Origin of the sequence: Microbacterium sp. TWP3-1-2b2 (assembly GCF_049896145.1) — a bacterium.
In the GTDB taxonomy this organism is placed as follows: Bacteria; Actinomycetota; Actinomycetes; order Actinomycetales; family Microbacteriaceae; genus Microbacterium.
In genome coordinates, this window is the sequence record NZ_JAFCTS010000001.1 from 1619532 (window position 1) to 1733601 (window position 114070).

Annotated in this window: 106 protein-coding genes (2 of these 106 only partly in view); 54 read left to right on the plus strand and 52 right to left on the minus strand. The window is 67.2% G+C overall.

Annotated elements, in window-relative coordinates:
• From ACP7AR_RS08075 to ACP7AR_RS08100, 6 genes are all read left to right on the plus strand, one after another.
• Nucleotides 1–29, plus strand: partial view of a LacI family DNA-binding transcriptional regulator gene (locus ACP7AR_RS08075; protein WP_426184532.1) — the end only. 985 nt of this gene lie to the left of the window's left edge; the window shows 29 of its 1014 coding nt (coding positions 986–1014); the start codon falls outside the window, past its left edge; its stop codon occupies nt 27–29.
• Nucleotides 30–154: 125 nt separating this feature from the next.
• Nucleotides 155–1456 (plus strand): ABC transporter substrate-binding protein, encoded by a 1302-nt coding sequence (locus ACP7AR_RS08080; RefSeq protein WP_426184534.1) that lies wholly within the window; start codon nt 155–157, stop codon nt 1454–1456.
• Nucleotides 1457–1513: 57 nt separating this feature from the next.
• Nucleotides 1514–2476 (plus strand): carbohydrate ABC transporter permease, encoded by a 963-nt coding sequence (locus ACP7AR_RS08085; RefSeq protein ID WP_426184536.1) that lies wholly within the window; start codon nt 1514–1516, stop codon nt 2474–2476.
• Nucleotides 2476–3363, plus strand: a complete 888-nt coding sequence (locus tag ACP7AR_RS08090; protein WP_426184538.1) for a carbohydrate ABC transporter permease — start codon at nt 2476–2478, stop codon at nt 3361–3363. The genes ACP7AR_RS08085 and ACP7AR_RS08090 overlap by 1 nt, the downstream gene beginning before the upstream one ends.
• On the plus strand, nt 3363–5594 hold the full coding sequence (yicI, locus tag ACP7AR_RS08095; protein WP_426184540.1) for an alpha-xylosidase: 2232 nt from the start codon (nt 3363–3365) through the stop codon (nt 5592–5594). The genes ACP7AR_RS08090 and yicI overlap by 1 nt, the downstream gene beginning before the upstream one ends.
• Nucleotides 5591–7027 (plus strand): glycoside hydrolase family 1 protein, encoded by a 1437-nt coding sequence (locus ACP7AR_RS08100; protein WP_426184542.1) that lies wholly within the window; start codon nt 5591–5593, stop codon nt 7025–7027. The genes yicI and ACP7AR_RS08100 overlap by 4 nt, the downstream gene beginning before the upstream one ends.
• Here the strand turns inward: ACP7AR_RS08100 and ACP7AR_RS08105 are convergent.
• The 8 genes from ACP7AR_RS08105 to ACP7AR_RS08140 all read right to left on the minus strand — a co-directional run bounded on the left by ACP7AR_RS08105 (nt 7024) and on the right by ACP7AR_RS08140 (nt 17858).
• Complete coding sequence (locus ACP7AR_RS08105; RefSeq protein WP_426184544.1) at nt 7024–7920, minus strand: hypothetical protein; 897 nt, start codon at nt 7918–7920, stop codon at nt 7024–7026. The genes ACP7AR_RS08100 and ACP7AR_RS08105 overlap by 4 nt on opposite strands.
• Before the next feature lie 122 nt (nt 7921–8042).
• A complete protein-coding gene (locus ACP7AR_RS08110; RefSeq protein WP_426184546.1) occupies nt 8043–9857 on the minus strand; it encodes an ABC transporter ATP-binding protein in 1815 nt (604 codons plus the stop codon).
• A complete protein-coding gene (locus tag ACP7AR_RS08115; protein WP_426184548.1) occupies nt 9854–11752 on the minus strand; it encodes an ABC transporter ATP-binding protein in 1899 nt (632 codons plus the stop codon). The genes ACP7AR_RS08110 and ACP7AR_RS08115 overlap by 4 nt, the downstream gene beginning before the upstream one ends.
• 301 nt (nt 11753–12053) lie before the next feature.
• Complete coding sequence (locus ACP7AR_RS08120) at nt 12054–12548, minus strand: methylated-DNA--[protein]-cysteine S-methyltransferase (protein ID WP_426184550.1); 495 nt, start codon at nt 12546–12548, stop codon at nt 12054–12056.
• Complete coding sequence (locus ACP7AR_RS08125) at nt 12545–14047, minus strand: DNA-3-methyladenine glycosylase 2 family protein (RefSeq protein ID WP_426184552.1); 1503 nt, start codon at nt 14045–14047, stop codon at nt 12545–12547. Before ACP7AR_RS08125 ends, ACP7AR_RS08120 begins: the two co-directional genes overlap by 4 nt.
• Before the next feature lie 175 nt (nt 14048–14222).
• Entirely contained in the window at nt 14223–15830 is a 1608-nt protein-coding gene (purH, locus tag ACP7AR_RS08130) for a bifunctional phosphoribosylaminoimidazolecarboxamide formyltransferase/IMP cyclohydrolase (RefSeq protein ID WP_426184554.1), read from the minus strand.
• Between the two features lie 48 nt (nt 15831–15878).
• A complete protein-coding gene (gene purN, locus ACP7AR_RS08135) occupies nt 15879–16460 on the minus strand; it encodes a phosphoribosylglycinamide formyltransferase (protein WP_426184556.1) in 582 nt (193 codons plus the stop codon).
• Between the two features lie 9 nt (nt 16461–16469).
• Nucleotides 16470–17858 (minus strand): DUF6350 family protein, encoded by a 1389-nt coding sequence (locus ACP7AR_RS08140; protein WP_426184558.1) that lies wholly within the window; start codon nt 17856–17858, stop codon nt 16470–16472.
• Between the two features lie 90 nt (nt 17859–17948).
• On the opposite strand from ACP7AR_RS08140, the gene ACP7AR_RS08145 reads away from it, so the two are divergent.
• Nucleotides 17949–19373 (plus strand): NCS2 family permease, encoded by a 1425-nt coding sequence (locus ACP7AR_RS08145; protein ID WP_426184560.1) that lies wholly within the window; start codon nt 17949–17951, stop codon nt 19371–19373.
• A gap of 42 nt (nt 19374–19415) precedes the next feature.
• Here the strand turns inward: ACP7AR_RS08145 and ACP7AR_RS08150 are convergent, their stop codons facing one another.
• Nucleotides 19416–19784, minus strand: a complete 369-nt coding sequence (locus ACP7AR_RS08150; RefSeq protein ID WP_426184562.1) for a winged helix-turn-helix transcriptional regulator — start codon at nt 19782–19784, stop codon at nt 19416–19418.
• Nucleotides 19785–19858: 74 nt separating this feature from the next.
• Here ACP7AR_RS08150 and ACP7AR_RS08155 point away from each other — a divergent pair, with 74 nt between their 5' ends.
• The gene (locus tag ACP7AR_RS08155) at nt 19859–20269 is read left to right on the plus strand and encodes a RidA family protein (RefSeq protein ID WP_426184564.1); all 411 of its coding nucleotides are present in this window, start codon (nt 19859–19861) and stop codon (nt 20267–20269) included.
• A gap of 38 nt (nt 20270–20307) precedes the next feature.
• Here the strand turns inward: ACP7AR_RS08155 and ACP7AR_RS08160 are convergent, their stop codons facing one another.
• Nucleotides 20308–20883 carry a TetR family transcriptional regulator gene (locus ACP7AR_RS08160; RefSeq protein WP_426184566.1) on the minus strand — a complete coding sequence of 192 codons (576 nt, stop codon included), beginning with the start codon at nt 20881–20883 and terminating at the stop codon, nt 20308–20310.
• Nucleotides 20884–20954: 71 nt separating this feature from the next.
• Between ACP7AR_RS08160 and ACP7AR_RS08165 the strand changes: the two genes are divergently transcribed.
• The gene (locus ACP7AR_RS08165) at nt 20955–21362 is read left to right on the plus strand and encodes a VOC family protein (protein WP_426184568.1); all 408 of its coding nucleotides are present in this window, start codon (nt 20955–20957) and stop codon (nt 21360–21362) included.
• A 67-nt stretch (nt 21363–21429) separates the two neighbouring features.
• On the opposite strand, the gene sucD is transcribed toward ACP7AR_RS08165, so the two are convergent.
• Nucleotides 21430–22332 (minus strand): succinate--CoA ligase subunit alpha, encoded by a 903-nt coding sequence (gene sucD / locus ACP7AR_RS08170; RefSeq protein WP_426184570.1) that lies wholly within the window; start codon nt 22330–22332, stop codon nt 21430–21432.
• A 31-nt stretch (nt 22333–22363) separates the two neighbouring features.
• Nucleotides 22364–23530, minus strand: coding sequence for an ADP-forming succinate--CoA ligase subunit beta (sucC, locus tag ACP7AR_RS08175; RefSeq protein WP_426184572.1), 1167 nt, complete (start codon nt 23528–23530; stop codon nt 22364–22366).
• A 217-nt stretch (nt 23531–23747) separates the two neighbouring features.
• On the opposite strand from sucC, the gene ACP7AR_RS08180 reads away from it, so the two are divergent.
• Nucleotides 23748–25100, plus strand: coding sequence for an HNH endonuclease (locus tag ACP7AR_RS08180; protein ID WP_426184574.1), 1353 nt, complete (start codon nt 23748–23750; stop codon nt 25098–25100).
• 63 nt (nt 25101–25163) lie between these two features.
• Nucleotides 25164–25826, plus strand: coding sequence for a TetR/AcrR family transcriptional regulator (locus tag ACP7AR_RS08185; RefSeq protein ID WP_426184575.1), 663 nt, complete (start codon nt 25164–25166; stop codon nt 25824–25826).
• 54 nt (nt 25827–25880) lie between these two features.
• On the opposite strand, the gene ACP7AR_RS08190 is transcribed toward ACP7AR_RS08185, so the two are convergent.
• A complete protein-coding gene (locus ACP7AR_RS08190) occupies nt 25881–26369 on the minus strand; it encodes a hypothetical protein (RefSeq protein ID WP_426184577.1) in 489 nt (162 codons plus the stop codon).
• Nucleotides 26370–26496: 127 nt separating this feature from the next.
• Here ACP7AR_RS08190 and ACP7AR_RS08195 point away from each other — a divergent pair, with 127 nt between their 5' ends.
• A complete protein-coding gene (locus tag ACP7AR_RS08195) occupies nt 26497–27540 on the plus strand; it encodes an ATP-dependent DNA ligase (protein WP_426184579.1) in 1044 nt (347 codons plus the stop codon).
• 15 nt (nt 27541–27555) lie between these two features.
• Here the strand turns inward: ACP7AR_RS08195 and ligD are convergent, their stop codons facing one another.
• The 3 genes from ligD to ACP7AR_RS08210 all read right to left on the minus strand — a co-directional run bounded on the left by ligD (nt 27556) and on the right by ACP7AR_RS08210 (nt 32350).
• Nucleotides 27556–28626, minus strand: a complete 1071-nt coding sequence (ligD, locus tag ACP7AR_RS08200) for a non-homologous end-joining DNA ligase (protein WP_426184581.1) — start codon at nt 28624–28626, stop codon at nt 27556–27558.
• Nucleotides 28627–28664: 38 nt separating this feature from the next.
• Complete coding sequence (locus ACP7AR_RS08205) at nt 28665–29810, minus strand: SseB family protein (protein WP_426184583.1); 1146 nt, start codon at nt 29808–29810, stop codon at nt 28665–28667.
• A gap of 80 nt (nt 29811–29890) precedes the next feature.
• Nucleotides 29891–32350 carry an ATP-dependent helicase gene (locus tag ACP7AR_RS08210; RefSeq protein ID WP_426184585.1) on the minus strand — a complete coding sequence of 820 codons (2460 nt, stop codon included), beginning with the start codon at nt 32348–32350 and terminating at the stop codon, nt 29891–29893.
• 62 nt (nt 32351–32412) lie between these two features.
• On the opposite strand from ACP7AR_RS08210, the gene ACP7AR_RS08215 reads away from it, so the two are divergent.
• Entirely contained in the window at nt 32413–32805 is a 393-nt protein-coding gene (locus tag ACP7AR_RS08215) for a pyridoxamine 5'-phosphate oxidase family protein (protein WP_426184587.1), read from the plus strand.
• A 15-nt stretch (nt 32806–32820) separates the two neighbouring features.
• Nucleotides 32821–33219: a YccF domain-containing protein gene (locus tag ACP7AR_RS08220; RefSeq protein ID WP_426184589.1), complete on the plus strand. Its 399-nt coding sequence runs from the start codon at nt 32821–32823 to the stop codon at nt 33217–33219.
• 67 nt (nt 33220–33286) lie between these two features.
• Here the strand turns inward: ACP7AR_RS08220 and ACP7AR_RS08225 are convergent, their stop codons facing one another.
• Together ACP7AR_RS08225 and ACP7AR_RS08230 are read right to left on the minus strand one after the other, a co-directional pair.
• Complete coding sequence (locus ACP7AR_RS08225) at nt 33287–36055, minus strand: lamin tail domain-containing protein (protein ID WP_426184591.1); 2769 nt, start codon at nt 36053–36055, stop codon at nt 33287–33289.
• Nucleotides 36056–36235: 180 nt separating this feature from the next.
• Complete coding sequence (locus ACP7AR_RS08230) at nt 36236–37222, minus strand: glycerophosphodiester phosphodiesterase family protein (protein ID WP_426184593.1); 987 nt, start codon at nt 37220–37222, stop codon at nt 36236–36238.
• An 88-nt stretch (nt 37223–37310) separates the two neighbouring features.
• Here ACP7AR_RS08230 and ACP7AR_RS08235 point away from each other — a divergent pair, with 88 nt between their 5' ends.
• Together ACP7AR_RS08235 and ACP7AR_RS08240 are read left to right on the plus strand one after the other, a co-directional pair.
• Nucleotides 37311–38213 (plus strand): Bax inhibitor-1/YccA family protein, encoded by a 903-nt coding sequence (locus ACP7AR_RS08235; protein WP_426184595.1) that lies wholly within the window; start codon nt 37311–37313, stop codon nt 38211–38213.
• Nucleotides 38214–38356: 143 nt separating this feature from the next.
• Nucleotides 38357–38629, plus strand: coding sequence for a GlsB/YeaQ/YmgE family stress response membrane protein (locus tag ACP7AR_RS08240; protein WP_426184597.1), 273 nt, complete (start codon nt 38357–38359; stop codon nt 38627–38629).
• Between the two features lie 6 nt (nt 38630–38635).
• Here ACP7AR_RS08240 and ACP7AR_RS08245 read toward each other — a convergent pair whose 3' ends face one another.
• The 12 genes from ACP7AR_RS08245 to guaB form a co-directional block, all read right to left on the minus strand.
• Entirely contained in the window at nt 38636–39919 is a 1284-nt protein-coding gene (locus ACP7AR_RS08245) for an RNA polymerase sigma factor (RefSeq protein ID WP_426184599.1), read from the minus strand.
• A 17-nt stretch (nt 39920–39936) separates the two neighbouring features.
• Nucleotides 39937–40362: a YciI family protein gene (locus ACP7AR_RS08250; RefSeq protein ID WP_426184601.1), complete on the minus strand. Its 426-nt coding sequence runs from the start codon at nt 40360–40362 to the stop codon at nt 39937–39939.
• Between the two features lie 115 nt (nt 40363–40477).
• Nucleotides 40478–41866, minus strand: coding sequence for a glycosyltransferase (locus ACP7AR_RS08255; protein WP_426184603.1), 1389 nt, complete (start codon nt 41864–41866; stop codon nt 40478–40480).
• A gap of 25 nt (nt 41867–41891) precedes the next feature.
• Nucleotides 41892–43469, minus strand: a complete 1578-nt coding sequence (gene guaA / locus ACP7AR_RS08260) for a glutamine-hydrolyzing GMP synthase (protein ID WP_426184605.1) — start codon at nt 43467–43469, stop codon at nt 41892–41894.
• Nucleotides 43466–43984, minus strand: a complete 519-nt coding sequence (locus tag ACP7AR_RS08265; RefSeq protein ID WP_426184607.1) for a DUF3817 domain-containing protein — start codon at nt 43982–43984, stop codon at nt 43466–43468. Before ACP7AR_RS08265 ends, guaA begins: the two co-directional genes overlap by 4 nt.
• A 302-nt stretch (nt 43985–44286) precedes the next feature.
• The gene (locus ACP7AR_RS08270) at nt 44287–48912 is read right to left on the minus strand and encodes an ExeM/NucH family extracellular endonuclease (RefSeq protein ID WP_426184609.1); all 4626 of its coding nucleotides are present in this window, start codon (nt 48910–48912) and stop codon (nt 44287–44289) included.
• A gap of 161 nt (nt 48913–49073) precedes the next feature.
• Entirely contained in the window at nt 49074–49865 is a 792-nt protein-coding gene (locus tag ACP7AR_RS08275) for an SURF1 family protein (RefSeq protein WP_426184611.1), read from the minus strand.
• 17 nt (nt 49866–49882) lie between these two features.
• Nucleotides 49883–50998: a GuaB3 family IMP dehydrogenase-related protein gene (locus ACP7AR_RS08280; protein WP_426187692.1), complete on the minus strand. Its 1116-nt coding sequence runs from the start codon at nt 50996–50998 to the stop codon at nt 49883–49885.
• A gap of 376 nt (nt 50999–51374) precedes the next feature.
• Nucleotides 51375–53063 (minus strand): ABC-F family ATP-binding cassette domain-containing protein, encoded by a 1689-nt coding sequence (locus ACP7AR_RS08285; RefSeq protein ID WP_426184613.1) that lies wholly within the window; start codon nt 53061–53063, stop codon nt 51375–51377.
• Nucleotides 53064–53128: 65 nt separating this feature from the next.
• Nucleotides 53129–53680: an OsmC family protein gene (locus tag ACP7AR_RS08290; protein WP_426184615.1), complete on the minus strand. Its 552-nt coding sequence runs from the start codon at nt 53678–53680 to the stop codon at nt 53129–53131.
• Between the two features lie 122 nt (nt 53681–53802).
• A complete protein-coding gene (locus tag ACP7AR_RS08295; RefSeq protein ID WP_426184617.1) occupies nt 53803–54117 on the minus strand; it encodes a DUF2277 domain-containing protein in 315 nt (104 codons plus the stop codon).
• Between the two features lie 204 nt (nt 54118–54321).
• A complete protein-coding gene (gene guaB, locus ACP7AR_RS08300) occupies nt 54322–55824 on the minus strand; it encodes an IMP dehydrogenase (protein WP_426184619.1) in 1503 nt (500 codons plus the stop codon).
• A 242-nt stretch (nt 55825–56066) separates the two neighbouring features.
• On the opposite strand from guaB, the gene ACP7AR_RS08305 reads away from it, so the two are divergent.
• The 5 genes from ACP7AR_RS08305 to ACP7AR_RS08325 are packed head-to-tail and all read left to right on the plus strand — an operon-like array spanning nt 56067 to nt 61142.
• Nucleotides 56067–57383 carry an ABC transporter permease subunit gene (locus ACP7AR_RS08305; RefSeq protein WP_426184621.1) on the plus strand — a complete coding sequence of 439 codons (1317 nt, stop codon included), beginning with the start codon at nt 56067–56069 and terminating at the stop codon, nt 57381–57383.
• A gap of 3 nt (nt 57384–57386) precedes the next feature.
• Nucleotides 57387–58364, plus strand: coding sequence for a branched-chain amino acid ABC transporter permease (locus tag ACP7AR_RS08310; RefSeq protein ID WP_426184623.1), 978 nt, complete (start codon nt 57387–57389; stop codon nt 58362–58364).
• Between the two features lie 49 nt (nt 58365–58413).
• Nucleotides 58414–59373 carry an ABC transporter ATP-binding protein gene (locus ACP7AR_RS08315; RefSeq protein WP_426184625.1) on the plus strand — a complete coding sequence of 320 codons (960 nt, stop codon included), beginning with the start codon at nt 58414–58416 and terminating at the stop codon, nt 59371–59373.
• A complete protein-coding gene (locus tag ACP7AR_RS08320; protein ID WP_426184627.1) occupies nt 59370–60119 on the plus strand; it encodes an ABC transporter ATP-binding protein in 750 nt (249 codons plus the stop codon). The genes ACP7AR_RS08315 and ACP7AR_RS08320 overlap by 4 nt, the downstream gene beginning before the upstream one ends.
• 39 nt (nt 60120–60158) lie before the next feature.
• On the plus strand, nt 60159–61142 hold the full coding sequence (locus ACP7AR_RS08325) for an SDR family oxidoreductase (protein ID WP_426184629.1): 984 nt from the start codon (nt 60159–60161) through the stop codon (nt 61140–61142).
• A 554-nt stretch (nt 61143–61696) separates the two neighbouring features.
• On the opposite strand, the gene ACP7AR_RS08330 is transcribed toward ACP7AR_RS08325, so the two are convergent.
• Complete coding sequence (locus ACP7AR_RS08330) at nt 61697–62947, minus strand: ABC transporter substrate-binding protein (protein ID WP_426184631.1); 1251 nt, start codon at nt 62945–62947, stop codon at nt 61697–61699.
• A gap of 131 nt (nt 62948–63078) precedes the next feature.
• Nucleotides 63079–64011 carry an EamA family transporter RarD gene (gene rarD / locus ACP7AR_RS08335; protein ID WP_426184633.1) on the minus strand — a complete coding sequence of 311 codons (933 nt, stop codon included), beginning with the start codon at nt 64009–64011 and terminating at the stop codon, nt 63079–63081.
• A gap of 105 nt (nt 64012–64116) precedes the next feature.
• Here rarD and ACP7AR_RS08340 point away from each other — a divergent pair, with 105 nt between their 5' ends.
• The 3 genes from ACP7AR_RS08340 to ACP7AR_RS08350 all read left to right on the plus strand — a co-directional run bounded on the left by ACP7AR_RS08340 (nt 64117) and on the right by ACP7AR_RS08350 (nt 69273).
• The gene (locus ACP7AR_RS08340) at nt 64117–66015 is read left to right on the plus strand and encodes an Hsp70 family protein (RefSeq protein ID WP_426184635.1); all 1899 of its coding nucleotides are present in this window, start codon (nt 64117–64119) and stop codon (nt 66013–66015) included.
• Between the two features lie 13 nt (nt 66016–66028).
• Entirely contained in the window at nt 66029–68404 is a 2376-nt protein-coding gene (locus ACP7AR_RS08345; RefSeq protein ID WP_426184637.1) for a LuxR C-terminal-related transcriptional regulator, read from the plus strand.
• Between the two features lie 131 nt (nt 68405–68535).
• Nucleotides 68536–69273: an IniB N-terminal domain-containing protein gene (locus tag ACP7AR_RS08350; protein ID WP_426184639.1), complete on the plus strand. Its 738-nt coding sequence runs from the start codon at nt 68536–68538 to the stop codon at nt 69271–69273.
• 421 nt (nt 69274–69694) lie between these two features.
• On the opposite strand, the gene ACP7AR_RS08355 is transcribed toward ACP7AR_RS08350, so the two are convergent.
• The 5 genes from ACP7AR_RS08355 to groES form a co-directional block, all read right to left on the minus strand.
• The gene (locus ACP7AR_RS08355) at nt 69695–71329 is read right to left on the minus strand and encodes a dynamin family protein (protein ID WP_426184641.1); all 1635 of its coding nucleotides are present in this window, start codon (nt 71327–71329) and stop codon (nt 69695–69697) included.
• Entirely contained in the window at nt 71326–73221 is a 1896-nt protein-coding gene (locus tag ACP7AR_RS08360; protein ID WP_426187694.1) for a dynamin family protein, read from the minus strand. The genes ACP7AR_RS08355 and ACP7AR_RS08360 overlap by 4 nt, the downstream gene beginning before the upstream one ends.
• A gap of 78 nt (nt 73222–73299) precedes the next feature.
• On the minus strand, nt 73300–73542 hold the full coding sequence (locus ACP7AR_RS08365; protein WP_426184643.1) for a hypothetical protein: 243 nt from the start codon (nt 73540–73542) through the stop codon (nt 73300–73302).
• 81 nt (nt 73543–73623) lie between these two features.
• On the minus strand, nt 73624–74856 hold the full coding sequence (locus tag ACP7AR_RS08370) for a hypothetical protein (RefSeq protein WP_426184645.1): 1233 nt from the start codon (nt 74854–74856) through the stop codon (nt 73624–73626).
• A 226-nt stretch (nt 74857–75082) separates the two neighbouring features.
• A complete protein-coding gene (gene groES, locus ACP7AR_RS08375; RefSeq protein ID WP_033104978.1) occupies nt 75083–75379 on the minus strand; it encodes a co-chaperone GroES in 297 nt (98 codons plus the stop codon).
• A gap of 137 nt (nt 75380–75516) precedes the next feature.
• On the opposite strand from groES, the gene ACP7AR_RS08380 reads away from it, so the two are divergent.
• Entirely contained in the window at nt 75517–76776 is a 1260-nt protein-coding gene (locus ACP7AR_RS08380; RefSeq protein ID WP_426184647.1) for a class I SAM-dependent methyltransferase, read from the plus strand.
• 3 nt (nt 76777–76779) lie between these two features.
• On the opposite strand, the gene ACP7AR_RS08385 is transcribed toward ACP7AR_RS08380, so the two are convergent.
• The 9 genes from ACP7AR_RS08385 to ACP7AR_RS08425 are packed head-to-tail and all read right to left on the minus strand — an operon-like array spanning nt 76780 to nt 83974.
• Entirely contained in the window at nt 76780–77970 is a 1191-nt protein-coding gene (locus ACP7AR_RS08385; RefSeq protein ID WP_426184649.1) for a hypothetical protein, read from the minus strand.
• A gap of 59 nt (nt 77971–78029) precedes the next feature.
• Nucleotides 78030–78524 (minus strand): hypothetical protein, encoded by a 495-nt coding sequence (locus tag ACP7AR_RS08390; protein WP_426184651.1) that lies wholly within the window; start codon nt 78522–78524, stop codon nt 78030–78032.
• The gene (gene tsaD / locus ACP7AR_RS08395; RefSeq protein WP_426184653.1) at nt 78521–79597 is read right to left on the minus strand and encodes a tRNA (adenosine(37)-N6)-threonylcarbamoyltransferase complex transferase subunit TsaD; all 1077 of its coding nucleotides are present in this window, start codon (nt 79595–79597) and stop codon (nt 78521–78523) included. Before tsaD ends, ACP7AR_RS08390 begins: the two co-directional genes overlap by 4 nt.
• Entirely contained in the window at nt 79594–80094 is a 501-nt protein-coding gene (gene rimI, locus ACP7AR_RS08400; RefSeq protein ID WP_426184655.1) for a ribosomal protein S18-alanine N-acetyltransferase, read from the minus strand. Before rimI ends, tsaD begins: the two co-directional genes overlap by 4 nt.
• Complete coding sequence (tsaB, locus tag ACP7AR_RS08405) at nt 80091–80711, minus strand: tRNA (adenosine(37)-N6)-threonylcarbamoyltransferase complex dimerization subunit type 1 TsaB (RefSeq protein WP_426184657.1); 621 nt, start codon at nt 80709–80711, stop codon at nt 80091–80093. The genes rimI and tsaB overlap by 4 nt, the downstream gene beginning before the upstream one ends.
• A 40-nt stretch (nt 80712–80751) precedes the next feature.
• The gene (locus ACP7AR_RS08410) at nt 80752–81123 is read right to left on the minus strand and encodes a flagellar assembly protein FliW (RefSeq protein WP_426184659.1); all 372 of its coding nucleotides are present in this window, start codon (nt 81121–81123) and stop codon (nt 80752–80754) included.
• Nucleotides 81120–81989, minus strand: a complete 870-nt coding sequence (gene flgL / locus ACP7AR_RS08415) for a flagellar hook-associated protein FlgL (protein ID WP_426184661.1) — start codon at nt 81987–81989, stop codon at nt 81120–81122. Before flgL ends, ACP7AR_RS08410 begins: the two co-directional genes overlap by 4 nt.
• A 25-nt stretch (nt 81990–82014) precedes the next feature.
• Nucleotides 82015–83424, minus strand: coding sequence for a flagellar hook-associated protein FlgK (gene flgK / locus ACP7AR_RS08420; protein WP_426184663.1), 1410 nt, complete (start codon nt 83422–83424; stop codon nt 82015–82017).
• 13 nt (nt 83425–83437) lie between these two features.
• Nucleotides 83438–83974 (minus strand): flagellar protein FlgN, encoded by a 537-nt coding sequence (locus ACP7AR_RS08425; RefSeq protein ID WP_426184665.1) that lies wholly within the window; start codon nt 83972–83974, stop codon nt 83438–83440.
• A gap of 176 nt (nt 83975–84150) precedes the next feature.
• Here ACP7AR_RS08425 and ACP7AR_RS08430 point away from each other — a divergent pair, with 176 nt between their 5' ends.
• The 28 genes from ACP7AR_RS08430 (at nt 84151) to csrA (ending at nt 106522) form a co-directional block, all read left to right on the plus strand.
• Entirely contained in the window at nt 84151–84963 is an 813-nt protein-coding gene (locus tag ACP7AR_RS08430; RefSeq protein WP_426184667.1) for a sigma-70 family RNA polymerase sigma factor, read from the plus strand.
• A gap of 107 nt (nt 84964–85070) precedes the next feature.
• Nucleotides 85071–85916, plus strand: a complete 846-nt coding sequence (locus ACP7AR_RS08435; RefSeq protein WP_426184669.1) for a flagellin — start codon at nt 85071–85073, stop codon at nt 85914–85916.
• Nucleotides 85917–85995: 79 nt separating this feature from the next.
• Nucleotides 85996–87381, plus strand: coding sequence for a flagellar filament capping protein FliD (gene fliD / locus ACP7AR_RS08440; protein WP_426184671.1), 1386 nt, complete (start codon nt 85996–85998; stop codon nt 87379–87381).
• A 1-nt stretch (nt 87382) separates the two neighbouring features.
• A complete protein-coding gene (gene fliS / locus ACP7AR_RS08445) occupies nt 87383–87775 on the plus strand; it encodes a flagellar export chaperone FliS (RefSeq protein ID WP_426184673.1) in 393 nt (130 codons plus the stop codon).
• The gene (locus ACP7AR_RS08450) at nt 87772–88038 is read left to right on the plus strand and encodes a hypothetical protein (RefSeq protein ID WP_426184675.1); all 267 of its coding nucleotides are present in this window, start codon (nt 87772–87774) and stop codon (nt 88036–88038) included. Before fliS ends, ACP7AR_RS08450 begins: the two co-directional genes overlap by 4 nt.
• Nucleotides 88039–88189: 151 nt before the next feature.
• Entirely contained in the window at nt 88190–88531 is a 342-nt protein-coding gene (gene flgB, locus ACP7AR_RS08455) for a flagellar basal body rod protein FlgB (RefSeq protein ID WP_426184677.1), read from the plus strand.
• Nucleotides 88528–88920, plus strand: a complete 393-nt coding sequence (locus tag ACP7AR_RS08460; RefSeq protein WP_426184679.1) for a flagellar basal body rod protein FlgC — start codon at nt 88528–88530, stop codon at nt 88918–88920. Before flgB ends, ACP7AR_RS08460 begins: the two co-directional genes overlap by 4 nt.
• Nucleotides 88920–89225 (plus strand): flagellar hook-basal body complex protein FliE, encoded by a 306-nt coding sequence (gene fliE, locus ACP7AR_RS08465; RefSeq protein ID WP_426184681.1) that lies wholly within the window; start codon nt 88920–88922, stop codon nt 89223–89225. Before ACP7AR_RS08460 ends, fliE begins: the two co-directional genes overlap by 1 nt.
• Nucleotides 89225–90856 carry a flagellar basal-body MS-ring/collar protein FliF gene (gene fliF, locus ACP7AR_RS08470; protein WP_426184683.1) on the plus strand — a complete coding sequence of 544 codons (1632 nt, stop codon included), beginning with the start codon at nt 89225–89227 and terminating at the stop codon, nt 90854–90856. The genes fliE and fliF overlap by 1 nt, the downstream gene beginning before the upstream one ends.
• Nucleotides 90853–91857, plus strand: coding sequence for a flagellar motor switch protein FliG (gene fliG, locus ACP7AR_RS08475; RefSeq protein ID WP_426184685.1), 1005 nt, complete (start codon nt 90853–90855; stop codon nt 91855–91857). Before fliF ends, fliG begins: the two co-directional genes overlap by 4 nt.
• Nucleotides 91847–92452 carry a FliH/SctL family protein gene (locus tag ACP7AR_RS08480; RefSeq protein ID WP_426184687.1) on the plus strand — a complete coding sequence of 202 codons (606 nt, stop codon included), beginning with the start codon at nt 91847–91849 and terminating at the stop codon, nt 92450–92452. The genes fliG and ACP7AR_RS08480 overlap by 11 nt, the downstream gene beginning before the upstream one ends.
• Nucleotides 92449–93744, plus strand: coding sequence for a FliI/YscN family ATPase (locus ACP7AR_RS08485; RefSeq protein WP_426184688.1), 1296 nt, complete (start codon nt 92449–92451; stop codon nt 93742–93744). The genes ACP7AR_RS08480 and ACP7AR_RS08485 overlap by 4 nt, the downstream gene beginning before the upstream one ends.
• A complete protein-coding gene (locus tag ACP7AR_RS08490; protein ID WP_426184690.1) occupies nt 93741–94163 on the plus strand; it encodes a flagellar FliJ family protein in 423 nt (140 codons plus the stop codon). Before ACP7AR_RS08485 ends, ACP7AR_RS08490 begins: the two co-directional genes overlap by 4 nt.
• Complete coding sequence (locus ACP7AR_RS08495) at nt 94160–95548, plus strand: flagellar hook-length control protein FliK (RefSeq protein WP_426184692.1); 1389 nt, start codon at nt 94160–94162, stop codon at nt 95546–95548. Before ACP7AR_RS08490 ends, ACP7AR_RS08495 begins: the two co-directional genes overlap by 4 nt.
• A gap of 14 nt (nt 95549–95562) precedes the next feature.
• On the plus strand, nt 95563–96000 hold the full coding sequence (locus tag ACP7AR_RS08500; protein ID WP_426184694.1) for a flagellar hook assembly protein FlgD: 438 nt from the start codon (nt 95563–95565) through the stop codon (nt 95998–96000).
• Nucleotides 96001–96033: 33 nt separating this feature from the next.
• Complete coding sequence (locus ACP7AR_RS08505) at nt 96034–97194, plus strand: flagellar hook protein FlgE (RefSeq protein WP_426184696.1); 1161 nt, start codon at nt 96034–96036, stop codon at nt 97192–97194.
• A 114-nt stretch (nt 97195–97308) separates the two neighbouring features.
• A complete protein-coding gene (locus ACP7AR_RS08510; RefSeq protein ID WP_426184698.1) occupies nt 97309–97560 on the plus strand; it encodes a flagellar FlbD family protein in 252 nt (83 codons plus the stop codon).
• On the plus strand, nt 97560–98366 hold the full coding sequence (locus tag ACP7AR_RS08515) for a motility protein A (RefSeq protein WP_426184700.1): 807 nt from the start codon (nt 97560–97562) through the stop codon (nt 98364–98366). The genes ACP7AR_RS08510 and ACP7AR_RS08515 overlap by 1 nt, the downstream gene beginning before the upstream one ends.
• Complete coding sequence (locus ACP7AR_RS08520; RefSeq protein WP_426184702.1) at nt 98363–99181, plus strand: OmpA/MotB family protein; 819 nt, start codon at nt 98363–98365, stop codon at nt 99179–99181. The genes ACP7AR_RS08515 and ACP7AR_RS08520 overlap by 4 nt, the downstream gene beginning before the upstream one ends.
• A 47-nt stretch (nt 99182–99228) precedes the next feature.
• Nucleotides 99229–100158 (plus strand): flagellar motor switch protein FliM, encoded by a 930-nt coding sequence (locus ACP7AR_RS08525; RefSeq protein ID WP_426184704.1) that lies wholly within the window; start codon nt 99229–99231, stop codon nt 100156–100158.
• A complete protein-coding gene (gene fliN, locus ACP7AR_RS08530) occupies nt 100155–100814 on the plus strand; it encodes a flagellar motor switch protein FliN (RefSeq protein ID WP_426184705.1) in 660 nt (219 codons plus the stop codon). Before ACP7AR_RS08525 ends, fliN begins: the two co-directional genes overlap by 4 nt.
• Nucleotides 100815–101339, plus strand: coding sequence for a FliO/MopB family protein (locus ACP7AR_RS08535; protein WP_426184707.1), 525 nt, complete (start codon nt 100815–100817; stop codon nt 101337–101339).
• Entirely contained in the window at nt 101336–102019 is a 684-nt protein-coding gene (gene fliP, locus ACP7AR_RS08540; protein WP_426184709.1) for a flagellar type III secretion system pore protein FliP, read from the plus strand. Before ACP7AR_RS08535 ends, fliP begins: the two co-directional genes overlap by 4 nt.
• The gene (gene fliQ, locus ACP7AR_RS08545; RefSeq protein ID WP_426184711.1) at nt 102016–102291 is read left to right on the plus strand and encodes a flagellar biosynthesis protein FliQ; all 276 of its coding nucleotides are present in this window, start codon (nt 102016–102018) and stop codon (nt 102289–102291) included. The genes fliP and fliQ overlap by 4 nt, the downstream gene beginning before the upstream one ends.
• Before the next feature lies 1 nt (nt 102292).
• Nucleotides 102293–103054, plus strand: a complete 762-nt coding sequence (locus ACP7AR_RS08550; RefSeq protein ID WP_426184713.1) for a flagellar biosynthetic protein FliR — start codon at nt 102293–102295, stop codon at nt 103052–103054.
• On the plus strand, nt 103051–104139 hold the full coding sequence (locus ACP7AR_RS08555) for an EscU/YscU/HrcU family type III secretion system export apparatus switch protein (protein ID WP_426184715.1): 1089 nt from the start codon (nt 103051–103053) through the stop codon (nt 104137–104139). Before ACP7AR_RS08550 ends, ACP7AR_RS08555 begins: the two co-directional genes overlap by 4 nt.
• On the plus strand, nt 104136–106205 hold the full coding sequence (locus ACP7AR_RS08560) for a flagellar biosynthesis protein FlhA (RefSeq protein WP_426184716.1): 2070 nt from the start codon (nt 104136–104138) through the stop codon (nt 106203–106205). The genes ACP7AR_RS08555 and ACP7AR_RS08560 overlap by 4 nt, the downstream gene beginning before the upstream one ends.
• Before the next feature lie 65 nt (nt 106206–106270).
• Nucleotides 106271–106522, plus strand: a complete 252-nt coding sequence (gene csrA / locus ACP7AR_RS08565) for a carbon storage regulator CsrA (protein ID WP_426184717.1) — start codon at nt 106271–106273, stop codon at nt 106520–106522.
• Between the two features lie 36 nt (nt 106523–106558).
• Here csrA and tsaE read toward each other — a convergent pair whose 3' ends face one another.
• The 6 genes from tsaE to coaA form a co-directional block, all read right to left on the minus strand.
• Nucleotides 106559–107059, minus strand: a complete 501-nt coding sequence (gene tsaE / locus ACP7AR_RS08570; RefSeq protein WP_426184718.1) for a tRNA (adenosine(37)-N6)-threonylcarbamoyltransferase complex ATPase subunit type 1 TsaE — start codon at nt 107057–107059, stop codon at nt 106559–106561.
• The gene (alr, locus tag ACP7AR_RS08575) at nt 107056–108129 is read right to left on the minus strand and encodes an alanine racemase (RefSeq protein ID WP_426187696.1); all 1074 of its coding nucleotides are present in this window, start codon (nt 108127–108129) and stop codon (nt 107056–107058) included. Before alr ends, tsaE begins: the two co-directional genes overlap by 4 nt.
• Nucleotides 108130–108167: 38 nt before the next feature.
• Complete coding sequence (locus tag ACP7AR_RS08580; protein WP_426184719.1) at nt 108168–108527, minus strand: holo-ACP synthase; 360 nt, start codon at nt 108525–108527, stop codon at nt 108168–108170.
• Nucleotides 108528–108650: 123 nt separating this feature from the next.
• Nucleotides 108651–110492 carry a glutamine--fructose-6-phosphate transaminase (isomerizing) gene (glmS, locus tag ACP7AR_RS08585; RefSeq protein WP_426184721.1) on the minus strand — a complete coding sequence of 614 codons (1842 nt, stop codon included), beginning with the start codon at nt 110490–110492 and terminating at the stop codon, nt 108651–108653.
• A 64-nt stretch (nt 110493–110556) separates the two neighbouring features.
• Nucleotides 110557–111741: an L-2-hydroxyglutarate oxidase gene (gene lhgO / locus ACP7AR_RS08590; protein WP_426184723.1), complete on the minus strand. Its 1185-nt coding sequence runs from the start codon at nt 111739–111741 to the stop codon at nt 110557–110559.
• Nucleotides 111742–111941: 200 nt separating this feature from the next.
• Nucleotides 111942–112886, minus strand: coding sequence for a type I pantothenate kinase (gene coaA, locus ACP7AR_RS08595; RefSeq protein ID WP_426184725.1), 945 nt, complete (start codon nt 112884–112886; stop codon nt 111942–111944).
• Between the two features lie 127 nt (nt 112887–113013).
• Here coaA and ACP7AR_RS08600 point away from each other — a divergent pair, with 127 nt between their 5' ends.
• Nucleotides 113014–114070: the 5' portion of a UDP-glucose dehydrogenase family protein gene (locus ACP7AR_RS08600; protein WP_426184727.1), read on the plus strand. Its footprint extends 254 nt past the window's final position; the window shows 1057 of its 1311 coding nt (coding positions 1–1057); the start codon lies at nt 113014–113016; the stop codon falls past the right edge of the window.

A 114070-nucleotide genomic window follows, 5' to 3' on the forward strand; every position in this document is an offset into this window, starting at 1 on the left:
CCGGCTCCGTCGCTCCCCCTCGCGACTGAGCTCGCCGCCGGCCTCATCCTGTCCGCACGCCCGGCATCGAAACGCTTCGATGCCCTGAATCACAACTGAAGATACGACCCACAGAAGTGTCTGGCCCCTGGCCACCGAGAAAGGAGTGCCGACGATGGCACGCATCAACCGAGGAAAGAAGTCGCTCGCCCTGCTGGCGGCATTGACCGTGACCGGAATCGCCCTGAGCGGCTGCACATCCGGCTCCGCAGGCGAAGACGGCGACACGCTCAAGCTCTGGCATTACGAGGGAGCAGACAGCGCAATGGGAATCGCCTGGGCGCAGGCGATCGAGACCTTCGAGGAGGAGACCGGCGCAACGGTCGAGTTCGAGGAGAAATCGTTCGAGCAGATCCAGAAGACCGCCAGCCAGGTGCTCGACACGGATGCCGCACCGGATCTGATGGAGTTCAACAAGGGCAATGCCACCGCCGGCTTCCTCGCATCGACCGGCCTGATCACCGACATCTCCGACGCCGTTGCCGAGTACGGCTGGGACGAGAAGCTCGCGTCCTCGCTGCAGACGACGGCCAAGTACAGCGAAGACGGCGTGATGGGCGGGGACGCCTGGTACGGCATCCCGAACTACGGCGAGTTCGTCGGCGTGTACTACAACAAGGACGCCTTCGCCGCCGCCGGGCTGGAGATCCCCACCACGTATGAAGAGTTCGTGGACGTGCTGGACGCTTTCGTGGCGAAGGGCATCACTCCGCTCGCCGAAGCCGGTGCAGAGTACCCGTTGGGACAGCTCTGGTACCAGCTCGCCCTCCTCGAGGGTGACCGCGGGTTCGTCGACGACTACCAGCTCTACAAGGACCCGGTCGATTGGGAGGGCCCTGAAGTCACCTCGGCCACCGAGACGCTCAAGGAGTACGTGGACAAGGGATACATCGCCTCTGACGTCTCGTCCGTGAAGGCAGAAGACGCCGGAGTCTCGTTCATCAACGGGTCCGCGCCCATCTTCGTCTCGGGTTCATGGTGGTTCGGTCGCTTCGTGGCCGAGGCCACCGGGTTCGACTGGACCCTCGCCGCGTTCCCCGGCGCAGATCTGTCGCTCGGCTCGTCCGGCAACCTCTGGGTCGTGCCGGAGAATGCTGCGAACAAGGAGCTCGCGTACGAGTTCATCGACATCACGATGCGCCCCGAGATCCAGGCGATCATCGGCAACAACGGGGGTCTCCCCGTCGCCGTCGACTCCGCCGACATCACCGATGCGAAGAGCGCGGAGCTGATCGAGACGTTCAACGGCATCCTCGACGCCGATGGTCTCTCGTTCTACCCGGACTGGCCGGCACCCGGTTTCTACGACGTCCTCGTCCAGGAGATCCAGGGTCTGATCACCGGCGTGCAGGATGCCGAGACGACCAACAAGAACCTCGGCGAGCAGTACGACGAAGGCACTGCAGAATTCCGTTGATCCCCAGCGGGGGCGTCCGTCCGGCGGCCGCCCCCGCACCCCCTTCTGGAGTCGACCATGTCACTTGACACACGACGGGCCCGCACGAAGCTGCCGCCCGAACAGCCATCGATCCCGCAGCGCAGCGGCGGAACCGGTGCGTATTGGATGTACCTGCTTCCCGGCTTCGCGCTGCTGCTCGTCATCGTGATCGTCCCACTCGTCTGGAACGTGTACCTCACGTTCACGAAGTGGAAGGGCGTGCGCGCGCCCGAGTTCATCGGACTCGAGAACTGGCAGAAGATCCTCACCGACGGTGACTTCTGGACCTCCTTCACGAACTCGGTGTGGATGATCCTTGCGATGGTCGTCGTCCCCACGATCGTCGGTCTGATCGTCGCCGCGCTGCTCTTCGACGTCGTCGGGCGGAAGTTCGGCGGCAAGGTCGGCAGCTTCCTGCGCGCCACGTACTATCTGCCGCAGATCCTCCCCATCGCCGTAGCCGGCATCGTGATCGGCTGGATCGTGCGCCCCGGCGATGACGGAGCGCTCAATCAGATTCTCGGGTGGTTCGGCGTTCCCCCCTACGACTGGCTCGGCCAGATGCCTTCCGCACTCATCGTGCTCATGGTCGTGATGGTCTGGGTGCAGCTCGGCTACCCCGTCGTCGTCTTCATGGCCGCACTGCAGCGCGTGGATCCGGAGCTGTACGAGGCGGCGGAACTCGATGGCGCGAACTGGCTGCAGCGCTTCTCTGCGATCACGATGAGCATCATCCGCCCTGAGATCTTCGTCGTCACCCTCACGTGCACGATCGCCGCGCTCAAGGTGTTCGGTCCGGTGTACATCATCACGCGTGGTGGCCCGGCGGGCTCCACCCTGGTACCCGCGTACTACGCGTACCAGGAGTTCTTTACGAAGCGGAACGTCGGCTACGGCGCCACGATCGCCACGGTGCTCACGATCGTCGTGGTCATCGTCTCGATCGTGTTCATCCGAGTCCAGAATTCCCTCGAGCGCAAGGAAAGGGCAGGACTGTGATGCACGCCACCACTGCCATCGTGACCGGAAAGTCACCCAAGACGCGCCCGCGCGGCGGCATGACCAAGAAGCGCCCAGTCGACTGGCTTCTGCTCGCTCTCGTCGTCATCGGCGCGCTTCTGATCATCGCGCCCTTCTACCTGGTGCTCGTGAACTCGTTCAAGTCGCCGGTCGACTACGCGACCTCCGGCCCGCTCGCCCTACCCGAGACGCTGGATCTCGGCGGCATCATCAAGTTCTGGGAGCGCGTGAACTTCCCGGAGAAGGTCTGGAACTCGATCTTCATCGCCGGCGTCGTCGCTGTGCTCGCGGTCGTCATCTCGATGCTGAACGCGTTCGCGATCGGCATCGGGCGCGTGCGCGGTCGCTCCTGGATCGTGCTGCTGTTCCTGCTCGCCAACCTGCTTCCGCAGGAGGCGCTGCTCTACCCGCTCTACTACATGTTCAAATCGGTGGGCCTCTACGACAGCGTCTGGTCCGTGATCATCGTGTTCACGGTCATCCAGGCGGCGTTCGGAACATACCTGCTGTCGTCCGTCTACGGCACCTTCCCCAAGGAGATCCTCGAAGCAGCATCCCTCGACGGCGCCGGACGCTGGCAGATCCTCTGGCGGGTGGTCTTCCCGATCAGTCGCCCGACGCTCTCCGTGCTGCTCATCTTCTTCTTCATCTGGACGTGGAACGAGTTCCTGATTCCGCTGACCTTCCTCGCCTCGAACGCCAATCAGACGGTTCCTGTCGCCATCAGCGTGCTGCAGGGTGACCGGCTGATGGATGTCACGACCACGAGTGCGTCCGCTCTTCTCGGCATCATCCCCACGCTCATCTTCTTCCTCATCTTCCAGCGCACGCTGACACGCGGCATCACGGCAGGAGCAGTCAAGTAATGAAGTTCACCGACGGATTCTGGCAGCTGCGTCCAGGCGTCACGGCGCTCTACGCGCAGGAGGCCTACGACATCGCCACCACCGAGGACACGCCCGATGGCCCCGGTGTCGTCGTGACGGCGCCCACCATGGTCATCACCAAACGCGGCGATGTGCTCAATCGGCCGGTCCTCGCCACCACCCTCTCCTCCCCCGCCGAGGGCGTCATCCGCGTGCGCATCGCGCATCACGAGGGCGGGCGTTGGCACGGAGGGTTCTCCCTGCCAGGAGCGCACGCAGCGGGTGAGGCATCCGTCTCCGCCGACGGCGGCGTGCTCGCCAGCGGCGCGCTCACCGCTCGGGTCACTCCTGGTGCACCGTGGAATCTCGCGTTCGAGGTCGACGGACGTCGGGTGACCGGCAGCGGCAACAAGGCGCAGGGATACGTGCGTCTCGACGCGGACGCGCAGGTCGACCGCGGCATCGTCGGCAACGCCCGCGGCAACGGCGCCGCACCGACTGAGACGGCATTCGTGCACGAGCAGCTCGACCTCGGGGTCGGTGAGCTCATCTACGGCCTCGGCGAGCGCTTCGGTCCGCTGGTCAAGAACGGCCAGACGGTGGAGATCTGGAACGCTGACGGCGGCACCTCCAGTGAACAGGCGTACAAGAGCGTCCCGTTCCATCTTTCGAACCGCGGCTACGGCGTCCTGGTCAACGACCCGGGTCATGTCTCGTACGAAATCGGCTCCGAAGCGGTCGAACGCGTGCAGTTCTCGGTGCCAGGCGAAGTGCTGGAGTACTTCGTCATCGCCGGGCCCACCCCCAAAGACGTGCTCGACAGGTACACCGCCCTCACCGGCCGCGCCCCCGTCGTGCCGGCGTGGTCGTACGGCCTGTGGCTTTCGACGAGCTTCACGACCGACTACGACGAGCAGACCGTGAACTCGTTCATCGACGAGATGTCCGCACGAGAGCTCCCGGTGTCTGTGTTCCACTTCGACTGCTTCTGGATGCGCGAGTTCAACTGGTGCGACTTCGAATGGGACCCTCGTGTCTTCCCTGATCCGACCGGCATGCTCGGGAGACTGCATGAGAAGGAACTGCGCGTCTCCGTCTGGATCAACCCGTACATCGCCCAGCGCTCGCCCCTGTTCCGCGAGGCGGGTGACGCCGGGTATCTCGTCAGGCGTGCGGACGGATCCATATGGCAGTGGGACCTGTGGCAGGCGGGCATGGGATTGGTCGACTTCACCAACCCGGATGCCGTCGCCTGGTACCAGTCGAAGCTGCGCGGCCTGATCGACCAGGGCGTGGACTGCTTCAAGACCGATTTCGGCGAGCGCATCCCGACCGACGTCGTCTGGGCCGACGGCTCGGACCCCGCGCGCATGCACAACCTCTACGCCCAGCTCTACAACCGCGCCGTGCACGATGTGCTCACCGAGGCGCGAGGCGAAGGCGAGGCGGTGCTGTTCGCCCGCTCGGCGACGGCAGGCGGCCAGAGCATGCCGGTGCACTGGGGCGGTGACTCGACATCGACCTTCGCATCGATGGCAGAGACACTGCGCGGTGGCCTGTCACTCGCGCTCAGCGGCTTCGCGTTCTGGAGCCACGACATCGGCGGCTTCGAGGGCATGCCGGATGCCGGGGTCTTCAAGCGCTGGACGGCGTTCGGCCTGCTCGGCTCGCATTCACGATTCCACGGGTCATCGTCCTACCGGGTGCCCTGGGCATTCGACGAGGAGGCGGTCGACGTCACGCGGCTCTTCACCCGCCTCAAGATGCGGCTCATGCCGTACCTGTACCAGGTCGGGCTGGATGCCACGCGCACCGGTGCACCGATCATGCGCCCGATGCAGCTCGAGTTCCCCGATGATCCGGCCGTCGCGCATCTCGACCGTCAGTACATGCTCGGACCGGACCTGCTGGTGGCACCTGTCTTCTCGGAGTCAGGCGAGGTGGAGTTCTACCTGCCGGAGGGCGAGTGGACCTCCCTGCTGACGGGTGGGGTCACCCAGGGCGGGCGCTGGCTGCGTGAGACGCACGACTACATGTCGCTGCCGTTGTACGTTCGCCCCGGCACGGTGCTGCCTTGGGGCGCTCGCGACGATCGCCCGGACTACGACTACCATGACGAATTGACCCTTCGGGTGTTCCGCGGCGGCTCGGGCACGCGCTCGATCACCGTCACCGCGCCCGACGGCGTCAGTCGTGATTACACCGCAGACCTCGAGGAGATCACCGAATGACACCCACGACGGGTTCCGCCGACTACCGCGACTCCGGCCTGATCTTCCCGCCGCCGTTCACGTTCGGTTCCGCGACAGCCTCGTACCAGATCGAGGGCGCCGCAGCGGAGGACGGCCGCACGCCATCGATCTGGGACACGTTCAGCAAGACGCCAGGGATGGTCTGGAACGGAGACACTGGCGACGTCGCATGCGACCATTACCACCGCGTGGACGAAGACCTCGATCTGATGAAGGAGCTGGGGCTCGAGGCGTACCGCTTCTCGATCGCCTGGCCGCGGATCCAGCCGACCGCTGACGGGCAGGTCAATCAGGCGGGCATCGACTTCTACGCTCGCCTGGTCGACGGGCTGCTCGAACGCGACATCCGCCCTGTGGCGACGCTGTACCACTGGGATCTTCCGCAGTACCTGGAGGACGCTGGCGGCTGGACGTCGCGGGCCACCACAGACGCGTTCGAGCGCTACGCCGAGATCATGGGCGCAGCGCTCGGCGACCGCGTGCACACCTGGACGACCCTGAATGAGCCGTGGTGCTCGGCGTATCTCGGATACGGCCAGGGCGGTCACGCACCGGGCCGCACCGAGCCTGCATCGGCGCTGTCGGCCGTGCACCACCTGAACCTCGCGCACGGTCGCGCGGTGCAGGCGCTGCGAGCCGCATCGACCGGAGACCCGGACTACTCCGTCACACTGAACTTTCACGTGCTGCGCGGTCAGGGCGACGGCGCGGCAGAGGCTGTGCGCCGCATCGACGCTCTCGCGAACCGTGCGTTCACGCATCCGATGCTGCGCGGCGAGTACCCCGCAGATCTGCTGGAAGACACCGCCGAGGTGACGGATTGGTCGTTCGTGCAGGACGGCGACCTGGCCACCATCAACCAGCCGATCGACGTGCTCGGCGTGAACTACTACTCGACAGCGACCGTTCGCCTGTGGGACGGCGTGTCAGAGAAGCAGCAGAACGACGGACACAAGGGCACGTCGGCCGGTACCGCGTGGCCGGGCAGTGACCAGGCCGTGGAGTTCGTGCAGCAGCCGGGACCGTACACGGCGATGGGCTGGAACATCGCGCCCGAGGGACTCGAAGAGCTGCTCGTCTCCCTGTCGGAGCAGTTCCCCGAGCAGCCCCTCATGGTCACCGAGAACGGCGCCGCGTTCGAGGACGAGGTCGCAGAGGACGGCTCGGTTCCCGACCCCGAGCGCACCGACTACCTGCGTCGCCACTTCACGGCAGCGCACAGGGCCATCGAGCGCGGAGTAGACCTCCGCGGCTACTTCGTGTGGTCGCTGCTGGACAACTTCGAGTGGGGCTACGGGTACGCCAAGCGGTTCGGTATCGTCCGCGTCGATTTCGATTCGCTGGAGCGCACGGTCAAGGACTCGGGGCACTGGTACCAGGAGTTGGTTCGCACCCGCGCGATCCCGGCCTAGCCGTCCGAATCGCGCCGCGGCACCGGCCAGATCTTCGAAGGCTTGGGTTTCGGCACGCTCGGCTCTGGCGAGTCGGGTTCGGCTGCGGCGCTCGGCCGGTTGCGCGCATTCCAGGCGGCGAAGGCGGATGCCGCGGCGTCAGCGGCCCTGTCGAGCGCGTCGGCCGAGCGGGTGAAGACCTGCTGCGCGGTGTCCTGCCAGACGGGTGAAGCGTTCGGGTCTCTGCCCGCAGCGCGCGCCTTGGCCGCGTGCTCGGCGACGTCGAATGTGCGCTCGAGCTGCGCCACAGCATCCCGATAGGCCGCGAACTCCTCGGTCGTGGTGCGCGCACCGACCGCCGGCCGCAGTTCTTGGGCGTGACGCGACGCCTTGAGGAACGCCGCGGTCGCAGAATCCTTGACATCGCTCATGGTGGGATATGCGATGAGCTTCGCCGGGTCGGTCTCGTAATCCATCCAGCGCGCCGTGATCGCATCGTGTGCACGGTGCAGACGCGCCACCGGGTAGCGATCGCGTTTTGATGCCAGGGGGATCTCGGCCCGCGCCACGTTCAGCTGCACTCGGCGCGCACGCACGTCTGCAGCCGCCGCTCTCGCGTCCTGTTCCGCCTGCTTCAGCACACGTCTGGCACTCGAGACCTCGGCGATCGAAGTGCGCGAGGCGGTGCGTTCCGCGACGAGGCGGGCATGCTCAGCCCGAGCGAGCTTGACCGCTCGTCGGCGCTCCGCGGCTCGGTACTGCGCCTCCTTGAGGTCATCCCTGGCGGCATCGAACGCCAGTCGCCGTCCGCTGGTGCTTCCCTGTCGGCGCACCCCTGCGGCAGTCACGGCACCCGCTCCGACCACTGTCGGCGCGACCCACCACCACTCGGCTGCCAGCATGAGGGGATCCACATGTTCATCGTAGCCACCACGCTCTCCCAGAAGGGCGCCGCGAAGCGCCGAAGGGTGTCGCAGATCGCCGCATCAATTCGCTCGATGAGGCCATGTGCGACACCCTACAGACGCGCGCCGGCCTAGACCAGCGTCTCCTGCCACGCTGCGTGCAGCTGGGCGAACTTTCCCGTGCCGCTGATCAGCGTCTCAGGCGTGTCGTCCTCGATGATCTTCCCGTGCTCCATCACGAGCACCCGGTCGGCGATCGCGACGGTCGACAGGCGGTGCGCGATGATGATCGCCGTGCGGTCGGCCAACAGCGTCTGAAGCGCGTCCTGAATGAGGCGCTCAGAGGGGATGTCGAGCGACGCCGTCGCCTCATCGAGGATCAGCACTGCGGGGTCGGCGAGGAACGCCCTGGCGAACGAGATCAGCTGACGCTGTCCCGCTGACACGCGGCCACCACGCTTGTTCACATCCGAGCTGTATCCGTCTGGCAGGGCCGAGATGAACTCATCGGCGCCGACGGCCTTCGCCGCTGCGCGGATCTCGTCCATCGTGGCATCCGGCTTTCCGAGCGCGATGTTGTCGGCGACGGTTCCGCTGAACAGATAGGCCTCCTGCGTGACCATGACGATCGCGCGACGCAGGTCTTTCGGATGGAGCGAACGCAGATCCACCCCGTCGAGCGTGACGCGTCCGAGCGACGGATCGTAGAAGCGCGAGATGAGCTTCGCGAGCGTCGACTTGCCCGCACCGGTGGTGCCGACGAGAGCGATGGTCTGACCTGCGGGGATGTCGAGCGAGAAGTTCGGAAGGATCGTCTTCTCCCCCGAGTACCCGAACGTGACCTCATCGAAGTTCACGTGACCGCGCGATTCCCAGAGGTCGACCGGCTTTTCGGGGTCCGGAACAGTCGGCACCTCGTCCAGCACGCCTGACACCTTCTCCAGCGCCGCCGTCGCGGACTGGTAGGAGTTCAGGAACATCGCGATCTCCTGCATCGGCGCGAAGAAGTTCCGCACGTACAGAACGGCGGACAGCAGCACACCGACGGTCAGCGCTCCGGTCGAGACGCGGATGCCGCCCCAGAGCACCACGATGCCCAGCGTGAAGGCTGCGACAGTCATGAGCCCGGGCTCGAAGGTGCCGAACAGCAGCATCGAACGACGGTTCACGTCGCGGTAATCGCCTGCGACCTTCTGGAAGGTCACGTCGTTGCGCGGCTCCTTGCGGAACGCCTTGACGGCGCGGATGCCGGTCATGGTCTCCACGAACTGCACGATGACCTTCGCACTGATCACGCGCGACTCGCGGAAGACGACCTGCGAACGCGAGTAGAACCAGCGCATGAGCAGGTAGAGCGGGACGAGTGCGATCAGCAGGATCACACCCGACTGCCAGTCCCACACCACGAGGGCGATGAAGGTGAAGGCACCGAACAGCACGCCCGAGACGAGGTTGTTGAGGCCTCCGTCGAGCAGCTCTCGGATCGAGTCGAGGTCGCTCGTCTGGCGCGAGATGATGCGCCCTGACGTGTACGTCTCATGGAACTCGAGACTCAGCCGCTGCGTGTGCAGGAAGATCCGCTTGCGCAGGTCGATCAGCACCGCTTGCGTGATGCGTGCGGCGATCACGACGTACCACCCGATCAGCGCTGCAGCAGCACCGCCGGCGACCAGGTAGATGATGCCGATGCCGAACGTCGGCATCCAGTCGGCGTTGTCGATCACGGCCGGCAGCGCCCAGTCGAGTCCGATGCCTATGAGGATCGGGCCGGCCACCTGCAGCGCCGTCGAGATCACGAGCACGATCGCCGCGAGGATGATCTGCGCACGCAACGGCGACACGAGTGATCCGAGCAGACGCAGCGAGCGTTGGCGGATCGCCTTGCTCTCTTCGCGAGTGTAGTTCGAGCGGTCCTCGCCCTGGGTTCCGGTCAGTGCCGCGCTCATGCCTGCACCTCCTCTTCCTCGCTGGCGGATGCTTCGTGGGCGGCGCCTGCCGCTTCGAGGTCTTCATCCGTGATGATCGGGATGGCGCCGGTGCGCGCTGCCTCTTCTGCTTCGAGGCTGGAGATCACATGCCGGTAGTGGGGGCTGGACCGGAGCAGCTCGGAGTGTGTTCCGACGGCGGTGATGCGGCCCCGCTCGAGCAGCGCGACCCGATCGGCGAGCGCGACCGTCGAGGGTCGATGCGCGACGATCATCGCCGTGGTGTCTGCGAGCACACGGCGCAGCGCCTCTTCCACGAGGGCTTCGGTGTCGACGTCCAATGCCGAGAGCGGGTCGTCCAGCACCAGCACCCTAGGGTTCGCGGCGACAGCGCGTGCGAGCGCGAGACGCTGCCTCTGCCCGCCGGAGAGGCTGAGCCCCTCCTCGCCGATCACCGTCTCCACGCCGTCAGGCAGCGCGTCGACGAAGTTCGCCTGCGCGACGTCGAGTGCTTCACGCAGCACGCGCTCGCCCTCTTCGCTGTGGATGTCGAGTTCAGCGCGTCCGAGCAGCACGTTCTCGCGGACGGATGCCGAGAAGAGCGTGGCGTCCTCGAAGGCCATCGCGATGTGGCGACGAAGCTCGACGAGCGTCAGGTCGCGCACATCTACGCCGTCGAGCGTGACCCGTCCTCCCGTCACGTCGTACAGACGCGTGGGCAGTGTCGTCAGCGTCGTCTTGCCGCTGCCGGTGAGCCCGACCAGAGCCATGGTCTCGCCTGGACGCAGCACCAGGTCGATGCCGTCCAGCAGATCGCGCTCGGAAGCGCCGGCATCCTGATACCGGAAGTGCGCGTTCTCGAACACGAGCTCGCCGCGCGGCTCTTCGATGTGCACCGGGTGCTCAGGGTCGGTGATGCTGTTCGTCTCGGAGAAGATGTCGAACACGCGGTCAGAGGCGGTTCGCGCGTCGAGCATGAACGAGAACAGGAATCCGATCGACTCGATCGGCCAGCGCAGCACCGTCGCCATCGCGAAGAACGCGAACAGCTCCGGCAGCTCGATCGCGCCCTGCGAGATCAGCCAGATGCCGGACATCAGGCTGAGCCCGAACGCGACCTGCGGCATGAGATCGAGCCAGAACCAGATGGATCCGACGGCGCGCGCCTTGCTGAGCTCTGTCGTGCGCAGCGACTCGGCCTGCGTGCTGAAGCGCGTGAGGGCGTGCTTTCCACGTCCGAACGCCTTCAGCACACGGATGCCGTGCACACTCTCCTCGACGCTGGTGGCGAGGTCGCCGGCCTGATCCTGACTCTGGCGCGCGAGGCGTCCGTAGCGCTTCTCGAAACGGTAGCCCGTGATCCACAGCGGGATCGCTGTGACGATGAAGATGGTTCCCAGCAGCCAGTGCCAGCGGAACAGCAGCACCGCTCCGATGATGATGGTCAGCAGGTTGACGACGAGCAGGATCAACCCGAAGGCAAGCCAACGGCGGATGAGGCCGATGTCCTGCATCATGCGGCTGAGGAGCTGGCCGGACTGCCAACGATCGTGGAAGGCGACCGGCAGGGTCTGCAGTCGCGAATACAGCAGCGTGCGCATGCGGTACTCGACCTCGGTGGACGGCTTCAGGATGAACCAGCGGCGCAGCCACACCATGAGCGCTTCGCCGAACCCCAGCAGGAGCACGACGACGGCGCCGAGGATGATCAGACCGACCGTCCCCGTGCGGATGGGCCCCTGCACGATCTGCTCGAGCACGAGCGGGATCATCAGGGCGATGACTGCTGCGCCGAGCGCACTCGCAGCGCCGCCGACGAAACGCCAGATCACAGGGCGGACGAAGGGCTTGAGGCGCCAGAGGGCGGCGGGCGTGGACAGCGAAGAGGACTGTTTCAGCGATGACGAGGAAGACATGACTCTCAGACGAGTTTCGATGCGGAAGAGGAGTGAGACGGGCTCCGCCGTGCGGCCGGGAGCCTGGAAGCTGTGGTGCGGGTGAAACGCTAGCCGCGGTACACCGGGTTCGAGCCAGGAACGGTGATCTGCGCAACGGCGATCGAAATCATGGTGTCCTCCTCAGGCTCGGCATCGTCGCCCGGTCGGTGCGACAGCCCTCCAGCCTATTGCTGTGAACCAGCTGGGCGCAAGAGTCATTCCCTCGGCCTGACGGAGCAATCGGCTCGATCGCTCCGAGGCCGCCCGCGGGTCGGCCAGATCAGGCCGCGGCCTCCCTGGCGAGCAGCGACTCCTTCACCGGCAGCCCCCAGGCGAAGCCGCCCAGCGAGCCGTCGGAACGCAGCACACGATGGCACGGCACGAAGAGCGCCGGCGCGTTGCGCGCGCAGATGGATGCCGCGGCGCGCACCGCCTGCGGATTGCCGAGCCCCGCGGCGAAGGACGTGTAGGTCAGCGGCTCGCCTGGTGTGATCCGGCGCAGTGCGTCCCATCCGGCCTGCTGCATCTCGGTGCCGAACTGACGCACCGGCACGGCGTCGATGGCGGCGAGATCACCGTCGTAATATGCGTGGACGGCGGCCGCGGCATCCGTCTCGCCTTCTCGGATATCGGCCGGGCGCGTGCGATCGGCCAACCGGGTGATGATGGCGTCGTGGTCGGCGGTCCAACCGGAGGCGAGCACGCGCTGCTCGCTGTCGACGAGGAGGGTGAAGGCGCCGTCTGCGGTCTCGATGGTCTGGATGAGAGCGGTCATGAGAGTTCCTTGGTCGTGGTCTTCGTGGTCTTCGGAGATCTGGGTGGCCGCACGGGAGCGGCGCGCCACAGGTGCGCGCTGAGATAGCTGCGCCAGGGCGCGGTGCGCTCGGCCCAGGCGGTGAGCGGCTTCGGATCGGCGGGGAGGCCGGAAGCCGCTGCCCCGGCGCGCACGGCGACGTCCCCGGGGAGGAAGACGTCGGGGTCGCCGATCACCCGCATCCGCACATAATCGGCAGTCCACGGCCCGATGCCCGGCATGGCGAGCAGATCCGCTCGCTGAGCGATGCGGTCGTCGCCGACCGTGAGCGTCAGCGAGCCGTCGGCGAGGGCGGCAGCGGCACCCGTGATGGCGCGGATGCGGGCGGCAGGACCGCGGAGCACCTCCGCGCCGCGCTCGGCGATCGCTGTCATCGTCGGGAAGAGGTGTCCTCCCTCGACCTTCTCCCCCAGCGCGTCCGCCAGCGCTGTGAGCGCGGTGCGCGCAGCGACGACCGTGATCTGCTGACCGACCATCGCACGGATGAGCATCTCGTGCGGGTCGGCTGCGCCAGGTACGCGGATGCCAGGAACCTGCGCCACGAGCGCAGCAAGCTCCGGATGCGACGACAACGCCGCATCGACGGCCGTGGGGTCGGCGTCCAGATCGAAGATCCGGCGGGCTGTGGCCACGAGAGGGGCGAGGTCGCCGAGGTGTGCGACGCGAGCACGCAGGTGCAGCGTCGAACCGCTGTCCTGGCGCACCTCGAACCAGGCCGGGCCACCCGGCATACGCAGGTGTCTGGAGAAGGAGGTCTCAGTCACGTTCTCCACACCGGGCAGGGCGCGCGCGGCCATCCAGGCGAAGATGCCTGCGGCATCCATCGGCTCGCGGTGCGGCAGGAGCAGATCGATCTCCCCCGGTGTCGCCACCGGGGAGATCCTTCGGCGGGCACGCAGTTCGGTCGGGGTCAGTCCGAAGACCTCTCTGATCGTGTCGTTGCACTGACGGATGCTGGCGAAGCCCGCGGAGAAGGCGATGTCCGAGATCGGCAGATCCGTGCCGACGAGCAGCATCCGCGCGTTGTGCGCGCGGTGCGCGCGAGCGAGCGCGAGCGGGCCGGCACCGAGCTCCGTGGTGAGCAACCGGGTGAGATGGCGAGCCGAGTAGCCGAGCCGTGCCGCGAGCCCCGTGACGCCTTCGCGTTCGACGACACCGTCGGCGATCAGCCGCATGGCACGCGCTGCCGCGTCGCCGCGAAGATCCCATGCGGGAGATCCGGGTGCCGCCTCAGGCAGGCAGCGCTTGCAGGCGCGGAAGCCGGCCTCATGAGCTGCAGCACTGGTCGGATAGAAGCTGACGTTCTCCCGCTTGGGCGTGCGCGCCGGGCACGAGGGACGGCAGTAGATGCCGGTCGAGTGCACCGCAGTGACGAACTGTCCGTCGAAGCGGATGTCGCGCGCGTCGATCGCCCGATATCGCTCGTCGAAGCTCATGGCGCTGAGTGCTGGGAAGGTCATGCCTCCACTCTGACACGTCCGAATGCCGCTGGCTCGCGGAAATCGGACATCGCAGTGGCTACCCTCGCCGAGACCCCTGGATAGCGCCGAGACCCCGTCCTATTCACGTCGATACGACGGGGTTTCGACGGGAAGAGGGGGTCTCGGCGCGCCCGCCTGGCCCGACGGCGCGGGCTCAGTGGAAGAAGTGCCGCTCGCCCGTGAAGAACATCGTCACACCTGCAGCCTCTGCCGCTGCGATGACCTCGTTGTCGCGTACGGATCCGCCAGGCTGGATGATCGTCTTGACGCCCGCGTCGATCAGAACCTGAGGCCCGTCTGCGAACGGGAAGAAGGCATCGGATGCCGCGACCGATCCGGCGACCCGATCCCCCGCGCGCTCGACCGCGAGGCGGCACGAGTCGACGCGGTTGACCTGACCCATGCCGATGCCGACCGTGGCCTTGCCCTGCGCCAGCACGATCGCGTTCGACTTGACGGCGCGGCAGGCCTTCCACGCGAAGATGAGATCCGACATCTCCTCATCGGCGGGGCGCTCTCCGGTGATGAGCTGCCAGTTGTCCGCCACTGCACCGATCTCGTCGGGGAAGCGGTCGGCGTCCTGCAGCAGGAGACCGCCGGAGACAAGGCGAACGTCCATCTGCTCCTGCTGCCAGTCATCCGGCAGCTGCAGCACGCGCATGTTCTTCTTCGCCTTGAACACCGCCAGCGCCTCCGGCTCGAACGAGGGGGCGACGATGACCTCGGTGAAGATGTCCTTGAGGTTCTCCGCCATCTTCAGCGTGACGGTTCCGTTCGTGGCGATGACGCCGCCGTACGCCGACACAGGGTCGCACTCGTGCGCGCGCAGGTGCGCACTGGCGATCGGGTCGAGGGCGTTCGGCGCTGTCGTCGCGATGCCGCACGGGTTCGCGTGCTTCACGATGGCGACCGCCGGCAGCACCATGTCGAAGGCGGCGCGCAGCGCGGCATCCGCATCGACGTAGTTGTTGTACGACATCTCCTTGCCCTGCAGCTGCACGGCCTGCGCGATGCCGTGACCGCCGACCCTGGTGTAGATGGCGCCGCGCTGGTGCGCGTTCTCGCCATAGCGGAGAGTCGACAGGCGTTCGGCCTTGATCGTGAGGTGCTCCGGCAGCTCGCCGCCGTCGTTGAGCGTGCCCTCGGCGAACCAGGCTGCGACGGCGGTGTCGTAGGTGGAGGTGTGAGCGAAGGCACGGGCGGCGAGTTCGCGACGCTGCGACAGCGTCGTGCCTCCTGCTGCGACGGCCTCGATGATCGCGGGGTACGACTCCGGCGACACGACGATCGCGACATTGGCGTGGTTCTTCGCCGCAGCGCGCACCATGGCGGGGCCGCCGATGTCGATCTGCTCGACGGCATCGTCGCCCGTGGCTCCAGAGGTGACAGCTTCCACGAAGGGATACAGGTTCACGACCACGAGCTCGAACGGGTCGATGTCGAGGTCATCGAGCTGCCGAGCGTGATCCTCGAGGCGCAGGTCAGCCAGAAGGCCGCCGTGGATGCGAGGATGCAGAGTCTTCACGCGACCGTCGAGCATCTCGTCGACGCCGGTGACGGCGGCGACGTCTGTCACTTCGTGGCCTGCCTCACGGATGGTCGCGGCGGTCGATCCGGTCGAGACGATCTCGATGCCGGCGTCGGCCAGGGCTGCTGCCAGTACCAGGAGATCGGTCTTGTCGCTCACCGAGACGAGCGCGCGCCTGATCGGCACGGTGTCGCGTTCGCTGTACAGGGAAGAGTCGTGGCGCGGGCCGGCCATGGAGGGCTCCTTCGTGCGAGGTTCGGGGCGGATCAGGATGTCAACAGGTCAATGGGTCAGTGCGAGGTCGCCGGTGGCGATGCGTCGAACGACGTCGATGAGCAGACGACGTTCGACAGGCTTGATGCGCTCGTGCAGCGTGTGCTCTGAGTCGTCAGGGAGTACCGGAATGCGCTCCTGAGCGAGAATGGGGCCGCTGTCGATGCCGTCATCCACGACGATGACGCTCGCGCCGGTCTGCTCCACACCGGCGGCGAGCGCGTCGCGGACGCCGTGTGCACCGGGGAACTCCGGCAGGTACGCCGGGTGAGTGTTGATGATCCTCGGGCTGTGACGCGCGACGAGAGAGGGCGGCAGCAGACGCATCAGGCCGCTGAGCACGATGAGGTCGGGATTCCAGGCGTCGAGCTGACGACCGATCTCATCGCCCCATGCCTCGCGATCGGCGAAGGCCCGGAACGGGACCGTGAAGCTCGGGATGCCGAACTCTGCGGCGTGCGCGAGACCTTCGGCGTCGCGATCGGCGCCGACCACGACTATCCGCGCGGGGAAGTCGGGGTGGCGTGCGGCCTCGAGCAGAGCGCGGAGATTCGAGCCGGTGCCCGAGATGAGAACGGCGACCGTGAGCACCCGGCCAGTCTAGCGGTGCGTGGGAGTGCTGCCGTCCCCGAAGAACCCGTGGTCGTCGAGCGGCGCGGTGTCGTTCGCATCCGGGTCGGCAGTGGCACCCGCCTCGTCCGCGCGCAGATCGCGGAAGGCACCGGCATCCGCAGTCGGCGACGCACCCATCTCTGCGACCCAGCGGTCGGTGCGCTCCTCTGCGAGCTCATCCCGGTGCCGCGGAGCGAGCATCAGGATCGCCGCACCGACCAGCACTTCGACACCGATCGCGAGCGACGTCCATCCGGCATGCGGGCCCGTCTCGGCCAGTCGACCTGGACCGATGGAACCCGATGCCAGCACGGCAGCGACGGCGACGACGGCCGCGCTGCCCAGCGCGATACCGGCGGTGATCGCGACGCGGGGGCCGACCGGGCGGGCCACGTTCTCCCAGACGAGTCGGGAACGGACGATCCACCCCGCGAACGCACCAGCGCCGACCGGCAGCAGTACGACGATGAGCGTCCAGATCGAGCTGTTCTCGGGCAGCAGGCCGAAAATCGGGATGCCGGGCACGACGCCCAGCTGTGTGCCGGCGGGCGATACGGCGGTGCCGGCGCCCACAGCGATTCCTGGACCTGCCAGCCAGGCGACCGCCCACACGAACAGCGTCGGGAGGTAGGCGAGGTGGCCCAGTGTCAGCGTCGCCACGCCCGTCGCGTCGACGCGTGCGGTCTCGAAGAGGGCCACGACCTCGCCGCCCCGAAGCATCACGGCTGCGGCCACGGCGACGCCCGCGATCCCGGTGAGGCTGACGATCACCACGGCAGTGCCGCGAACGATCTTGGCCGGGAGCACGCCCCAGTCGCCCCAGCCGTCCGCGACGTCGTGCAGACGATCGACGAGGCCGCCGTCGCCCTCGCGCCAGGCGTAGTGGACAGCCCCGCACAGGGCGCCGGTGAGATAGACGATGCTCGGCAGCACGATGGCGAGGGCGAACGGGGCCTGAGCGCCGGCGGTGTGCGCGGTCGATGCCACACCGGTCGCGATCAACCCGAAGGTCACGGATCCTGCGATCACACCGAGCATCCATGCTCCCGAGCGCGCGGCCCTCGTACCGGAGCGGGCGGCGAAGAGCAGCGTGAAGATCAGGAACGCCAGCGGCGTGAGCGAGAGGGTGAACTGCGCGGCATCCTGTGAGATGCCGACGGCCATCACGATCTCGTCGGGGATGACGATCTCCAACGGCACTCCGTGGCCGAACTGCCAGAGGGTTCCGGAGACGGGCCAGAGGGCTCCCCAGTCGGCGGTGGCCCCGAACGCGAGCGTCCACAGCAGGGTGAGCGGCGCGAGCAGCACGGCGAGGCCGACGGCGGCCGCGATGGCGGCATCGACCGCGGCGAGGATCGCGACGAGGAGGCGTTGCATGACTCAACGAGACTACGACGAGAACCTGACTGCCTCACGGTGGCGCGCGCGGCGCCGTGGACACGATATCGTCTCCACGGAGGTTCCCCGATGACAACTGCCCCCTCGCCCACCCCAGAGCACACCGCTGAGCCGAAGAACGCGCTCGATCGCTTCTTCGAGATCAGCAGACGCGGCTCGACCATCGGCACCGAGGTGCGCGGCGGCGTCGTGACCTTCGTCACGATGGCCTACATCGTGATCCTCAACCCGATCATCCTCTCGACGCCTGACGTCGACGGTACAGTCCTCGACGGCGGCGCGGTCGCTGCAGCCACGGCGCTGACCGCCGGTGTCATGACACTGCTGTTCGGGATCATCACCCGCCTGCCGTTCGCGTTCGCAGCCGGGTTGGGCATCAACGCATTCCTGGCATTCTCCGTCGTCGGGTCGGTGACGTGGCCCGAGGCGATGGCGCTCGTCATGATCAACGGTGCAGTCATCGTGCTGCTCGCCGCGACCGGCCTTCGCAAGATGATCTTCGATGCCGTTCCCGTGCAGCTCAAGCTCGCGATCACGGTCGGCATCGGCCTCTTCATCGCGTTCATCGGCTTCGTGAACGCAGGATTCGTCACGGCGACAGGTAATGACTCTCCCCCCGTCGATCTGGGAGTCGGAGGGTCTGTGGCGAGTGTGCCGACCCTGCTGTTCGTGATCACCCTTCTGCTCGGTGGCGTCCTGATCGCCGTGCGTCTCAAGGGCGCGATCCTCATCGCCCTCGTCGGCGGCACCGTTCTTGCGGCGATCGTCAACCTGATCTGGCCGTTCGGCCTCGACTTCGGTTTCGCCGGCGGCATCATGAGCCTGCCCGACCTCAGCCTGATCGGCGCAGTCGACTTCGGCTTCGACTTCACCAAGGTCAGTTTCGTCGCGCTGGTCATGTTCGTGTTCACCCTCGTGTTCTCGAACTTCTTCGACGCCATGGGCACCATGACCGGGCTCGCCAAGGAAGCCGATCTGGCGGACGAGAAGGGCGACTTCCCCCGCATCAAGTCGGCGCTGGTGGTCGAGGGCGTGGGCGCGATCGTCGGTGGCGCGACCTCGTCATCGTCGGCGACGGTGTTCGTCGAGTCGGGCTCAGGAATCGGCGAGGGCGCCCGCACGGGCCTTGCGACATCCGTCACCGGCGTGCTGTTCCTGCTCGCGATGTTCTTCACCCCGCTCACGTCGCTCGTGCCCGGCGCCGTCGCCGCCGCCGCCCTTGTACTGGTCGGCGCGATGATGCTGTCTCAGATCAGGCACATCGACTTCGGCGACTTCCGTGTTCTGCTGCCGGTGTTCCTCACGGCGACCGTCATGCCGATGACCTATTCGATCGCGAACGGCATCGGCGCGGGCTTCGTCAGCTGGGTCGTCGTGAACGCGCTCTCAGGCAAGGCGAAGACCATCCACCCGCTGCTGTGGATCGTCGCCTTCGGGTTCGTGCTGTTCTTCGCCCGCGGGCCGATCGAGGCGCTGTTCGGCGTCGGTATCTGACGCGTTGCTGGCTTGAAGGGCGGATGCCGAAGCATCCGCCCTTCAAGCCAGCGCGGTGTCGAAGCGCTCGCGCGCCCGTTCCACCTCCGGTAGGTGTGCTGTGGTCCACAGCAGCAGTGCGTCGATGAGGTCCTGCAATCCCTGACCGACGGGTGCGATGCGGTATTCGACCGCGACCGGCCGATCACTCACGACGACGCGTTCGACCATGCCGTTGCGCTCCAGCCGCCGCAACGTCGCCGTGAGCGACTTCTGCGTGACCGCCGGGATCGCTCGGCGCAGGGCGTTGAAGCGCAGCGCGCCGTGCTCGCACAGCTGATCGAGCACGTGCAGCGACCATTTGTCGAGGAGTTGGTCGAGCAGTTCGCGGTGGGCGCCGGTGATGATGGGACGGTCGTCGGTTACCTGCATGAAACCTAGTCTCGTTGAAGTGGCTCTCGTACACCAGGTAGACATGCGATACCACCTACGAGAGGACACATCGAATGACCGTGCACACCTTCAGCCCTGACGGACTCCTGCAGCCCGTTCCCTACCATCACGTCTCCATCGCGACCGGGACCCGGCACGTCCACGTCGCGGGGCAGATCGCACGCGATGCCACCGGTGGGCACGTGGCCACCGGTGACTTGACCGGTCAGGTCGAGCAGGCGCTGCGCAACACCGCCCGCGCGCTGGCCGGGGCCGGCGCGACGTTCGCCGACGTCGTGCGGCTGCGCTTCTTCGTCACGCGATGGCGCCCCGAGCAGATGGATGCGTTCATGCGAGGAGTCGAGAATGTGGCGACGGAGATCGGCCTTGCGCTTCCTCTGCCGCCCGCCTCCCTCATCGGAGTCGACATCCTCTTCGAGCCTGACGTCCTCGTCGAGGTGGAGGCGTACGCGGTTCTCGACTGAACTGTCGGAGCCCTTCTGACCCGGCGGAGGAGCTCCGCTCAAAGAGGCGCCACGGCGTCGAGCAGCGCGTCGAGCGCTTCGTGAGCCCGCCGTCGACTCGAAGCTTCGGAGGGGCGCTCCGAAATCCACAACGCGAGCTCGTTCATCGCTCCGGACAGCGCCGCCGCGGTCGCTGCGGCAGGCCCGGACGGGAGTCCGATCGCTCTCAGGGCGTCTCGCAGATGCGCAGCAGAGCCCTCGTCATCCATGCGGCGCCATTTCGCCCAGCTCAGTACGGCTGGGGCGTCCACCAGCAGGATCCTCGCCGTGCGAGCCGCGGTGATCGCGTCGAGAAACGCATGGCTTCCAGCCCGCAGCGCCTCGGGGGGATCGGAGTTCGCTGCGGCTGACTCGATCGCATCGGCGACCTGCAGTTGCAGACCGGAGGCGACGGCCTCGAAGAGCCCGGGCTTCGAGGCGTAGTGGTGATAGACCGCCCCACGCGTCACGTCGGCCGCATTCGCGATGTCTTCGATCGAGGTCGAGGCGTAGCCGTGCTCGGCGAAGCGCGCAGTCGCGACGGCGAGGATGATGCGCGCGGTTTCGGCCGCATCGGCAGCGCTTGATCTGGGCATGTGTCCCTTACGTACGGTGTGTATGTATTCTAATGATCACTATACAAACACGCTGTATGCAAAGGGAGAGCATGAATATCACGAGCTTCTATCCGGTCCTGATGGTCGACGACGTCACATCCTCCGTGCGGTTCTACCGCGAAGTGCTCGGTTTCGAGACCTCATTCGAAGCGGACTGGTACGTCAGTCTGCGTTTCGCAGGAGGAGAACTCGCCATCCTCGAGCGCACGCACGACACGATTCCAGACGGATTTCGTGAACCGGTACGCGGCCTTCTGCTCAACGTCGAGGTCTCGGATGCCACGGCTGAACACGTTCGCATGGTCGAAGAACTGAATCTCGTCGAACGCCTGCCGTTGCGCGACGAGCCCTTCGGACAGCGGCACTTCATCGTCGAGGCGCCGGGAGGCGTCCTCATCGACGTGATCGAGCCGATCGAGCCGTCACCGGAGTTTCTCGCGGCGTACGCGGGCGGGTGATGCGTGGCGCACGCCGCAGGGCCCCCAGCCGGAGCCGGGGGCCCTGCGGTCACTCGCGGATCAGCTGTTACAGCGCTTCGACGATCGCGCGCATCAGGTCGGCCGTCTCGCTCGGCGTCTTGCCGACCTTGACTCCGGCGGCCTCGAGGGCCTCCTTCTTGGCCTGGGCGGTGCCCGCAGAGCCCGAGACGATGGCGCCGGCGTGGCCCATGGTCTTGCCCTCCGGCGCGGTGAAGCCCGCGACGTAGCCGACGACCGGCTTGGTGACGTGCGCCTTGATGTAATCGGCAGCGCGCTCTTCAGCGTCGCCACCGATCTCACCGATCATGACGATGGCCTTGGTCTCGGGGTCTGCCTCGAACGCAGCGAGCGCGTCGATGTGCGTGGTACCGATGACCGGGTCGCCGCCGATGCCGATGGCGGTCGAGAAGCCGAGGTCGCGCAGCTCGAACATCATCTGGTACGTCAGGGTGCCCGACTTCGAGACGAGGCCGATCGGGCCCTTGCCGGTGATGTTGGCCGGGGTGATGCCGACGAGCGCCTCACCGGGGGTGATGATGCCGGGGCAGTTCGGGCCGATGATGCGGGTCTTGTTGCCCTTGCTCTGCGCGTACGCCCATGCCTCAGCACTGTCACCGACGGGAACGCCCTCGGTGATCACGACGAGCAGCGGGATCTCGGCGTCGATGGCCTCGATCATGGCGTCCTTCGTGAAGGCGCCGGGGACGAAGGCGATCGACACGTCGGCGCCGGTCTCTTTCATGGCTTCTGCGACAGATGCGAAGACGGGCAGCTCGACAGCGTTGCCGTCCTTGTCCGTGTGCGAGACGGCCGTCCCGGCCTTGCGGGCGTTGACCCCGCCGACGACCTGGGTGCCGGCCTTCAGCATGAGAGCCGTGTGCTTGGTGCCCTCGCCGCCGGTGATGCCCTGGACGATGACCTTGGAATCCTTGTTCAGGAAGATCGACATTTCTCTAATCCTTTTCTGAAGTCTCGGAGCGTCAGGCGTTCGCCAGCTCGGCGGCCTTGTCAGCGCCCTCGTCCATGGTGGCGGCGAGGGTGACGAGCGGGTGGGCGTACTCGGCGAGGATCGCACGACCCTCTTCGACGCGGTTGCCGTCGAGGCGCACGACAAGCGGCTTGGATGCCGTGTCGCCGAGCGTCTCGAGAGCGCCCTTGATGCCGTTCGCGACGGCGTCACACGCGGTGATCCCGCCGAACACGTTGACGAACACGGACTTCACCTGCGGGTCGCCGAGGATGACGTCGAGGCCTGCTGCCATGACCGCTGCGGATGCTCCGCCGCCGATGTCGAGGAAGTTCGCAGGCTTGACGCCATTGTGGTTCTCCCCGGCGTAAGCAACGACGTCGAGAGTCGACATGACGAGTCCTGCGCCGTTGCCGATGATGCCGACCTGGCCGTCGAGCTTCACGTAGTTGAGGCCCGACTCCTTGGCCTTGGCCTCGAGCGGGTCGGCGGCGTCCTTGTCCTCGAGCGCTGCGTGCTCGGGGTGACGGATCTCGGAGGCGTTCTCGTCGAGCGTGACCTTGCCGTCAAGGGCGACGATGTCGCCGTCTTCGGTGCGGACCAGCGGGTTGACCTCGACGAGCGTGGCATCCTCGCCCTTGTAGACCTCGTACAACTTCACGAAGACGTCGGAGACCTTCTCGATGAGGTCTTCGGGGAAGTTCGCGGCGCGCGCGATCTCGACGGCCTTGTCCTTGTCGATGCCGGTCAGCGGGTTGACCTCGATGCGTGCGAGCGCTTCGGGCTTCTCGACCGCGAGCTGCTCGATCTCCATGCCGCCCTCGACGCTGCAGAGCGAGAGGTACGAGCGGTTCGCGCGGTCGAGCAGAACCGAGAAGTAGTACTCCTCGGCGATGCGAGCACCCGCCGCGACCATGACGCGCTTGACGACGTGGCCCTTGATGTCGAGGCCGAGGATCGCCTTCGCGGCTTCATATGCCTCGTCCGGGGTCTTGGCGACCTTCACGCCGCCGGCCTTGCCGCGGCCACCGGTCTTGACCTGTGCCTTGACGACGACCACTCCACCGAGCTTCTCTGCTGCCGCTTTCACCTCCTCGGGGGTGTCCGCGACGATACCGGCGAGGACCGGCACTCCGTACTTCTCGAAAACGTCTCGTGCCTGGTACTCGTACAGATCCACTGTGCTTCCTTCACTGGGTCTCGGTCCGGAAAGTCTCTCGATGTCGAGACATCGACCAGTCCTAAAGCCTACTACCTCCGGCTGAGCGCTCCGAGTCGCGCACTCGCACCCCGTACAGCGCTGCGCCCATCACCCGATCGAACGACCTAGAACATCTCTACGTTTTATCTGTTTCTGTCTATGGTTTTGTTAGAAACTATGAACTACCATGAAGTGCATGGAACCTTGGTTCGACGATGTGGATGACCGACCGCGTGATGCCGCGTTCTTCGTCGAGTCTGCGTTGGATGATCTGCAGTGTGCGGATGTCGATCTGAATCGTCATGAGGCGATGCGGTCTGCTCGGATCGCGGATGCTGTCGCGTTGGCGCGTCGTAATCCTCAGGTGTATGTGCATCACACGACGGACAAGGATGCCGTGGATCAGGCCGAGCGTGCCGCGGTGTTCGACATCGCGTTGAGGCTGAGGTGCTCGGAGGATTACGTCCGGGGTGTGCTGTTCACGGCGGAGGAGGCGATGGCGCATCTGCCGTTGCTGTGGCAGCAGGCCAAGGATGGTTTCGTGTCGATGTATCTCGTCGGCCGCACTGTCGGTGCGTTGGCGCGGGTGCGTGCGGATTTCGGAGCGTCGGATGAAGAGCGCGAGCTTGAACGGGAGGCGATGCGGGTGATCGATGAAGCAGCGTCGGAGTGGGCGCTGTCGTGCCCTCCGGCGGCGTTCCTGCGGCGGCTGCGCACCCTGGTCGACCGGCTTGATCCGGTCGGACCCTCCGAGCGCCACGCCCGTAAGATTCGCGGTCGTCGCGTCGTCGTTCAAGAAGACGAAGACGGCATGAGCTGGTTCATGGCGTACATCCCGACGGTCGAGGCGATCGCCGCCAAGCGCCGGTTGACGTCCGCGGCGAAGCACCTGCAGAAGAGTCCCGACGAGTGCCGCACGCGGGATCAGCTCCGTGCCGATCTGTGCTCCGCGTGGCTGCGCGGTATCGGCACTGACACGGCGGTCAAGACGAAGATCTTCGTCACCATCCCCGTCGAGCTCCTCGCAGCCGAGCGCGGTGCGGCCGCCGCTGCAGCCGAGGCTGCGACGGGCGCCGACGCCAATACCCAACCCGCCCGCCCCGCCCGGGCTCCACGGCGCGAGGCAGAGCTCGTCGGGCATGGTCCGATCGACCCTCTCACCGCGAGGCAGCTGTTCCTCGAAGCGAATGCGTTCCGCCGGGTGGTCTTCGACCCGATCCGCAGCGTCGTCGTCGACATGGACCGCCGCTCCCGCCGCGCTACCCAGGCACAACGTGAATGGCTCATCCTGCAACACGGTACCTGCGCCAGAGACGGCTGCAACCGCCTCGCCCAAGACGCCGACATCGACCACAAGACTCCGTGGGCACAGGGCGGCACGACTGATATCGATGAGCTCAGACCGCTGTGCCCGCGCGACCACACCCACCGACATCTCACCCGCGCGATCTACCGCAGCCGACCAGACAACACCGTCCAAGTCATCACACCCACCGGACACCACACCAACGCACCCCCACGCACCACGTCGTCCGTACCGCCGTTCTGAGCGACAGCCGAATCCACCCGGGTGCGCGCATATCACGCGCGCACCCGTCGTAGGCTTCTCGCTATGCATCAGAACGCAGAACCGCGCACCGGCGTCGTGGCCGCAGCGCTCGACCTGTTCCGTGCCCAGGGCTTCGACCAGACCTCGGTGGAGCAGATCGCCAAAGCGGCAGGTGTCTCACGATCCACCTTCTTCCGACAGTTCGGAGGCAAGGAAGACGTCGTCTTCACCGACCACGAAGTGCTGCTCGAAGAACTGCGGGCTTTTCTCGCGGAAGGACACCGCGACCCGTGGGAAGCGGTCTGCCAGGCATCACAGCACGTCTTCTCCCACTTCGCCCGCGATCCGGAGATCGCCCGGCTGCGCTACCAGGTCGTCCGCGAGGTGCCGGCGCTTCGCGAGCGCGAGATCGTGACAGTGTTCCGCTACGAACGGCTCTTCGACGAGTACCTGCGCAGCGCACTTCCCGGGATCGACCCACTGGACGCGGTCGGCTTCGCCGCCCTCGTCACCGCGGTGCACAACCACGTGCTGCGCCAGTTGCTCCGGGGCACGAAGCGCGTTGCTCCCTCGGTGCTGCAGAGCGCCCTGGATGATGTTCGTCGCAGGTACGGCGTTCTGCCGGATGCCGCAGACGAAGCGCACGACGACATCGTGGTCGCGGTCTTCCCCCGAGCGATGCCGATCGCCGAAGTCACGCGCCGACTGCAGAGCGACCTCAGCTGAGACGCACTGCTCCGGGAGGGATGCCCTGAGCCAGCCTTCCCGCGTGCGGGCCGCTCAGCTGTCGCAGCTGCACCCGCCTGATGCGTTGCGCACCATGAAGCAGACGTCGCACGTGCCGTAGTCACGCTCGTTCGTCTTGGTGGGTCGCGGCGCGCTGACGGAGGACGCGGTCTTTCGCGGTGCACGAGCCGCCGAGGTCTTCTCCGCGATCGGGCGGAACTCGCTGGGATGCGTGACGTAGAAGAACGGCGCGCGGCCTTCGCTCGGTCGCAGGCGCAGCGCTGCGGCACCCACGACGATCTGCTCGTCTTCGGCGAATCCGTTGGTGTACGTCTTGCCGATGTGCAGCGGCGCGTCTCCGTTGAGCCGGATCGCTTCGATGTATCGACCGCGATCGATGAATGCCGAGATGCCGACGGCATCCGTGATCGCGGTGATGAACTCGTGGTTCTGCGTGTCGATGCGATGCGCGCGAAGCGCCTCGGAGAGGTTGCGGTATGGGCGGGAGGTGCCTGCGGGGGTCGGCCCCTGTATTTCATTCATCGTTCTCAGGATCGCACGTCTGGCGGGGCAGAGGTTACCGAATCGATCCGGGCTTCGTCTGCGGCCTCGCGTTCGCGGCGTCGGAGCAGGGGTTTGCACGCGCCTCGTGTCCGAGCAAGATGGACGCATGCGCTATGAGATCCCCGCACCGATGCTCGCGAAGGCCGCTGCATCCGTGCCCGACCCGGAGAAGATTTCCGGTGGACTGCTGTTCGAACCGAAGTGGGACGGCTTCCGCGGTCTGATCGCATGGGACGGCGACACCCTCGAGATCGGCTCCAGGGGGGCCAAGCCCCTCACCCGCTACTTCCCCGAACTCGTCGATGCCCTGCCGAAGATCCTCCCACGCCCGTGTCTGCTTGACGGCGAGATCGTGGTCGCCACCGGTGAGCAGGGCGCACAGCGACTCGACTGGGAAGCACTCAGCCAGCGCATCCACCCCGCGGCCTCACGTGTCACTCGTCTCGCCGCAGAGACCCCGGCGATGTTCATCGCCTTCGATCTGCTCGCTGACGGCGATGACGATCTGCAGCAGACACCGTTCCGCGAACGACGAGCACGCCTTGAGCAGCTGCTTGCTCAGACGCAGCATCCGCTCCAGCTCACCCGCACGACCGAGGACCGCGACACAGCTGTCCGCTGGCTCGAGGAGTTCGAGGGGGCAGGCCTGGATGGCGTCGTCGCCAAACCCCTCGACCACCCGTATGCGCCGGGCAAGCGCACCCTCATCAAGATCAAGCACGCCCGCACAGCGGATGTCGTGGCGCTCGGTTACCGCGTCCATAAATCAGGATCCGGCGTCGGATCGCTGCTTGTCGGACTCCATCACGAAGACGGCGTCCTGCGCCAGGTCGGCGGGGTCGCAGCATGGAGCGACAAGCGCCGCCAGGAACTCGTCGATGAGCTCGCGCCGCTCGTGGAGCGCGACGACGACGGAACCGCGGTGACGGGCGAAGGGGAACGCAGCAGATTCTCCGGCTCGAAGGACGTCTCGTTCGTGCGCCTTCGGCCCGAGCGCGTTCTCGAGGTCCGCTACGACCAGCTGGAGGGTGCGCGGTTCAGACACACCGTGCAGTTCGAACGTTGGCGACCCGACCGCGACGCACGCTCGTGCACCTACGATCAGCTCGACACCGTCGCCGGGTACGACCTCGCCGCCGTTCTGGAGTGAGCCTGCGCGCGGATGTCACCCTTCGACGCGATTGCCCTCGGCATCCCAGTTCTCCGCGACGCGCTTGCTGGGCTGCACGCGCGGCGGCTCGCCGGGCATCTTCGGGAACTCCGGCGGGAACGACAGCTCGCCGAGGCCGTTGTCGACATCGCGTTCCCACCAGCTGAGCAGAGTGTCGATCCGGCCGGGCGACTTCTGCATGTCGGCCCACGGGTCGCCGACGTCCGCCAGCCGGGCAGGGATGCTGCGCACGGTGAACACAGTCGGATCGAGGCCATCCAGCTCGTCCCAGTTCACCGGTGTCGAGACCGTTGCCGCGGGCAGCGCGCGTGGACTGTAGGCACCGGCCATCGTGCGGTCACGGTTGGCCTGGTTGAAGTCGATGAAGATGCGTTCGCCGCGCTCCTCCTTCCACCAGTTCATGGTGACCTGCTTCGGCATCCGCCTTTCCAACTCGCGCCCGGCGGCGATCACAGCGTGGCGTACATCGAGGAACTCGTGGGTCGGCTCGATAGGACAGAACACGTGCAGGCCACGGTTGCCGCTCGTCTTGATGAAAGGCTCCAGCTCTGCCTCTCTCAGCACCTCCCGAAGACCGTGCGCGGCGATCACAGCATCCGCGAAATCCGTTCCTGGTTGCGGATCGAGATCGATGCGCAGTTCGATCGGATTGTCGGTGTCCGCCTGAAGCGATGCCCATGGGTGGAACACGATCGTGTTCATCTGCACCGCCCAGATGATCGCACTGGGCCTGTTGAGGACGATCTGCGGATGCTTGCGCCCGCTGTTGTACGTCACCATCACGGCATCCACGAAGTCGGGCGTGCCCTTGGGCGGGTTCTTCGAGAAGAAGCTCTCTCCTCCGATGCCGGCGCGGAAGCGCTCCAGTGACACCGGCCGGTTGCCGTTGGCATTGAGGAACGGCTCGGCGACGATCTGGAAGTACTCGGCAAGTTCTGCCTTGGTGATTCCGTTGCCTGAGCCCGTCGAAGGGTCGGGCCAGATCACCTTGTTGGGGCTGGAGAGGTCGATCTCCCGCTCCCCCTCGGGATCGGAGATCGTCAACGTCGCACGCTCAGAAGCCATGCTCCGAGACTAGGGCGGGCGATCCGAGCGCGGTAGTGTCAGTCGCCGAGATCCACCGCGAGCACGCTCACCGCTGCCAGCGCGTCGCGCTCCACGATCAGCGAAGGCCCGGCAGAGTCGACCAGCACACCGGCGAGCGTCGTGTGACTCGTGAGCACCTTGGCGAGCTGTTCGGGTGAGAACGGCAGAGGCTTGTCGCCACGACCGAGGGCGACGACCTCGAGCGGATGCGAGAAGACCTGCAGGAAGCGACGCCCGTCGGTCGTCTGCGCCTCGGCGATACCGACCTTGCCGCCACCGGTGCCGTCGTTGACCGCGACCCACACCTTGGTCTTGGCGAGGGCGTCGCCGACCTTCTGCGCCGTATCCTGCTCGCGCGGCGCTGCCAGGAGCGATTTGATCTTCATCTCGGCGTCGGCCTGCTCGAGCGCCTTCTCCAAGATCTCGACCGGGAACACGGCGCGGTGCACACCCGATGCGTTGTCGATGATGAGCCCGCTGAACTTGCCCGAGACGACCTGCTGCAGCACGGCAGTGACCGGCTGAGCCACGGCGGATGTCGCGGTCGGGTCTGTCTCCCGCTGCACGGAATCGCGCACCGCGATCGCGGAGCTGAATGCGAGCATGAACGCGCGCTCACCGTCACGGACGACAGCCACCGACAGCGGTTTGCCCTCGCTGATCTGCGCACGCGCATCGCCGTTCACGCGGAGGTACAGGTGCCCCTGCAGCATCTGCCGCAGCACACCGATCAGCTGGTCGTTGGTCGCGCCCTCCTCGATCTCGGCGAGTGCCGTGCGCAGCAGCACGTTGTCCTTCATGCCGGGGACCGATTCGGTCTGCGCCGGCGGCAGCGCCGGCGCGAGAGGAAGCACACGCTTCTCTGGAGTCGTGGGCGCGGATGCCGTCGGGCGAGGAGCCGCCACGGGCTTTGCGGGCTTCTCATCCGGATCCGGCAGCTTCACCTCGGGACCCGCCGCGGCGCCGACGCCGCGGAACGCCTGAACGGAGATACCGATCTGGGGCACCGACTCGGCGGGGGCCGCAGTGGAGTTCTCGCCAGGCGCGTCTGCCGAGACGTCGCCCGCCCCGGTTTCAGACGCCGAGGTGTCGTCGCCCTCCGTCGTCGTCTGAGCCTCGGAGACGGCGTCGTCGGTCTTCTTGCGGCGTGAGAACAGGGCCATGCCTGTCAGCCTAACCCGGCGCGGAGGGCGCACGAGCAACGTGCCGAGGCAGGCGGCGGGCGACGGTGCCGCCGCCCGGACTACAGCTTCTCGATAGGCGCGATCTTGATGAGGAGCTTCTTCAGGCCGGCCGACTCGAACCGCACGTGCGCGATGCGTTTCGCGCCTTCGCCGGTCACGGCATCCACCCGTCCCTCGCCGAAGTCGGAGTGACGGATGCGGTCGCCCGCCGCGAGTTCGAGGTCGCCGTTGTCGCGCACCTTGCCCGTGACCTTGTTGGGGAACTTGTCCATCGAGGTCGACAACGGCTTGAGGGTGTCGCGAGGAGCCAAGGGCTTCACGCCGAAGCGGTCGTTGCCCGAGCCGAACCCGCTGCCGCCGCTCGATCCGCGACGCGCATTGAGCGCACGCGACTGCATGCCGCCCCGGGAATTCACGTCGCCCGGCGACTGCCGCCAGTCGACCAGATCGCCCGGGATCTCCTGGAGGAACCGGCTCGGCATCGCCACCGTCACCTCGCCGAACTGTGCGCGGGTCATGGCCAAGGACAGGTGCAGACGCTTGCGCGCGCGGGTGATGCCGACGTAGAACAGTCGACGCTCCTCCTGCGGTCCGCCTGGTTCCCCTGCCGAGATGCGGTGCGGGATGAGGTCTTCCTCGACGCCCGTCACGAACACGGCGTCGTACTCCAGCCCCTTGGCCGTGTGCATCGTCATCATCGACACCGAGCCGGACTCGTCGTCCAGGTCGTCGGCGTCGGCGACGAGAGCCACCTCGGTCAGGAAGTCGACGATCGTGCCGTCCGGGTTGTTGCGCGCGAAGTCGCGGGTGACGGCGACCAGTTCGTCGAGGTTCTCGACACGCGCTTCGTCCTGAGGGTCGCGGCTGGCGCGCAGCGCGTCGAGATACCCGCTCTTCGCGAGAAGCAGGGTGAGCCCCTCGGCCACAGAGGTCGACGGAGGCACCTCGCCCGACGACGGCAGAAGGATCTCGGTCGCCTCTTTCAGCACGGCATCCAGCTGGCCGATGCCCGCCTGGATCTTCGGGCCGACGCCGAGCTGGCCGGGTACAGACAGAGCCTCGCGGAACGAGATGCCGTGGTCTTCGGCGAAGCGCGCGATCGCCGTCTCGGTGACGTCACCGATTCCGCGCCGCGGCTTGTTCAGGATGCGCCGCACTGACATCTCGTCTGCCGGGTTCGCCACGGCGATGAGGTAGGCCATGGCGTCTTTGATCTCTGCGCGCTCGTAGAACTTCGTGCCGCCCATGATCTTGTAGGGCACGGCAGAGCGGATGAAGATCTCCTCCAGCGCGCGTGACTGCGAGTTGGTGCGGTAGAACACCGCCATCTCGGAGTACGGCATGCCGGAGCGTCGCAGTGCCTCGACCTCATCTGCGACGAACTGGGCCTCATCGTGCTGCGAATAGCCGGTGAACCCGACGATCTTGTCGCCGGCTCCCCTGTCGCTCCAGAGCTTCTTGTCCTTGCGGTCGAAGTTGTTGCCGATCACCGCGTTCGCCGCCGAGAGGATGTTCTGCGTCGAGCGGTAGTTCTGCTCGAGCAGCACGACGCGCGCTCCGGGGAAGTCTCTCTCGAACTCGCTGATGTTGCGGATGTCCGCCCCGCGGAAGGCATAGATCGACTGGTCGGAGTCGCCGACCACGGTCAGCGATGCCCCTTCGAGCTCGGGTGCCGTCTCCGGCTCGAAGATCATCATGCCGTTGGAGGCATATGGGTCTGGAGCGTCGGCCGACACCGGGCGTGTGAGCTCGTGGATGAGCGCGTACTGGGCGTGGTTGGTGTCCTGATACTCGTCGACGAGGATGTGGCGGAACCGGCGACGGTAGGTGTCTGCCACCTTCGGGAACGCTCGGAACAGGAACACGGTCTGGCCGATGAGGTCGTCGAAGTCGAACGCGTTGGCCTTGCGAAGCTGCCGTTGGTAATCGGAGAAGATCTCGACGAACTTCCGCTCGGCAGGGTCTGACATGTTGGCCTGGCGGGCGAACGACTCAGCGTCGGAGAGCTCGTTCTTGAGCTTCGAGATGCGCGATTGCGTTGACGCCGGGGTGAGGCCGTACGCATCGGCCTCGTGCTCTTTCACCAGCCGCTTGATGAGGGCGCGCGAGTCACCGGAGTCGTAGATCGTGAACGACTTCGTGAAGCCGAACTGGTCGGCCTCACGACGCAGGATGCGCACGCACGCGGAGTGGAACGTCGAGATCCACATGCCGCGCGCGGCGTCACCGACGAGGTCGACGACGCGTTCGCGCATCTCGCCCGCTGCTTTGTTGGTGAACGTGATCGCGAGGATCTGGCTCGGCCACGCCTCCCGCCCACGCAGCAGCGAAGCGATGCGGCGGGTGAGCACGCTGGTCTTGCCCGAGCCTGCACCGGCGACGATCAGCAGGGCAGGGCCGCGGTAGGTCACCGCTTCGAGCTGCTGCGGATTCAGCCCGGCGAGGAGGTCGTCCTGGTCCGGCGCCTCGGGTGAGTGAGGGCCGGCGGTGGACGGGACGATGAGAGGGGCTTCGGTCATGACCTTACGAGTCTAGGCTGGGCCACAGACGCCCGGTAACGATCCGTATCGAGGAGGAAGACATGATCAGCGAACTGCCGGAAAAGCAGTGCCGAGAGCTGCTGACCACGACGACCGTGGGAAGAATCGGCTTCGTCGCCGATGAGCGCGTCCACATCTTTCCGGTCAACTACGCCATGTCAGGCGATGACATCCTCGTGCACACCTCTTCTGACGGCATCCTGCGACGCGTAGGCGATGAGGATTCGCTCGCCGCGTTCGAGATCGACTTTCACGATGATCTCGCGGGCGTGGGGTGGAGCGTGCTGATGCACGGACGGATCTCGACGGTGAGCGGCGAGAACGGTCCAGCGATCACCGGTCACCACCCGTGGGCCGGCGACGAGCGTGTGCTCCCGCTACGGTTCCACATCGAGAGCATCTCCGGTCGGCGCGTACGACGCGACCGGAACTGACAGAAGGGAACGACCATGCGCACGATCCTCAACATCATCTGGGTGATCTTCGCCGGATGGGCGCTCTTTCTCGGGTACGTCCTCGCCGGGATCCTGCTGTGCGTGCTGATCGTCACGATCCCCTGGGGCATCGCGTCGTTCCGCATCGCCGGCTACGCGTTGTGGCCGTTCGGCCGTCAGATCATCGAGAAACCGCGCGGCGGTGTCGGAGCGTTCCTCGGCAACGTGGTGTGGGTCGTCCTCGCCGGGTGGTGGCTCGCGATCGGCCACATCGTCTCGGGCATCGCCCTGTGCATCACGATCATCGGCATCCCGATGGGCATCGCCGATTTCAAGATGGTGCCGATCTCGCTCATGCCGCTCGGCAAGGAGATCGTCTCGACCCGCAGGGGTCCGTTCGACGGCAAGCGCTGAGCAGTCGGGGCAGAGATGCCGAAGGCGCGTGGAGCGATCGGCTCCACGCGCCCTCGGTGTTCTACGGCTAGGCCGTCTGCCGCCGGCGGCGCAGGGTCGCTGCGACTGCACCGGCGATCAGGAGTCCCAACGCGAGTACGAGCGCACCGGCTGGGAGTTCGGAGCCGGTGGCCGCGAGTCCGCCACCACCGGTGACCTGGATGCTCACCCAGCCCAGCAGCTCACCGCTCGCGGAGTACACCGCGAGGCGGTGGGCGCCTGCGGCGGCATCCTCCGGAATCGTGACGGTGATCGCTCCCGCGGCGTTCAGCGTGCCGTCGGCGAGGAACATCGGCTCGGAGTACATCCACACCTCGACGTCGACGCCGGCGTGCTGCGTCCCCAGGGTGATCGTCACCCGATCTCCGGGTGCCACCGATGACTTGTCCACCGTCGCCCCGCCGCGATTGCCTTCGACGATCGCATCGCCGGGAAGCGGGTCGATCGACGGGCCGGGCTGACTTCCACCCTCACCCGGACCCTCGCCGGGGCCCTCACCAGGACCATCGCCACCGCCAACCGGCGCCGGCAGGGTTCCGGTGCGCAGCGCCTCGGAGGCGAAGCCGTCGGCGAACCACCAGACCGGCCGCTGACCGTTCGATGCGAGCGAGGCCGGCGCCGTGGCGAAGCCCTCGTTGTTGATGTCGGGCAGGCCTGCCGCTCGTGCGAAGTGCGCGAGCCCGGGCTCCGCCGTGCCGTTGAGCGTGATCTGCGCCGATGCTCCGTGGCATCCGTCGTCGCACACCGCCCACATCACGCCGAGCACCGAGTCGTAATCCAGCGCCATGACGCCCGCGAGCCCAGGGTCGATCGTCGAGACGAGCTGCGCCGAGCCGTCGGCAGTCAGAGCGAACGCGTACACACCGCCGTTGTCCTCGACGGCCACGAAGAACAGGCCGTCGTTCTTGCCGGCGTACGACGCAGGGTCGTATGCAGCCTGAGCCTCGTCATCGAAGAGCTTCCCTGTGAGCGCAGCATCCGGCACCCACTCGACCGCCTCGATGCCGAGGTTCGCACCGACGGCAGGAAGCAGCGCGGTGAGATCCCATTCGGTCAGCGCGACGAGGTCGGAGCCGGCACCGTTCGGGTCGACCTGCAGGATCTTGTTCTCGTTGACGCCCTTCGCGCTGTTGTCACGCTCGGACGCCACGTAGACGAGGCCGTCGGCGTCGGTGGTGATGCCCTCGGTGTCCGGGCCGGCGGCGCCGGGGTTCGAGGCGTCCTTCTGGAAGCGCACGCGCTTGCCGTCCGCCCAGCCGTCGACCATCGAGACCGAGCCGTCCGCTGCAGCCTTCAGCTTCCAGATGCGGCCCTCACCGTTGTCGACAGCCCAGAGGAAGGCGCCGTCGGCGGTCTCCTGGACGTCGAGTCCTGAACTGTCCTCGAGGAAGGTCGCGGTGGTGTCCAGCACCCGCACGTCTGCGGATCCGGGCCACGTAGCGAGCTCGATGCCCGGGTCGCCGCCGTCGTCGCCGCCACCATCGCAGCTGTTCAGTGCACCCTTGGTCGAGACGGCGAGGTCGACGAACTCATCGCCGCAGCGCGCCCAGACGCCCTTGGCGTGATCGGCGTAGACGTGCTCGGCGACGGTCTTGCCGTTCGCGTCGCGCACCGTGACCGTGTCGCCGCCGCCGAGGCCGAACACGAAGTTCGCCGGCTGATCGAACACGAAGTACGCTCCCGGCTCCAGCAGGGTGCCGGTCGGAAGCGGCGTGGTCTCGGCCGCGTGATCGGCAGGCTTGTCGTCCATGACTGTCCAGCCCGAGATGTCGACGGTGGCAGCGCCGTCGTTGTACACCTCGACCCAGTCGGTGGCATCGCCGTTCGACTCGATCTCGTTTATGACGACATCCGGGCCGACGCACGCGTTCGCCGCGCCGGGCGTCGGCGTCGCGAGCGCGAAGGAGCCCTCGCCGTCGATGCAACGCGCGAACGTCGCAGCGGCGAAGTCGCCGTCGATCGCGGCATGGCCTTCCCACGGCTCGGTGTCGTCCACGAGCGCACCGGATGCGTCGAACAGTCGGATGCGATCGGCGGAGCCGATGCCGATCGGGTCACGGAACGCCGTCTCGACGCCATCGACGACGCCGATCGTGCCCTCCTCGACGACCAGGAACCCGCCTGCCGCGATCGAGGTCCCCTGCGCGAACTGCCAGCGGTGATCATCGGAATTGTCTCGGATCTCATAGCCAGAAACGTCGAACGCCGTGTCGCCGGGGTTGTGGAACTCCACCCAATCGGCAGGCTGCGAGTCGACCTCGTTGATGAAGACCGAACCGGCGACCGGGGTCTCGGGTTCCTCTGGCTCCTCTGGCCCTTCCGGAGCCACCTCGAAAGTGTTCTCCGCACCCTTGGTCGAGGCTGCGGTGATGCTCCAGACCACGTCGCCGTCGACCTCCTGCGCACCCCAACTCGGCACGGCGTGCGTGTCGGCCGGCCACGTCGTCTGCAGCAGCGGCTCGACGCCGTTCGCGTCGCCCGGTGCGAACACGCGCACACTGTCGCCCTTGCCGAGACCGAAGTCGAAGTCGCCTTCACCCGCATCCGACAGCGTGTCGATGACGAGGTATTCACCCTGCGCGACGATCGTGCCCGAGGGGAAGGTGTACGGGTTCTTCTCGCTGTTGTCCTGGACGATGAAACCACTCAGGTCGACATCGCCGTCGGTGTGGTTGTAGAACTCGATCCAATCGTCGGGGCTGCCCCCGTTGGAGACGACTTCGTTGATGCGGACGCCGAGCGGCGCGTCGGCGCCGAAGGCAGAGGTGGGGACAGCGAGCAGCAGAGTGGCGCTCATCGCGCACACTGCTGTCGTCGCGAACCCGCGTTGCAGGCGAGACATGTGACTCCAGGGTCAGAAGGAGGACGGGATGCGTCCAGACCATCGAGTCGCGCTTAAATTTCTGAGTCGGGAACGTGTACGCCGGGTGAACGCGCCATGGCTGACAGCCGCTCGCGCGAGGGCGCACACGCAGGTTCAGCCTCGGAAGAACGCGACCCCGAGGTCGGGATGATCGACGAACACCCCGTCGATGCCGGAGTCCGCCAGGACCGCCCACTCCGATTCGTAGTCGCCGAACGCGGCCTTGCCCCCGTCACCGCGGAACTCGGCAGCCAGGAACGAGTTCTCGGGGCGCGCCGTCCACGTGAACACCTTCAGTCCTCTGGCGTGCGCATCGGCGACGATCGTGCTGCCTTTCGCCAGCAGCATCCGCTTGTTCACGCTGATGCCATCGACCTTGCCGACCAGGTCGTCCAGCCCGTGCGGTGTGACCGTGGCCTTGTACGTCGCGGCGGCTTTGCCGTGCGCGACGAGTTGATCGTACGGGCGGCCGGATGCCTCGATCAGATAGATGTACGAGGCGGGGATGCCCCTGGCGCGCAGCTGTGCGAGCACGGTGGACTCGAAAGCCTCGATGACCAGGGGAAGTTCTCCGTCTGCCCACCCCGTCGCTCTCAGGTCACGGATGATCATGGGCACCAGATCGAGCCCGATGCTCGCGAAGTAGGTGGCGTGTTTGATCTCCAGCACCACGCCGATCTCGCGGCCGTGCTCAGCGGACCCGGCCCGAACGATCTCGAGAAGGTCGGTCAGCCTCAGCACACCCTGACCGCCGTTGAACGTCGCGCTGGCTGAACGCACGTCGGGGATCCGCTCCGTGGTGCGTAGCGTCGCGATCTCTTCCCAGGTGAAGTCCTCGGTGAACCAGCCGGTCAGTGCCTGCCCGTCGACGCGCTTGGTCGTCTTCCGATCGGCGAACTCCGGATGATCTGCCACGTCCGTCGTGCCGGAGATCTCGTTCTCGTGACGCACGACCAGCACGCCATCCTTCGTCGCGACGATGTCGGGCTCCACGGCGTCCACCCCCATCGCGAGGGCGAGCTCGTACGAAGATCGGCTGTGTTCAGGGCGGTAGCCCGGGGCGCCACGATGGCCGATGACGAGTGGAGACCTCCTGGGCATGCTCACAGCGTAGAACACCCCATACATCACAATGCCCGGGTATCGTTGAGGAAAGCGACCTTAAGACCCCCTCGGAGTGAGGCCCACCATGAGCAATTTCGCATTCAACAACCCGGCGTTCCAGAAGCAGGATCCGCGCAACGTCGCGACCTACCCAGGCGCTGCCGGCGCACAGAACGCGCAGACCGCATCGCTCGCTCACGCGGGCATGGATGCCGCCGCCAACGCACAGCTCGAGGGCATGTATGCCGCCCCGCCGGCCGGTGCCATCGAGACCGACCGCATGAGCGTCGAGGACACCGTCTGGAAGACCGCCGGTCTCTTCGCCATCCTCCTCGTCACGGCCGTCGTCGGCTGGGTCTGGACGCTGGGCGGAGTTCGCGTCGACGCCTACGCCGGAGTATCGCTGCTTCCGATGATCATCGGCGCCCTCGGCGGCTTCGTGCTCGCGATGATCATCACCTTCACGTCCCGCAAGAAGGTGCGCCCTGCGCTGATCTTCGCGTACGCGGCGTTCGAGGGTCTGTTCGTCGGTGGCATCTCGGCGTTCTTCGAGCTCCTCTACCCCGGAATCGTCGTCCAGGCGACGCTCGCGACGGTCGCCGTCGTCGGCGTGACCCTGGCGCTCTTCGCAAGCGGCAAGATCCGCGCATCGAAGAAGATGACCAAGGTCTTCATGATCGCCATGGTCGGCTACCTCGTCTTCTCGCTGCTCAACCTCGTCCTGATGTGGACCGGCATCAACCAGAACGCGTTCGGACTGCGCAGCGTGGAGATCATGGGCATCCCGCTCGGCCTGATCATCGGCGTTCTCGTCGTGTTCATGGCCGCGTACTCGCTCGTGCTCGATTTCGACCAGATCCAGCAGGGTGTGCGCAACGGCGCTCCCCGCGTGTACGGCTGGGTCGGCGGCTTCGGCATCATGGTCACGGTCGTCTGGCTCTACATCGAGATCCTCCGCATGATCGCTATCGCGCGCGGCAGCAACTGACGCACTCCGTCAGCCGAAAGGGCTCACTTCTTCGGGAAGTGGGCCCTTTTGCCGTATCTGCGGCGCGCCGTCAAGGGGTTGCCTGAGAATCTCCCGAGAGAGGATGATGTTATTACCGTCCCAACGACGCAAAGGAGCACATCATGAGTTTCCTCGGTTTTCTTCTTCTCGGCCTCATCGCCGGCGCAATCGCGAAGCTGATCCTGCCCGGAAAGCAGGGTGGCGGGTGGTTCATCACACTGCTGCTCGGGGTGGTCGGCGCCATTCTCGGAGGCTGGCTGGGTGGGCTTCTGCTCAACCGCCCGCTCACTGAGTTCTGGGATCTCGGCACATGGGCTCTCGCGATCGGTGGCGCGATCATCGTGCTGCTGATCTATGGTCTGATCGTGGGCCGCGGCAACAAGGTGCGCGACTAGATCTGACTACTCGGAGGCCTTCGCCTCCAGAAGGGCCCGTTCCCTTTCGTTCCCCGCGAGTCTCGCGGCGGTGGCGAACTCGGAACGGGCCTCTTCTCTGCGCTCGAGACGAAGCAGCATCTCGCCCCGCGTCGCGGGCAGCAGGTGGTAGCCCTTCAGCGCGTCAGATGCCGCGAGGCGGTCGATGATGCGCAGAGCGGATGCCGGACCGGTCGCCATGGCGACAGCGGCAGCCCTGTTCAGCTCGATGACAGGCGACGGCGCGATGCGTCCCAGCGCCTCGTAGAGCACGACGATGCGATCCCAATCGGTGTCCTCGACGGATGCCGCTATCGCATGGCATTCCGCGATGGCCGCTTGGAGCCCGTACGCCGTGCGCCCGCCCCCGAGGGCATCGGCTGCGGCAAGGGCTGCGCGGCCGCGAGAGATGCGGCCCCGATCCCACCGCGACCGATCCTGCTCGGCGAGCAGCACCGGCTCTCCCTTCGCGTCCACCCGTGCCGGGAACCGTGCGGCGGTGAGTTCCATCAACGCGAGCAGGCTGTGCGCGTCGCGCTGTTTCGGCACCAGCGCCGTGAGTACTCGCGTGAGGCGGATCGCCTCCTCGCCGAGCTCTGGACGCATCCAGTCCGCGCCGCTGCTCGCGGCGTGGGCTTCGTTGAAGATCAGATACAGCACACCGAAGATCGCGCTCAAGCGGTCCGCGTACTCCTCACGCGGAGGCACCTCGAACGGCACGTTCGCGGCCGACAACGTCTTCTTCGCCCGGACGATCCGCTGTTGAACCGTGGCGACGGGCACAAGGAACGCTCGTGCGATCTGCTCGGTCGAGAGCCCAGCGACCACACGGAGCGTCAGGGCGACGCGAGCCTCCCGCGAGAGCACGGGATGGCACGAGACGAAGACAAGACGCAGCACGTCGTCGTCGATGGCATCCGGATCCCACGGATCAGCATCCGCAGCATCCGCCTGCTCGCGCTCGAGGTCGTGAGCGATCACGGCGATCCTGTCGTCGAGGCGCTCTTGTCGACGCCAGCCGTCGATCGCCTTGCGTTTCGCGACAGCAGTGAGCCAGGCGGCCGGGTTGCGCGGCACTCCCTCGGTCGGCCATTGCTTCAGCGCGTCGATGAGTGCTTCCTGCGCGAGGTCTTCGGCATGGCCGAAATCACCGACCATGCGCGTGAGGGTCGCGACGATCTTCGCCGACTCGATACGCCAGACCGCGGCGACGGAGCGCTCCACACTGCTGGTGGAACGCTCCGCCTGGTCGTGCCGGTCGACGTCGGTCATGTCGCTGCCGTGTCGTCTCACTGCTGAGAGCGCTGCGCCTGCTCTTCGCGCCAGCCCTCTTCTTTCTGGATCCACTCGTTGTCGGCGGGGAAGTCCTCCATCTCGGTGACACGACGCACCTCAAGGAACGCGCCGGGGCCGAGCGGTGCGCGCTTCGCCCACTCCGCTGCTTCCTCGCGAGTGGAGACCTCGATGATCCAGAAGCCGTTGAACAGTTCCTTCGTCTCGCCGTAGGGGCCGTCGGTGACGAGCGGCGCTTCTGCCGAGAAATCGACGACGAAGCCTTCCTCGGCGTCCGTGAGCCCCTCACCAGCGAGCAGCACGCCCGCCTTCATCATGGACTCGTTGTACTTGCCCATCGCCTCGATGATCTGCTCGAACGGGATCTCCTTGTATGCGTCGACGCCCGAGTCATCCGCGCGCATGATCAGCATGAACTTCATGATTTTCTCCTTGATTCGGGGGATCGATTTCGACCCTCTCACTAAGACGTCGAACGGGAAAGACCCGAATCGACATCGCGGAGGAAAAATTCTGGATCAGCGACGGGCTTGTGAATCAGCGCCGGGGCGGGGCGGCGAGAACCTCGCGCACAGTGGCGGCGAGCGCCTCGGTTGCGCGCTCGGCGCTCCACGCGGATGCTGAGACCTCTGCCTCGGCGATCAGACGCGCGCGCAGCGCAGGATCGGTGAGCACGAGGCGCAGTGCATCCGCGAGCGCGGCCTCGTCGGCGTCGGGGACGAGAAGTCCCCCTCCGGCGCGCAGCAGGTCGCCGGGGCCGTACCGCACGTCGTATGAGACGACCGGCACATCGTGCAGCAGCGCCTCGAGTATCGACAGGCCCTGCCCCTCGAACGCGGTGGACGTGACCATGACGGACGCACGGTCGAGCACTCGCCCCGGAGAATCCGTGTGACCGGCGAGCATGACGCGCGAACCGGCGCCCAACTCATCGATCAGTTCCTGCAGCGCATCGTGCTCCGCTCCCCCGCCCCAGATCTCCATGCGGGATCCGGGCACGTCCGCCGCCAGGAACGCGCGGATCGAGTGATCCACGCGTTTGCCTGGCGCGAGGCGTCCGAGCACGACGACAAGCCCCTGCTCCCGCTCGGCCGCCGTTGTGTCCTTCGAGACACGACCGTCGACGGGGGCAGGTGCCGCATTCGGGATCACGACGTTGCGAGCACCATCGCCGAATCGGGCGACGACGTCATCCCGCTGCGTCCTGGTCGGCCACGCCACCGCGTCGAAGCGATCGGCGAGTGCGAACCAGCGAGTCCACAGCGGGTTCATCGTGGCATCCGGAGTGTAGGGCGCCTCGAGGTGCATCGTGTGGATCGTGTGGATGATGCGCACGCGCGGGTCATCCCAGTCGGCGATCAGCTCGCCCAGCTGTCGCGACTCGCATATGACGATGATCGGCGAATCCCCGAACGGCGAGGTGACGTCGCGCAGCCACGCGTCGTACAGGCCACGGAAGCCTGCGACACCACCGATCACCTGTGCCGCCTCGTCGTAGATGAGCACCGGCTCTTCGGTGAGATGCCAGTCCGGATCACCCGGTATCACCGGCAGAGCGATGAAGGGACGCTCCTCAGCATCGCGCAGCACTCGGTGCTCACGCTCGGGCTGGCCCCTCGACAGGTCCGCGGACGCAGCATCACGGACCCACGCGGCAGCACCGCCGTCAGCGGAGACCGCCTCGTCGAACAGGTTGCGCATGCGCGACGAGTCAGCGATCGTCTCTCGTCGCGCGAAAGTCGCGCGGTGCGCGGCGTGCGCTGCGGCATCTGCGGGATCGAACGTCAGAAGCAGCGGCCCCGCGCCTCCGGCCGCGCCGGCAGCAGCGAGTTGCCTGGCCCGCGACAACGTGGCGATCGTGTAGCCCCCGTCGAGGTCCGGGACGAGCCGGCTCGAGAGCACCAGGTACTCCGCGTCCGGCAGCACGGAACCTATCGCGGTCCCGCCCACATCACTCCCACTCGATGGTTCCCGGCGGCTTGGACGTGACATCCAGCACCACCCGGTTCACATCGCGCACACTGTTGGTGATCCGGTTCGAGATCTTCGACAGCACGTCGTACGGGAGGCGGGTCCAGTCGGCCGTCATGGCGTCCTCACTGGACACGGGTCGCAGCACGATGGGGTGACCGTAGGTGCGACCATCGCCCTGCACTCCCACGGAGCGCACGTCGGCGAGCAGCACCACAGGGCACTGCCAGATCTCGTTGTCGAGGCCGGCCTTGGTCAGCTCCTCGCGTGCGATCGCGTCGGCTTCACGCAGAATCTCGAGACGGTCAGCGGTGACCTCACCCACGATGCGGATGCCGAGGCCTGGCCCCGGAAACGGCTGACGTCCCACGATCGCCTCCGGCAGTCCGAGTTCGCGGCCGATAGCGCGCACCTCGTCCTTGAACAGGGTGCGCAGCGGCTCGATGAGCTCGAAGTCGAGGTCTTCCGGGAGCCCACCCACGTTGTGGTGCGACTTGATGTTCGCAGTCCCCGTGCCACCGCCGGATTCGACCACGTCGGGGTAGAGAGTGCCCTGCACGAGGAACTTGATCGGTTCACCCTCGGCCTTGGCCTCTGCGACCAGGTCGAGCTGCACCTTCTCGAACGCGCGGATGAACTCGCGGCCGATGATCTTCCGCTTCTGCTCCGGGTCGCTGACGCCCTTGAGATGACCCAGGAACGTGTCAGCGGCTTCGACGGTGATGAGGCGCACACCGGTGGAGGCGACATAGTCCTGCTCGACCTGCTCGCGCTCCCCCTTGCGGAGGAGCCCGTGGTCGACGAACACAGCGGTGAGCTGGTCGCCGATCGCCTTGTGCACCAGTGCAGTGGAGACGGCAGAGTCGACTCCGCCGGAGAGGGCGGAGATGACGCGCGCAGAACCGACCTGCGCACGGATGCGGGCGACCTGCTCCTCGATGACGTTGTCGCTGTTCCAGTCTGCGGCGAGCCCTGCGGCCTTGTGCAGGAAGTTCTCGATGACCTCCTGGCCGTGGTCGGAGTGCTTGACCTCCGGATGCCACTGCACGCCGTAGAAGCTCTTCTCGGCGCTGCCGAAGGCCGCGACCGGGGTGTCAGCGGTGGAGGCGAGGACCTCGAAGCCCTCAGGTGCACGGGCCACCTGGTCGCCGTGGCTCATCCATACGTTCTGGGTGTCGGGCTGTCCGCCGAGCAGTACGCCGCCGTCGCCTGTGAGCGCAGCATCCGTCGCCCCGTATTCGCGAAGGCCGGTGTTCGCGACCTCGCCGCCGAGGGCGCGGGCCATCACCTGGAAGCCGTAGCAGATGCCGAGGGTCGGGACGCCGAGGTCGAAGATCCCGCCGTCCAGCGAAGGTGCGCCCTCCTCGTAGACCGAGGACGGGCCGCCGGAGAGGATCAGTGCGACCGGGTTCTTCGCGCTGATCTCGGCGGCGGTCGCCGTGTGCGGTACGATCTCGCTGTAGACGCCGGCCTCGCGGACGCGGCGGGCGATGAGCTGCGCGTACTGAGCGCCGAAATCGACGACGAGGACGGGACGCTGGTCGGTGTCGGCGCTCATCGCGCTGCCTCCTGGGTTTCTGAGGTTGCGGCGGCCGTGGCCGCCTCACGTGATGCGAGGTACGCCTTGACCTCGCGGGAGACCTTGGCCTCCATGATGAAGGAGAGAGCAGGGATCACACCGCCGAGTGCGAGTGTGATGAAGCGGCTGAACGGCCACCGCATCAGGCTCCACAGGCGGAAGACCGAGAAGAGATACACGACGTAGAACCAGCCGTGCGCCACCAGGATGAAAAGCGACAGGTTCGCACCGTCGCCGGCGGAGACGAGGTCGCAGCCCATTCCGCCTGGCACGAACAGCGAGAACCACTGGCACCCGTCGCCGACGATGACCGGCGCGAACCAGAGGAAGCCGCCAGAGCCGCCGGCGAACAGTTCGACGTGGATGGGGCTGTACTTCAGGATCATCTCAGCCAACAGCAGAAGCAGCATGACACCGGTGATGATCGACGCGATCTGATAGAACTTCAGCGCCCCGCGGATCTTGGGAAAGGAGGCGGCTTTCGGTTCTGGCATGCGGTCAAGTCTACCCGGGGTCGCCAGGGCTTCCGCCGCTCTCGATCGAGCAGGAATCAACGCGATCGGCCTGGGGTGTCACGAATGGTCGCCTCCCCAGCGGTGAGGCGACAAACGGCGACACCTCACGGATCGCCGCACACGTTGGGGTGTCACGAATGGTCGCATCCCGAGCGGTGAAGCGACAAACGGCGACACCTCACGCGCGGTCCGACCCGACACCTCACGCGCGGTCCGACCCGCACACGACGGAGGCCGCCGGGATCACTCCCGACGGCCTCCGTCGTGTCAGCGGTTCAGTGTCAGAACCACCCGGTGACGAGATCCCACAGCCAGTCGAGGATGTCGCGGATGACACCCCCACCGTTGCCACCGCCGCGGTTGACGGTGACTGTGCCGGTGGCCTGATCACCATCCTCCTGAGCGACGATGACCGTGTACTTGCCGGCATCCGTCTTCTTCGGAACGGTGACCGAGCTGTTGAAGTTGCCGTTCTCATCGACCACGGCTGTGCCGAGCTCGACGATCTTGCCCTTCTTCGACTCGAGCGAGATGGCGACGGTCTCGCCTGGTTCGAAGTCCGCACCGGTGACAGTGAGCTTCTTCCCTGCGCTGACCGTCTTCGCACCGACCTCGATGGTGCCGGCGAACTCGCCGCCGCCGCCTTCGCCGGTGATCGTGAACGGCACCTGCACGCTCGTCCCGTCAGCAGTGGCGACCGTGAGCTGCTGCTCGCCGGTCACGCCCTCCGGGACGGCGAACGTCAGGCTCGCACGACCTGCCTCATCTGTGGTGTCGACGATCGTCGGGTCGACCGCCGCAGTGGCGAGAACCGTGTCTCCGAGCGAGACGGTGGCCTCGGCCGGTGCGGCATCTCCTCCGCTGAACGCCAGCGACGACAGGTCGATCTTGACCTGATCACCGGCGCTGTAGCCGTCGGCATCCGGAGCGCTCAGCGTCACACCGACGGCGCGCTGGGCGAGATCAGGCGAAGCAGTGCCGTTGGCGTCGAACCAGTCGACCATCGACTGCAAGTCGATCTTTCCCGTGTCGGCCTTGTCCGTCCCCTCGGCGAAGGTGAAGAAGTTGTCTCCACCGGCCGCGAGGAACGAGTTCGCCGCGACGACATAGGACGCCGCCGGATCGATCGGCTCGCCGTTCAGCGTGATCGAGGTGATCCGCTCGCCCGCTGCCGCCGTCGGGTCGTAGGTGTACTGCAGACCCTCCGAGATGCCGAGTTTCAGGAACGGACGACTCGCGCCTTCCGGCTGCCACTGCTCCTCGAGCACGCCCTTCAGCTGTGCGCCGGTGAGGTTCAGCGTGACGAGCGTGTTGGCGAACGGTTGTACCGTCGCTGCTTCGCGGAAGGTGACGTTGCCGTCGACATCCTGCTCGCCGGTACCCGCGTACGACAGGTTCGCCCTGATGCCACCCGGGTTCATGATCGCGATGTCCGCGCCGGTCGCCCACTTGTGCACTTCAGCGACGAAGTTGCCGATCGTGGACTCGCCACCGCGGTTCTCCGAGCCGTTCGTCTGACGAGCCCGGCTGAAGTCGCCGGTGATCGAACCGACCGACTCGGCACCGAGAACATCAGCCTCGGCCTTGGCCGCGTCGACGATCTTCTGCACGTCGGCGTCGGCCTCGTAGAGCGGTGTGCCCTTGTCGGTGAGCGGCTTGATCTCGTTCGTGATCGAGAGCAGCTCCTTCGTCTCCGGGTCGACCTGCAGGTTCATCAGACCGAAGTTCTCGCCGTACTGCCCCGCCGAGATGACCGGGCGGCCGTCGATGACGTGGTTGTACGCGAGGTGCGTGTGCGCAGAGACGATCGCGCTGACACTGTCATCGACACCGGCGACGATCTCGCCGAGTGCCGAGTCCGGCGTGATGCTCGCGACGTCGGCGGATGTGGCGCCCTCGTGCACGAGAAGGATCAGGACATCCGCCTCGCCGTTGGCTGTGTCACCGTCGGTGAGGTCGTCGGCGACGGCGTTCACCGAGTCGACGATGCCGCGCACCTCGAGATCGGCGATGCCCTCGGGAGACACGAGCGAGTCGAGTTCCTCGGTCACCGCGCCGATGAAGCCGACGTTGACACCTTCCATCTCGGTGACCCAGGCCGGAGCGAGCGCCGTCTCACCGGTCTCCGTGAGGAAGACGTTCGAGGAGATGTACTCCCAGTCCGCACGGTCCTGAACACGGTCGCGGAGATCTTCCCAACCCTGATCGAACTCGTGGTTTCCGGCCGCGCTCACATCGAGACCTGCCGCGTTCAGCGCGTCGATCGTCGGGTTGTCGTCGTTGATGAACGATGTGAACGTGGATGCTCCGATGAGGTCACCGGCAGCGGCGAACACCGTGTTCGGGTTCGCGTCGCGCACCGACTGCACCGCGCCGGCGAGCACCGCGGCACCTGCCGCGGCGCCGTCGGCCTCGATCCGACCGTGGAAGTCGTTGATCGTGACGACGTCGATGCTCACCGGCGGGATCTCGCTGGAGACGCCGACGATGACGGGGTCGTGGTCACTCGATCGGAACGGCGTACCTGCCTCGGCTGCGCCGAATGCGTAGCCCCGGTCGCTCCATTCTGCGGAGTTGATCCCCCACACGCCGGTGCCGGTGATCGACTCGGTGAGCGAGGGAGATGCGATCGCGTGATCGAGCGAGCCGAGCTCTCCGTCGAACGTGTAGGTGTACCCGGCGTCCGCTGCCGGCACGAGGTCGGTCCAGCCGGCCTGGGCGAACACGTCGATGGGATCTTCCTGACCGTAGGCGTTGAAATCGCCGAGCAGCAGCACGTCTTCGCTTCCGCTGGTCTCCGCCAGCGTCTCGGTGAATCCGAGCAGCGACTGCGCCTGCGCGACGCGGTCGGCGTTGAAGTGGCCCTGGCCGTCTGCCGGTTCGTCGCCGTCACCCGACTTCGACTTGAAGTGGTTCGCGACCACCGACACGAGCTTGCCGTCGACGTCGAACGTCTGCGCGATCGGCTCGCGGGCGTTGCCCCACACGGTCTCGTCGACCACCGTGGCGCTGTCGCCGACAGGGGTGACGGCATCCGTCTTGTAGATGATCGCGTTCGTGATCACATCCGTCTCAGTGGTGAGCAGCGCCTCAGGAGTGGGAACGTACTCCCACACGTCCGAGCCGGCATCCGCGTTGAGTCCGTCGACCAGATCGGCCACCGCCGTATCGACCGGCTTGCCGAAGTGGATCGAGTTCTCGATCTCCATGAGCGCCACGACGTCGGCATCCAGACCGTTGATCGCCGTGACGATCTTCGACTTCTGAGTGGCGAACAGCTCTGCGGTCTTGGCGCCGCGTGCGTCGGGGTCTTCGCTCTGCAGCGTGGTGAAGTAGTTGAAGACGTTGAATGCGCCGACCTGCACATCGCCGCCGACCTCTGGTGCCGCGTCGGTGCGCGGGTTCTCGGTGGTGAAGGTCGCCTTGTAGGTCGCGTCGCTCGCGTCGTCGATCGCGACGACCGGCTGCAGGCGCCAGTCTTCGAATCCGTACTGCAGCACGTAGCCGGTCTCGGCGAAGTCGACGACATCGCCGTTTCGCACCACGGTGTCGGCCACGAAGTACGGCTGCTCACCGGTGTGATCGCCGTTGGAGATCTGCACCGACCAGCCATCGTCGAGCAGGATGCGCTCTGCGCGGTTCGCCGCAGCGATGGCGTCGGCATCCGCACCGGGACGCGTCGTCTCCGTGCTCTTGACGTTGAGCTCGCCCGGGTTCAGCCAGAGCGTGCCGTAGTTGTACAACTGGTGGCTCGAGGCCAGGCGGTACGTGCCGGCCGGTGCCACGAGCATGTTCTCGTAGGCCTCGCGGTCGGCGCCGACGACGGAGTCGGGCAGCGGCGTGGCCGCCGGCACACCGGCGCCGGCGGTGATGACGCTGATGTCGCCCGCAGTCGCCGGCGAGACCTGGGTCTGGCCGAAGTACTCGCTGACCATGCCGGTGACCGAGACGAGGTCGCCGATCTCCAGTGCGGGGTTCAGCGCGTTGAGGAAGACGAAGACGCCATCGGATGCTCCAGGTGTCGCATCTGCGTCTCCACCGCTTCCTGCGGTCTGGATCGAGATGCCCTTGTAACCGCCGACGCGGTAGTCGCCGGTGACGACACCCTCGACGGTGACCGCCTGGCCGTCGAGCGGGGACACATCGCCCGTGCCCTGCACTTCGGCGATCGAGACCGCGGTCGGCTCAGGGTCAGGATCAGGATCGGGGTCGGGATCGGTGCCGCCGGACCCCTGCGGGGTGATGGTCGCGGACAGGGTGAAGTCGGCGCTGTTGTCGTCGGTGTCCGCACCACCCGTTCGGTTCATCGACTTCACGTCGGTGTTGCCGGCCGGCGAGGTGGCCGCTGCGGTCTCGAACGTGTTGGAGGTGCCGTAGCCGAGCAGGTCGACGACGCCGTCGACTCCTGCGACCGAACCGGGGGCGAGGTTCACGGCGGCTGTGCCCTCGACGAGCGCGAGCGTGCCGTTGGTGCCGCTCGGCGTCAGTCCTGTGACGGCATCCGGCGTCGGAAGAGCAACACCGGCGTTGCCGTTGCTGTTGCCCTGCACCAGGAAGTAGCCACCGGCTGGAATCACGCCGGTGAGCGGTGCGACGCCGGTGAAGTTCGCCGTCCCGGTGGCGGAGCGGTATTGCAGCGACATTCCGTCGAGCGTGATCGGAGCTGTCGTCGGGTTGTAGAGCTCGACGAACTTGTTCGTGAAGGCGGCGCCTGCGCTTCCGCCGGAGAGGTACGCCTCGTTGATCACAACCCCCGTGCCTGCGGTGTTGGCGACGGCGGGCGAGGCGACCAGTGCGCCGGCGCCGAGGGCGAAGACACAGGTCGAGGCAAGGGCGACGATGCGACCCCTGCCTGTGCGGTGCGACGCAGGAACCGTGAGGTTCCTGTCGTCAGGGGCTGACATCATCGGTGCTGTCTCCTCGGTCTGTTCGAACGACGGCTCTCGTGAAACTGTCGTCGTGGTGCTCACAGCGCACACACATGGTGGTGAGCTTAGGGAGCAGCGCCGACATCCTCAATGGTGTTCACCGATTGCTAACCAGAGCGCCAGACGATGCAGGACGATGGTCAAACCGGCGCGGAATCCTCGAACGCTTCGACCTCGAGCTCCCACCGGTCCTTAGCCAGGCGATACCAGATGTAGAACGCGAAGCCCGCGAACACCGCCCACTCGACCGCGTAGAAGATGTTCAGCCAGTTGACGCTCGACAGCTCGTCGGGTGCGGGTGAGTCGATGTCGACGAGACCCTCCGGCGCGTCGACCGATGCGAGGTACGGGCGATAGACGGACAGCTGGTCGACGTCGTGCCACTGGCTCAGCAGCATGGCCGGAGACATCTTGTTCATCGCGAACGGATCGTCAGCAGGAGGAAGGCTCGTGCCTTCGTCGGAGATGACGCGACCGGTGATCCTCGCCTCGGTGCCGGCGGCACGCTCCTGGAGGTCGGATGCCGCGGCATCCGCGGATTCACGATCAGGGGCCCACCCGACCGCGACGGCGATCGAAGTGCGCTCTTCGACCCGGAGCTGCCCGGTGACCCAGTAGCCCTCGACGCCGTCGTTGAAGCGCGACGACACGACGAGGAAGTCACCGGCGACCCAAGTGCCTGTGGTCTCGACGCGCTGTCCTACGTATGGCTCTGGCAGATACTGCCCCGGTTCGACGACGTCGGCGAGCGGTCGCACCTCTTCGGTGATCCCGGCGGGAGGCGGCTCGGTGTCGATGGCGCGCTCGAACTGCCATTGTCCGAGGAAAGCGAAGACGCCGGCCACGACGAGTGCGAGCACCAGCACGCCGATCCAGCGCGGGCGCAGCATGACCTCGCGGAGAGTCGGCGGGAACGCCTGCGAAGTCGTCACGATCTGAAGCGGATCGCTCAAGAGTGGTACGGGGCGAGCACGACCTCGACGCGCTGGAACTCCTTGAGGTCGGAGTATCCGGTGGTCGCCATCGACTTGCGCAGCGCGCCGATGAGGTTCGCCGTTCCGTCTGCGACCGGCGCCGGTCCGTAGAGGATCTCCTCGAGCGTCGCGATGCCCTCGACTGCGACACGGCGTCCGCGTGGAAGCTGCGGGTGATGCGCCTCCGGACCCCAGTGGAAGCCGTGGCCCGGCGCGTTCGTCGCACGAGCGAGCGCGACGCCGAGCATGACGGCATCCGCGCCCATGGCGAGCGCCTTGACGATGTCGCCCGACGTGCCGACGCCGCCGTCGGCGATCACGTGCACGTAACGTCCGCCTGACTCGTCGAGATAGTCGCGACGGGCTGCGGCGACGTCGGAGACCGCCGTCGCCATGGGGGCGTGGATGCCGAGGGTCGCACGGGTCGTGGACGCCGCTCCCCCGCCGAATCCGACGAGCACTCCGGCCGCACCCGTTCGCATGAGATGGAGGGCCGCGGTGTAGGTGGCGGCACCGCCGACGATGACGGGAACGTCGAGGTCGTAGATGAACTTCTTCAGGTTCAGCGGCTCTGCGACGCTCGAGACATGCTCGGCTGAGACGGTCGTACCACGGATCACGAACAGGTCGACGCCGGCGGCGACCACGGTCCCGTACAGTTCCTGGGTGCGCTGCGGCGTCAGGGATCCCGCGACCGTGACTCCCGCTTCGCGGATCTCGGCGAGGCGCGCCTTGATGAGCTCCGGCTTGATCGGCTCGGAGTAGAGCTCCTGCATCCGCACGGTCGCCTTGTCGGCCGGGAGACCCGCGATCTCGGCGAGCAGCGGCTCAGGGTCTTCGTAGCGCGTCCAGACACCTTCGAGGTCGAGGACGCCGAGCCCGCCGAGCTTGCCCAGCATGATCGCCGTCTTCGGGCTGACGACCGAGTCCATCGGCGCACCGATGATCGGGGTGTCGAACTGATAGGCGTCGATGGACCAGCCGGTCGAGACGTCCTCCGGATTGCGGGTTCGCCGCGACGGCACCACCGCGATGTCGTCGAACGTGTACGCGCGACGCGCGCGCTTGCCTCGGCCGAGTTCGATGTCCATGCTCACCCGTCCAGCCTACCCGGCCCGCAGGTCGGTGCCCGAGTCGCGTCCGGAGCATCCGCGCGCAAGGCGTCGCAGCACCCGCGCGCAAGGCGTCGCAGCATCCGCACGCAAGGTGTCGCAGCATCCGCACGCAAGGTGTCGCAGCATCCGCGCGCAGGGTGTCGCAGCATCCGCGCGCAAGGTGTCGCTCGATGTCGCTTCACGTGTGTCGAAGCGACATCCAGCGCCACCTCCCCGAATGCGCGATTCGGAGGGTGGCGCTCGTTGTCGCATCGCGACGCTCGAAGCGACAACGAGCGACACCTCGTGTGTCTCGGGAACTCGCCCAGGGTGCCGGGCGCCCGGGGTGCTGGAACCCAGGGGGCCGATGCCGTCAACGCGTGCGCGCGACCCGTCGCTCGTCCCACACCGGAGCATCCGACTCGTAGACGTCGCCGTCGGATCCGAAGACGAGGAAGCGGTCGAACGAGCGCGCGAACCACCGGTCGTGCGTCACGGCGAGCACGGTGCCCTCGAAGTGGGTGAGTGCGTCCTCCAGAGCCTCGGCCGATTCGAGGTCGAGGTTGTCCGTCGGCTCGTCCAGCAACAGCAGCGTGGCGCCGGAGAGCTCGAGCAGCAGCACTTGGAACCGGGCCTGCTGGCCACCGGAGAGCGAGTCGAACGTCTGCTGCGCCTGCCGCACGAGCCCATACCGGTCAAGCGCAGAACTCGCCGCTTCGCGCGGCATACCGGCTCGCCGTTCGTCGCCGCGGTGCAGCACCTCGAGCAGCGTGCGTCCGATGAACTCCGGGTGCGCGTGCGTCTGGGCGAAAAGACCGGGCACCACCCTGGCACCGAGCGTCGCCCTACCGGTGTGCGCGACGGCATCCACCTGCTCACCCGTCGAGGTCACGTGACCGAGCGAAGGATCGGGATCCGTGCCGCCCCTCGCGAGAAGGCGCAGGAAGTGCGACTTGCCCGACCCGTTCGAGCCGAGCACGCCGATCCGATCGCCGTACCAGATCTCCGCGTCGAAGGGCCGCATCAGGCCGGTCAGTTCGAGTCGTTCTGCGACCACAGCGCGTTTGCCGGTGCGCGCACCCCGCAGTCGCATGTCGAACTCCTGCGACGGCGGACGTTCCTCCGGTGGCCCCGCCTCCTCGAACTTCCGCAGCCGGGTCTGCGCCGCACGGTACCGCGAGGCGAAGCCGTCGTTCGCCTCGGCCTTGACCTTGAGGTTCGCCACGAGGGTCCGCAGCTTCTCGTGCTGCTCGTCCCACCGGCGCCGCAGTTCGTCGAGGCGATCCATCCGGTCGGTTCTGGCCTGATGGTACGTCGTGAATCCACCGCCGTGGACCCACGCGGAGGCGCCCGCTCCTCCCGGTTCGAGCGTGACGATGCGGTCAGCCGCGCGGGCGAGCAGTTCGCGGTCGTGCGACACCAGCAGGACCGTCTTGGGCGTCTGCCGCAGCTGCTGCTCGAGCCACCGTTTCGCGGGAACGTCGAGGTAGTTGTCCGGCTCGTCCAGAAGCAGCACGTCGTCGGGGCCGCGCAGCAGAGCCTCCAACGCGAGACGCTTCTGCTCGCCGCCGGACAGCGTGACGAGCTCACGGTAGCGCGCCCGCTCGAACGGCACCCCGAGTGCGGCGACCGTGCACTGGTCCCATACGGTCTCGTGCTCGTAGCCTCCGGCATCCGCGTACTCGGCGAGCGCCGTGGCGTAGCGCATCTGCGTATCGTGCTCATCGCGCTCGATCAGGGCGTTCTCGGCGGTCTCCAGCGCTTCCGCCGCGGCGCGGATGCGACGAGGCGCCACTCTGACCAGCAGCTCCTGCACTGTCTGGCCGGCCTCGCCGTGGCCGACGAACTGGTCCATGACTCCGAGACCGCCGTCGATCGTGACGACACCGGCATCCGGCGACTGGTCGCCGCGGATGATGCGCAGCAGCGTCGTCTTTCCCGCGCCGTTCGGTCCGATGAGCGCGCTCGTCGAGCCCGCTCCGACTCGGAACGTCACTTCGTCGAGCAGGGGTCTGCCGTCCGGCAGAGTCAGCGAGATGGCTGAGACATCGATGTAGCCCACGGGTGAAGCCGTCCTTCCGCCCGCATGGCGAGCCGATCAGGCTATCAGATCCGTGGGGCGAACGATCAGACCAGGGTGCTGGAAGTCGGCACGGGGTTCGAGAAGAGGTCGAGCACCGGGCAGTGCTCGTCGACGACCTCGCGCAGGTTGGCGTACTCCTCGGCGCTGTTCGGGCCCGCGATGTCCACCGTCAGGCGCACGTCGCGGAAGCCGGCGCGGCCGGACTCTTCGATGCCGAAGAGCTTCTGAACGTTGAGATCCCCCTCAGCGGTGATCTCGATCTCATCGATCGTGAGGCCCAGAGCCTGCGCATAGAGGCGGAACACGACGACCTGGCACGACACCAGCGCGCCGAGGGCGTACTCGACGGGGCTTGCCGCGGCGTCGTCACCGGCGAGCGCGCCGGGCTCGTCGACCAGGAAGCGGTGATTTCCCGCGCGCACTTCCGTGGCCACCGATCCGACGCCTCGGCCGACGACCTTGTAGGTGAGTTCGGCATTGTTCGCATCGCCCGCGATGCGCTCGTTCCATATCGTTCCTGCATCGGTGAGACGCTGCGCGCGCTCATCCGGGGTGACATCAGTGACGGGTGCGGCCTGGTCCTGGAGAAGAGTCATGCGGCGACGATAACGGCGCTCCGACACGGGCGTCGAAGGATGCCGTCATCTCGCGTCACATCGCGTCATGCGGCGTGATTCTCCGGCGTCGCGGCATCTCCTCGGTGCGCAGCGACGCAGGCTCAAGTCGCGGCACGCGCGGCGCGCTTCTCCTGCTGATAGACCCGGATCGCCTCGTAGCGCTCAGCGGAGCGCGCCTGGCGCTTGGATGCCTCCTGCTCGCGGTTCTTCGGCGGAGCGGAGGTGACGAGGTCGTCGAGGAGCCGACGCGTCGCCTTCTCGATCTCGGCGACGGCCCGGTCGAAGACCGCCTGATTGGCGCGCGAGGGCGAGTTCGTTCCGGAGATCTTGCGCACGAACTGCACGGCCGCGTCGTGGCATTCCTCGTCAGTCGCGGCGGGCTTCAGGTTGTTCAGGGGGACGATGTTGCGGCACATGCCAGCACGCTACGCCGGGCGAGCGACACGCGAAAGGCCTCAACTGCCACCGAGACCCCTGGTTCTCGCCGAGACCCCAGGCTGTTCGCGTCAACACCCAGGGGTCTCGGCGACAAGACGGGGTCTCGGCGAGGGAGAACGGGTCTGGGCGACAACGTGGGGTCTCGGCGAGGGAGAACGGGTCTCGGCGAGGGAGGGAGGGAGCTACTTCTTGTAGTTGGGTGCCTCTACGACGATCTGCACGTCGTGCGGGTGCGATTCCTTGAGCCCTGCCGAGGTGATGCGCACGAACCTGCCGCGGGTCTTGAGCTCTTCGATCGTGCGGGCGCCGACGTAGAACATCGACTGACGCAGGCCGCCGACGAGCTGATAGGCCACAGCGGACACCGGCCCCCGGTAGGGCACCTGTCCTTCGATGCCCTCGGGGATGAGCTTGTCATCGCTGGGGACGTCGGCCTGGAAGTAGCGATCCTTCGAGTACGAGGTCTGCTTGCCTCGGGTCTGCATCGCGCCGAGCGAGCCCATGCCACGGTACTGCTTGAACTGCTTGCCCGACTGGAAGACGATCTCGCCGGGCGACTCGTCCGTTCCGGCGAGCAGCGAGCCCAGCATGACAGCATCCGCACCGGCGACGAGCGCCTTCGCGATGTCGCCCGAGTACTGCAGACCACCGTCTGCGATCACCGGCACGCCAGCGGGGCGAGCGGCGAGCGACGCCTCGTACACGGCGGTCACCTGCGGCACACCGACACCTGCGACGACGCGAGTGGTGCAGATCGATCCCGGACCGACCCCGACCTTCACGGCATCCACGCCGGCGTCGACGAGCGCCTGCGCGCCCTCGCGGGTGGCGACGTTTCCACCGATGATGTCGATGTGCTCGAACGATGCGTCCGACTTGAGACGCTTCACGAGATCGATGACGCCCTGCGACTGGCCGTTGGCGGTGTCGACCACGAGCACGTCCACGCCCGCGTCGCGCAGCGCCTCAGCCCGCTCCCATGCATCGCCGAAGAAACCGATCGCGGCGCCGACCCGCAGACGGCCCTGGTCGTCCTTGGTGGCGAGCGGATACTTCTCGCTCTTGTCGAAGTCCTTGATCGTGATGAGGCCGGCGAGCTTGCCGTCGTCGTCGATCAGCGGCAGCTTCTCGACGCGGTGCTTCGCGAACAGTGAGATCACCTCGCCGGCGGCGACGCCCACTTTGGCCGTGACCAGGTCGGAGGAGGTCATGACGTCCTTGACGAACGTGGTCTGGCGCTCGAAGCCGGAGACGAAGCGCATGTCGCGGTTCGTGATGATTCCGACGAGGTGCCCGTCCGGGTCCACGACCGGCAGGCCGGAGATGCGGTACTTGGCGCACATCTGGTCGACTTCTTCGACCGTGGCGTCCGGCGTCGTCGTGATCGGATCCGTGATCATGCCGGATTCGCTGCGCTTGACGCGGTCGACGTGCGCGGCCTGGTCGGCGATCGAGAGATTGCGGTGCAGGATGCCGATGCCACCCTCGCGTGCCATCGCGATGGCCATGCGGGATTCGGTGACCGTGTCCATCGCGCTGGAGAGCAGCGGCGTCGCGACCGAGATGCGTCGGGAGATACGCGAAGAGGTGTCTGCCTCGCTCGGGATCACGTCGGTATGACCGGGAAGAAGCAGCACATCGTCATACGTGAGTCCTACGAAACCGAACGGATCGTGCTGTTCCATGGATGAGCCTCCTGCGCGCGCGTGTATGACCTGGGGTGTGCCGTCTGTACAGATTCTAAACGCCGTCGGCTGAAGAACATTCCCGAATGACTGTGGCGAGCATCCACTTGCGAGGGGTCCGTGAAGTTACACCTGTGTCACCAATCCACCGCTCGGCTAGTGAATCGGCGAATCCCGCACTACGCTCAATCCCAGCCCGCAGCCGACCCGAAGCCGCGGCGAGCACTCACAGTGGAGGTTGCGTGGGACCCACGTCTACAGCCGTCCGTCGCGCCCGACCTTGGCTGGTCGCGCTCCTCGGCGTGCTGATCGCTCTATCAGCTCTGGTGCTCCAGCCACCCGCATCCGCTCACGCAGACGAGACGGACGACGGCCAGGAGATCACCGATTACTACTTCGCCGGCGTGATCACGTTCGATGACGAACCGATCCCCGACGTCGCCGTCCAGATCGAAGGGAACGGCTTCCAAGCCGAGACCGAGACGGATGCCGAAGGCAAATGGCGACTCTACGTTCCGGAGAAGGAGGCCTACACCCTCACGGTCGACGAGGACACCCTCCCCGACGGCGTGATCGTCGAGGGCGAGTCCGCGTCTCAGGAGGTGGAGTTCGCACTCACGAACACGAAGATCGTGAACCTCTTCCTCGGTGAAGGCGTTCGCGAGACGACGTCGTTCATCGATCAGCTGCTCTCGCGCATAGTCGGCGGCTTGAACTTCGGTCTGCTGCTGGGACTCGCGTCGATGGGCGCGGCGCTCATCTACGGAACCACGCGCCTGTCGAACTTCGCCCACGGCGAGATGGTCACCTGGGGCGCGGTCGTCGCACTGCTGTTCACCACGTTCTGGCATCTGCCCCTGTGGCTCGGCATCATCGCCGCTGTGATCGGCGGCGGCCTGCTGGGTCTGGCTCTGGATGCCGGACTCTGGCGCCCGCTGCGACGACGCGGCCTCGGCATCGTGCAGCTGATGATCGTCAGCATCGGACTCTCGTTGGCGCTGCGCTACGTCCTGCAGTACATGATCGGCGGCAGCACCTTCCAGCTGCAGGGCGCGAGCCCGACGCCGATCGAGTTCGGTCCGATCTCACTGTCGTACATCGACTTGATCGGCATGGGGACGAGCCTCGTCGTCATCCTCGCAGTGGCCTTCTTCCTCACCCGCACACGGGTCGGCAAGGCCACCAGGGCCATCTCCGACAACCCGCAGCTGGCCGCGGCATCCGGAATCGACGTCGACAAGGTCGTGCGGATCGTATGGGTGCTCGCAGGAGTGCTCGCGGCGATCTCCGGTGTCCTCTGGGCGTACTTCCGCCCCGGTGTGAAGTGGGACATGGGCATGCAGATGCTGCTGCTCATCTTCTGCGCGATCACGCTCGGCGGTCTCGGCTCGGCGATCGGCGCGCTCATCGGCTCGATCATCGTCGGACTCGCCGTCGAGGTCTCGACGCTGCTGGGTGTGCCGTCTGATCTCAAATACGCCACCGCACTGGTCGCGCTGATCGTGATCCTTCTCGTGAGGCCACAGGGCCTGCTCGGGCGCAGGGAAAGGCTGGGCTGACGCATGGACTTCGGAAACATCTTCGGCAACACCGCCTCGTACCTGCTCAGTCCCACGACGATCGCGTACGCACTCGCAGCCACCGGACTGGCCGTGCACTTCGGATACGGCGGGCTGCTCAACTTCGGCATGGCCGCGTTCATGGCTGTCGGCGGGTACGGATACGCGATCTCGATCCTCAGCTTCGGATTCCCTTGGTGGGCAGGCGTGTTCGTCGGCGTTCTCGCCGGTGCGCTGTTCGCTCTGGTCCTCGGCGTCCCGACGCTGCGTCTGCGCGCGGACTACCTCGCCATCGCGACGATCGCGACCGCCGAGGTGGTCAGGCTGCTCTTCCTCACTGAGCTCTTCCGCGAATGGACGAACTCGGCCGGCGGGCTCTCCGGATATCACCAGAGCTTCCGCGACATGAATCCGTTCCCACCGGGCACCTACGGCTTCGGCCCGTGGACGTACAACGAGAACGATCTCTGGGTGCGCGTGTTCGGCCTGCTGGTGCTCGCCCTGTCGGTGCTGCTCGTGTGGGCGCTGATGCGCAGCCCGTGGGGCCGCGTGCTCAAGGGCATCCGCGAAGACGAGGACGCCGTGCGCTCGCTCGGCAAGAACGTGTTCGCGTACAAGATGCAGGCGCTCGTCGTCGGTGGCGTCATCGGCGCCCTCGGCGGGATCGTCTTCGTCCTGCCGTCCGCCGTGATCCCCGGCAGCTACTCGACGTCGCTGACGTTCTTCCTGTGGACCATCCTGCTGCTGGGAGGAGCGGCGACCGTCTTCGGCCCGACGCTGGGAGCGGTGCTGTTCTGGGTCGTGTTCGCCTTCCTCGGTGGCTTGCTGCCTGAGATGGCTCGGGTCGGCTGGTTGCCGATGACCACGAACCAGGCCGACGTGGTGCGCTACATCGTGATCGGGGTCGTGCTGATGCTGATCGTGATCTACCGGCCACAGGGCATCCTCGGAAACAAGAGGGAGATGACCTTTGTCAAATAACAATGTCCCTGACGCTTCGACGGGCTCAGCGGCCGAAGGGCCTGCGCCCGTGACCGGCAACATCACCCGTCCCAAGACCACGGGTCTTGCGAAGGGTCCGTCAGAGCCGGGCGTCGCGAAGGTCGACCCGATCCTCATCGCAGACGGCGTCAAGCGCCACTTCGGCGGCCTGACCGCCGTCGACGTCGACCATCTCGAGATCCCCCGCGGCGCCATCACTGCGCTCATCGGACCCAACGGCGCCGGCAAGACGACCCTGTTCAACCTGCTGTGCGGCTTCGACAAGCCCAATGCGGGCACTTGGTCGTTCGACGGTACGAATCTGTCGGGCGTGCCGTCGTTCAAGGTCGCTCGCATGGGCCAGGTGCGCACGTTCCAGCTCACGAAGTCGCTGTCGCTTCTGACCGTGCTCGAGAACATGAAGCTCGGCGCGCCGGGTCAGCGCGGCGAAGGGTTCTGGGCGGGACTCTTCCCCTTCCTGTGGCGAGAGCAGGAAGCGGAGATAGAAGAACGGGCACGTGATCTGCTCACCCGCTTCAAGCTCGACGCCAAGGAGAAGGACTTCGCCGCCTCGCTCTCCGGCGGACAGCGCAAGCTGCTCGAGATGGCACGAGCCCTGATGAGCGATCCGTCGCTGGTGATGCTCGATGAGCCGATGGCAGGCGTCAACCCTGCGCTGACGCAGTCACTGCTCGAACACATCCTCGATCTGAAGGACCTCGGCATGACCGTGCTCTTCGTCGAGCACGACATGCACATGGTGCGGCACATCGCCGACTGGGTGGTCGTGATGGCCGAGGGCCGCGTCGTCGCGGAGGGCCCGCCGAGCAGCGTCATGGATGACCCGGCCGTCATCGACGCGTATCTCGGCGCGCATCAGGATGTCGATCTGGGCGCCGTGACCGGGCGTCTGCCCGTCATCTCGGATGCTGCGGCTGCCGAGCTGCGCGAGCAGATCGAGGCTGAGGCCGAAGCCGAGATTAAGAGCCCCGAGGAGGGGAAGGCATGAGTGAAGGATCTGTCGACGCGCGTGACGTCGTCGTCGAGATGACGGATGTGCACGCCGGATATCTGCCAGGGGTGAACATCCTCAACGGAGCGAATCTCATCGCGCGAAAGGGCGAGCTGATCGGGATCATCGGCCCGAACGGTGCAGGCAAGTCCACGCTGCTGAAGGCGATCTTCGGCATGGTGCAGGTGCGGGACGGCGAGATCACCGTCAACGGCGAAAGCATCGTCGGGCTGAAGGCCGACCGTCTCGTCCGGCGCGGCGTGGCGTTCGTGCCGCAGACGAACAACGTCTTCCCCTCGCTGACGATCGAGGAGAACCTGCAGATGGGGCTGTACCAGAACCCCAAGATCTACAAGGAGCGTCTGGAGTTCGTCAGCAGCATCTTCGCCGAGTTGGGCACGCGTCTGAAGCAGCGCGCAGGCTCCCTCTCCGGCGGTGAGCGCCAGATGGTCGCGATGTCACGCGCGCTGATGATGGACCCGTCGGTGCTGCTGCTCGATGAGCCCTCCGCCGGCCTCTCCCCCGTGCGACAGGATGATGCGTTCATCCGCGTCTCCGACATCAACAAGGCCGGTGTCACGACGATCATGGTCGAGCAGAACGCGCGGCGCTGCCTGCAGATCTGCGACCGCGGCTACGTGCTCGATCAGGGCCGCGACGCCCATGAGGGCACCGGCCGCGACCTGCTGAACGATCCGAAGGTGATCGGGCTGTACCTCGGCACACTCGGAGACGCCGCGTAGGTCGACGCCGCGCTGCGCCGACGCCGTAGGCTCATCCCCATGACGAGCATCCTCTATCTGGGCGGCACCGGGACCATCAGCGCGGCGTGCGTACGCCGTTCGATCGAACGCGGACATGACGTGACCGTCGTCAACCGCGGCAGGGCACGGCGTGCGCTGCCGGATGGCGTGACCGAGATCACCGCCGACGTCCGCGACGCTGCGGCACTGAAGTCGGCCCTCGGCGGCCGCGAGTTCGACGCGGTCGCCGACTTCCTCTCGTTCACCCCTGAGCACGTCTCGACGGGTCTCGAGGTGTTCGAAGGTCGTACGGACCAGTACATTTTCATCAGTTCGGCATCCGCCTATCAGAAGCCTCCGGCGCAGCTGCCGATCACTGAGCAGACGCCGTTGGAGAATCCGTTCTGGCAGTACTCGCGAGACAAGATCGCGTGCGAGGAGCTGCTGTTCGGAGCCCAGCGCGAGCGGGGCCTGCCCGTCACAGTGATCCGTCCGTCGCACACATACGATGAACAGTCGATTCCGACGATCGGAGGCTGGACCGACATCGCCCGCATGCGTGCAGGCAAGCCGGTCATCGTGCACGGCGACGGAACGAGCCTGTGGACCATCACGCACTCTGACGACTTCGCCGTCGCCTTCACCGGGCTGGTCGCGCGCTCAGAGTCGATCGGTGAGGCGTACACGATCACGGGCTCGCACGCGCCCACCTGGAACCAGATCTACGGATGGCTCGCTGACGCGGCAGGGGTCTCGTCGCCGGAGCTCGTGCATGTCGCATCCGACACAATCGCTGCGCTGGCGCCCGAGGTCGGTCCGACGCTGCTCGGCGACAAGGCGCACTCGATCGTCTTCGACAACGCGAAGGTGCAGGCCCTGGTGCCGGAGTTCGCGACGACGATCACGTTCGACGAGGGCGCGCGCCGCATTCTCGCCCACTTCGACGGTGATCCGGAGAGTCAGGTCGTCGATTCCGACCGCGACGCGCAGTTCGACCGCCTCGCCGCGGCCGGCGCGGCCTAGCCGCTGGCGCGGAAGCCGCCGCGAGGTAGCCACGGCCACCACGAGGTGTCGCTGTTGGTCGCCAAACCACGCCCCACACGACAACCAGCGACACCTCCCGAGCGCGGGTACGGGCCCCAGAGCCACGAGGTGTCACTGTTGGCCGCCTCAACACGCCCCACACGACACCCAGCGACACCTCCCGAGCACGGGCACCGGCCCCAGAGCCACGAGGTGTCGCTGTTGGTCGCCAAACCACGCCCCACACGACAACCAGCGGCACCTCCCGAGCCCGAGCACCGGCCCCAGAGCCACGAGGTGTCACTGTTGGCCGCCTCAACACGCCCCACACGACAACCAGCGACACCTCCCGAGCGCGAGTACGGGCCCCAGAGCCACGAGGTGTCGCTGTTGGCCGCCTCAACGCCACCCACGCGACAACCAGCGACACCTCCCGAGCACGAGCACGGGCACCGTCCCCGAAACAAGTCCGCGCACGGGACACACGCCGCGCGGCCCCGCACACGAAAAAGGGGCTCCGGATGCCAGCATCCGGAGCCCCTCACTCGTGAGTGTTACTTGATGCGGGTCTGGACGTTCTCCGCGTCGAACTCGTAGACGCCGATCGCAGCGCCGGCCGGGTCGTTGTCATCGTCGAACGTGACCTCGCCGGAGTATCCGTCGTAGTCAGCAGCGCCTCCACCGTTGATGATCTCGGCGCAGTCAGCGAAGCTGGTGCACTTCTCACCCTCGCCGGAACCACCCGAGACCTCCTGCATGGCGCCGGCGATGTCCTCGCCCTCGACCGACACGGCCTGCAGCGCCGCAAGGGCGATGAGGATCGTGGCGTCGTATGCCTCGGCCGAGTAGGTCAGAGCGTCGATCGGGTCGTTGCCCTCAGCGGTCCAGACCTCGTTCAGCTGGTCGATGAAGTCGTCCGGCAGCTCCGCGCCTGCACGCGTGCCCTTGGAACCCTCAAGGCTCACCGACAGGTCGGGCCAGTCCTTCAGGTTTCCGTCGACGAGGTACAGCGCGCCGGTGTCGACGCCCGCGTTGCCGAGCAGCGGGGCGATCGTGGCGAACTGGTCGTACGACACGATTGCGACAGCATCCGGGTTCGAGGCGGCGATCGTCTGCACCTGGGCGTTGAACTGTCCGTCACCCTGGTTGTACGAAGCCTCCGCGACGACCTCGCCGCCGGTGCCCTCGAACGTGGACTTGATGGCCTCGAACAGACCAGTGCCGTACGGGTCGTTCTGGTAGATGATGCCGAGCGTCTTATGCCCGTCCTCAGCGACCTGGTTGCCGAGGACCTCACCCTGCAGGTTGTCGCTCGGGGCCGTGCGGAAGTACAGCGGGTTGATGCCCGTGAAGTCCGCCGAGGTGTTCGACGGCGAGACGGTGAGGATGCCGGATCCTGCGTTGCCGTCGAGGATGAGCTTCGTCACGCTCGAGGATGCCGCTCCCACCATGGCGGTGATGCCGGCGCTCTGCAGGTTGGTGATCGAGGTCTCGTACGCCTTGTTGTCGAGGTCGCCCTCGTCGGCGGCGGTGAGCTCGACCTGGATGCCGGCGTCGGCCTCGTTGATCTCGGACACGGCGAGCTGCACACCGGCCTCCATCGGCGCACCGAGGAAGGAAAGCGAGCCAGTGGAGGGAAGCAGCGAGCCCAGCTGAAGCGTCAGGTCGACGTCGGCCGGACGGTCGCTGCCGGCCTCTTCAGACGATTCGGGGGCGGGCGTGCTGCAGCCCGTGATCACAAGCGCCGATGCGCCCACCAGCGCGATGCCGGCAAGCCACTTCGTACGCGTCTGCGTGCGGTTCATAATGCTCCTTTGCGACGACGGACATGGCAATACATGCCCGGATGATCCCACCTTATGGCGAGCGCGCTTTTGCTGGGTATCGGTGCGCTAACGATCTTGTTTCGCGTCGGCTACAGCCTGAATACGCTCGCTCACACCACCGGAGCGACGCGGGCGCGCCGCCCACGTCGTCCCGCGCGCAGAAGGTCGACGACGAACACCCCGACCGCGATCCACACGATGATGAACCCGATCCATCGCTCGGTCGGCATCGGTTCGTGAAGCAGCAGCACGCCGGTGAGGAACTGCATGATCGGAGTGATGAACTGGAGCATCCCGATGACCGTGAGATCGATGCGGCGAGCGCCGGAGGCGAACAGCAGCAGCGGCACTGCTGTCGCGACGCCGGCGAACAGCATCAGCACCGTGTGCCACGTGCTCACCGTGCCGAACGTGATGCCCGTGGTCTGCGCGACGATGACGAGCTGCACGATCGCGATCGGCATGAGCCAGAAGGATTCGAGGGTGAGCCCGCTCACGGCATCCACCGCCGGCCCTATCTTCTTCTTGATCAGACCGTAGGTGCCGAAGGATGCTGTCAGCGACAGCGCGATCCACGGGAACGAGCCGTGCGCCACGACGATCACGATGACGGCGATGACGGCGATGCCGATCGCCACCCACTGCAGCCGTCGGATGCGCTCTCTCAGCACGAAGACGCCGAGCAGCACTGTGGTGATCGGATTGATGAAGTAGCCCAGGGCCGTCTCCACCACGTGACCGCTGAGCGTTCCGATCAGGAACACCTGCCAGTTGATGTAGATCAGCACCCCGGCGAGCGCCGTCCACCCCAGCAGTCGCGGCTGACGGATGATCGCCATGATCCGTCGCCACCCGCGAGCGATGGTGAGCAGCAGCAGGCAGAACACGAGCGAGAAGACGACCCGCGCCGCCACGACCTCCCACGGTCCGGTCGGCACGAGCAGCAGGAAGTACAGCGGCAGGAGCCCCCAGAGCAGATAAGCGCCGCCCGCGTACGCGATGCCGACCCCCTGCTCGGTGCGGTCGGAGGGGTCGGGGGTCACAGACTCACACTAGTGTCCGCGGCAGACACCCCTACCGTCCGCTCGACAAACGCTCTATAGTGAGCGTGTTCGACACCGCTGGGGAGCGAGTGCCGGAAGACAATTATGAGCGAGTCCGAAGACGTGCTCGCGCTGGATCTGGGGACGAGCCGCATCCTGGCGGCGACAGCCGGTCTCGCGCCGAGCGAAGAGATCGCGGCCGACTCTTTCGTGCTGGGGCACCGGAGCGGCGGCGCAGCCGCGCTCGTTTTCGTGGCCGATGACGGCAGCCTCCTGTTCGGCGATGATGCCGAGCAGCGCGGGTTCGAGCTTCCCGAGAGTCTCATCCGGTCGTTCCTTCCGCGCGTCGGCGACGACGTCCCGATGATGGCCGCAGGGCGTGCGGTGACGGCGGCGGAGCTGACGGCGCGGCTGGTCGTGTGGGCCAGGGGCCTTGCCACGCAGCGCCTCGGCGTCGCCCCCGCGATCGCGATCGGACATCCGTCCGGTTGGTCGGGGCACCGGATCGCGGCCCTGCGCGAAGCGCTGAGCGATGCCGGTATCGAGCGCGTCAGCCTGATGCCGTCGGCGGAGGCGGCAGCGCACCACCACGACACGACGCTCGCGCTCTCCGGTGCCGATCCTCTGCGGCCCGGCGACGCCGTAGCCGTGTACGACCTCGGCGGCACGTCCTTCGAGGCCACGATCCTCCGCAAGGACGTCGGCGACGTGTTCCACATCCTCGGCGAGCCGGTCGCCATCGCTGATGTCGGTGGTGCCGCGTTCGACGACGCCGTGCTCGACCACGCCATACGGCTGTCCGGCACGGACACCGGGGGTTGGACGGATGCGGAGGCCCGCATCGCGCTCGCACGATTGCGCCGCGCGAGCGTCGCGGCCAAGGAGGCTCTCTCGTTCGACGCGGACGCCACCATCCCGCTGACGCTCACCGCCCCCGGCTCCACGGTGCGCATCACGCGTTCAGAGCTCGAGGCGATGATCGATCCTGCATTGGAGCGCACCCTCGACGGCCTCGAACGCGCGCTCGACTCCGCCAGGCTGGGCCCGGAAGATCTGGAGTTGATCCTCCTCACCGGCGGCTCTGCGAACATACCGCTGGTCGCCCAGCGGCTCTCCGAGCGGTTCGACCTCCCGCTCGTCACCGCGCCGGCTGCTGCGGCAGCGCTCGGCGCCGCCCGCCTCGCCCTGCTCCGTGGTCGTGCGCATCACGGACTCGCCGCCGAGGCCGAGCCGCTCGCTGCCGAGACCACCGGCGCGGAGATCGATGTCGCCACCGCACCGTCGTCGCGGTCGCATCGCAGACGGCCGTTCCGCGGGATGCTCGCCGGTACATCGATCCGCTCGGCGACACCCGTGGCGGTGACCGTGGCCGCCGTGGTGGTGGCCGCAGGTGTGGTCACCACGACGGCCGGGGCGGCGATCCTCCGGGACGTCGCAGAAGATGCCGCGGCGCCACGCACCACTGCAGCCGCGGTCGACGCCTTCGCCGCCGACCCTTTCGCGCTTCTGCTAGACGGCTCCGCGGGGTCGCAGCCCGTCGAACCCGTCGCTCCTGCGGCGCCCGATCCCGATCCCGACGTCGAGCCGGATCCCGGAGACGACTCGTCAGGACCGCGCGAGATCGTCCGCGACACGCTTTCCGAACCGCGAACGCCGAGGGTGTCCGCACCTGAGAGCGGTTCACGGCGCGGGCCTCAGCCGAGCACTCATTCCGAGCCCGACCCCATCGCGGCCGATCCCGCTCCGTCCGGCTCGACACCATCCGATCCGACACCATCCGACCCGACACCGTCCGGCCCGACCCCGTCCGGCTCGACCCCGTCCGGCCCGACCCCATCCGATCCGACCCCGTCCGACCCTGCGCCGTCCGACCAGACCCCCTCCGATCCCCCACCGGACCCGGTCCCTTCGGGCCCCGATCCCGCACCGACCACGGCGCCCGACCCTGCACCACCGACCGAGGAACCGCCGGCACCGTCGGATGTTCCGATCGCAGAGAGCTGACGAGTTGACGATCATGACTGTCCTTCCGATGCGTCCGCGTCCGGCAGCAGAGTCTGCCGCCTCGTTCATCTGGGAGCGACAGCTCCGTCCAGCGCTCGATGCGATCACCGATCAGCCGGACGCGCCGACGCGCGCGCTGCTGGTCGGAAACGCCGGCTCAGGAAAATCCGCGTCGCTGCGACGGTTGCACAGCGTGTTGCTCGAGGAGGGCCGAGATGTCCGCCTGCTGCGCGCCGGTATGCGAGCCACCGCCGCCGTCCCCGCGCAGGTGCCGCCGGACGCGGTGCTCATCGTGGATGACGCCCAGCTGCTCGACGGTGAGCAGCTCGAAGCCGTCATCGACCGTGCCGCAGACCCCCACGCTGCGCTGATCGTCGCCCAGCGGCCATGGCCGGCATCGGAACGGATGCGCTCGATCGCACGGATGCTGGAGCGGACCTTCCCGGCGATCGTGCTGGGCCACGTCACACGCTCAGATGTGCTGCAGCACCTCGAGGCATCAGGGCGGCCCATCCGCGACACCTGCCTGGTGCACATCCTCGAAGCCACCGGCGGTGTCACCTGGCTGGTCTCCGAGGCACTGGCGCTGCACGACGACCGCGACTGCGCCGACGACGACTCACACGACGCATTGCACAGTGCGCTCGACGAGCAGGTCGCGCACCGGCTCGAGACGGTCGATCCGGAACTGCGCCATGCCGTCGAGCGGCTGTGCGCGGCATCCGCCACGGGGCACGCCGCCGGGCTTCCCGACGATGCGGTCCAGCACGCTCACGCCGAAGGGCTGCTGCTGCGCACCGGAGCGCCCGTTCCGCTGGTGCGGTCGGCCGTGCGCACCGCCATGTCGGCCCAGCCGGACGATGAGAAGTCGAGTGCCGTCCGCCGTGCGCAGGCCGCGTGGGCGGGCGGAGATCCGGACACCGCGATGGTGATCGTCGACGATGCGGTCGCCGCCACCCGCGACCGGGCACAGCTCGCGGACATCTCGGCGGGCGTATGGGCGGCGCGAGGCATGATGGCGCAGGCGGATGCCGTCTACCGCGCCCTTCCATCGGCAGCTGCAGCCTCCGCCACTCTGGCGATGATCGCGGCGATCGGCGTCGGTTCTGCTCTGCCGGCCGACGCGGCAGCGGCTGAGACGGCGCCGGCCGAGCCCTCCTCCATTCCCTCCACTCTGAGCGTCGCGATGGATCTGCTGCGCCGGGGCCTCGCCGCATCGGTCGACGGCGAGTGCTCGGAGACTGTCCTCGCCGATCTCGTCCGGGCAGCCGAGATGTACACCGGCTCACGTGCGACGGGCGCCGTTCCAGAGGTGCCCGCCGTCATCGCGACGATCGCTGCGCTGAACCTGGGCGCGCTGATGACGGCGCACACCGTCATCGACGACGCGGTCCGCGACGGACACGGAGGCGCCTGGGCACTCCCCCGACTGCTGCTGTGGCGTGCGTGGGTGTCGGTGCAGCGTGCGCATCCGGCCGAGGCCTTCGACGACCTCGCGCGAGCGCAGGGGCTCAACACGGCGATGTCCGCACGCGACACACTGCTCGCGCGCGCCGTCCGCGTCGCGATCGCACGGCGTTACGAAGACGCCGCCGGCATCGAGGAGGCATGGCGGCACGCCCGCGGTACGTTGCTGCGCACGGACATCGACCTCTTCCTGCTGCACCCTCTGGCCGAGCTCATCAGCTCCGCCACCCGCGCCGGCGACGCGGAGCGGATAGAGCCGCACATCGCGCGCGCATTGGAGATCACCGCCCGCCTGGGCGACCCCCCGCTGTGGATCGCACATCTTCGCTGGGCCGGCATCCAGCAGGGCATCCTGCTGGGAAGCCCCGCACACGTCGCACCCCACGCGAAAGCGCTGGTCGCGGCATCCGCCGGCAATCGCGTCGCCGCCGTCATGGCGAAGGCCGGCCGCGTCTGGACTTCGGTCCTCGGCGGAACTGTCGATCCGGCTGCCGTGGAAACCGCAGCCGAAGGGCTCGCCTCGGTCGGGTTGAAGTGGGACGGTGCGCGTCTCGCCGGTCACGGAGCCGGTCGTACGGACGACCGCAAGGTCGCCGCCCGGCTGCTGGCGTGTGCCAGAGACCTGCACCCGACCGACATCGCGCGCCGGAGCGCCGACACCGACGCCGTCGGCGACGGAGAGCGCGCCGCCCCGGAGGAGATCCTGAGCGATCGCGAGATCGAAGTCGCGCGCCTTGTGCTGCAGGGCAAGACCTACGCCGAGATCGGCGAGACCATCTTCATCTCGCCCCGCACCGCCGAACATCACATCGCACACATCCGCACCCGGCTCGGAGCCACGTCGCGCTCAGAGGTCATCGCACGCCTGCGCCAGCTGATCGGCGACGAATCCCCGTCCCTCCCCCTACGGGCATCGGAGTGATCCCCGATGCTCGCCCGCGCTGACGTGGATACGCTCCGAGACAGGATCTGGGGATCTGTGGGCGCCCGGTGGAGCGGGTGGCCGACGAGGTGTACTGGGCTTCGAGGTACGTCCAAAAGGGGGACTTGTTCATGACTACACCGGTCGAGACGATCGCCGACGCGCTGATCGCTTTCATCCTGAGCCTGCTCCGTGATCCGGATGCAGTCGCCGACTTCGCCGCCGACCCGGATGCCGCGCTGGCGGGCAACAACCTGCGCAGCGCGTGCATGGCCGATGTCGCCGCCGTCAGACCGGTCATCGTCGACCGCCCTGACATCGTGGCCCGCACGCAGCCGGACCCGACTCCACCGCCTCCGCCGGACGCCCCCACCGAGGTGACCAACGAGATCCTCCGGATCGTGCAGCAGTTCACCACCACGATCGACGCACGCTCGACCATGGTCGACAACTCGGTGAACCAGAACATCTGGGCAGGAGGAGACGTCACGCAGATCTTCGACCAGGAGGCCATCATCGCCTCCGGTGACGGGTCGGTCGCGGCCGGCGATGATGGATCCCTCGACAACTCCGACCTTGATGTCACCGTCGGAGACGTGGCGATCGGCAACGACACCTACGACGGCAGCTTCAACGGCTCCGACGTCGAGGCCACCGCACCGGACGCGGCAGAACCCGACGTCGCCGCACCGGATGCCACGACGCCTGACGCCGCGGCGCCGGTTCCCGCGCCCCCGGTCGCCGTAGCCGAACCCGCCGACGTGCTCGACTCCGACATGGCGGCGACCGACGACTCGTACGATTCGGATGCCGCGAGCGCCGCCGTCGCCGACCAGCCGGTCGTGGATGAGCCCGTCGAGGAGGAGTGACATCAGCGCCGTGACAGAGCACGACCCCGAGCACACCCGGGCTGCGCCGCACCGGCCGCCGACGTCCAGCGACAACGGCGCACCGGTACTGGTGAAGCTCACGCCGCCCTTCGAGGTCAGACTCAGCCAGTTCTTCTGGATCATCAGCTTCGCGATCGGCGCCTTCGCCGCTGTCTACCTGTTCGTCCTACGGGAGGAGCTGCTGCCCCTCATCGAGGAGGTCGTACGCACTGTCACCGACGACCGCAGCGACGCCACCTACGCCTCGGCCGCCGACATCCTGTTCTGGATCGTGTTCGGCTCCCTCGTCGGCATCCTGCTCACCCAGATCACCCTGCTCGTGTCCTTCACGAGCAGGCGACCGAACGTGCGTTGGTGGCAGCTCGGCACCCTCGCGCTGCTCGCCGTGGTGGTGACGTTGTCACCCGAGTGGGTCGCCCTCGGCGCCCACGGAGCGCAGTTCCAGACGGCGATCGCGGCGCAGGCGGGGCTCGTCGTGCTGGCGCTGCTGTGCAGCATCCTGCCGCGCGCCATCCGCTGGTCCGCTCGCCGTGTCGACGTCCGCCGCGGTCTGCCCCAGGGTGCCGGCAGCGCCGACCTCTGAGGCGATCTGCTCAAGGCTGCGGATCACGACTCGGCAGACGTCGAGCGTCGCGCGACCGGTCAGCGGGGATTCGCTCAGCCGACGCCAGTATCCGATCCGTTCGGCTGCAGCGGTGCGGAGCGCATCGGCATCGGCGTGCGGCGGCAGACCCAGTCGTGCCTGAGCGGCCGCGCCCTCTGCGCCGACTATCCGTTCCGCCTCCACGGCGTCGTCGCCTTCCAGCGGCAGCCCCTTCGATCGCGCATCCGCGAGCAGGGCGAGCTCGCGCAGCGTGTGCGCGGCGAGCATGAACCGCTCGATCCCGGCACGGATCGCCTCCGACCCCGCGCGCGGATGCTCACGGGCGATGCGTTCGAGCTGCAGGACGACCCCTCGTGCCTTCAGCGTCGCGGCCCGAGGCTGGAACTCCGCGGAGATGAACTCCTGGATCTCCAGCAGTCCGCTCTGCTGCACGAGCTCCTCAGAGAGCTCCGACGAGCTGGCGGCGCCGGCGCGGATGATGGCGGTCGCCATCCGGACGCCGAAGATCCCGAAGCGGGCCAGCAGGTCGCGGCGCACGGTGACGCTGAGGCCCGTGGCGTCCGTCTCGCGCAGGAACCGATCGGCCGAGACGACCAGCCGCTCGCGTACGTCGCGGTCGAGGCCTGCGAGTTCACGGAATGCGATGTACTCGCTCTCGCGCAGAGTCCGCGCCCCCTCGGCGAGGAGCCCGGCGATCGGGATGACACCGAGGGTGAGCGAAGCGAGCTCAGGGTCGCGCTGATAGCGGTATGCGACGCGGCGGGCCGACAGCAGCGAGTCGATGCGGCCGGAGCCCACCTCGTCCGACCTCGAGAGCACGCCCACCGCGCACACCGTCTGCGCGGCCCCGGCGGCGTTGTCGTGAAATGCCTCGAGGAACTTCACGTCCGAGCCGTGCAGATGGCGCAGCAGATAAACGACCGCATCCGCGGCGGAGGGCGCATCTTCGGGCGTGAGGAATCGCACTGCCCTCATCGAGGTGTCCTCGGAGAGTGACGCGATGCCCGGGGTGTCGATCAGAATCACCGACTTCAGCGCCTGCAGCGGCCAGCCGACGTCGATCCACTCGATCTCCTCGGCCGGCAGGCCGCCGAGGTCGATCACGAGCAGGCCGTGCTCGCGGCGGATCGGCATTCGCCGCGGTTCACCCCTACGCGGGTGCAGAGTGATCGTGGGGGTCGGCGAGAAGCGGTACCAGGTCACCACCCTGGTGCACTCGCCGGTGTCGGTCGGCGCGATCCGCTCGCCGAGCATCGCGTTCAGCAGAGTGGACTTCCCCGCCTTCACCATCCCCGCCAGCGCCAGCCGCAGTGGTTCGTGCAGCCGCGTGTCGAGCTGGCCGATGATCTCCAGAAGAGCCGGATCATCGGCGTAGAGCTCACGTGCCGTGCGCAGGACATCCTCGGCGATGTCGGTGATGGATGCCGTCATGCTCGAGAGCCTCCCCGGTCGAGCGGCGACAGCACGCCGACCGGCGAACGATCGAGCGCCGGGACGTTCTGGGTCGGGAGCGGCTCCAGTGCGGGTATCGCGCTGCGCAGCTCATCGAGCTTCGCGATCCGGCTCTGCAGTGCCTTGACCCGGCTGTCTCGGTTCGCGGTGAAGGCAGTCGCCGCCTGCTTCGCGGTCGTGAGCGCCTCTGAGAGTGAGCGGTGCAGTTCTTCGGCCATCGAACCGAAATGGTCCCGGGCGGTCCGCTGCACGAGGCGAAGCCGGTCCTTGAGCTGCTTGCCGACCTGGAATGTCACTTCATCGATGTGACGGCGCACGATGAGCTTCGCCTCCTGCTGGCGGCGCGACAGCCGGGCGCTCATGTCCTCGCGGAATGCGCGTCGACCAACGAGCACGCCTGCGAGCAGCGAGAGCGGGTTGATGAGAGACAGCCCGATCAGGCCAGTGGCGAGGCCCACCATGAGCACGCCCCCGTAGGATCCGCGGATGCCGATGTAGATCTTCTCTCCGGCGCTGAGCTGGCCGGAATCGAGCCCGGCGATCTCTTCCACGGGGTCGAGCACGCCCTGGGTGTCGCTCACATCGATCACGGGGAGCGCCGTCTCCCCTCTGCTGAACAGGTCGGCGACCTCCTCGGACAGCCACCTGGATCGCTCGTCGGTCCACACGAAAGTCTCGGCGACGGCCGCGGCGATGCGCTGATCGAGCCACTCGGTGATCTGGTCCCAGATCGGACCGGGGTCACCCTCGTCGATGGACTTCTCCGCTTCGCGCATCACCCTGCGCAGGCGATCACGGACGTCGTGCTCCATGTCGGCGACGAGGTCGGCGATGCCGTCGGTGAGTGTCACCTGCCAGCGCGCAGAGCGCCCGCGGAACTCGTCGGCGCTCGCCTTGGCCGCCTCGAGCTCGGCGATCATGCGAGGGGTGTCCTCGGGGTTCTGCAGGGCATTCAGCTCGGTGCGCATCGACATCGTGAGCTGGTCGATGACCGAGAGCAGGTCGTGCACCGCTCCGCGCTCGTGGATGGCCTCGGCGCGGCCGAGCACCTCGCGTCGCAGGTGCGCGACGAGCGCAGGGAAGCCGGATTCGTCGTTCAGGCTGCGGTCCTGCAGTTCGGCGGCGAGCAGTCTGAGGTCGCTGGAGACCGCGAAGATGGGCACGTCGCCGGTCTCGAGCAGGTGTCCGCGGTCGATGTCCTCGACCTCGCGCCACTGCGGATAGAGGTCGGTTTTGGCGAGCACCGCCGCGACGTTCGGCGAGATCCGCATGGCATGCCGCAGGAACTGCACTTCAGGCTCGGTGTATTCCTGTGACGCATCCGACACCACGAGAACGGCGTGCGCGGAGGCCAGCGCCGCCAACGTGGTCAGCGCGTTGGTCGATTCGAAGCCGCCGACGCCAGGCGAGTCGACCAGCTGCAGCCCGCCCTTGAGGATCTCGCGCGGCAGGAGAACCTCGGCCGAGACGATGCCACGCTCGTTGCCCGGGTTGCCGCGCTCGGAGACGTAGTCGGCGAGCTCATCCAGAGGAATCTCGCGGCGCACCGTGGCCGGGCGTCGCGGATCGGATGCGGCATCCTTCGCGAGTTCGACGATCCACGCCGATGGCTGCGGTGCATAGCCGACGACTGTCGGCACACTCGTGGCGACGTCGTCGTCGACGGGGCATGCCGGCGCATTCACGAGCGCGTTGATGAGCTTGCTCTTGCCCTGTTTGAACTCGCCGACCACGATGACGCGAACCCCGGGGTCCAGCAGTCGATCATGGGTCTGCTCGAGACGCTCGGAAAGATCCGCCCGGCCAGCCGACGCGGCGAGCGCGCCGACCTCACGGACGGCGTGTGCGACTGCCTGCCCCGCGGTTCGCATATCCGGCACGTGACCCCCGTGTGTCGTCCAGAGCTGCCGGGGTGGTGCACCACCCCTGCTCTCCCCAGTTGTTCGGGATCAGACGAGGAAGTCCGGTCCCAGCGTCCCTCCATCGACATCGGGTGCGGCGCCCGGGTCATCTCCCCAGATGACTTCGGGATCCACCTCCCAGTCGGAGGAGTTCACGTTCTCTATCTCCGCGGTGAAGCTGTTCGCCCCTGCCAGGTCGGCATCCACCGCGGCATCCGGCCAGAGGATCCCGTCGAAGGCGTCGTGGCCGGCCGGCAGCTCTGCCGGTTCGCCGCTCGCTTCGTCGGACATGTCAGACCTTCGGATCGGATGCTTCGCAGTGTAGTGCTCTGCCCAGCCACCTTCCAGAGGCAACCGGGCAGAGCCTGTGCCTCAGAAGGCGACGTCGTTCATGTCCCCGGTGGGACTGCCGACGTTGATGTCGTCGACTGCGACGTCGACGTTCAGCGACTCATCGGTCACCGAGCTGTCCTGGAACGAGTCGTTGACCGACCACGTGTCGGAGTTGTCGGTCAACGAGTTGTCCTGGAACGAGTCGTTCACGGACCAGTTGTCCGAGAAATCGGTCATCGAGTTGTCGGAGTTGTCCGAGTTGTCGGAGTTGTCCGTCACCGAGTTGTCCGAGTTGTCGGTCATCGAGTTGTCCTGGAACGAGTCGTTGATCGACCAGTTGTCGGAGAAGTCCTCGTTGAACGAATCGGTGTAGGTCTCGTTGCCGATCGCCACATCGCCCACCGTGATGTTGGTGCTGATGTTGTGGATCGCGCCGTCGCCTCCAGCCGCGACGGATCCATCACCGGATGCCGTGACGCTGCTGTTCGCGAAGACCTGGTTGACGTCGCCGCCAGTGGTGTCGCCGCCCGATGGAACGCCGCCTCCGTAGCCCAGACCGGCCAGGCCCGCAGAGCCTGCTGCACCCGCACCGCTGGCTGCGGTCGAGATGTTCTGGTTCACCGACTGGTCGTTCAGAGTCGCCCGTGCGTCGATCGTGAGATTACCGCCGGTCGCTCCGGCCATACCGGCCGCTCCGCTGAGGTTCAGGTCGTTGAATCCGGCGTTGAACTGGCGGGTGCCGACGCTGATCGAGTGGTCGTTCAGAGTCGTGTTGCCCGAGTCGTTCACCGAATTGTTCTGGAACGAGTCGTTGATCGAGTTGTCGGAGTTGTCCGAGTTGTCGGAGTGATCCGAGTTGTCGGTCCACGAGTTGTCCTGGAAGGAATCGTTGACCTGGAACGAGTCGTTGATCGAGTTGTCGGAGTCGTCCGAGTTGTCGCTGTTGTCCGAGTTGTCGCTGTTGTCCGAGTTGTCGCTGTTGTCGGAGTTGTCGCTGTTGTCGGAGTTGTCGCTGTTGTCGGTCGAGTTGTCCGAGTTGTCGGAGTTGTCATCCGTCGAGTTGTCGCTGTTGTCCGAGTTGTCGGAATTGTCCGAGTTGTCGCTGTTGTCCGAGTTGTCGGAGTTGTCCGTCCACGAGTTGTCGGAATTGTCGGAGTTGTCGGAGTTGTCCGTCGTCGAGTTGTCGCTGTTGTCCGTGTTGCCGTTGCCGACATCCTCGACGCCCAGATTCCACTGAGCACCGAGCAAGTTGTCGTTGTCCTGCACAGCCATGATGTGTCCCCTTTTTCGTCAGTGTGCCGAGTGGCGCGTGATCTGAGTCTGGAACTCACGCGCTCGGGCGGCATCGGGGAGCAACCCGAGGCTCTACGGGGATCTGTCGGGGATGCCGGGGGTTTCGGCGGGGGACGGTAGGGGGCGCCGGGGACGCGAGAAGGCCCGGATGCCGTAGCATACGGGCCTTCTCGTGAACTGCGCGTTCGCTGCGCTTGTCGAAGCGTCAGCGAACGACGACTGCGAGAACGTCGCGAGCCGAGAGCACCAGGTACTCGTCGGCGCCGAACTTGATCTCGGTTCCGCCGTACTTGCTGTACAGGACGCGGTCGCCGACGGAGACGTCGAGCGGAACGCGGTTGCCGTTGTCGTCGATGCGGCCGGGGCCCACGGCCACGACCTCGCCCTCCTGGGGCTTCTCCTTGGCGGTGTCGGGGATGACCAGTCCACTAGCGGTGGTCTGCTCTGCCTCGACCTGCTGGATGACGATGCGGTCCTCGAGCGGCTTGATGGAAACCGACACGGTCTACCTCTTCTTTCTTGACGCTGACACGAAAGACTTGTTCGCACTCTCAACCCGAGAGTGCTAATCACAAGTGTAGGGCGTCGGCTGGCACTCATGCAATGCGAGTGCCAGTTTCGGCCGCGTAGGCTGATCCCGTGGAGATGTCCGAGCTGACCGCGCTGCTCACCCCCGAGGGCCTTCGGCTGCTCGATGAGGTCGGCACGATCGCTTCTGCGGCTGAGGTCGCCGCTGCGGTCTCGAAGCTGCGGGCTGCGGGCCACTCCCCAGATCTCGTCTCCGCTGTCGTCGGGCAGGCTCACCTGCGCACGAAGGCCGTGCCGAAGTTCGGCGGCTTCGCCGAGCGGATGCTGTTCACCAGAGCAGGCGTCGAACAGGCCACGCGCCTCGGCGTCGCGGCCCGTCACGCCGGCCGCATGCGCCGCGCAGGCATCGAACGCGTGGCCGACCTCGGCTGCGGAATCGGCGGAGACTCCCTCGCGTTCGCCGGCGCAGGGCTCAGCGTCACGGCGGTGGATGCCGACGAGGTCACAGCAGCGATCGCGGCGTACAACCTCGCCCCGTTCGGCGAAGATGCCACCGTGCAGCACGGCACGGCCGAGGACTTCGTGAGCGCCAACTTCGGAGATGTGCAGCAGCCTCGGAGCCTTCCCGCAGATTCGTCCGAGGTTGCTGTACATCTCCGAGATACACGCACGGCGATCTGGCTCGACCCCGCACGCCGCACCTCGGGTCACAGCGAGACGCGGCGGGTCACGGCATCCGACTACTCGCCCTCACTCGACTGGGCGTTCGCGCTCGCCGCGCGGCAGCCCACCGGCATCAAGCTCGGACCCGGCCACGATCGCGACAGCCTTCCGGCAGACGCCGAAGCGCAGTGGGTCAGCGCGGACGGCAGCGTCGTCGAGCTCGTGCTCTGGTCGGGCGCGCTGGCGCGCGAGGGCGTGCGGCGTGCGGCGCTGGTGATCCGCGGCGAGGAGTCGCACGAGCTCACCGCAGGGGCGGATGCCGAGGATGCAGAGGTTCGCGAGCTCGGAGCCTTCCTGCACGAACCCGACGGTGCCGTGATCCGTGCACGGCTGATCGGCGATGTCGCACGGAGCATCGACGCGGGGATGCTGGATGAGAAGATCGCCTATCTCACAGGGGACGCCGCGCTGACGACCCCGTTCGTGCAGTCGTTCCGCGTACGCGAGGTGATGGCCGCCAACCCGAAGGCGATCAGCCAGGTGCTGCGCGCGAACGACATCGGAACCATCGAGATCAAGAAGCGCGGCATGGACATCGATCCCGCAGCGTTCCGGAAGAAGCTGAGCCTGAAGGGCTCACAGACCGCGACACTGATCCTCACGCGCGTCGGCGACCGGAGGATGGCGATCCTGGCCGACCGCGTGTGACGCTCAGCCGCCGGTCTCGCCGGTCTCGCCGTCACTCACGAGGTCGTCGAACATCGGATCGTCGAAAGTGAACTCGATCGGATCGCCGGTCTCGGGGTCGACCTCGGCTTTCACAGCTTCCGGGTGGCGGATGATCGTGAGCTGAGGACCACGCATCTCGGACTGGCGTACGACATACTCCGTCGGGATGCCGTCGACGATCACAGCGAGCGTGAGATTGACATCAGACTGGGTATTGTCGGCACACGCTTCGATCGGGCCTCCGTCTACTGCAGCGATGACGCAGAATTCGCTGCTCGCCCAATTGCTCCACACCACGGTGTCACCGTCGTACCCGAGGATGCTGAGCGTGCTGCCCTCGTAACCGGCTGCTTCGACTTCGCGCAGCTGCGCGAGCTCCGACTCGCTGTACTGCGATTCCCAATCGACCCTGCTCTGGTCCCAGACCTGGATGAAGGGCACCAGCTCGCCCGTCGCCGTGGGGATGAGTCCGGCGACGAGCTGATGCCCGGCCTTGTCCTCCCCCTCCGGCACCGTCGCGGAGGCGTTCGGCCAGACCGAGGCATCCAACTGCTCGGACCCTATGCACCCGTGACCGATCGTCTTGTCCGGCCCGGTGACGATCACGCACACCTCGTCGCCATCTGAACGCTCCGCGCGCCAGACGACGACACCGTACTGCTCTGCCACCGGGATGACCGTCCCAGCGTCGAAGTCCTCGCTCGCTTCGATCTCCGTGCGCTGATCGGCGTGAGCAGCGGCAAGTGCGAACGAATGGGCGTCCCAGCCCCAGATCCCCCAACCGATGCCGAGACCGATCGCGAGGATCGCGGCGGATGCCGCCGCGATGACCGGCCAGCGGCGGCGGGCAGTCGGCCCCGCTGACGGACCGGACGCTTCGACGGGCTCGGCGGCCGGCAACTCCGTCGCCTCTGAGTCGCCCCCTCGCCTTGTCGACGCGCCCGCTGTCTCTGTCGAATCGCCCGCTGGCCCTGTCGAAGGGTCAGGCGCTTCAGCCTCGAACGATTCGACTGTCTCGGCGAGCGGGGTCGCCGAGGGCTCGATGACTTCTGGGTGCCGAGTCCGCTCCAACTCACGCAGCCGCGCCAGCTCGGCTGCGGACAGCACGCCGTCGCGGCCGTACGCCTTGGCCTGCAGCATCCGCAGCTCTGCGGATTCAGATTCGTTCAGCATCCGTTCGATCATCTCACTCGTCGCAGGCGCACGGCAGCATCGGCAGCGACGGAATCCCGCTACCCCAGATTCTCGAACTGCATTCCGGCCCAGATGAGCCAGCCCAGGCTGTAGATCGTCGCGGCGATGCCGAGGATCAGCGCCCACAGGGCGACCTCGCGATTCTCGACCGGGCGCCGCAGCGACATGATCGCCGCGACAACAGCGACGATCGCGAGCGGGATCCCCCAGCCGACGAAGCACGATGCGCACAACGCGACGATCGCCGCCAGCAGGGCCCATGGCGCGAGGCGGGTGTTGTCCTCGGCTCCGGTGTCGTCGTTCGGGGCCCACTGCACCGCCGGCATCCCCGCGGTGTCCGCAGGTCCGCTGGCGACGACGGGCTCGACCCCGACAGGGCCAGTGGGCATCTTCGTATAGCTGTCCCGTGGCGCACCAGGCACCCGGGTCGCGCCGACGGGTCGTTCGACCTCGGCGGAGGGCTCTTCCATGGTCGGCTGATCCGACGCCGTGGCCTGCGGGCCGGGGTTGCTCATGTCGCGCTTGTCGCTCATGCGGCCTCCTCCGTCGGCGATTCGGCGATCTGAATCTCCGTGACGGGCAGCGTGGAGTCGGCGCCGAACGCGAGCGTCGACGGGCGGCGGCCAGAACTGATCAGCTCAGCGGCGAGCGCGGCGATCATCGCCCCGTTGTCGGTGCAGAGCGACAGCGGCGGGATGCGCACGGTCACTCCGGCAGCCTCAGCCCGTTCGATCGCGACATCGCGCAGTCGCCGGTTCGCGATCACTCCACCGCCGAGCAGCAGACGCGGCACGCCGAGGTCGGCACAGGCGGCGAGCGCCTTGGTGACGAGCACATCGACGACGGCCTCGCGGAAGCTCGCCGCGACATCCGCGACTGGCACCTGCTCACCGGCGGCCTCGCACCGCTCGACCCAGCGGGCCACGGCGGTCTTGAGTCCGGAGAACGAGAAGTCGTAGCGGTGCTTCTCCATGTCCGATGCCCGCGACAGTCCGCGGGGGAACCGGATCGCATTCGGGTCTCCGCCCTGGGCCGCACGGTCGATCTCCGGGCCGCCGGGATACGGCAGAGAGAGCAGGCGGGCGACCTTGTCGAAGGCCTCTCCTGCCGCGTCGTCCATGGTCTCGCCGAGCAGCTCGACATCGGTGGTGAGGTCGCGCACGTGCAGCAGTGACGTGTGCCCACCGGAGACCAGCAGCGCGATCGTCGGATACTCGAGGGGTTCGGATTGGGGTGTCACGATGTCGGCGGCGATGTGCCCGACGAGATGGTTCACGGCGTACAGCGGTTTTCCGAGCGAGACCGCGAGGCCTTTCGCCGCACCGACGCCGACCATGAGTGCACCGGCGAGACCGGGGCCGCTGGTGACGGCGACGGCGTCGAGATCCTCCAGCCGCACCTGCGCCTCGGTGAGCGCCGCCTCGATCGACGGCTGCAGCGCTTCGAGGTGTGCGCGGGCTGCGACTTCGGGAATGACGCCGCCGTAGCGGGCGTGCTCGTCCATGCTCGAAGCGATCGTGTTCGACAGCAGCGTGCGCCCGCGGACGATGCCGATGCCGGTCTCGTCGCAGCTCGTCTCGATGCCGAGGACCAGGGGTTCGCTCATGCTGTGGCTTCCTTCGTGGCGGCATTCCTGACTTCAGCATCCCGCACCCACCGACGCAGGTCGAGCTTCATCACGATCGCATCGACGCCGTCAGGCTGGTAGTAGCGCGGACGACGGGCGAGTTCCTCGAACCCCTCCGAGATGTACAGCCCCTCCGCACCGGGGTTGTCGGCGCGTACCTCGAGGAACACCTCACGTGCCCCGCGAGCGGATGCTTCGGCGAGCAGAGTCCGCAGCAGCGCGCGTCCGCGGCCCTCTCCACGGCGTGCGTCGAGAAGAGCGATCGTCTGTATGTCGGCATCCGCGTTCCCGCGTATGGAGCGGAGCCCGGCGTAGCCGATGACCTGACCGTCCTCTTCGTCGACGAGATAGTGGCTGTACTCGGTCACGAGCTCTGCGGCCATCGACTCGGCGCTCCACGCGTCGGTCGGGAATGAGGCGTTCTCGATCGCCATGATCGCGTCGAGGTCGCCCGGTGTGGCGAGGCGGATGCTCACAGGCCCACCCGCTTCGGTGCGCCGGGGACGGTGACGTCGGGCTGGCGAAGGTAGAGGGGTTCGGCGCCGGCGAGCTCTCGCCCCGCGTGCGCGGCGCGGATACCGACTCGAGCGAGGGCGGCAGCATCGAGGGTCGAGACCTCTCGCACGTCGAGGCCGTCGAGGTAGGCCTCGGCTCCGGTGCGCGGCACGAGAACCGTGTCGGATGTCAGGTGCGGGATGCCGTCGGCATCGAGCCCGCGGAACACGCTGATGGCCACTTCTCGGCGACGAGCATCCGTGACGATCGAGAAAGTGCCCACGTCAGGGTTCTCCTCGAGAACGCTGAGGGCTGCGCCGAAGTGGCTGGGTACGGCGATCACCGAGATGCGGCGACCCAGCGCGAACGCGCGGGCGGTGGCTATGCCGATCCGCAGTCCGGTGAAAGGTCCTGGACCCATGCCCGCGACGGCGTGCGTGATCTCGTCGCCTGCGTCGGTCAGTGCGCGCTGCAGCAGAGAGCCGATGACCTCGGCGTGCCCGAGTGGGTCGGGACTGGACGCATCGGCGCGTCGACGCCCATCGGCGTCGACGATCGCGATGGCCGTACCCAGGGAGGTGTCGACAGCGAGAATCACCTCTCCAGGGTAGTCGGCGTCTTGAGTCCCGGCTGGTGTTTCAGGAGAGGGGCGCTCGCAGGGGATAGTCCTGGCCGTCGAGGATGACCTGCAGGGCAGCACCTGTGCCGCGATTGACCACGACGGGGGCGAGCAGATTCACGCTGACACCGTCTGCGGACGGGTGGGCGACCACGAGCAGGAGCGCGTCATCCGGTGATTGGAGTTCGAGCGTCGCCGTCTGTTCATCGGTGAGCGTGGGCGCGTACTCCTGCAGCACCGTCTGCGGATCGACGAGGTACAGACGCAGTGCGTCGTCCTCGACTGCGCGCATGGTGAACAGACCGTCCGAGCCTTCGACAGGGGCCAACGCGAAATCGACGTGCGGCGCGAGCCCTGGGGGCGGCGCGACGAAGCTCAGCGCGACACTCACTGGAGGAAGTCCATGAGCGAGGGCTGGAGAACCCTCGCATTCACTGCCAGCGATGAGCGGTAGACGAGCTCCTGCGCCTGCAGTCGGACGAGAACCTCCACAGAGTCGACGTCCTCCACGGCGGCCCGACGGGACTCGAGCGAAACCGAATTCTGCACGGCCGCCTCCTTGGCGCGTTCGATCTGTGACTGGCGGGTACCGACCGCCCCTTGGGCACTGAGCATAGCGGTCAGTCGATCGTCGATCTCACCGAGCCGCGGCCCCACGTTCGTTCCCGAGCGCAGGTCGGCGACGATCGTGTCGATCAGGGCGAAGACTGAGTCTCCCCCGGTGCCGAACACCTCTGCACCGTCGGTGTCGACGCGAACCGATGCGCTGTCCGAGATGCGGCGCGTGACCTCTGCACCAGGCGTCCCGCTGAAGCTGTAATCCACAGCGAATGCCGCGGTGTTCGAGGTACCGGCGAACACCGAACGACCGAGCAGCCGGGTGTTCGCCTTCGCGAGCAGCTCATCGCGGATGCCCTCGAGCTCCACCGCGATCGCCTCTTTGGCTGTGGCATCCATCGCACCGTCGTTGGCGCCCCGCACGGTGAGATCACGCGCCCGACCGAGAAGTGCGGTGCTGGCGGCGATCGCGCTGTCGGCGGTCGTCACCCACGCCATGCCGTCGTCGACGTTGCGCGCGTACTGCTCGTTGCGTCGCTGCTCGGCGTGCAGGTCCAACGCGGCAGCGGCCGCGGCGGGGTCGTCGGAAGGCGCACTGAAGGCGCGCTGCGACGTCGCCTGCTGCTGCAGCCGGGCGAGTTCCGTGAGGTTGGCCTGCAGATGGCGCATCGCCGTCTGCGTCATGGCGGGTGCGGTCACGCGAGAGATCATGATGGTCCTTGCTTCAGCGTCCGACGAGACCCATGCGGTTGATCAGCACGTCGAGGGCTTCATCGACGGCAGTCATCACACGGGCCGCGGCCTGGTAGGCGGTCTGGTAGGTGAGCAGGTTGATGGTCTCCTCGTCGCCGTCGACGGCGGCCACCGACTGCTGGGCCGCTGCGGCGGTGACGGCGGCTGTCTCGGACACCCGCGCTCTCTGGATGTCGGCCGCGGTGCTGACACCGAGGCTCGACACCTGGGCCGACCAGATCGCGTCCGGCGACGTGGTGCCCCGTCCGATCTGCGAGATGGCGTCGGCGTTGCTCGCATCCAACGAACCTGCTCCTGGCGCAGCCAGAGCCAGATCTGCGGCCGACTGCGCCACGACGCTCAGTCCGAGTGCGGCAGGTCCGGTACCAGACACCGCGAAGAAGTCGCCTCCCGGCTGCCCGGAGGCGGTCACTCCTGCACGGTGCTGGGCGTTGACAGCATCCGCGAGGGCTGTCGCCACGGTGTTGTAGGTCGACGCGAGCTGCGCGAGCATCCCTCCCTCACCGGCAGGTGCCAGTACCGCGAGGTTTCCTCCGAGCTCACCGCCGACGATCGCTACCGGGATGTCAGGTGCCGCGGCCCAGGTGACGGACATTCGCTGACCGGAATCGATCGACGTCGGGCCGTTCAATGTCAGGTGGCGCGCATCTGTGCCGGCGACGAGGGCGTTGCCGTCGACGCGCACGGTGAGCGTGCCGTCCGCCTCGATGTTCGCTCTGGCGCCGGCGAGGCGTGACACGTTCTGGGCGAGCACGCTGCGCTGATCGATGAGTTCGTTGGCGGAGCGGCCCGATGCTAGGGCATCGCGGATCTCACGATTGAGAACGGCGATCTGGTCGGCCGCACCATTGATCTGCGAGACGGTGCGGTCGGCCGAGGCGCGAGCACCCGACCATTGCGCAGAGACGGCTCGGTATCCGCCCGAGATGTGCGCTGCGAGCTCTGCGGCGGATTCGAGCACGACGGATGCGGCAGCGCCGGAATCCGGAGTGTTCCCGAGATCCTGCCAACCCGACCAGAACTGCGTCAGGCGCGCGGAGAGCCCGTCGGAGGTCGGTTCAGCCAGTGACGCCTCGAGAGTCGTCGCCACGACAGCGCGCGTCGACCAGAACCCGGAGGCCGAGAGCGTGTCTCGCACACGGGCGTCGAGCAGGGCATCGCCGAGGCGCGCGACACCGTCGATCGAGACGCCGTGCCCTGGCACCGCGCCAGTGCTGAAGAGGCCGATCTGTGCCATGGCGGGGATGGAAGAGGTGGTGACGCGCTGGCGGGTGTACCCCTCTGTGGTCTGATTGGCGATGTTCTGCCCGACCACATCCATTCCGCGGCGCGCCGCGGCCAGACCGCTCGCGGCCGTGTTCAATCCGCTGAAAGTCGACATCGTCTCTGTCCCGTCACATCTCGGTGTCGACGATGCGCGCTGAGTCATCCCGAGCGCGGTCGCCAGTGGTCGTGTACTCGCCTGTGTCGAAGCCGAGCGCGGCGATCGTCTCCTGCGTCGCACGCAGCACGCTTCCGAGCTGCTCGGCATTCGTGTCACGCAGTTGCGCGATCTCGGACGTCAGCTGGGTGAGCACGTGCAGATGCTCGGTGAAGACGTCTCGCCATGCTCCCTCGGGCGCATGCTGCATCAGTTCTCTGAGCGTCGCCCCGTCGACGGCTCCCCATTCCTCGGCGACGTCGGCGACCTCGACTGCACGCGCCAGAGTCGTCGCGCGCAACCGCTCGAGCACCTGTTCGATCTCGCGTGACGCATACTGAATCCAGCGCGATTTTCCGGCGACCAGCAGCAGCTGCTGCTCGTCGAGCTTGAACAGCAGCATTTCCAGCAGTTCACGCTCTCGCCACAACTGCATCGACAGTTCGTTGGCTCCCATTGTCTTGATCTCTCCCCAGCTTCCCCAGCGGTACGTCGAATGAATTTTGTTCATCAACTGTCGAAATTTTCGATTCATGTAGTTCTATCGACCGACGCGCCTCTAAGGTTACTATGTGGATTACTGATGGGTAGTACTCCCCATGGACATATCGCTTCGAAGGTGGTATGGCCTTCTACTCATCAAAAGCGGAGCGGCATCGCGCTCTCAAGAGAGGTGGACAAGGCCCCATGTCGTCGCGCGCCGAGCGCAATCGCCTCGTTGAAGACAATCTCCCCCTTGTCGGATACCTCGCCTCCGAGACTCATGCTCGGGCAACGCACATCCCCCGCGAAGAACTCGCTGCGGTGGGCGCGCTTGCCCTTGTCACGGCGGCCGACGCATTCGACCCGACGCTCGGCGTTCCCTTCGGCGCCTACGCCCGCCGCCGCATCCTCGGAGCATTCGCCGACGAGATGCGCGCGATGGACTGGGCCTCGCGCGGTATCCGCAAACGCATCAAAGAGACCACGGCCGTCCGCGAAACCCTGACAGCTGGTCTGGGCCGGACCGCGACGGTCACCGAGATCGCCACTGCGATGGCCGTTCCCAAGGATGTCGTGGCCGAGGCTCTGGCCGATGGAGCACGCACCGTCGTCACCCTGGAGGATCCCTCAGCGCACGACCTGCCCGCCAGCATCCCGCTCCCCGAAGAATCCGCCATGGTGAGCGAACGCCGTGATGTGCTCGAGCACGCCGTCGCCGCACTGCCGGAGCGCATGCGCCTCATCGTGCAGGCCGTGTACTTGGAAGAGCGGCCTGTGAAGGACATCGCCGAGGAACTCGGTGTCTCGCACTCCGCGGTGTCGCAGCAGCGCTCTCAAGCCGTGCGTCTGCTGCGCGACGCTCTGGACAAGTATTTCGCAGAGGATGAGGAGCCGGCTCCGGTCGCCCGGGTCTCGGTGGGCGTCCGTGAGGCGTTCTTCGCGCGGATCGCCGAAACAGGCAGCAGCCGCCTGGCGAGTGTCTTCCGCGAATCTTCCGCGGCATCGGCACTGGCCTGAGCGAACACTTGCATCATCGCGGCTAACGAGCGCGCGCACTCCGCCGATAGGTGTGAACGGAGCCCACGGATGGGCTTCGCTTCAACCCAATCACGGAGGAACACACCATGGGTATGCAGATCAACACCAACGTGTCGGCGCTCAACGCCTACCGCAACCTGTCCAACACGCAGAACGACCTGTCGAAGTCCCTGGAGAAGCTGTCCAGCGGTCTTCGCATCAACCGCGCGGCGGACGACGCAGCCGGTCTGGCGATCTCCGAGGGCCTGCGTTCGCAGGTCAACGGTCTGAACGTCGCGGCCCGCAACGCCCAGGACGGCGTCTCGGTCATCCAGACCGCTGAAGGCGCCCTGACCGAGGTCCACTCCATCCTGCAGCGCGTGCGTGACCTCGCTGTGCAGGCCGGTAACGACTCGAACAACGCCGACTCGCGCACAGCGATCCAGACCGAGGTCGACCAGCTGACCTCGGAGCTGACTCGCATCAGCACGTCGACGAACTTCAACGGGATCGACCTGCTCACCGGTGCGACCGCCGGTGTCGGAGGCAGTCTGACCTTCCAGGTCGGTGCCGGCGGTGTCGCTGCCAACGACCAGATCGTCGTCGACCTGACCGGTGCGGACGTGGGAGCTGTGGCGACTGCGGTCGGTGCGCTGACCTTCGACTCGGCTGCGAACGCAGCTGCGGCGATCACTGCGATCGACACGCAGATCACGAGCGTCTCCAGCGCCCGTGCGGAGCTGGGTGCCGCGCAGAACCGCTTCGAGTCGACGATCAACTCGCTCAACGTGTCGGCAGAGAACCTGTCGGCTGCAGAGAGCCGCATCCGCGACACCGACATGGCGGCCGAGATGGTCAAGTACACCGCTGCGAACATCCTGTCGCAGGCCGGTACCGCGATGCTCGCTCAGGCGAACCAGTCGACGCAGGGCGTTCTTCAGCTCCTGCGTTGATTCGCGCGCTGGTTCCGGGTGGGCGACCGACCGTGGCCCACCCGGGGCCGGCTTCCCCTCCTGATCTGGAAAGGCAACCATGGGAATCGCACTCGACGGCCTGGTCTCGGGCTTGAAGACCACAGAGCTCATCAACGCGCTCATGGATGTGCACGCCATTCCCCGCAACCTGATGAGCGCGAAGGCTGATGACAAGAAGCTCATCATCTCGCAGCTGCAGACGCTGAACACCTCGATCCAGGATCTCGCCGCCAAGGCGAAGGCGGCCGCGGCCGGCGACAGCATCGACCGATTCGCCGCGACGTCGTCGTCGAAGAACGTCACCGTCGTGCTCCGACCCGGTGCCACTGCCGTCACCGCCGACATCGTCGTCGACCGCGTCGCGCAGAAGCACACCGTCGTCACCGCAGCATCCGCCGAATGGCCCGATGCTCCCCCGACCCTCACGCTCGAGAACGCCGCCGGTGAGCGCGTCCAAGTCACCGCAGCGTCCTCCTCCATGACCGATGTCGCCCGGGCCATCAACGGTGCCGGATTCGGCATTTCTGCCAGCGTCGTCGCCGCAGGCACAGATGCCGACGGCAACCCGGTGCAGCGGCTGCAGCTCATCGCCGCCGAGTCCGGTGAGGACAGCGCCTTCCGCGTGCTCCGCGGAGACATCGCGGCCGCCGAGGCCGGCACCGCCGCCGACGTCGTCGACGCTCCTGGTGCGGGCCTCGTCGCGACAGGCACCGACGCGCAGGTGCGTCTGTGGGCCGGCACAGCGGCCGAGCAGGTCATCACATCTTCCGAGAACACGTTCACCGACCTGTTCACCGGGGTCGATGTCACCGTCACTGCGGCCTCGACCGACGCGGTCACCGTGGGCATCACGGTCGACGATGCCGCCCGTACGACGGCGGCCGCCGACTTCGTCAAGCAGCTCGCGTCGATCCTCACCCGCATCGACAACGGGTCGAAGGCAACGGTCGGCGGAGGAGCCGACGACACCACTACCCTCGGAGTCTTCACCGGCGACAGCACAGTGCGGGCACTGCGGCAGTCGCTGGCAGAGGCGATCCAGCATCCGATCGACGGAGTCTCCCCCTCGAGCATCGGCATCTCGATCGACCGCTACGGTGTGCTCACGATCGACGAGAAGAAGTTCGCTGCGGCACTCGCAGATGACCCGGCCGCCGTCACCGGAATGTTCACCGGGGTGGCAGCGCGCGTACAGCAGACGGCCGAGATGTACTCCGACAAGTACGACGGGCTGCTCACCGCGCGCATCACCGGGCAGCAGAGCGAGGTCGACGTGCTCGGCAAGCAGATGGAGCGCTGGGACGTGCGGCTGGAACAGCGCAGGGCGACCCTCGAGCGCACCTACGCACGGCTGGAGACGATGCTCTCTCAGATGCAGTCGCAGTCGCAGTACCTGACATCGCAGCTGGCGAGCCTGCCGAGCTTCGACTCCGGGTCGCGATGACATGAACGCCAACGCCGTACTCCGCGCGCAGCAGCGCTACCGCGACGACGCCGTGCTCTCAGCGACCCCGGAGCGCCTGCTCACGATGCTCTACGACCGGCTGCTGCTCGACATCCAACGCGGGGAGGCCGCTCAGCGCGGTGGCGACTGGGTCGAGGCGAACGCGCAGTTGCAGCATGCGCAGGCCATCGTCGCGGAACTGACATCGTCACTGTCGAACGAGTGGGCCGGCAGCGCGGGACTCCGCGCACTGTACACATTCCTCACACAGACCCTCATCGGCGCGAACATCGGGCGCGACCCTGAGCGCACGCACGCATGCCATGAGCTCGTCGCCCCGCTGCGCGAGGCGTGGCACGGTGCCGCCGCGGCGGTCGCGGAGGTCAAGGCATGAGCGATGCGGCCTGGGTGTCCCTGCTGGACCGATTCGAGCGCGATCTCGACGACGCGTCCGAGATACTCCAGCAGTGGACGGCGCCGGCGGCTCCGCTCCCTCCTGAGCTCGCAGACCGCGCCCGCCGCCTGCTACGGCTCCAGCAGGAGCGGATCGCGCGCACGCGTGCGGAGCTCGACGACGTGCGCGGCCAGCTCGACGCACTGCGCCGCGTTCCCGCCGCGCGCCCGGACGTCCCGGCGTACCTCGACGTCGACGGCTGAGACGTCGACGGTGTGGGCGACGCGGGTTCGGGCATCCTGAGAGCGCTCCTAACGAACCCGTCAGAGCGGCCGATAGAGCATTCAGAGCAGGGAGCGCTCGACTGACTCGGCCATGGATCGGCCGCACCACCCATCGACGGGAAACGGGTTCGTGTTCGATTCAGTGACCATTTCCGCACTCACCAGTGCGCTCGATGGCCTCGCGCTGCGCCAGCGCGCCATCGCCGACAACATCTCCAACATCAACACCCCGAACTATCACGCCAAGCGCGTGCAGTTCGAGGAGGCGTTGGCGGATGCCGTGGCATACGGCGACGGACGCGTCGCCGCGACGGTCGGCGATTCGCTCGAGCCGACCCGCCTGGACGGCAACAACGTCAACCTCGACACCGAGACGCTGTCCAGCATCGACACGATGCTGCGCTACCAGTTCGCGACGCAGGCCGTGAACAGCTCCTTCTCGTCGATGCGCACGGCGATGAGGACATCATGACCTTCGACGCCATCGGAATCGCCGGCACAGGTCTCACCGTGCATCGCAAGTGGCTGGACGCCATCAGCGACAACATCTCCAACATCAACACCGTCTCGTCCACCGCCGGAGACGCGTTCCGCCAGCGGTACGTGCTGGCCCAGACAAGCGCGGAGTCTCCCGGGGTCTATGTGGCCGGCACCGCACTCGGCGATGCCGAGGGGCGCCTCGTGCACCAGCCCGATCATCCGCTCGCTGATGCTGACGGCTACGTGCGCTATCCCGACATCGATCTCGGCGACCAGATGAGCCAGCTCATCCTCGCGCAGCGGGGCTACCAGGCCAGCGCTGCGATCGTCGACCGTGCCCGCAACGCCTACGAATCCGCACTCCAGATCGGACGCAGCTGATGGCTTCCATCCCCAGCATCGAGAGCATCTCCTCCGCCCTCTCGCTCACTCCCACCGCGGCGACGAAACCGGTCGCAGGTGACGACTCGGCATTCGCGGCGAGCATCACCGGTGCGATCGACGAGCTGCAGGGTCTGCAGAGCGAGTCGAACGCGCTCAAGGTAGCAGCCGTCACTGGTGACCTCGATGACATCCACACCTCGATGATCGCGTCCTCCCGTGCTGCGGTCACGCTCGAACTCGTCGCCGCAGTGCGCAACAAGGGCGTCGACGCGTTCAACGAGATCATGAGGATGCAAGCCTGATGCCCCAGGCCGTCACGAACGTGTTCCAGCGGATCGGGCGCGTGATCGCGGGCTTCACGCTCGCGCAGCGCACGATCGCGATCATCGGCGTCGCCGTGCTCGTGCTGGGGATCTTCGCCCTCTCCAGTTGGCTCACCCGCCCGACGCTCACCCCGCTGTTCTCCGGCCTGAGCGCCTCCGATGCGAACGCGGTCGTCGAGCAACTGCGTTCGGCATCGGTGCCATACGAGCTCAGCGGCGGCGGATCGACCGTGCTCGTGCCCGAAGGCGACGTCTACGATCAGCGCCTCGCAGCCGCGGCAGCGGGACTGCCGACCTCCAGCTCAGGCGGCTACTCCCTGCTGGATGACATGGGCGTCACCACCTCGGAGTTCCAGCAGTCCGTCACCTACAAGCGCGCCATCGAGGGCGAACTGGCCGCGACGATCTCGGCACTGGACGGCGTGAGCGCGGCATCAGTGCAGCTCGCCATCCCCGAGGAGAGCGTGTTCGTGTCGGAGACCATCGACCCGACCGCATCCGTGTTCGTCGAAACTGGCGACAGCACCACCCTCACGAACAAGCAGGTCGAAGCGATCGTCCACCTGACGTCTGCCGCCGTCAGCGGCATGAAACCCGAGAACGTCGCCGTGGTCGATCAGAGCGGCCAGACGCTGTCGGCTGTCGGCGCGGGTGCGATCGGTGGAATCGACCAGCAGGCCGGTGACTACGAGGCTCGGGTGACGCACAGCGTCCAGCAGATGCTCGACACGGTACTGGGCGCCGGCAACTCGAAGGTCACGGTGGTCGCCGACATCGACCGGTCCGCGAACGAGCGGCTCGATGAGACGTACACCCCGGCAGAGGGCACGCCTCCGCTGACCGAGCAGATTCGCAGCGAGACCCAGAACGGCACGTCGAGCGAAGCCGGGGTCCTCGGTCCGGACAACATCGCCGTGCCGAGTGAGGACGCGGACGGCACGTCCGAGTCGACCGATGAGACCCGCACCAACGCCGTGAACAAGTCGACCCAGACCACGAGCACCCCGGCAGGCACGCTCCGCCGCCAGTCGGTGTCCGTCGCAGTGGACCTCGGTGCGTCGGCCGACATGAGCGCCGAGAAGCTGAACGATCTCGTCTCGGCTGCTGCCGGCATCGACCCCGACCGCGGTGACACGCTCAGCGTCGAGATGGTGGCATTCAGCGAGACATCCGCAGAGGCCGCACAGGCGGCTCTGCAGGCTGCCAAGGAAGCGGAGACCGCCGCGCAGCAGGCCGCCCTGCTGAACACCATCGTGATCGCCGCAGCGATCGGGCTGCCGTTCCTCGCTCTCGTGATCGCCCTGATCATGCGAGCGCGCCGGCGCCGCAGCGCTGCCGCCGAGTTCGATCAGCTGTTCGGAGACCGCCCTCCCGCGCTGTCGACGTTCAGCGCAACCGCACCGACCGCTCTTCTCGAGTCGCCGACCGTGCCGCTGTCGATCACGGAGCCGGAGCCGCAGCCTTCACCTGGCGAGCTGGAGATCGAGCCAGAGCCTGCCCAGGTGAGCCTGGAGCACCGCCGGGCGGAGCTGGATGCACTGACCCGTCGGGATCCCAAGCGCACTGCGGAACTGCTGCGCACGCTGATCGATGACAGGCAGTCGGTGTGAACGCGTTGAATGACCGTCAGACGGCTGCGGTGGTGCTGATGAACCTGGATCGCATGCATGCGATTGAGGTGATGAAGCATCTCTCCGAAGCCGAAGCAGAAGCACTGGCATCCGAGATCATCACCCTGCAGGGCGTCACCGCTGAGACCACCTCTCAGGCCCTTGGCCGGTTCCACCAGCTGGCGAAGGGTTATCTGCCGCCGGCGCGCGGCGGACGCGACATCGCCGCGCGACTGCTGGAGGCCTCGTTCGGCGCCGAGCGCGCGGCCGCAGTGCTCGGACGCGTGAACTCGACATCGGCGAACTCGTCGTTCGAGTTCCTCAGTGCTGCAGATGCCGGGCAGCTCGCGACCCTGCTGGACGGCGAGCTGCCCGAGACCGTCGCGCTCGTCCTGGCGCACCTGCCGACCGACCAGGCCGCGGCCGTTCTGGCCGCTCTGCCCGACCCCGCGCGCACCGATGTCGCGCATGCGATCGCCACGATGGGCACGGCAACGCAGGAGGCGATCTCGATCGTCGCGGATGCGCTGAAGACGCGCACCGGTGTGCTTGCCGCTCGCGATACACCTGAGACGCTGGGCGGCGTCGCACCCCTCGTGGAAATCATCAACCGCTCAGACGCCACGATCGAGAAGGCACTGCTCGCGAGCATCGAAGAGCGCGACAGCGCCCTGGCCGAAGACATCCGCTCACGCATGTTCACCTTCGTCGACATCGTGAAGCTCGAAGACCGGGATGCGCAGAGCGTACTGCGCGGCATCGATCTGCGCTCGTTGGCGCTCGCTCTCAAGGGTGCCAACAATGCGATCGCGGATGTCATCCGCCGCAACGTCTCCGAACGCAATCGCGAGAACCTCGAGGCGGAATCGCGCGCGCTCGGCCCTGTCCGCATGTCGCAGGTCGAAGAGGCCCGCGCCGAGATCGTCCGCACGATCCGCGCGCTCGAGGCCAGCGGCGACATCACCGTGCAGCGCACCGACGAGGACGAGTATGTCAGCTGACGCATTCTCGCCGTCGGTGTTCCCGCGGCTGCATGCCGCAGGTCTCAGCGCCGAGCGGGAGCAGGCGCGTGTTCGCGGGTATGCCGAGGGCCATGCGGAAGGATTCAGAGCGGCATCCGCCGCCGCCGCGGCCGCGCACGCACAGGCGGAGGACGAGCGCCTCGCCAGGGCTGCCGACGCCGATCGCACGCTCCAGCAGGCTGTCGATGCACTGCATGCTGCCGCGCGGGCGCTGAGTGATCGTGAACGCGACGTGACGGCGACTGCGCAGATGCAGGTCCTCGAACACGCCATCGAGCTCGCCGAGCTCATCCTCGCCGGCGAGCTCGCGGATGCCGAGGCCTCTGCCGCGGCGGTCGTCAGACGGACGATGTCGGTCGTCGACGAATCCCACGTGCGCGAGCTGCGGGTGCATCCCGATGATCGGGGCACCCTGGAACGTCACGACGCCCTGCCCGCCCCGTTCACCTTCGTCGCGGACGAGACGCTGTCACCCGGCGATGCCGTCATCCTGCTCGAGAGCGGACACATCGATGCCCGCATCGGTGCTGCGCTCGAGCGTGCCCGCCGTGCGTTGAAGGAGCATCGCGCATGAACGCGTGGAGCGCCGCCCGCAGCGCGGTACTGCCGGAGCGGGTCGGTGAGGTCTCCCAGGTGCGCGGGCTCGGCGTGCACGTGCGCGGACTCGACGGTGCGATCGGTGACGTGGTCACCCTCGGCGCTGACATCGACGCCGAGGTCGTGGCCACCGGCGATGACGGGCTGCGTTGCATGCCGCTGGCGTCGATGTCGGGCCTCACCGTGGGAACCCCGGTTCGCTCCAGAGGCGGCGCGCTTCGTGTGCCGACGGGGCGGGGACTTCTCGGCCGTGTGCTCGACGGGCTCGGCCGCCCCATCGACGGCAAGGGACCGGTCGTCGGCGCACAGGTGGGGCTCGCCCACGAGCCGCCGTCGATCATGGGGCGCGACCGCATCGAGTCCCCCCTTCCGCTGGGTGTACGCGCACTCGACACGCTGGCCAGCGTCGGTCGCGGTCAGCGCGTAGGGCTGTTCGCCGGATCAGGCGTCGGCAAGTCCTCACTTCTGTCGATGGTCGCTCGCGGCACCGAAGCGGAGGTCACCGTGATCGCCTTGGTCGGCGAGCGCGGGCGCGAGGTGCGCGAGTTCATCGAGGACGACCTCGGCGCAGAGGGTCTGGCGCGCTCCGTCGTGATCGTCTCCACCTCCGATCAGCCTGCGATGGCACGCATCCGCGCCGCCTTCACCGCCACTCGCATCGCCGAGGCTTTCCGCGATGAGGGCGCCCACGCCATTCTCATGATGGATTCGCTCACCCGTGTCGCGATGGCGCAGCGTGAGATCGGGCTCTCCGCGGGCGAGCCGCCTGCGACCCGCGGCTACCCGCCGTCGACGTTCTCGATGCTCGCCGGCCTGCTCGAGCGTGCAGGCACCGATCGCGGCGGCTCTGTGACCGGGATCTACACCGTGCTCGTGGACGGCGACGACCACAACGAGCCGATCGCGGATGCCGTGCGCTCGATCCTGGACGGCCACATCGTGCTCGATCGCGCCCTCGCCCTGTCAGGCCACCACCCCGCGATCGACGTGCTCTCCTCAGTGTCGCGCGTCGCGGGGAAGATCACCTCGTCCGAACAGCGTGCCGCCGCGACGGCGCTGCGGTCGGTGCTCGCCGCCCGACGCCGCGCCAATGACCTCATCGACATCGGCGCATATCAGTCCGGCGCGGATGTCAAGATCGATGCCGCGATCGCGAACGAGCGGGCGATCTCACGGTTCCTCACCCAACCACTCGACGAGAGCAGCCCGATCGAGGAATCCTGGCGTCGGCTCGACGACCTCGTCTCGGCGTTCGGAGATGTCTCATGACTCGAGGATTCTCGCTCGCCGGCCTGTTGCGCGTGCGCCAGATCCAGGAACGCGCGGCAGCGCAACGGCTGTCGCGTGCGGTCATCGACGCGCGTCACACCGAAGCGCGCGACCGGCACCTGCGATCGGCGCTCGCCGGCGAGGGCACGGATGCCGTCGATGTGCGCTCGCTCGCCGCATTGGCCGCCGCACGCTCCGCCGGCCGCAGCATGCTTGCAGACCTCACCGCACTCGCCGAGGTGCAGTCGCAGAGCGTCGATGAGGCCAGGGCCGAGCACGCTGAGGCCCGGCGGGCCATGCGCGGTCTTGATCGCCTGGCCGAGGCCCATGCCGTGCGGGCGCGCACCGATGAACTGCGCGTAGAGCAGGCCGAACTCGACGAGATCGCGTCCCGTTCGCGGACGGAGGGTGAGCGATGAGCCTGGTGAGTGCGTTCGGCGGGCTCATCGGACGAGCCCCACGCAGCGACGCGTCGGCGACGCCTGCATCATCGCCCAGCCCTGGGGCGATCGCCTTCGCGGATGCTGTCGCCACAGTGCCGCGTGAGACGCAGGCTGCCACCGGATCGAAGCAGTCGGCAGACAGTCCGGGCGCAGCGCTTCTCGAGGTCCCGCTCGGTGACGGAACCGCCGTCTCCGGGCCCGTTGCGGACGCACCGCCGCCTGCCGACGCACCGGCATTCCTCGACGCACCGCCGTTCGGCGAGGCGCTGGCGTTCAACGCTGCGCTGCCCGCCGCGCCGGTTTCGACTGACGGCAGCTCTGCGTCCGCTGAGGTTCCGCTCGCCGAACCGACGAGCGGCGCCACGTCGTCGAACAGCACCGTCAGCACCGTTTCGTCCAACGGCACCGTTTCGTCCAGCAACACCGCGTCGACTCAGCAGGTAGCACTCGCGACGTCGGCACTCGTGCCCGCACCGTCAGGCCCATCGACGCCGTCGACCGGATCCGCGCCGTCGAAAGTGTCGGCGCCAGCAGCATCGTCACCGATCGCGGGTGCTGCACTCCCCTCCGCCGGATCGCAAGCCACCGCGACCGCCGCGATGGAGGGCGCGTCTGCGCACTCGCCCGTTGCCCACACCCCCGATGGTCAACTGATCGAGGCACACCCTCGCGCGATTCTGACGCCCGTCGATGCCACCGCGACCACGCCCTCCCCGTCTGCCGGCCCCCTGCGCGCCGACGCGGCCGCGATGCCGGCCGACTCGTCCACTGAAGGGATGACGCCGGTCGGAGGAGCATCCCCGGTCGCGCCGACGACGGTGGCATCCGTCGGCTCGGCGGCGGCCGTCGCGACTGCCCGTCCGACCCTGATGCCGCAGATCGCGACCCCCGTGCTCTCGCTGGCGCAGGCCGCCGACGGCGATCACCAGCTGACGCTGACCGTCTCACCCGAGAATCTCGGCCCCGTCACGGTGCGCGCGCACATCGCCGGAGGCAGCATCCGCATCGAGCTGCATGCGCCGAACGATCTCGGCCGCGACGCGCTGCGCGCTGTGCTCGCCGACCTTCGACGCGACCTTGCTGTGGCGGCCCCGAACGCCACGCTCGCAGTCTCGACGCACGACGGCCTCACGTCGTCGACCGGCCAGCAGAATTCAGGCCAGCAGGGTTCCGGCGGGCATCAGAACGCCGGTGGGCCGGGACAGAACAGCGCGACCGGCCAGCAGAACAGCGGCTCGTCCCCTGCCGATCGCGCCCAGGAGCGCGGCGGTGCCGCGACGCGCACGGGTGCCGGTACACAGCCCGACACCACCGCCACCGCCTTCACGACGCCGCACGGCGGCATAGACGTCTACGCCTGACCGAGAGGAATCCCATGACCACTGTCGACGCGATCAACGCGGCATCGACCGTCCCCACAAGCGGCCTGCACAACGGCACGACGACACCCGCGACCGAGCGCAAGCAGACGCTCGACTCCGAGGTCTTCATGAAACTGCTGGTCACGCAGCTGACCAACCAGGACCCGAGCTCTCCGATGAACACCAACGAGATGATCTCCCAGACCACCCAGTTGGCATCGATGGAGCAGCTCACCGCCCTCGCCACGACGACGACGGAGAACTTCGCTCTCAGCATGCGGCAGACGGCCGCCGCCCTCATCGGGCAGGAAGCGCAATACGTCGACGCCAAGGGCGTGGAGAAGTCGGGCATCGTCACGGCCGTCTCGTTCGCCAGCGGCGTCCCCCTCGTCACCATCGGCGACACCGCCGTCCCGCTGGATTCCGTCTCCGGCCTCAAGCTCGTCCCCTGATCCTCAGACCCACCCCTTCAGAAAGGCACCATCATGCTCCGCTCCCTGTTCGCCGGCATCTCGGGTCTGCGCTCGCACCAGACCATGCTCGATGTCACCGGTAACAACATCGCCAACGTCAACACCACGGGCTTCAAGGCGTCCGCCGTGCAGTTCCAGGACTCCCTCTCGCAGCTGCTGCAGAACTCGATGATGCCCCAGCAGGGTGCCGGGGGTCAGAACCCCGCCCAGGTCGGCCTCGGCGTGCAGGTCGCCGGAATCAGCACCAACTTCGCCGCTGGCGCTCCGCAGCCGACAGGTGTTCCCACCGACCTCATGATCGTCGGCGACGGCTTCTTCGTCGTGCAGTCCGGCGGCGAGACGCTGTACACCCGAAACGGCGGCTTCTCGTTCGACGCCAGCGGCAAGCTGGTCTCCGCCGACGGTGCACTCGTCCAGGGCTGGACAGCGCAGAACGGCGCGATCGTGCCCGGCCAGGGCGTCGGCAGCATCACCCTCCCGGTCGGGGCGCTGAGCCCGGCTACGGCGACGACCGGCGCTGCCGTCACCGGCAACCTGCCATCAGAGTCGGCCGTCGGCACGCAGCTCGTGCGCGACGTGCAGGTCTACGACGCCACCGGAACGGAGAGCTCCCTGCGCCTGACGTTCACGCGGACCGCCACCGGCTGGGACGTCGCCGACGGTTCCGGAGCGACCACATCGCTCGCCTTCGTCGACGGCGTGCAGACCGGGAGCGGCTCGCTGGTATCAGGAGGCATCACGGTCGACCTGGCGAAGGTGACCGGCTTCGCCGACGTCAGCGATGTTGCGATCACCGAGCAGAACGGCAAGGCCGCCGGCACGCTCAGCTCGTACGCGCTGACGAACGACGGCAGCCTCGTCGGCACCTTCAGCAACGGTGAGACAGCAGTGCTCGCCCGCCTCGCTCTGGCAGGTTTCGTCAACCCTGGCGGACTCGAGAAGGCCGGCTCCTCGCAGTTCCGGCCGAGCGGCAACTCGGGCCAGCCCACGATCGGTTTCGCCGGTACCGATGGGCTCGGCGGCGTCATCAGCGGCGCTCTCGAGATGTCGAACGTCGATCTCTCGCAGGAGTTCACCAACCTCATCGTGGCTCAGCGCGGGTTCCAGGCGAACGCGCGCATCATCACGACGAGCGACGAGGTGCTGCAGGAGCTGACGAACCTGAAGCGCTGATCCGGCTCCGGTCGCCGCGCTAACGCACGGCGACCGGCAGCCGACAGTCACCCACGACGGCCCAGGACGGGCCGTGCGGTCCTCGGCCTTCGGTGCGGGGACAGAATTTCCAGGATGGAGCCCATGATCGTCGTCACGCGCCTGAACCAGTCCCGGTTCGCGCTGAACCCTGACCTGATCGAGCGGATCCAAGCCACGCCCGACACCACGATCATCATGGTCGACGGGGCGACATTCGTCGTCACCGAGACGATGGACGATCTGATCGCGAAGATCACTCGCTACCGTGCGAGCGTTCTTGCCGCTGCAGCGAGCTGGACCCTCACCGACACGTCCGAGGCCGACGACGCCGAGGCGGTGCGCTGATGGATCCCTCCCTCATCATCGGCCTCGTTCTCGCCTTCGGCGCCCTGCTGGCCATGATCGGCATCGAGGGCGCCTCGATCACCGCTCTCCTGCTGCCGGCGCCCATGATCCTCGTCTTCGGCGGAACCATCGCCGTCGGCATCGCAACGGGAACGATCCGCGACTTCCTGAACGCGATCAAGGCCCTGCCGCGCGCGTTCCGCGGTGATCGCCGGACGGCAGCCGGCATGATCGACCAGATCGTCGGCTACGCCGACACAGCACGCTCCCAGGGCCTCCTCGCCCTCGAGCAGTCACTGGGCGACGAGACGGATCCGTTCCTGCGCCAGTCACTGCAGAGCATCGCCGACGGTGTGGATGCCGAAGACCTGCGCACGCTGATGGAGGATGAGATCTCCTCTGCTGCGGCGCGCAACCGCACGGCATCCAAGTTCTACATGACCCTCGGCGGGTTCGCACCGACGGTCGGCATCGTCGGAACCGTCGTCTCGCTGACGCACGTGCTCGAGAACCTCAACCAGCCCGACGAGCTGGGGCACATGATCGCCGCCGCTTTCGTCGCGACGCTGTGGGGCCTGTTGTCGGCGAACTTCATCTGGCTCCCCATCGGTGGCCGGCTCCAGCGGCTGGGTGAGCTGGAGGTCGAGCGGATGACCCTGGTCATGGAGGGCATGCTGGCCGTCCAGGCAGGGTCCCCGCCGCAGTTCGTGGGCGAGCGCCTCCGAGCACTCGTCGCGCAGCCGCCGACGAAATCCAACCGCAGGGGTGCGGACCGAGGGGCAGCGGATCCGGCACCGACGCCATGAGCGTCCGGACGCGGCGACAGGTGCCGCACGAGGAGCACAGCGGGCCCGACGAGCGCTGGATGGCGTCCTACCTCGACATGATCACGGTGCTCATGTGCCTGTTCATCGTGCTGTTCGCGATGTCCACTGTCGACCAGAAGAAGTTCGAAGCCCTCAGCGCGTCGCTCGCGACCGGGTTCGGACAGGATCCGTCGGAGTTCGCCGACGTGGCCGAGGGCGTCGTCGTCCCGCCGGAGCTCGTCGATGAGAATGGCGAACCCGCCGACCCCGACCTGAACGCCGCCGTCGTCGAGTTCGAAGAGCTCTCCGCGCTGCGCGACAAACTGCGCGATGTGCTCGCCCAGAACGGACTGGAAGCCGACGTCACCTTCACCATCGACGACCGTGGTCTCACGATCGGTCTCGTCAGCGCCGAGACCTTCTTCGAGACCAACAGCACCAACCTCAGCGGCAAGGCCGTCTCGGTGCTCGACGCGCTCGGCACCGTGCTGGTCACCGTCCCGAACGATATCTCGGTCGAAGGTCACGCTGATCACCGCGTCGCCACTGCCCCGTTCGCGACGAACTGGGAGTTGTCGTCCGGCCGCTCGACGCAGGTGCTCCGGCATCTCGTCGAGTCCGGCGGCCTCCCACCCGACCATGTGAAATCCGTCGGCTACGCCGACACCCGCCCGATCGCGGACGGGTCCAGCCCTGACGCTCTAGCGAAGAATCGACGAGTCGACATCGTCGTCCTCTCTCAGGTGAAAGAGGAGGTGCGCACGCTCATCCCGTCGGTCCAGTCTTCGGCGGGAGGCTCCAAGCCGAGCCCCTGACGACTCGTCGCCTTACGCGCGCCGATCCTCACCCGATAGTGGCTTTCGTGGTGATCCAGGACAGCGCGCCCTCTGACGTGCCTGCGGGCGCGGTCTCAGCGACCGCCGAAATCGAGGTATACGACTTCGGTCGATCGGCGACGCTCTCGCGCGAGCACGCACGGGCGCTGGAACTGGCGTTCGAGACGTTCTCCAGACAATGGGCAGCCGAGCTCTCGGCCAAGATCCGAGTGCGGGCGACCGTCACGGTCGAGAACGTGACGATGCAGACGTACGGCGAGTACGCACAGTCGCTGCCGACCACCACGACGCTCGTCGTGTGCGCCTTCCCCGACTCCGCCGAGCGGATGATCGTGCAGTTCCCCTCCTCGGCGGCGACGTCGTGGATCGTCCAGATGGTCGGCGGTCGGCCGACCGGCTCGACCGAGGAGCGCACGTTCACGCCGATCGAGCAGGCTCTGATCGGCTCGCTGATGACGGATGCCATCGCACTGCTCACCGCTGCCATGGACGGACTGCTTCCGCAGGGGATCACCATCGCCGGCATCCAGTACAGCTCGCAGTTCGCGCAGGTGGCGGCCGCATCAGAGCCGGTCCTCATCGCGCAGTTCTCGATGCGTCTGGGCGGGCGCACGGTGCCGACGAGCATCATGCTGCCGGCATCCGTGCTCGCGGGTTTCACCAGCCGCATCTCCGAAGTCGACCGCTCGGCGACACCCGGACTCATCCGCCGCCAGGTCGAGCAGTCGCCGGTCGAGCTCTCCCTGCGCCTCGCATCGCGCAGCGTGATTCCGCGCGATGTGCTCGGGCTGTCCGTCGGCGACGTGCTGTCGCTGCCGCACGCGGCTGATCGCCCCCTGCTCCTCGTCGTCGGCGACCAGCCGGTCGCCACAGCCGCCGTCGGCTCCGCCGGTGCGCGCCTCGCCTGCGTCGTGACGACGACCGTCCCCGATCCCACCCCTGAGGAGTCCGCGTGACCAGCACCACCGCCTACGAATCCGCGATCGCCGCCGCATTCGCGGCGAGGCTGCCCACCGCAGCGCCCACCACCGTGCGCCCCTCACAGGCCTCAGGAGACACCGGCGACGCCGTGGTCGTCAGCTACGTCGGAGAGGCCAGCGCAGACCTGGCCGTGCAGATCCTCGATCCAGAGGTGCTCATCGACGGGCTGCCGAACGCCTCGCTCGCGGACCGGCTGCACGATGCGCTGGAGGCGTCAGCCGGCGCCCTCGGCCCCGGAGCCATCGGCGACGCCCGCATCGGCGACGCCTCGCCGATCTTCTCGCACCCCTCGACGCAGCTGTTCGATCTCCAGGATGAGACCGACCGCACGATCGGACGTCTGGCCGTTCGTGTGACCCGCACGCCGATGAGCGCCGCCACGTCGTCGCGACGACTGCATCGCATCGCGGGCGTCGAGATGGAACTCACGGTCGAGGTCGGTCGCACCCGCATGGCCGTGCGCGACGTGCTCGATCTCGAGCCGGGCCGCGTCGTCGAGCTCGACAGGTCTGCCGGTGCACCCGCAGACGTGAAGCTCAACGGCCGCATCATCGCGCACGGCGAGATCGTCGTCGTCGACCAGGACTACGCGGTGCGCATCACCCGGATTCTCGAGAACGTCGAGGCCTGATTGGACGATCTGCTCGTCGTACTGCGCGTCGCCCTCTCGCTGGCGGCGGTGCTCGGGCTGCTCTGGTACCTGCAGCGGCGCTTCTCGCGCCAGTCGTCGCGCAAGCGTGACGCCGAGGCGATCACGGTGCTGGGCAGGCAGGGCCTCGGAGCGAAGGCGCAGCTCGTCATGGTGCAGACCGCGGACGCCCGCTACGTGCTCGGCGTCACGGAGCACGGGGTCAGCGTCGTGGATCGTCTGCCTCTTTCAGACGCGGGCGCGGATGCCGCCGGCGCGGTCCTCGCACAGGACACGGCGGCACAGCATCCGCCCGTCGTCAGCGCGCAGGATGAGCCCGTCGTCTCGAATGCCGAGGAATTCGACCGCATCCTGCTCGGTGAATCGACGGTGCCGTCTTCACGACCGCAGACCCATGCGTCGTCGGCGCGCCTTCGCGTGCGGCACCGCAGCGACCCGCTCAAGGGATCCATCATCTCCCCTGAGACCTGGCGGCAGACCGCCGAGGCCATCCGGCGCTCCCGATGAGCGTGCTGCCCCTGCTCTCGATCGACTTCAACGGCGTCGACGGCTCGCCTTCGGATGCGATCCTGACGCTGCTGGGCATCACACTGCTCTCGGTCGCACCCGCGCTGCTGCTGATGATGACGTCGTTCACGAAGATCTTCGTCGTGCTCGCCATGACGCGCAACGCGCTGTCGCTGCCCAGCATCCCGCCGAACCAGGTGCTGGCGGGACTGGCTCTCTTCCTGTCGCTGTTCATCATGTGGCCGGTGCTCGGAGAGATCAACACGGTGGCGGTGCAGCCGTACATCGAGGGCACGCTCACGTTCACGCAGGCGTTCGACGTCGGACAGGCTCCGCTGCAGGAATGGATGCTGGCGTACACGCGCGAGGAGGACCTCGCGCTGATGTCGCGGATCGCCGGGCAGGACAATCCGGCGGATGCGCAGAGCGTGCCGCTTTACACGCTGATCCCCGCGTTCATGATCTCGGAGCTGCGCGCCGCATTCATCATCGGGTTCGTGATCTTCGTGCCGTTCCTCGTGATCGACCTCGTCGTGGCTGCGGCCCTCATGTCCATGGGCATGATGATGCTTCCGCCGGTGATGATCTCGCTGCCGTTCAAGATCCTGCTGTTCATCCTGGTCGACGGGTGGGGCCTGATCATCCGTGCGCTCCTGGAGAGTTACGGAGGAGTCGGATGAGCCCCGAAGCGGTGCTCGACATCGGCACACAGGGTCTGATCATCGCCGCCAAGCTGGCCGCCCCCATCCTGATCACCGCCCTGGTCGTCGGCTTCGCCATCTCACTACTGCAGTCGATCACCCAGGTGCAGGAGGTGACGCTGTCGTTCGTACCGAAGATCGTCGCGGTCGGCATCGCGCTCCTGATCGCCGGCAACTGGATGATCGCCGAGATGATCGCGTTCACGAATGACATGTTCGAGCGCATTCCGATGCTGCTGAGCGGCGGATGACGTGAACATCCCGATCGACTTCGCCTGGTTGGAAGCCACGATGCTCGCCGCCGTGCGCATCACGGCCTTCATCGTGATCGCTCCACCGTTCTCCTACGGCGCGATTCCGATGCGCATCAAGGCGATGCTGGCGATCGCGTTGTCCCTTGTGATGGGCGGCGCCGTCGCGCCTGGGTACGAAAACCTCGCCACTGCACCGTTTCTGGGCGCGCTGACCGTGCAGGTGCTCACCGGCGCACTGCTGGGATTCCTCGTGCTGGTGTGCTTCTCCGCGCTGCAGGCGGCCGGGAACCTGATCGACGTGTTCGGTGGCTTCCAGCTCGCGCAGGCGTTCGATCCGCATTCGCTCGTCAACGGCGCCCAGTTCACGCGGTTGTTCCACCTCTCGGCCCTGGCGCTGCTGTTCTCCTCCGGCGGGTACCAGGTCATCCTCGCCGGACTCGCGCGCAGCTTCGAAGCGGTGCCCGTCGACGGCATCTTCGAGGTCTCAGGACCGGCGGAGCTCCTCGTCGACGGCGTCTCGCAGATGGTGCTGGCATCAGTGCAGATCGCCGGCCCCCTGGCGCTGGTGCTCTTCCTCGCCGACGTCGGCCTCGGCCTGATCACCCGCGTCGCACCGGCGCTGAACGCTTTCGCGATGGGCTTCCCCGTGAAGATCCTGCTGACCCTGATGCTCGCCGGGATGGTGTTCATCGCCCTGCCAGGGCTGGTCGACGCGCTGACATCCGAGGCCCTCCGCATGCTCAGGGGGGTGCAGTCATGAGCAACGACAGCGGCGAACGCAGCGAGAAGGCCACAGACAAGCACCTGCGAGAGGCACGGCAGAAGGGTCGGCTGTCCCGCAGCCAGGACCTCACCGCATGGCTGGGGATCGGGGCGGCGGCGATCGCTCTACCCGCTGCCATGCAGTCGGGTGCATCGGCTGGTACAGAGCAGTTGATCTCGCTGAGCTCGATCGTGCACGCACCATCGCCTGCCGCAGCGCTGGGAGCGCTCGGGCTCGGGCTCGGCTCGGTGCTCCCGACCCTCGGCGTGATGCTCGCCGCCGTCGCCATCGTCACTCTGCTGGGCGCCGCGGTGCAGGGTGGCGTGCACGTTCGCCGCTTCAGCGGCAAGTTCGAGCAGTTCAACATCGTCTCCGGCGTCAAGCGCGTGTTCGGGATGCAGGCGCTGTGGGAGGGCGCGAAAGCGCTGCTGAAGACTGCCGCGATCGGCATCGCGCTGTGGATCGTGATCGCCGGCCTCATGCCTGTGCTCTCGGCCAGCGGCGCGCACTCGATCAGCCGTCTGCTCGGCATCGCCACCGAAGGCGGAGCCGCACTGCTGCAGACCGCGATCGCGGTCGGGCTCGCCCTGGCGGCCATCGACGTGTTCGTCGTGATGCGGCGCAACACCAAGCACACGCGCATGACCAAGCGCGAGGTGCGCGATGAGAACAAGAACAGCGAGGGCGACCCCCTCATCCGCCAGCAGCGCCGATCACGACAGCTCGCGATCAGCCGCAATCGCATGATCTCTGCCGTCGCCGGCTCCGACGTCGTGCTGGTCAACCCGACGCATGTGGCTGTCGCCCTGCGGTACGAGGTCGGCCGGTCCGCACCGAAGGTCGTTGCGAAGGGCACCGGCGTCATCGCCGATCGCATCCGCGAGCGTGCTGCGGCCGCCGGTGTGCCGATGGTGCGGGAAGTCCTGCTCGCCCGCGCCCTGTTCGCCGCTTGCGATCTCGGGCAGGAGATCCCTGCTGATCTGTACACCTCGGTGGCACGCGTGCTCGTGTTCGTCGACAGTCTGCGAAAGCGCGGAGCCGCGCGCGGCATCCACTCTCTTCCCCACAGGAGAACCGTATGAATTCACTGCTGAACAAACTCGCCGTGCCGGTCGGCGTGGTCGGCATCATCATGCTGCTCGTCGTGCCCGTTCCGCCGTTCCTGCTGGATGCTCTCATCATCCTCAACATCATGTTCGCGCTCGTGATCCTGCTCACGTCGATGTTCGTGAGGAAGCCGCTCGACTTCTCGGTGTTCCCGTCGCTGCTGCTGGTGGCCACGCTGTTTCGCCTCGGGTTGAACGTCGCCTCGACGCGTCTCGTGCTCGGAGAGGCGTACGCGGGACAGGTGATCGAGGCGTTCGGTGCCATCGCCGTCGGCGGATCGCTCATCATCGGCGCCGTGGTGTTCCTGATCCTCGTCGTGATCCAGTTCGTCGTCGTCACCAAGGGTGCGGAGCGCGTCGCTGAGGTGGGAGCCCGCTTCACGCTGGACGCCATGCCGGGCAAGCAGATGGCGATCGATGCCGATCTGAACGCCGGGCTCATCACCGATGTGCAGGCGCGCGAGCGTCGTGCAGAGGTCGCCGCAGAGGCGGACTTCTACGGCGCGATGGACGGTGCATCGAAGTTCGTGAAGGGCGATGCGATCGCCGGCCTGGTGATCATCATCATCAACCTCATCGGCGGCATCGCGATCGGGTTGGTCCAGCACGGCATGGACATCGAAGAGGCAGTGAGCACGTACAGCCTGCTCACGATCGGCGACGGCCTTGTCACGCAGATCCCTGCGCTGCTGATGGCGGTGTCGACGGGCATGATCGTGACGCGGTCGAACGTCGAGACAGAGATGGGACAGGCCGCGACCGCGCAGCTCGGCCAGTCGCGCAACGCCCTGATCATCGCCGGATGCGCCGCGATCGTGATGGCGCTCATCCCCGGGATGCCGATCCTGCCGTTCGTGACCATCGGGGCGCTGCTGCTGCTGGCCGCGCAGCGGGTCAAGGTCACTCAGGCGCGCGCCGATGCCGCGGCAGCCGCGCAGACAGACGGGGGCGGCACTCCCCCGTCGGATCAGCCGGACGAGTTGATCGAGAAGATGCGGGTGCATGCGCTGGAGATCCAGCTCGCCCCGAACATCGTCGACCTCGTGACCGGCGGTCCCGACGACCTGCTCGCCAGGGTCAAGGCGCTGCGGCGCCGAATCGCCCTCGACCTCGGGATCGTGGTGCCGCCGGTGCGCACCCGCGACAGCGTCGAACTGCCGATGTCGAGCTACGCCATCCGCATCGCCGGAGTCGAGACCGGCCGCGGCACCGCCCCTCCAGGATCGGTCCTCGCTCTGGGCCAGGGGCTGGATGCTCTGCCCGGCGCCGCTGCGGTCGATCCGGTGTTCGGGCTGGAGGGCAAGTGGATCCCGATGGAGATGCGCCACAGCGCCGAGTTCGCCGGCGCGACGGTCATCGACCGTGCCAGCGTCATCATCACGCACCTGTCGAGCGTGATCCAGGCCAACGCCGCGCGTCTGCTCAGCCGCGAGGATGTGCGTCAGCTCACCGACGCGCTCAAGCAGGTCTCCCCTGCCGCCGTCGAGGAGCTCACGCCCGCATTGCTGTCGCTCGCCGAGGTGCAGCGGGTGCTGCAGGGGCTGCTCTCCGAGCGCGTGCCGATCAACGACCTCAGCCGTATCTACGAGGCACTGGCGCTGCGCGCCAAGGTGGCGACCGACCCGGAAGGCCTGATCGAGGCGGCCCGCACGGCGCTCGGCCCCGCGATCGCCGCCCGATTCGCGGATGACGGCAAGTTGCGCGTCATCATGATCAACCCGCTGCTGGAGCAGTCGATGCTGGAGAGCATGCGCGCCGGCGATGACGGGACGCAGATCGTGTTCGACCCGCAGAGGCTGGAGGCCGTGATCGGCTCGCTGAAGCAGGCGGCTGCCGCAGTGACGGACGGCGAGCCGGTGCTGGTCTGCGCCCCGACGCTGCGCGCCGCCGTTCGACGCCTGGTGTCTGCGCAGACCGACGGGCTCCCGGTGCTCTCGTACAACGAGGCGACATCCGCGTCGCTGACGATCGAGACGGTCGGGGTCGTCCGTGACAGCCCGTCGCTTCAGACGGCGGTCGGTTCTGCGCTGGCCGCTCCCTGAGCCCGTCGGCTGATCCCAGAGCTCGTCGGCGGGTCCCTGAGCCCGTCGACCGGTAGGCTGATCTGATGCTGGTGTTGACGAGGCGGATCGGTGAGAGCGTACGCATCGACGGCGATATCGAGGTCACGCTGCTCGACATCAAGGGCGACAGCGTCCGGATCGGCGTGAACGCGCCGCGGGAGACGCGGATTCAGCGCTCCGAGATCGTGGATGCCGTCGTCGCAGAGAACGTCTCCGCCGCTGCCGACTCCGGTGCGGATGCCGAACGGGCGATCTTCGAGGCGCTCGCCAAGCGCCGGGAGTCGCAGGAGCCGTAGGGGTCCGGACGGACTCTGCGGGTCGTTGACCGAGCGTCAGCGAGTCGGAGCGTCCCCCGACGCGACGCGCTCGATCGTCACGGCGCGTGGAGCGTCAGCATCCAGATCCTCGTCGGCCACGTCGTCCCCGGCGGCGCCGACCGGGCGCTCGATCTCGATGTCCCACCAGGCATCTGCGATCGACGGAGCCATCTCGCGGCCCCACTCGATCACCACGACCGACCGCGCGAAGTCGATGTCGACGTCGTCGAGCTCTGCTGCGGATCCCAGCCGATACGCGTCCACATGCACGAGCGGGGCGCGGCCGACGAGCGACGGATGCGTGCGTGCGATCACGAACGTCGGACTCTGCACAGGACCGCGCACGCCCAGCCCTGAGGCGAGGCCACGGGTGAACGTCGTCTTCCCCGCGCCGAGCGGGCCGGTGAGCACGAGAAGATCACCGGCTTCCAGCTGCTCGCCGATGACGAGGCCGAGGTGCTCCATGTCCTGCGATGTCGCGATCGCGCGGCGTCCGAGGAAGGCCGGGTCGATCATGCGCTCCGCCGGGGCACTCGATTGCCGATGCGCGTGACGATCTCGTAATTGATGGTGCTCGCGGCGTTCGCCCATTCGGTCGCCGACGGCGCACCGAGCGTGGGGTCGCCGAACACCACGACCTCGTCGCCGACCGCGACGTGCGAGTCTCCGACGTCGACGACGAACTGGTCCATGGCGACGCGTCCGGCGACCGAGAACCTGCGCCCGTTGATCATGACGGGGCCGCGACCGGATGCTTGGCGCGGGATGCCGTCGGCATATCCGAGCGGAATCAGGGCGAGCGTCGTGTCATGGTTCGTCCGGTGGTCGTATCCGTACGAGACTCCCGCACCGGCTGGGACGCGTCGCACAGCGGCGACGGCTCCGCGCAGGGTCATCGCCGGACGCAGCCCGAGGTCGGCGGATGAGCGGTCATCGAACGGCGAGAGCCCGTAGATGCCGATCCCGATGCGCACGGCATCCAGTCGGGTCTCCGGGTGGTCGATCGCGGCGGCCGTGGCGGCGATGTGCCGGATCTCGGGCCGGATACCGGCGGATGCTGCAGCAGCAGTCCCCTGCTCGAACCTGGCGAGGGCCTCGAGGTCGTCGTCACGAGAGGTGTTGGAGAGGTGGCTGAAGAGGGCGATGACGTGGATGCGTCCGATGCGTTCGAGCCGTGCGGCTTCAGCGAAGACACGACCCCAGTCGCCGGGCGCGACGCCGTTGCGCGAGAGTCCGGTCTCGAGCTTCAGGTGCACGCCCAGCGGACCGTCGGCGCCGGCTGCAGCACCAGCGGCCTCGAGCTGATCGAACGATGAGATGCCGACCTCGATGCGGTGCGCCGCTGCCGACTCGAAGCGCTGGCCCGGCTCATGCAGCCAGGCGACGATCGGGGCGTTGATGCCCTGTCGGCGCAGGTCGATCGCTTCGGCGATCTCGGCGACACCGAGTCTGGTGGCTCCGCCCGAGAGCGCGGCGACGGCGGCAGGAGCCGCCCCGTGGCCGTACGCGTTGGCCTTGACGACGGCGATGACGTCGACTCCGGTGAGGCGCCGGAGATGCCGGGTGTTGTCGGCGATGGCATCCATCTCGATGGTGGCCTCGCGGAACGGGACGGTCTGCGAGCTCACAGCGGGGCTCCCTCGGCGACGACGAAGGCAGTGGCGAGGCCGGCGTCGTGCGACATCGTCAGGTGGAGGTTCAGGATGCCCTTGTCCTTCACCGCGTCAGCAGTGGTGCCGGTGAGCAGGAAATGCGGTCGCCCGGAGGGTTCTGACGCGATCTCGATCTCGGTCCAGTGCACGCCGTCCGACCCACCGAGCGCCTTGATCAGCGCTTCCTTCGCGGCGTAGCGCGCGGCGAGCGACGGGAGCCGTAGTGTGCGCTCCGACGGAGCGAAGAGCCGCTCCATGAGCCGCGGAGTGCGGGACATGGTGCGCTCGAACCGCGGTATGTCGACGAGGTCGATTCCGGTCCCGAGTATCACCGCTCCAGCCTACCGGGGCGCCCGCGACCGAGCGGTGAGACCCCCGGTAAACGCCGAGACCCCAGCGTATTGACGTCAATACGACGGGGTCTCGACGGGAAGACGGGGTCTCAGCGAGAGCGACTACTCGACCGTGACGGACTTCGCGAGGTTACGCGGCTGGTCGACGTCCAGACCCTTGGCCGTGGCCAGGGCCATCGCGAAGATCTGCAGCGGCACCACGGAGAGCACCGGCTCGAACATGGCGCCGGCGAGCGGGATGTGGATGACCTCGTCCGCGAACGGAAGCACCGCGGCATCGCCCTCTTCGGCGATGACGATCACTCGGGCGCCGCGAGCGCGGATCTCCTGGATGTTCGAGACGACCTTGGAGTGGATCAGCGCGGAGTGACGCGGCGACGGCACGAGCACGAACACGGGCTGGCCGGGCTCGATGAGCGCGATCGGACCGTGCTTGAGCTCACCGGCGGCGAAGCCCTCGGCGTGGATGTACGAGATCTCCTTGAGCTTGAGCGCACCCTCGAGCGCGATCGGGTAGCCGACGTGGCGGCCGAGGAACAGCACGGAGCGGGTGTCCGCCATCCAGCCGGCGAGCTGCGACACGTGGTCGTGCTCCTTCTCCAGCACGCTGGCGATCTTCTCCGGCAGTGTCGCGAGCTCTTCGACCGCGGTGTCATCGGTCAGCGTCTGGCGCACGCGCCCCATGTGCAGGCCGAGCAGCAGCAGCGCGGTGATCTGCGCCGAGAACGCCTTGGTCGATGCCACGGCGACCTCTGGGCCCGCGTGGGTGTAGACGACGGCATCCGATTCGCGAGGGATCGTCGCACCCTGCGTGTTGCAGATCGAGAGGGTGCGGGCACCGCGCTCACGGGCGTACTTGACGGCCATGAGCGTGTCCATGGTCTCGCCGGACTGGCTGATCGAGATGACGAGCGTGTCGTCGCCGATCACCGGGTCGCGGTAGCGGAACTCGTGCGCGAGCTCGACATCGGTCGCAACGCGTGCCCACTGCTCGATCGCGTACTTTCCGACGAGGGCTGCATAGGATGCCGTGCCGCAGGCCGTGATGATCACACGGTTGATGCCGATGAAGAGCTCGTCGAGTCCATCGAGCTCGGGGATGACGACCTGGCCGTCGTGCACGCGGCCGAGGATCGTGTTCGCGACCGCCTCCGGCTGCTCCGCGACCTCCTTGGCCATGAAGGATGACCATCCGCCCTTCTCTGCGGCGGCGGCATCCCACGACACGTCGAACGGCTCTGCCTCGACGGAGTTGCCGTCGAAGTCGGTCACCGTGACGGCGTCAGGGGTGATCGAGACGATCTGGTCCTGGCCGATGGCGAGCGCCTTGCGGGTGTGCTCGACGAATGCGGCGACGTCGGATCCGAGGAAGTTCTCGCCCTCGCCGAGGCCGATCACGAGCGGGGAGTTGCGGCGGGCGCCGACGACGAGACCGGGGTGGTCCTCGTGCATCGCGAGCAGCGTGAACGCACCCTCGAGGCGGTTCACGACGTTCTGGAACGCGTCCTGCAGGTTGCCGCTCTTGGCGTACTCGCGGCCGAGGAAGGCTGCGGCGACCTCGGTGTCGGTCTCACTGCGGAACGTGACGCCTTCGGCGAGCAGTTCTTCGCGGAGAGCCGAGAAGTTCTCGATGATGCCGTTGTGGATGACGGCGAGCTTGTCGTCATCGGCGAGGTGGGGGTGCGCGTTGACGTCGGTCGGACCGCCGTGGGTCGCCCAACGGGTGTGCCCGATGCCGGTGGTGCCGTCGCCGAGCGGCGCGTCGGCGAGCGAGTCGCGCAGCATGCTGAGCTTGCCGGCCTTCTTGCGCATGCCGAGGTCGCCGTTGCCGTCGATGACGGCGACACCAGCAGAGTCATAGCCACGGTATTCAAGACGGGCAAGGCCGGCGAGAAGGATGTCCTGGCTGGGGCGAGGGCCCACGTATCCGACGATTCCACACATGGTCACAAGAATAAGCGGCAAATTTTGCGAGTCGTCCGAACGAACCTGCGGATGCCGTCGCGGATCAGAGCAGCGTCAGCAGGTGGTCCGCGATCGCCATCGAACTCGTGGCGGCGGGCGACGGCGCGTTGCGCACGAGCGTGACCGCACCGACCTGGTCGATGGCGAAATCGTCGAGCAGTTCGCCACCTCTCCCCCAGGCCTGGGCCCGAACGCCCGCGGCGTCGGTGCGGCGCAGGTCTGACATCCGCAGCTCAGGGATGAAACGCTGCGCCTTCCGGAAGTACCGTGGCTTCAGAATCGACGCGCTGATCTCGTCGATCCCCATGCGCCAGTGCTGCTTGGCCAGCGGCACTGCACCCGGCCAGCGCAGTGACTCCCAGGTGTCCTTCACCGACAGTCGGCGCCAGTTGTAGCCCTCACGGGCGAGAGCAGGGACGGCGTTCGGGCCGACATGCACGTCGTCGTAGACACCACGAGTGAAGTGCACACCGAGGAACGGGAAGCGCGGATCAGGGACCGGGTAGATCATTCCGCGCACGAGCTCTGTCCGTTCCGGGCGCAGCGCCCAGTACTCGCCGCGGAAGGGCAGGATCTTCGGCGACGGATCAGCGCCGACGAACCGCGCGACGACGTCGGAGTGCAGTCCAGCGCAGACGATGAGGCGGTCGAACACATGGTCTGAGACGGCGGTGCGCACGCTCACGCGGCCTCGTTCTGCGGTGATCCCGGTCACCTCATGGCCGAGAAGGATTCTGCCACCCGCCGCTCGCACGTCCTGCGCAAGTGCTTCGGTGATCGACGTGTAGTCCACGACGGCGGTGTGCGGCGAATGCACGGCTGCGACGCCGCGTGCGTGCGGCTCGAGCTCCGCGATGCGCGCGGTGTCGTCGATGCGCTCCAGGTCGGGCACACCGTTCGCACGCGATCGCCGCTCGATCTCGTCCAGCGCGCCGAGTTCGCTCTCGTCGACGGCGACGACGAGCTTTCCGACCTCGCGGTACGGCAGGCGCTTCACTTCGCAGAACTCGCGCAGCTGTTCACGCCCCGCCGCGCAGAGCGTGGCCTTCAGCGACCCCGGCGCGTAGTACAGCCCGGCGTGCACGACCCCGGAGTTGTGACCCGTCTGGTGAGCGGCGAGCCGCGACTCCTTCTCGAGCACGGTGACCTCGTCGCCGCGCTGGCTGAGAGCGCGCGCGAGCGCCACCCCCACGATTCCGCCCCCGATGACCCCAGTTCTGATCCCCATGCGGTGAGCATACCGACGCGGATGCCGCGCACGTCAAGGGTGCTGGCCGGGCGCAAGGTGGTGCGGCTCCCGCACCCCTCGCCGCCCTCGCACCCTTCGCCGCGGAAGGTGGCGCAGATGGCCGCCAAATCCGCCGCAACACGACAACCAGCGACACCTCACGAGAACGAGCGACGCCTACGGCGCCCCCATCGACCACCTCAGAGCTTGCGCAGCAGCACGCTCTCGACGTTGTGGTCGGCGCCCTTGTTCAGAACGAGGCTCGCGCGGTGCCTGGTGGGCATCACGTTCTCGATGAGGTTGGGCATGTTGATGTCGTTCCAGTAGCCGAGGGCCGTGGTGACGGCTTCTTCGTCCGTCAGATGCGCGAACACGTTGAAGTACGACGACGGGTTGCTGAACGCGCCCTTGCGCAGCGCGAGGAACCGGTCGACGTACCACTTCTCGATGTGCGAGCTGTCGGCGTCCACGAAGACCGAGAAGTCGAACAGGTCGCTCACTGCGACGTCGTTCGGCACGGGCGGCGGCTGCAGCACGTTCAGGCCTTCGACGATCACGACGTCGGGGCGACGCACCACTACGTGAGCATCGGGCACGATGTCGTACCGCATGTGCGAGTAGAACGGAGCGCGCACCTCAGGAGCCCCCGACTTCACCTCGGTGAGGAACGACAGCAGCGCACGGCGGTCGTACGACTCGGGGAACCCCTTGCGCTCCATGAGTCCGCGGCGCTCGAGCTCGGCGTTCGGGTAGAGGAAGCCGTCGGTGGTGACGAGTTCGACCCGCGGCGTGCCCGGCCAGCGGCTCATCAGCTCGCGCAGCAGTCGCGCGATGGTCGACTTGCCCACGGCGACGGATCCAGCGACACCGACGACGAACGGAGTGGTCGTGTCGGTCTCCTGCAGGAACGAACTGGTCGCCGCACCGAGCTGCTTGGTCGATGATGCGTACAGGCTGAGCAGCCGACTCAGTGGCAGATAGACCTCGCGCACCTCGTCCAGGCTCAGCCGGTCGCCGAGTCCGCGGAGTTCGACCACTTCGGTCTCGCTCAGCGGCTGATCCAGGCCGGCCGCCAATCGCGCCCATTCCGCGCGCCCGATCTCTCGATACGGCGACAGGGGCAGTGTGGGGTCGGCGGTGGTCACGCGTTACATCGTATCGAAGCGGATGCTGCGGCTCTCCCATCCCCATCCCTGTCGAAATCGACGGGTGCCTTCGCCGCCCGGATGCGCCATGATGAGGGTGTCGACGCCTGGGGAAGGGGAATGCATCGTGCGCTTGTCGGTCATCGGTTGCGGGTATCTGGGGGCTGTGCACGCTGCAGCCATGGCATCGATCGGGCACGAGGTGGTCGGCATCGACCTCGACCCCCGGAAGATCGATGCACTCTCACGCGGTGAGGCGCCGTTCTTCGAGCCCGGGCTGCCGGAGATTCTCACGGAAGGCGTCGAATCCGGCCGGCTCTCCTTCACCACCGACATCGCGGCAGCTGAAGGCGCCGCAGTGCACTTCGTCGGAGTCGGCACTCCGCAGCAGCAGGACGGGCACGCGGCCGACATGAGTCACGTCAACGCGGCCTTCGAGTCGCTGCTGCCGCATGTGCGCCCTGGCGACATCGTCGCCGGCAAGTCCACCGTCCCGGTCGGCACTGCCGCCGTCCTCGCTCCTCTTGTCGAGGCCGTCGGCGCGACCCTGGCGTGGAACCCCGAGTTCCTGCGTGAGGGCTGGGCTGTGCAGGACACGATCGACCCCGACCGCCTGGTCGCCGGCGTTCCGGCGACTGCGGATGGCGAGCGCGCCGCTGCTGTGCTGCGGGAGGTCTATCACCCGGCGGTCGCCAAGGGCACGCCGTTCATGATCACGGACTACGCGACGGCCGAGCTCGTCAAGGTCGCGGCGAACGCGTTCCTCGCCACGAAGATCTCGTTCATCAACGCGATGGCGGAGATCGCCGAGGTCACCGGCGCCGATGTCACCCAGCTCGCCGACGCGATCGGACACGACGTGCGCATCGGCCGACGCTTCCTCGGAGCAGGCATCGGATTCGGCGGAGGATGCCTGCCGAAGGACATCCGCGCGTTCGCGGCCCGCGCCGAAGAGCTCGGGCGAGGCGAATCGGTGAACTTCCTTCGCGAAGTCGACGCCATCAACCTCCGCCGCCGCGACCGCGCGGTGCAGTTGGTCATCGACGCGCTGGGCGGCAGGGTGTTCGGCAAGAAGGTCGCCGTGCTCGGTGCCGCGTTCAAGCCGTTCAGCGACGACGTGCGCGACTCCCCCGCTCTCGATGTCGCCGTGCGGCTGAACGGCCTCGGTGCGAACGTCGTCGTCA

What these genes read in the sequence shown, in the direction of transcription:
- ACP7AR_RS08165 (WP_426184568.1), top strand. Translation starts at nt 20,955, where the DNA reads ATGAATATCACGAGCTTCTATCCGGTCCTGATGGTCGACGACGTCACA.
- ACP7AR_RS08520 (WP_426184702.1), top strand. Translation starts at nt 98,363, where the DNA reads ATGAGCGTCCGGACGCGGCGACAGGTGCCGCACGAGGAGCACAGCGGG.
- ACP7AR_RS08325 (WP_426184629.1), top strand. Translation starts at nt 60,159, where the DNA reads ATGACGAGCATCCTCTATCTGGGCGGCACCGGGACCATCAGCGCGGCG.
- ACP7AR_RS08205 (WP_426184583.1), bottom strand. Translation starts at nt 29,810, where the DNA reads ATGGCCCTGTTCTCACGCCGCAAGAAGACCGACGACGCCGTCTCCGAG.
- ACP7AR_RS08480 (WP_426184687.1), top strand. Translation starts at nt 91,847, where the DNA reads ATGTCAGCTGACGCATTCTCGCCGTCGGTGTTCCCGCGGCTGCATGCC.
- ACP7AR_RS08150 (WP_426184562.1), bottom strand. Translation starts at nt 19,784, where the DNA reads ATGCAGGTAACCGACGACCGTCCCATCATCACCGGCGCCCACCGCGAA.
- ACP7AR_RS08270 (WP_426184609.1), bottom strand. Translation starts at nt 48,912, where the DNA reads ATGATGTCAGCCCCTGACGACAGGAACCTCACGGTTCCTGCGTCGCAC.
- ACP7AR_RS08320 (WP_426184627.1), top strand. Translation starts at nt 59,370, where the DNA reads ATGAGTGAAGGATCTGTCGACGCGCGTGACGTCGTCGTCGAGATGACG.
- ACP7AR_RS08245 (WP_426184599.1), bottom strand. Translation starts at nt 39,919, where the DNA reads ATGACCGACGTCGACCGGCACGACCAGGCGGAGCGTTCCACCAGCAGT.
- ACP7AR_RS08195 (WP_426184579.1), top strand. Translation starts at nt 26,497, where the DNA reads ATGCGCTATGAGATCCCCGCACCGATGCTCGCGAAGGCCGCTGCATCC.
- ACP7AR_RS08225 (WP_426184591.1), bottom strand. Translation starts at nt 36,055, where the DNA reads ATGAGCGCCACTCTGCTGCTCGCTGTCCCCACCTCTGCCTTCGGCGCC.
- ACP7AR_RS08505 (WP_426184696.1), top strand. Translation starts at nt 96,034, where the DNA reads ATGCTCCGCTCCCTGTTCGCCGGCATCTCGGGTCTGCGCTCGCACCAG.
- purH (WP_426184554.1), bottom strand. Translation starts at nt 15,830, where the DNA reads ATGGCCGGCCCGCGCCACGACTCTTCCCTGTACAGCGAACGCGACACC.
- ACP7AR_RS08460 (WP_426184679.1), top strand. Translation starts at nt 88,528, where the DNA reads ATGACCTTCGACGCCATCGGAATCGCCGGCACAGGTCTCACCGTGCAT.
- ACP7AR_RS08345 (WP_426184637.1), top strand. Translation starts at nt 66,029, where the DNA reads ATGACTGTCCTTCCGATGCGTCCGCGTCCGGCAGCAGAGTCTGCCGCC.
- ACP7AR_RS08425 (WP_426184665.1), bottom strand. Translation starts at nt 83,974, where the DNA reads ATGAACAAAATTCATTCGACGTACCGCTGGGGAAGCTGGGGAGAGATC.
- yicI (WP_426184540.1), top strand. Translation starts at nt 3,363, where the DNA reads ATGAAGTTCACCGACGGATTCTGGCAGCTGCGTCCAGGCGTCACGGCG.
- ACP7AR_RS08430 (WP_426184667.1), top strand. Translation starts at nt 84,151, where the DNA reads ATGTCGTCGCGCGCCGAGCGCAATCGCCTCGTTGAAGACAATCTCCCC.
- glmS (WP_426184721.1), bottom strand. Translation starts at nt 110,492, where the DNA reads ATGTGTGGAATCGTCGGATACGTGGGCCCTCGCCCCAGCCAGGACATC.
- ACP7AR_RS08110 (WP_426184546.1), bottom strand. Translation starts at nt 9,857, where the DNA reads ATGAGCGCGGCACTGACCGGAACCCAGGGCGAGGACCGCTCGAACTAC.
- csrA (WP_426184717.1), top strand. Translation starts at nt 106,271, where the DNA reads ATGCTGGTGTTGACGAGGCGGATCGGTGAGAGCGTACGCATCGACGGC.
- ACP7AR_RS08085 (WP_426184536.1), top strand. Translation starts at nt 1,514, where the DNA reads ATGTCACTTGACACACGACGGGCCCGCACGAAGCTGCCGCCCGAACAG.
- ACP7AR_RS08435 (WP_426184669.1), top strand. Translation starts at nt 85,071, where the DNA reads ATGGGTATGCAGATCAACACCAACGTGTCGGCGCTCAACGCCTACCGC.
- ACP7AR_RS08500 (WP_426184694.1), top strand. Translation starts at nt 95,563, where the DNA reads ATGACCACTGTCGACGCGATCAACGCGGCATCGACCGTCCCCACAAGC.
- lhgO (WP_426184723.1), bottom strand. Translation starts at nt 111,741, where the DNA reads ATGGGGATCAGAACTGGGGTCATCGGGGGCGGAATCGTGGGGGTGGCG.
- ACP7AR_RS08490 (WP_426184690.1), top strand. Translation starts at nt 93,741, where the DNA reads ATGACTCGAGGATTCTCGCTCGCCGGCCTGTTGCGCGTGCGCCAGATC.
- ACP7AR_RS08230 (WP_426184593.1), bottom strand. Translation starts at nt 37,222, where the DNA reads ATGCCCAGGAGGTCTCCACTCGTCATCGGCCATCGTGGCGCCCCGGGC.
- ACP7AR_RS08090 (WP_426184538.1), top strand. Translation starts at nt 2,476, where the DNA reads ATGCACGCCACCACTGCCATCGTGACCGGAAAGTCACCCAAGACGCGC.
- ACP7AR_RS08185 (WP_426184575.1), top strand. Translation starts at nt 25,164, where the DNA reads ATGCATCAGAACGCAGAACCGCGCACCGGCGTCGTGGCCGCAGCGCTC.
- fliF (WP_426184683.1), top strand. Translation starts at nt 89,225, where the DNA reads ATGCCCCAGGCCGTCACGAACGTGTTCCAGCGGATCGGGCGCGTGATC.
- ACP7AR_RS08515 (WP_426184700.1), top strand. Translation starts at nt 97,560, where the DNA reads ATGGATCCCTCCCTCATCATCGGCCTCGTTCTCGCCTTCGGCGCCCTG.
- alr (WP_426187696.1), bottom strand. Translation starts at nt 108,129, where the DNA reads ATGGATGCCATCGCCGACAACACCCGGCATCTCCGGCGCCTCACCGGA.
- ACP7AR_RS08360 (WP_426187694.1), bottom strand. Translation starts at nt 73,221, where the DNA reads ATGCGAACCGCGGGGCAGGCAGTCGCACACGCCGTCCGTGAGGTCGGC.
- sucD (WP_426184570.1), bottom strand. Translation starts at nt 22,332, where the DNA reads ATGTCGATCTTCCTGAACAAGGATTCCAAGGTCATCGTCCAGGGCATC.
- guaA (WP_426184605.1), bottom strand. Translation starts at nt 43,469, where the DNA reads ATGAGCGCCGACACCGACCAGCGTCCCGTCCTCGTCGTCGATTTCGGC.
- fliS (WP_426184673.1), top strand. Translation starts at nt 87,383, where the DNA reads ATGAACGCCAACGCCGTACTCCGCGCGCAGCAGCGCTACCGCGACGAC.
- ACP7AR_RS08555 (WP_426184715.1), top strand. Translation starts at nt 103,051, where the DNA reads ATGAGCAACGACAGCGGCGAACGCAGCGAGAAGGCCACAGACAAGCAC.
- ACP7AR_RS08385 (WP_426184649.1), bottom strand. Translation starts at nt 77,970, where the DNA reads ATGCTGAACGAATCTGAATCCGCAGAGCTGCGGATGCTGCAGGCCAAG.
- tsaE (WP_426184718.1), bottom strand. Translation starts at nt 107,059, where the DNA reads ATGATCGACCCGGCCTTCCTCGGACGCCGCGCGATCGCGACATCGCAG.
- ACP7AR_RS08560 (WP_426184716.1), top strand. Translation starts at nt 104,136, where the DNA reads ATGAATTCACTGCTGAACAAACTCGCCGTGCCGGTCGGCGTGGTCGGC.
- ACP7AR_RS08290 (WP_426184615.1), bottom strand. Translation starts at nt 53,680, where the DNA reads ATGACTCTTCTCCAGGACCAGGCCGCACCCGTCACTGATGTCACCCCG.
- ACP7AR_RS08140 (WP_426184558.1), bottom strand. Translation starts at nt 17,858, where the DNA reads ATGCAACGCCTCCTCGTCGCGATCCTCGCCGCGGTCGATGCCGCCATC.
- ACP7AR_RS08120 (WP_426184550.1), bottom strand. Translation starts at nt 12,548, where the DNA reads ATGACCGCTCTCATCCAGACCATCGAGACCGCAGACGGCGCCTTCACC.
- tsaD (WP_426184653.1), bottom strand. Translation starts at nt 79,597, where the DNA reads ATGAGCGAACCCCTGGTCCTCGGCATCGAGACGAGCTGCGACGAGACC.
- ACP7AR_RS08295 (WP_426184617.1), bottom strand. Translation starts at nt 54,117, where the DNA reads ATGTGCCGCAACATCGTCCCCCTGAACAACCTGAAGCCCGCCGCGACT.
- ACP7AR_RS08510 (WP_426184698.1), top strand. Translation starts at nt 97,309, where the DNA reads ATGGAGCCCATGATCGTCGTCACGCGCCTGAACCAGTCCCGGTTCGCG.
- ACP7AR_RS08180 (WP_426184574.1), top strand. Translation starts at nt 23,748, where the DNA reads ATGGAACCTTGGTTCGACGATGTGGATGACCGACCGCGTGATGCCGCG.
- ACP7AR_RS08250 (WP_426184601.1), bottom strand. Translation starts at nt 40,362, where the DNA reads ATGAAGTTCATGCTGATCATGCGCGCGGATGACTCGGGCGTCGACGCA.
- ACP7AR_RS08215 (WP_426184587.1), top strand. Translation starts at nt 32,413, where the DNA reads ATGATCAGCGAACTGCCGGAAAAGCAGTGCCGAGAGCTGCTGACCACG.
- fliE (WP_426184681.1), top strand. Translation starts at nt 88,920, where the DNA reads ATGGCTTCCATCCCCAGCATCGAGAGCATCTCCTCCGCCCTCTCGCTC.
- ACP7AR_RS08235 (WP_426184595.1), top strand. Translation starts at nt 37,311, where the DNA reads ATGAGCAATTTCGCATTCAACAACCCGGCGTTCCAGAAGCAGGATCCG.
- ACP7AR_RS08240 (WP_426184597.1), top strand. Translation starts at nt 38,357, where the DNA reads ATGAGTTTCCTCGGTTTTCTTCTTCTCGGCCTCATCGCCGGCGCAATC.
- ACP7AR_RS08210 (WP_426184585.1), bottom strand. Translation starts at nt 32,350, where the DNA reads ATGACCGAAGCCCCTCTCATCGTCCCGTCCACCGCCGGCCCTCACTCA.
- ACP7AR_RS08190 (WP_426184577.1), bottom strand. Translation starts at nt 26,369, where the DNA reads ATGAATGAAATACAGGGGCCGACCCCCGCAGGCACCTCCCGCCCATAC.
- ACP7AR_RS08340 (WP_426184635.1), top strand. Translation starts at nt 64,117, where the DNA reads ATGAGCGAGTCCGAAGACGTGCTCGCGCTGGATCTGGGGACGAGCCGC.
- guaB (WP_426184619.1), bottom strand. Translation starts at nt 55,824, where the DNA reads ATGGAACAGCACGATCCGTTCGGTTTCGTAGGACTCACGTATGACGAT.
- ACP7AR_RS08100 (WP_426184542.1), top strand. Translation starts at nt 5,591, where the DNA reads ATGACACCCACGACGGGTTCCGCCGACTACCGCGACTCCGGCCTGATC.
- ACP7AR_RS08370 (WP_426184645.1), bottom strand. Translation starts at nt 74,856, where the DNA reads ATGGCTGTGCAGGACAACGACAACTTGCTCGGTGCTCAGTGGAATCTG.
- ACP7AR_RS08280 (WP_426187692.1), bottom strand. Translation starts at nt 50,998, where the DNA reads ATGGACATCGAACTCGGCCGAGGCAAGCGCGCGCGTCGCGCGTACACG.
- ACP7AR_RS08390 (WP_426184651.1), bottom strand. Translation starts at nt 78,524, where the DNA reads ATGAGCGACAAGCGCGACATGAGCAACCCCGGCCCGCAGGCCACGGCG.
- ACP7AR_RS08355 (WP_426184641.1), bottom strand. Translation starts at nt 71,329, where the DNA reads ATGACGGCATCCATCACCGACATCGCCGAGGATGTCCTGCGCACGGCA.
- ACP7AR_RS08160 (WP_426184566.1), bottom strand. Translation starts at nt 20,883, where the DNA reads ATGCCCAGATCAAGCGCTGCCGATGCGGCCGAAACCGCGCGCATCATC.
- ACP7AR_RS08495 (WP_426184692.1), top strand. Translation starts at nt 94,160, where the DNA reads ATGAGCCTGGTGAGTGCGTTCGGCGGGCTCATCGGACGAGCCCCACGC.
- ACP7AR_RS08450 (WP_426184675.1), top strand. Translation starts at nt 87,772, where the DNA reads ATGAGCGATGCGGCCTGGGTGTCCCTGCTGGACCGATTCGAGCGCGAT.
- ACP7AR_RS08310 (WP_426184623.1), top strand. Translation starts at nt 57,387, where the DNA reads ATGGACTTCGGAAACATCTTCGGCAACACCGCCTCGTACCTGCTCAGT.
- ACP7AR_RS08485 (WP_426184688.1), top strand. Translation starts at nt 92,449, where the DNA reads ATGAACGCGTGGAGCGCCGCCCGCAGCGCGGTACTGCCGGAGCGGGTC.
- ACP7AR_RS08115 (WP_426184548.1), bottom strand. Translation starts at nt 11,752, where the DNA reads ATGTCTTCCTCGTCATCGCTGAAACAGTCCTCTTCGCTGTCCACGCCC.
- ACP7AR_RS08330 (WP_426184631.1), bottom strand. Translation starts at nt 62,947, where the DNA reads ATGAACCGCACGCAGACGCGTACGAAGTGGCTTGCCGGCATCGCGCTG.
- fliD (WP_426184671.1), top strand. Translation starts at nt 85,996, where the DNA reads ATGGGAATCGCACTCGACGGCCTGGTCTCGGGCTTGAAGACCACAGAG.
- ACP7AR_RS08265 (WP_426184607.1), bottom strand. Translation starts at nt 43,984, where the DNA reads ATGCCAGAACCGAAAGCCGCCTCCTTTCCCAAGATCCGCGGGGCGCTG.
- fliP (WP_426184709.1), top strand. Translation starts at nt 101,336, where the DNA reads ATGAGCGTGCTGCCCCTGCTCTCGATCGACTTCAACGGCGTCGACGGC.
- ACP7AR_RS08080 (WP_426184534.1), top strand. Translation starts at nt 155, where the DNA reads ATGGCACGCATCAACCGAGGAAAGAAGTCGCTCGCCCTGCTGGCGGCA.
- ACP7AR_RS08220 (WP_426184589.1), top strand. Translation starts at nt 32,821, where the DNA reads ATGCGCACGATCCTCAACATCATCTGGGTGATCTTCGCCGGATGGGCG.
- ACP7AR_RS08145 (WP_426184560.1), top strand. Translation starts at nt 17,949, where the DNA reads ATGACAACTGCCCCCTCGCCCACCCCAGAGCACACCGCTGAGCCGAAG.
- ligD (WP_426184581.1), bottom strand. Translation starts at nt 28,626, where the DNA reads ATGGCTTCTGAGCGTGCGACGTTGACGATCTCCGATCCCGAGGGGGAG.
- fliQ (WP_426184711.1), top strand. Translation starts at nt 102,016, where the DNA reads ATGAGCCCCGAAGCGGTGCTCGACATCGGCACACAGGGTCTGATCATC.
- ACP7AR_RS08155 (WP_426184564.1), top strand. Translation starts at nt 19,859, where the DNA reads ATGACCGTGCACACCTTCAGCCCTGACGGACTCCTGCAGCCCGTTCCC.
- ACP7AR_RS08365 (WP_426184643.1), bottom strand. Translation starts at nt 73,542, where the DNA reads ATGTCCGACGAAGCGAGCGGCGAACCGGCAGAGCTGCCGGCCGGCCAC.
- flgK (WP_426184663.1), bottom strand. Translation starts at nt 83,424, where the DNA reads ATGTCGACTTTCAGCGGATTGAACACGGCCGCGAGCGGTCTGGCCGCG.
- ACP7AR_RS08125 (WP_426184552.1), bottom strand. Translation starts at nt 14,047, where the DNA reads ATGACCTTCCCAGCACTCAGCGCCATGAGCTTCGACGAGCGATATCGG.
- ACP7AR_RS08350 (WP_426184639.1), top strand. Translation starts at nt 68,536, where the DNA reads ATGACTACACCGGTCGAGACGATCGCCGACGCGCTGATCGCTTTCATC.